Genomic DNA, 114,021 nt, shown 5'->3' with positions numbered 1-114,021 from the left:
CGCCGGACGGGCTGAAAGCAACCAAGGTCGTCAGGCCTCGGCCGGAACAGGCCGACGACCCCCACGCCGCCATCACCACCGCCGTCCAGGACGGCCGTCACGACGCCGCTGACGCCCTGGCCGCCGAGCACGAGCAGGCCGCCGTACGGGCGCACGGGCGAGCCTCCGAGCAGGCCCTGCACTGGGCCGAGGTCCGGGCGGATCTGGCGATGTTCGCGGGGGATCCGGTGCGCAGTTGCCGTACCTGGCTGGCGGTGGCGTCGGCCCGGCTGGGTGCCGGGCAGGTGGTGGACGCGCCCGCCGTGGAGGCTGCCGTGGACCGGGCCCACCACCAGTGGGGGCAGATCGGCGACCCGGCGCGGGCCCGTGAACTCGGCACCGAACTGGCCGGCTTGCGGGCCCGGGTGCCGGGTCGCCGCGAGGGCGCCCTGGACCACATCCGGCGTCAGCTGAGCCAGTTGCAGACACTCAGTTCGTGAAGATGGGGCGCTGCCGACCCCTCCCCCGGCTCCAACAGCGGTGACATGATGCTGAGTTATGGCTGAGGGGGATGGAGTGGCCAACCACGGCATACGCGTTCGGCTGGACGGGACCGCGAGCGAGAGTGACGTCGGCGCGCTGCGCAAGTGGCTGGAACGGGAGAAACCGCTCGACGAACTGGTGCGGGCCGGCCGGCTGCAGATCCACGAGCGGCACCGGACGGACGAGCCCGGCGCCCCGATGGGCGTCGGCATGGACATCGTCGTCACGATGATCGGGTCGGGTGCGGCCATCGTCTTCAACGAGCTGCTGGGGCAGGTCAAGCGGTCCGTGGAGGCCTGGCGGGTCAATCGCAGAGCGGTCGAGGACGGGGATCCGCCCGAGGGCCGCGTCGACACCGTGGGCCTCGACGACAGGTAGGCCGGTGACCCGCTTCGACCCGCGTGGACGGGTGAACCGGGCACTGCTGGTGGGGGTCTCCGAGTACGACCTCACCAAGCCGCCGCACGGCGTGCCCGGCGACCTTCCCGCCGTCAAGCACAACCTGAACCGGCTCCGGGACGCGCTGCTGCGGGGCCGGGTCTTCGGCGCGCACGAGATCGCCGTGGCCCGCTCGCCGTCCCTGGACGACTTCGACCACGCCTTACGCAGGACCGCCGGGGAGGCAGAGGGCCTGCTGCTCCTGTACTTCACGGGGCACGGAGCCATCCCCAGCGCGGGCGACGAGCTGTTCCTGCAGATGCGCAACGCGAGCGTGGTCGCGGGCGGGCACGCGGTCTTCCCCGGCGCGGAGATGTTCACCACCGCGCTGACCGTGCTCGCCGCCGGTCCGGCCGAGCGGATCGTGGTGGTCCTCGACTGCTGCTTCGCGGGCAACGCCGCCTGGATCTGGGAGACCTTCCGCGACAAGCGGCGCGTGCTGCTGCTGATGAGCGTGCAGGCCAACCACCGCACGGACGCGGGGGACGGCGCGGTACCCACGCCGTTCACCGGGGAGCTCGTACAACTCCTCGAGGAAGACGAGGAGTTGACCTTCCAGGAGCTCGCGGACCGGTTACGGGACCGGATGGCGGCGGCGGGGCACAAGACGGTGCGCGGGGAGCCGTGGGAGCCGCAGAGCAGGACGGAGCCGGGGGAGGACGTGGTGCTGTCCGCCCGGTCGGCCCCGCCACTGAGGTGGGCGATGGGCGGGGCGGGGCCGTGGCCCTCCGGCGCGCACGAGGATCCGGAGCAGCAACCGGGCGGGCACGGTGAGGAAAAGAAGAAGCGTGCCGACCTGCTCCGTACCGCCGCGGCGGCCCTCCTCGCCCCGTTCCGCGCCGGAGCCACCGCCGTCACCCGCGCCTGTCGCCGGCTGGGCTCCGTCGTCCGCCCCGCGCCCCTCGCCCTCGCCGTCGTTCTCGCCCTCGCCGCGGTGGGCCTCGGCTCCTACGGCATCGTCACCCTCACCGGCGGTCCCGCCTCCTGCGGGCCACCGCTGGAACTGCGGGTCCTGACCGACCCCGACCTCGAACCGACGGTGAGCGCGGCGGCGGAGGCCTATCTGACGTCGGACGAGAACACCACCGGCGACGGCTGCCGGCGCAGCGGCATCACCGTCTACAGCGCGGGCTCCGCCGACGGGGTCACCGCGCTCGCCGGGCAGTCGGACGCCTGGCAGGAGCCCCGGGACGAGGACACCAACCCGCAGCGGGACGTCGGCCCGCAGCCGGACGTCTGGATCCCCGCCACCCCGGCCGAGGCCGCCCGGGTCACGGCCGCCCAGGACACGGACGCCGTGGCCCGTCTCGACCCCGACGAGGAGCCGCTCGTGTACTCCCCAGTCGTGCTCGCCGTCCCGAAGAACCTCGCCGCCGGGAACCAGGACGACCTCGCCGGTCCCTCGCTGACCCGGATGATCACCGCCCTGCGCGAACGCGACACGGAGGCCGAAGTGCGCCGTCCCGACCCGGAGTTCACGGCCGCCGCCCTGCTCGCCACGATCGGCCTCCACGGCACCGGAGCCGACCCGGTCGGTGCGGAACAGCGGGTCGCCCAGCCCGGTCCGCCCGCCCCGACGGCCACCGACCTGCTGTGCACGCTGCCCGACGACGACGCCGTGGACAACCGCACCGCCGCCCTGGTCCCCGAGTTCCTGCTGCGCAGCGGCGTCGGCTGCGACCTGGCGACCCGGACGCCCCGGGTCGCCCACTACCCCGGCGACGTACCGGGGCTGGAGCCCACGTTCGTACGGGTCCGCTGGCAGGACGCCGACCGGGACGAGGCGGCGCGGGACGCGGCGGCCGAGAACTTCCGCGCCTGGCTCACCGGTGCGGACGGGCAGGCCGCGTTCGCCCGGGACGGCTTCCGTTCCGCGAGCGGCGCGCATCCCCTGCTGGACGCCGACCGCCCGGTCCCCGCCGGGATGCTGTCGGCGCCGGCGCCGCTGGAGGAGACCGCCGGACGGGACGAGATGGAGACGGCACTCACCGACTACCGCGCCGCACACGGCCCCGGCCGGGTCCTGTTCCTGCTGGACAGCTCCGGTTCGATGGCCTCCCTGTGGGAAGGTCCCAGCGGCGGGCCCGGCCTGCTCGAACAGTCCCTGGGCGGGCTCGGGGGCCGGGACGAGTACGGCGTGTGGGCGGTGTCCGGGGCGTCCGGCGACGAGCGCCCGTACGAGGCCGTGCTCCCCTTCGGCCGCCACACCCGCAAGGACGCCGAACGCGCCGTCGACGCGGCCCGGGTGCGGGACGCCGAGGCCGACCCGCACGCGGCACTGCTCGCCGCGCTCGACGACCTCGCCGCCCGCGGCCCGGACGAACGCCCCCGGCTCGTCGTCCACATCACCGACGGCGAGGACGACGACCGGCTGACCGGCGCGAACCTCGACGACGTCCTGACCAGGGCGGGGGCGGCCGGGGTACCGGTGACCATGGTGTCCCTGGAGGCCGGCGGCTGCGACCCGGACCGCCCGGCCACCCGCATCTCCACCGCGAGCGGCGGCCGCTGCCTGGACGCCGGCGAGAACCTCGGCGCGGCCCTGACCGACGAGGTCGCCCGCGCCGGAACGGGGGAGGACTGATGACGCGCGGCGGTGAGAGCCAGGGGGTGGGACGCGACGGCACTGCAGGGCTGTTGGGCCGGGGTGGGATCGCGTGGCTGGTGGCCGGGCGTGGTGCGGGGCAGCGGGTGGGGCGCGGCCGCACTGCAGGGCTGTCGGGCCGGGGCGGGATGACGTGGCTGGTGGCCGGGCGTGGTGTCGGGGTGCGGGCGGATTGCTCCCGTACCGCGCGGCTGCCGGCCCGCCGCGGTGCGGGGCTGCCGGCGGGCCGCCCCCGCACCGGAACCCTGAGGGCCGGGCGCGGTGCGGGGCAGCGGGTGGGGCGCGGCCGCATCGTACGGCTGGTGGGCCGGGGTGGGGTCTCGCGGTTGACCGTCGGGCGCTTTCGCAGCGGGCCCCTGAGGGCCGGGCGTGGCGCATGCGCTCGGCTCGTGGCTCTTCTGGCCGTGGTGGTGCTCGCGGCCGTCACGGCGTGTACCGGTGACGGTGCCGGGGAACCCGCGGTGCCCGCCGCCGACGTGCCCGGTGACATCGTCGTCGCCAGCGGCCGGGACGTCACCGGCAAGAACGGCATCCGCCAGCAGCTCATCGACGCCTGGAACCGGCAGCAGGAGAAGGCCGGCACCGGCTACCGCGCCCGTCTGGTCGAACTCCCGGGCAGCGCCGACGAACAGCGCAGCCAGCTCCTGGGCGCCCTCCAGTCCGGCAGCGCCGCCTACGACGTCGTCAACCTCGACGTCACCTGGGTACCGGAGTTCGCCGCCGCCGGCCTCGTGCGCCGCCTCCCCGACGAAGTGCTGGACGGTGACGTCATCAAGTCGGTGGCGGACACGGCCCGTTGGGACGACAAGGTGTACGCGGTGCCGTTCAACAGCGATGTCGGACTCCTCTACTACCGGCGCGACCACCTGGACGCGGTGGGCGTCCAGCAGACCGACCTGAGCGCGGGCATCGACCGGACCCGGCTCCAGGAGATCGTCCGCTCGCTGGAGAACAAGCCGCCCAAGGGCTACGAGCAGGGCTGGACCACCCAGCTCGCCTCCTACGAGGGCCGCACGGTCAACGCCGTGGAGGCGTTCGCGTCCGCGACGCCGGACCTCGCCCTCACCGACGCCGACGGCGACTACGCCGCCACCGCCGAGCAGTTGGCCGAGGGCATCGCCGAACTCCGGCAGCGCACCGACCCGTCGTACACCCTCCAGGACGCCGTCCACTCCGACGAGGACGCCTCCCTCGCCGACTTCGCCGCCGGCCGCACCGCCTTCCTGCGCCACTGGCCCTACGCCTACCGCACGCTGCACCAGTCCTTCACCGACGAACAGCTCGGCGTGGCCCCGCTGCCCGGCCGGGCGGTGCTCGGCGGCCAGAACCTCGCCGTGACCGCCGCGTCCCAGCGGTCGGCCAAGGCGGCCGAGCTGATCGGCTTCCTCACCGGCAGGGAGAGCGAACGCTGTCTGCTGGACGCGGGGTTCGCGGCGACGCGGACCTCGGCGTACGGCGACGACACGGTGACGTGCCCCCTCGCCGCCGCGAGCCCCTCGCCCTCCCCCACCGGCGAGCGCGCCGACCGCATGCCACGCGACGACGCCGGCCGCCCCGCCTACGCCCACCGCATCCTCCTCCCGGCCCTCGGCAGCGCCGTCCAGCGCCCGCGCACCCCGATGTACGGCGCGTTCACGCAGACCTTCACCGCACAGCTGGGCGCCCTGTTCGGCGACCGTCCGCCGACCGACCCACAGCTGGCGCGACGCCTGGACGAGGCGCTGCGGAAGGCGCTGCCGGACTAGGGCCCTTCTGATGCATCTCCGTGGCGTCGCGACGCCCGGCACGCACTCTCGCCGCACCGGACGAAAGCCCTAGTAGCTCCGCTACGAGGACTTCCGCCCGGCACGCCGAGAGCACGCACCGAACGCCGCTCCTTCTTCCACGGAGATCCATCAGAAGGGCCCTAGTGCCCCGGCACCGGCTGTACGAGGTGCACGAGGGCCCCGGACACCAGCGTCCGTACACCCGGCGCCAGGGTCGACAGGTCCGGCGCGAAGCGGGGGCTGTGGTTGCTGGGGACGGCCGCGAGCTTCTCGTCGAGGTCGTCGCCGGGTGCCGCCTCCCACACGTCCGGCGCCGTGGCGGCCACGAACCAGTAGGCGTACGGCAGACCGTCCGGGGCCAGGTGGGCGAAGTCCTCGCTGCCCATCGCCGGGCCCGGGTCGAGGACCGTCCCCGGACCGAAGACCTCGCCGTGCACGGCGGCGACCCGCCGGTCCGTCCCGGCGTCGTTGACGGTGACCGGGAAGCTCGCCCCGACCGTCACCTCCGGCTCGCGCGGGCAGCCCGCCGCCGAGCACTCGCCGGCCGCGATCCGCCGTACCGCCGCGATCATGCGGTCCCGGACCGACCGGGACTGGCTGCGGATGTTCAGCGAGATCCGGGCCTCGGCCGGGATGATGTTGGGCCGGCTGCCCGCCTCGATCCGTCCCACGGTCAGGACGGCGGACTCCCCGGCGGCGATCTCGCGCGAGACGACGGTCTGGAGCCGGGTGACCAGGAAGCACGCCGTCACCACCGGGTCGACGGTCGTCTCGGGCCGCGAGCCGTGCCCGCCGACCCCGTGGACGACGATGTCGAGGTCCGTCGAGGCGGAGAGGATCAGCCCGGGCACGTGCCCGTAGAAGCCGGTCGGGCCCGGCACCGCGTGCTGGCCCAGCAGCACGTCCGGGCGCGGGAACCGTTCGTACAGCCCGTCGGCCACCATCCGGGCCGCGCCCAGCCCCGTCTCCTCGGCGGGCTGCCCGACCATCAGCAGCGTGCCGGACCAGGTCTCCCGCCCGGCGGACAGGGCTTCGGCGGCCCCCGCCAGCCAGGTCACATGCAGGTCGTGACCGCAGGCGTGCATGACACCGGCCGTGTCCGAGGCGTACGGCAGTCCGGTCTCCTCGGCGACCGGCAGCGCGTCCATGTCGGCGCGCAGCAGGACGACGGGTCCGTCGCCGTTGCGCAGGACGCCCACGACTCCGGTGCCGCCGATGCCGTCGGCGGTCTCGTATCCGGCCCGCTCGAGGCGTTCGGCGAGCTTGCCGGCCGTGCGGTGCTCCTCCAGGGAGAGCTCGGGGTGGCGGTGCAGGTCCCGGTAGAAGTCCTCCAGGGCGCTCACCGGGAGGTCGGCGGTGAGATCCAGCGCGGTGCGGGCGGCGGAAGAGGTCACGTCGGCAGCGTACTCACGGTCGCCGGAGCGGCGGGCTTGGTGTCGCGGTCGGTGACGGCGTCGACGATCAGCAGCCCACGGCCGCCCTCGGTCGGTTCATCCACAGCTGTGGACAGTGGTGGCGCGGTGGGTGGCCGGGGATCGATGCCGTCCCTCCGACCACCTGGGCCGCTTTCGTCAACGGCGTCGCGAGCTAGCCGGCGCCGTCCGAGGGCGGCGTTTCGACCTTCGCGTGGAGGATGTCGCGGGCCTGTTCCGCCGCGCGGGTCGTGCTCTCGCTGACGAAGTCGAGGAAGCGGGCGATGTTCTCGAGGCGGGTGGCGGCCGGGGTGCCGGGGCCGAGGACGCCGACGCCCTGCCGGGCGAGCTCGACGATCTGGATGAGGGCCCGGGCGCTGGCCAGCATCGACTGGTACCAGACGTCGTCGTCGACGACGTAGCGCTCGCGCCGGCGGTCGTCGCGTTCCCGGCGTACGAGGCCCTGGCTGTCGAGGAAGGTGATCGCTTTGGAGATGGACGCCGGGCTGACCTGAAGGCGCTGGACGAGTTCGGACGCGGTCAGGCTGCCGCTGTCGGTGAGGGTGAGGCAGGCCATCACCCGGGCCGTCATCGTGGGCATGCCCGAAGCCATGAGGACGGTGGTGAACACCTCCTCGTACTCGCGCACGGCCTCGGCGTCGCGTCCGTGGGCCTGCGGGGGCGCCACCGTCCCCCGGGGCGTGGCCTGCCTGCGCCGGTGGGCGCGGTGTTCGGTGGCGCGGTGGGCCAGGTCGGCGCGGTAGCCGGTGGGGCCGCCGTTGCGCATCACCTCCCGCGTGACCGTCGAGGTCGGGCGGTCGAGACGTCTGGCGATCTCCGCGTACGCGAGGCCGTCGGCCAGCCCCAGCGCGATCTGCTGGCGTTCCTGCTGGGTGAGTCTGCCTCCCGGCATGGCGGTCTCCTTCGTGGGCCGTGGCGGCTCGTGGCTCCACTATAGCGTTCACTTCTGATTCATTGCAACGAATCGGGTGACGTTTGTTGCGTTAGGCTCCAGACCATTGCAATGAATTCTCTGTCTTCACCTGCACTGATGGTGATTACGCGCAACGAGTCTGTTGCCTAGACCTTGAATGCAACGTAGCTTTTCCTTCATCGGAAACAACGAGTCGAAGGAAAACACGATGCAGAAGTTCGCCACCCCCACCCCCATCTCCGCCCTCCTCGACATCCCCGCCGGACACATCCGCTTCATCGCCGCCGACCGGACCGACACCACCGTCGAGATCCTCCCCGCCGACGCCTCCAAGAGCCGCGACACCAAGGCGGCCGAGCAGATCACGGTCACCTACGGCCACGGCGACGGCGTTCTGCGGATCGAGGCCCCGCCCGCCAAGAACCGCATCCTCGGCGCCTCCGGAGCCGTCGAGGTGACCGTCCAACTGCCCGCCGGCTCCCGCGTCGAGGCCAAGGCCGCCGACGGCGAGCTCCGCGGCGTCGGACGGCTCGGCGACGTCACCTTCGAAGGCGCCCAGGGCACGGTCAAGCTCGACGAGACCGCCGACGCCCGCCTCGTCCTCATGGCCGGCGACATCTCGGTCGGACGCCTGGGCGGCCCCGCCGAGATCAGCATCCAGAAGGGCGACATCCACATCACCGAGGCCCTGCACGGCACCGTCGACCTGCGCACCGAGGCCGGCCACATCACGGTCGGCGCCGCCCGCGGCGTCTCCGCCTCCCTGGACGCCGGCACCAGCCACGGCCGGATCCACAACGCCCTCAAGAACACCGACGGCGCCGACTCCGCCCTGACCATCCACGCCACCACCGCCTACGGCGACATCACCGCCCGCAGCCTCTGACCCGCGGCATCCAGAAGGAGAGACCCTCATGACCGACCTGGCCATCGCGGCAACCGGGCTGCGCAAGTCCTACGCCGACAAGACCGTCCTCGACGGCATCGACCTGACCGTCCCCGAAGGGACGATCTTCTCCCTGCTCGGGCCGAACGGCGCCGGCAAGACCACCGCCGTCAAGATCCTCTCCACCCTCATCACCGCCGACGCCGGCGACATCCGCATCGGCGGTCACAACCCGGCCACCGACCCCCAGGCGGTCCGCGCCGCGATCGGTGTCACCGGCCAGTTCTCCGCCGTCGACGGCCTGATCACCGGCGAGGAGAACATGCTCCTCATGGCAGACCTGCACCACCTGTCCAAGCAGGAGGGACGGCGGGTCGCCGCCGAACTCCTGGAGCGCTTCGACCTCACCGAGGCGGCGAAGAAGCCCGCCTCCACCTACTCCGGCGGCATGAAGCGCCGCCTCGACATCGCCATGACCCTGGTCGGCGACCCGCGGATCATCTTCCTCGACGAACCGACCACCGGCCTCGACCCGCGCAGCCGCCACAACATGTGGCAGATCATCCGCGAACTGGTCTCCGACGGCGTCACCGTCTTCCTCACCACGCAGTACCTGGAGGAGGCGGACGAACTCGCCGACCGCATCGCGGTACTGAACGACGGCAAGATCGCCGCCCAGGGCACCGCCGAGGAGCTCAAGCGGCTCATCCCCGGCGGCCACGTCCGCCTCCGCTTCACCGACCCGGCCGCCTACCAGTCCGCCGCCTCCGCTCTCCTCGAGGTCACCCGTGACGACGAGGCACTCGCGCTTCAGATCTCCAGCGACGGCAGCCAGCGCGACCTGCGTTCCCTCCTCGACCGGCTGGACGCGGCCGGTATCGAGGCGGACGAGCTGACCGTGCACACCCCCGACCTCGACGACGTGTTCTTCGCCCTGACCGGCCCGGCCAACATCCCCAGCCAGCCCAAGGAGGCTGTCCGATGAACGCTCCCCTGGCTTCCGCCCGCCCGACCCGGATCTCCCTCGCCGTGCGCGACTCGTCCACGATGCTGCGCCGCAACCTCCTGCACGCGCGCCGCTATCCGTCCCTCACGCTGAACCTGCTGCTCACGCCGATCATGCTGCTGCTGCTCTTCGTCTACATCTTCGGCGACGCGATGAGCGCCGGCATCGGGGGCGGCGGGGCGGACCGGTCCGCGTACATCGCGTACGTCGTCCCGGGCCTGCTGCTGATGACCATCGGCTCCACCGTGGTCGGCACCGCGGTGTCCGTCTCCAACGACATGACCGAGGGCATCATCGCCCGCTTCCGCACGATGGCGATCCACCGCCCTTCGGTGCTCGTCGGGCACGTCGTCGGCAGCGTGCTGCAGTGCGTGATGAGCGTGGTCCTCGTGGGTGCCGTCGCCGTGGCCATCGGCTTCCGGTCCACGGACGCAACGGCCCTGGAGTGGCTGGCGGCGTTCGGGCTGCTCGTCCTGTTTGCCCTGGCGTTCACCTGGATCGCGGTCGGCATGGGCCTGATCAGCCCGAACGCAGAGGCCGCCAGCAACAACGCGCTGCCGCTGATCCTGCTGCCGCTCCTCTCCAGCGCCTTCACCCCGGTCGACTCCATGCCGGGCTGGTTCCAGCCGGTCGCCGAGTACCAGCCCTTCACGCCGGCCATCGAGACCCTGCGCGGACTCCTCCTCGGCAGCGAGATCGGCCACAACGGGTGGCTCGCCCTCGCCTGGTGCCTGGCCCTCACCGTCCTCGGCTACTTCTGGTCGACCTCGAAGTTCAACGCCGACCCGAAGTAACCGCCATGACAACGCGGGCCACCTCCCGCAGCGCGCCCCACCCCAGGGCGGCGTACGCCGACACCCGTCGGCCTGCGCCGCCCTGTCGGCGTCCCCACCCAGGCACCGAGCCCTCTCACCTCACGTCCCCCAAGGACACGAGCAACGTACGCAGCAGCGCATTGAACTGCTCGCAGTCCTCCACGCCCAGCCCCGCCAGCAGCTTGCGCTGGTTGCTCACGTGGCCCTCCACCACCTCGTCGACCCGGGCGGCGCCCTCCTCGGTCAGGGCGATGTGGAGGCTGCGTCGGTCGCCGGGTACGGCCTCGCGGGTGACGAGGCCCTGGGCGACGAGGCGGTCGACGCGGTTGGTCAGGGCGGCGGAGCCGATCATGACGCCGGCGGCCAGCTCCTTCGCGGTGAGCGGCCTGTTGCTCCGGCGCAGGGTGGCGAGGACGTCGAACTCCCAGGTCTCCATGCCGTGTTCGGCGAAGTAGTCCTTGAGGCCGGCGCCGACGAGCCGTGAGAGCCGCATGATGCGCCCGACGGTGCCCATGGCGTCGAGGTCCAGGTCCGTGCGCAGGACGGCCCATTGGTCGAGGAAATCGTCGACGGAGTCGCGCATGACGGTCACCTCCCCTTCATTAATTCGATGTCAAACCGTTTGACTATGTTCTAGCCTACTGCTTAGCTTCTCGATGTCAGATAGTTCGACGTCGAAAGGCTGGATCGTGACGACCGCAGAGGCAGCGGCAGGGACAGAGGCAGCCGCAGAGGCAGATCATTCCACCGTGGCGCGGGTCATCCGCACGCGCCGCAGTGTCCGCCACTACCGGCCCGACCCGGTCCCCGCCCCGCTGCTGCGGGAGCTGACCGAGCTGGCCCTGGAAGCGCCGTCCAGCTTCAACCTCCAGGCCCGCTCGATCGTGGTCGTGGCCGGCGAGGAGGGGCGTCAGGCCCTCACCCGGGCCACCGGCGGCCAGCCGCATCCCCAGGAAGCGCCGGTCATGCTGGTGTTCGTCGCCGAGTCCGCCGCCTGGCGCGAGGACCGCGGCGACATCTGGGAGACGGCGCTGGAGGGCGGGGCCTGGTCGGGCCGCTTCGCCGCCGCCTCGCCCGACGACGCCCGGGCCTTCTACGAGGACCCGAGCCGGCGCGGCCTCGAGCGCGAGTACGCCGTCAAGGACGCCATGATCGCCGCCTCGTTCCTGATGATCGCCGCGCAGGCGGCCGGTCTCGCGACCAGTCCGATGAACGGCTGGGACGAGGAGGAGGTCAAGAAGGCCATCGGCGCCGACGGACGCGACGACGTGCACATCGCCCTGCTCATGCCGCTGGGCTACCCGGCCGAGACCCGGCTCCACCCGGGCCGCCGGGACCGTGCACTGACCTGCTTCGACGAGTCGTACGGCCGCTGAGGCGCTCCGCGAGAACACGTTCGCCATTCAATCAAGCAAGCACAACAACTTCACCAGCAGGTTCTTCAAACAGCCAGCAGGTTCTTCAAACAGGGGGATGGTCTTCATGACCACTGTGAACAAGCTCGTCCAGGTCGCCGGCATCATCGACGCCGCCGAGGCCGACATGGTCATCGGGGAGGGCGCGGACTGGATCGGCTTCGCGCTGCGGCTGCCGTCCGGCAAGGACGACATCGCCGAGCAGGACGCCGCCGTCATCATCAAGGGCCTCGAGGCCCCGCACGCCGGCGTGCTCATCAGCTACCTCACCGACGCCGAGGAGGTCAGCGAGTTCTGCCGCGAGCTCGGTGTCGTGGCCGTCCAGCTGCACGGCGACGTGGCGACGGCGGAACTGCGCCGGCTCAAGGAGATCCGCCCGGAGCTGTTCGTCCTGAAGTCCCTCGTGGTCAAGGAGGACAACGCCGACGAGCTGCTGAAGCTGGTCGACGAGACCCACCCGTACGTCGACATGTACATCACCGACACCTTCGACCCGAGGACCGGCGCCAAGGGCGCCACCGGCCTCACCCACGACTGGAGCGTCTCGGCCGAACTGGTCCGCCGCTCCCCGAAGCCGCTGATGATGGCGGGCGGCCTGAACCCGGAGAACGTCGGCGACGCGATCCGCACGGTCCGCCCCGCCGCGGTGGACGCCCACACCGGCCTGGAGGGCCCCGACGGACGCAAGGACCGGGCCAAGGTCGCGAAGTTCGTCACCGAGGCGCGCCGCGCCTTCGACGAGATCGCCTGATCCGGCGGCCCGAGGCAGGGGCGGCCGGTCCGGGGACAGCCCGGCCGCCCCGCTGCCCTGCCGCCCCGCCCGCTCCACGCCCCGGCACACCCCGGCACATCCCGGCCCACCGAGGAGATCCCGTCGTGACCACCGGCCACAACGTCCACCCCCTCCCGCAGACCGACCAGCTCCGCGCGATGCACACGATCATCCGCGACCGGGACTGCGCACGCGAGGACTTCGTCTTCTACTCCCGCCGCATCATCCGCCTCCTGCTGGAGCACGGAATGGACCTGCTCCCCTTCACCAAGAAGGAGGTCACCACTCCGGTCGGCACCACCTATCACGGCCTGGAGTTCGCCGCCGAGCTGTGCGGCGTGTCCGTGATCCGGGCCGGCGAGGCGATGGAGGGCGAGCTGCGCGATCTGCTGCCCGGCGTCCGGATCGGCAAGATCCTGATCCAGCGCGACAAGCAGACCAAGCAGCCGCACCTCTACTACCGGCACCTGCCCGCCGACATCGCCGAGCGGCACGTACTGCTGCTCGAACCGATGCTGGCCACCGCGGGATCCGCGCTCGCCGCCGTCGACGTCCTGCTGGAGGCCGGCGTGCGCGAGGACCGCATCATCATGGTCAATTTCCTGTCGTCGCCCGAGGGCCTGCGCCGCGTCGCCACCGAGCGGCCGCGCGTGCGGATCGTCACCAGCGCCATCGAGGACCGGATGAACGAGAACGCGTTCATGGTCCCCGGCATCGGCGACTTCGGTGACCGGTTCTTCGGCACCACCGACTCCGGAGCCCGGACATGACCGGCCAACGCCTCGCGACCACCTCCGCGATCACCGCCCTCGCCCCCGCCGTCTGGGGCTCCACCTACCTGGTGACCACCGAGTTCCTGCCGCCCGACCGGCCCCTGCTGGCCTCGACCGTACGGGCGCTGCCGGCCGGTCTGATCCTGCTGGCGGCCACCAGGGTCCTGCCGAAGGGCAGTTGGTGGTGGAAGGCGATCGTGCTCGGTGTCCTGAACATCGGCGCGTTCTTCTACTTCCTCTTCCTCGCCGCCTATCACCTGCCGGGCGGCGTGGCCGCACTGGTGATGTCCGTGCAGCCGATGATCGTGCTGCTGATGGGCGCGGTGCTGCTCGGCGACCGCATCAAGCCCGTGCACGTGGCCTCCTGTCTGATCGCCGCGGCCGGTGTCGCCCTGCTCGTCCTCCAGCCGCACGCGGGCCTGGACGGCATCGGCGTGGTGGCCGGTCTGCTGGGCGCGCTGTCCATGGCCGCCGGCATCGTGCTGACCAAGCGGTGGGGCCGCCCCGAGGGCGTCACGCTGCTGACGTTCACCGGCTGGCAGCTCACCGTCGGCGGCCTCGCGCTGCTTCCCGTCACCCTGGCCAGTGAACCGCTGCCGGACCACTTGACCTGGGAAAACGTCGGCGGCTTCGCCTACCTGGGCATCATCGGCGCCCTCGTCGCCTACGTCCTGTGGTTCCGCGGCCTTTCCCGGCTGCCCGCGCTGGCCGCCTCGTTCCTGTCGTTCGCCTCGCCGCTGTGCGCGACGATCCTCGGCTACCTCTTCCTCGACCAGTCGCTGCGCCCGCTGCAACTCCTCGGCGCCGCGGCCGTCGTCGGAGCCGTCGTCCTCGCCCAGCCCCGCGCCAAGAAGCCCGCGCCGCCGACGCCGCCGGCCGAAGGCCCGGCCGTGAGCCGCGTGGCGGACGACGCCCGCGTCTGAAAAGCGCCGTACGCACGCCGCAGGCATACGCATGCCGCACGTCGTACGCGCAAAGCCGTTGTCACCGCCCGAACAGGGCGTCTTCATTTCCGGGGGGAAACACTTCATGAGCACCCGTGCGCCGATATCCGGCGTGTCCCACATGGGCGTCTCGCTGCCCGCTCTCCTTGCCCACCAGGCCCGTCTGCGGCCCGACGACACCGCCGTCACCCTGCCGCAGGCATCCGGCGAGAGCGGTCGTCTCACCTTCGGCGGGCTGGATGCCGCCGCCCGCCGGCTCGGCACCCATCTGGTCCGGCTCGGCGTCGAACCCGATGCCTGCGTCGGCCTGTTCACCGAACCGTCCGCCGAGCTGATGACCGGTGTGTGGGGCATCCTCACCGCCGGCGCCGCCTATCTGCCGCTGTCCCCGGACTATCCGGAGGACCGGCTGAGGTTCATGGTCGAGGACTCCGGAGCCCGGGTCGTCGTCACCCAGGACCACCTGCGCGAGCGCGCCCTGCGCCTGGTCCCGCAGGGCACCACCGTCGTCACCGCCTCCGACATCCCCGACCTGCCACCCGTACCCGCACCCGCCCCGCTGCCGCGGAACCGCGGCCACCACCTCGCGTACGTCATCTACACCTCGGGCAGCACCGGCCGCCCCAAGGGCGTGATGATCGAGCAGCGCAGCATCGTCTCCCAAATGCAGTGGCTGGCCAACTTCGGTCACCTGGGCCCCGAGGTGTCGATCCTGCAGAAGACGCCGATGAGCTTCGACGCGGCCCAGTGGGAGATCCTGGCGCCCGTCACCGGCGCCCGGGTCGTGATGGGGGCGCCCGGCATCTTCCGGGACCCGGAGGCGATCGTCACCACGATCTGCGAGCACCGGGTGACCGCCCTGCAGGCGGTGCCGACCCTGCTCCAGGCCCTCGTCGACACCGAACAGCTCGGCGCCTGCTCCTCGTTGACACGGGTCTTCTCCGGCGGCGAGGCCCTGACCCGCACCCTCGCCAAGGACCTGTTCGCGGTGCTGCCCGGGGTGTCGGTGGTCAACCTGTACGGGCCGACCGAGACGACGATCAACGCGACCTCGCACTGGATCGACCCGGACACCCTGGGCGAGGCACCCTCCGGGATCGTGCCGATCGGCACCCCGGCCGACAACGTCACCTGCTACATCCTCGACGAGAACCGCCAGCCGGTGGACATCGGCGAGAGCGGTGAGCTGTTCCTCGGCGGCGCCCAGGTCGCGCGCGGCTACATCGGTCTGCCCGAGCAGACCGCGGCGCGGTTCGTCACCTCGCCGTTCAACCCGACGGAGCGGCTGTACCGCACGGGCGACCTGTGCCAGTGGAACCCGGACGGCACGATCCAGTTCATGGGCCGCACCGACAACCAGGTCAAACTGCGCGGGTACCGCGTCGAACTGGAAGAGGTGGCCTCGCGCGTCGAGGAGCACGCGTGGGTACGGCGGGCCGCGGCCGTCGTCACCGACGACCCGCGCACCGGAAGCCAGGCCCTGGTCGCCGCGGTGGAGTTGAACGAGCGCACCGCCGCCGTGATGGACCAGGGCCGCGGGGACGCCGCCCACCACCAGTCCAAGGCGTCCAAGCTCCAGGTCAGGGCCCAGCTGTCCAACCCGGGCCTGCGCGAGCCGGCGGAGCTCGCGGGCCGCGCCACGGTCGAGCTGCCCGGCCGGGAGGCGTCCGCGGTCCAGCGGCGCAAGGCGTTCGCCCGCAAGACCTACCGGTTCTACGACGGCGGCCCGGTCACCGCGTCGGACGTCCTCGGCCTGCTCGCCCCGGGCCCGGTGTCGTCGTACTCCCGGCCGGTCGGCGAGCTGTCGATGGCGGAACTCGGCGAGATCCTGCGCTGGTTCGGCCCGTTCCGCAGCGAGGAGCGGCTGCTGCCGAAGTACGCCTACGCCTCGCCGGGCGCGCTGTACGCCACGCAGATGTACCTGGAGGCGAGCGGGCTGCCCGGTCTGGAGGCGGGCCTGTACTACCACCACCCGGTCGACCACGCCCTCGTCCGCCTCGGCGAGGTGTCCAAGGGCTTCCCCGCGCACGGCCTGCGCGTGCACTTCGTCGGCAAGCGGCGGGCGATCGAGCCCGTGTACAAGAACAACATCGCCGAGGTGCTGGAGTTCGAGGCCGGCCACATGGTCGGCGTGTTCGAGGAGGTCCTGCCCGCCCACGGGCTGGCCATCGAGCCGTACGGCTTCGAGCCGTCGGTCAAGGACCGGCTCGACGTGGCCGACGAGGACCTGTACCTGGGCACCTTCGCCGTCACCGGAAACATCACCGAGAACGACGGCCACGTCCGGCCGGAGCAGGTGGATCTGTATGTGCAGGCCCATGAGGACGGAGTGGAAGGCCTGGCCGCCGGTCTGTACCGGTACCGCGGCGGGGAGTTGGAACCCCTCGGCTCCGGGGTCGTCGAGAAGCGGCACGTCATCGCGATCAACCAGGGTGTGTACGAGCGGGCCGTGTTCGGCATCAGCGCGGTGGCCCGCACCGACGCCGAGTGGCTGCGCTACGTCGTCCTCGGCACCGCGCTGCACCACCTCCAGCGGCGGCCCGGCATCGGCCTGATGTCCTCCGGTTACTCCTCCAAGTCGGGGCATCCGCTGCCCGCCTCGCGCCGTCTGGACGATCTGCTGGCCGCCGCGGGCGAGCCGGCCGCGCCCGCCTCGTACTTCTTCGTCGGCGGCCGGATCAGCGACGAGCAGGCCGCGCACGAGGGCATGAACGAGGACGCCGTGCACACCAAGGGTCCGGCGGAGATGATCCGCGACGACCTCACGCGGTTCCTGCCGGACTACATGATCCCGGCCCGCGTGCTGGTGGTGAACGAACTGCCGCTGACCGCCAACGGCAAGATCGACGCGAAGGCCACGGCCGGCCTGCCGGAGATCGCGCAGGCCCGTACGTCGGCCGAGTACGTGGCGCCCGCGACGGCCACCGAGCGCTGGCTGGCCGGCGAGTGGGGCCGCACACTGAAGTACGAGGACGTCTCCACGCAGGACGAGTTCTTCGCCTCCGGGGGCAACTCCCTGCACGCGGTGGCGCTGGTCAACCGGATCAACCGGGAGTTCGGCATCACCCTGCCGCTCCAGGTGGTCTTCGAGTCCCCGAAGCTGGCCGACCTCGCGGCCCGCGTCGACGAGGGCGCCCCGGGCCGCGTCTCCCGCCTCGTCCCGTTGCACGGCGCCGGCGCCGACCGTCCGGTGTTCTGCTGGCCGGGCCTCGGCGGTTACCCGATGAACCTGCGCCTGCTCGGCCGCGAGGCCGCCCCCGACCGTGCCTTCTACGGCGTCCAGGCGCACGGCATCAACCCGGGCGAGCTGCCGTACGGCACGATCCGCGAGATGGCTATGGCCGACGTCGCCGAGATCCGGCGCACGCAGGCCTCGGGGCCGTACACCCTGTGGGGCTACTCCTTCGGCGCGCGGGTGGCGTTCGAAGCGGCCTGGCAGCTGGAGCAGTTCGGCGAGAAGGTCGAGCGGCTGCTGCTGATCTGCCCGGGCAACCCGCGCGTGCGCACCGAGGACGGCCGGCCGTGGGGGCGCGAGGCCTCGTACGCCAACCCCGCCTATGTGACCATCCTGTTCTCCGTGTTCACGGGCACGATCCACGGGCCGGAGCTCCAGGAGTGCCTCGCCCGGGCGGCCGACGAGGACTCCTTCGTCGGGTATGTGTCGGGGCTGCTGCCCCAGCTCGGTGCGGAAACGATTCGCCGGATCACCCGGATCGTCTCCGAGACCTACGAGTTCGAGTACAGCTTCCGCGAACTGCGCGAGCGCCGCATCGAGGCGCCCGTGACGATCTTCAAGGCGCGCGGCGACGACTACTCCTTCGTGGAGGACAGCTCCGGCTACTCCGCCGCACCGCCGCGGATCGTCGAGCTGGCGGGCGACCACTACGCCGTGCTGAAGGAGCACGGCGTGGGTGAACTCGTCGCCGCCATCCGTCACGCGACGGCCCGCCAGTAGCCGGCCGCCGCCCGCAGATCCCTCGCCCCCGTGCACATCCCCCGCCACGGGGGCGAGGCCCCCGGAACACCGGAAAGGAGCCGTGCGATGCCGCACGTCAGCATCAGGCACTGGCCGCGCACCTTCACCGACGCCGAGAAGGCGGACCTGGTCGCGGCGCTCACCGAGACGATCACCAAGGGCTTCGGCTGCCCGCCGGGCGCGGTGTCGATCGCCGTGGAGGCGGTGGAGCGGTCCCGCTGGACCGCCGAAGTGCACGTACCCGAACTCCAGGAGCGCGCCCACCTGTTGTGGAAGCCGCCGAACTACTCCGAGCCCGTCCCGACCGAAGGAACCTCATGAGCACGATCCCCCTCGTCTTCACCGAAGAGGTCCGTGAGGCCCTGCACGAGGGCCGTCCGGTCGTCGCGCTGGAGTCCAACGTCATCACGCACGGCCTGAAGTACCCGCACAACGCCGAGACCGCCCACCGGGTCGAGGCCGCCGTCCGCAAGGGCGGCTCGGTGCCGGCGACGATCTGTGTCGAGGACGGAGCGATCCGGGTCGGCATGACCGAGCGGGACATCGAGCGGTTCGCGTCCGCGCCCGGCATCCCGAAGGTGTCCAGCCGGGACCTGCCGATCGTCCTCGCGGGCGGCGGCCGGGGCGCGACCACCGTCGCCTCCTCGCTGGTGGCGGCCGAGCTCGCCGGGATCCCGTTCTTCTCCTCCGCGGGACTCGGCGGGGTGCACCGGGGCGCCGAGACCACCATGGACGTCTCCTCGGACCTGATCCAGCTGACCCGCTCCAAGGTCGCGGTGGTGTGCGCCGGGGCGAAGATGATCCTCGACCTGAAGCTGACCATGGAGTACCTGGAGACGCAGTGCGTCCCGGTCGTCTCCTACGGCTCCGACGACTTCCCCGCGTTCTACTGCGCGTCCAGCGGCGTGAAGTCCCCGCACCGCATCGACGACGAGGACCTGATCGCCAGGTCCGTCGCCCTGCACTGGGCCGCCGGCCATCCCGGCTCGTTCGTCGTCACCACCCCGCCGCGCGCCGAGGACGCCGTCGACGCCGCCGAGGCGGAGGCCGCGATCGCCGACGCGCTCGCCCAGGCCGAGCGGGACGGCGTCACCGGCCAGGGCCTCACCAAGTACCTGATGCACGCGGTCGACCGGGCCACCGGCGGCCGTACCGCACAGGCCAACATGGCCGTCCTGATCTCCACCGCCGAGGTGGGGGGCCGGATGGCCGCCGCGTACGCCCGTCAGCTCACCGACCGTTCCTGACCACCCGCATCCCCAGGGAGACACCCGCATGACCTCGCTGTTCGACTCCGTGACCTTCGGCAAGATCCCGCTGGCCAACCGGCTGGTGATGGCGCCGATGACCCGCAACCGGGCCAAGCCGTGCGGCGGCGCCACCGAGCTGATGGCCGAGTACTACGCCCAGCGCGCCTCGGCCGGCCTCGTCATCACCGAGGGCGTGCAGCCCTCCCAGGTCGGCCAGGGCTTCCTGAACACGCCCGGCCTGCACCACCCCGAGCAGGTCGCCTCCTGGCGGGCGGTGACCGACGCGGTGCACGCCGCGGGCGGCCGGATCGTGGTCCAGCTGATGCACTCCGGCCGGATCGGCCACCCGTCGCTGTACGACAGCGCCCACACCTCCGTCGCGCCCTCACCGGTCGCCGCGGCCGGCCAGTGCTTCACCCCGGGCGGCATGCAGGACTACCCGGTCCCGCACGAGCTGACCACCGAGGAGATCGCCGCGACCGTACGGGACTTCGCGGCCGCCGCCCGCAACGCCGTCGAGGCCGGCTTCGACGGGGTGGAGATCCACGCGGGCAACGGCTTCCTGCTGCACCAGTTCCTCGCCGAGAACACCAACCACCGTACCGACGCCTACGGCGGCTCGATCGAGAACCGCGTCCGCTTCGCCGTCGAGGTCACCGAGGCCGTCGTCGCCGCGATCGGCAACGAGCGCACCAGCATGCGCATCTCGCCCGGCAACACCTACAACGACATCGCCGAGGGCGACACCGAGGCCCTGTACGCGGCCCTGGTCCCGGCCCTGCCCGAGCTGGCGTTCCTGGAGGTGTGCGAGATCGTGACCCGCCCGGTGACCCGGGCCGTGCGCGACCTGTGGCAGGGCAACCTGGTGCTGAACCCGCACGCCGGCCCCGACTCCTTCCCGGCCACGGCGAAGTCCGCGCAGGAGGTGCTGGACGAGGGCCTGGCGGACGCCGTCTCGCTGGGCGCGCTCTTCCTCGCCAACCCCGACCTGCCCGCCCGGATCGCGGCCGGCGGCCCCTTCAACGAGGCCGACGAGTCGGCGTTCTACGGCGGCGACCACCGCGGCTACACCGACTACCCCGCGCTCGGCCAGTGAGGGCCGACCGGGGCAACGAGCGCACCCTGCTCCTCTTCGCCGGCCGCGCCCACCCGGAGCTGGCCGGGAAGGTCGCCGCGGAGCTGGGCGCGCGCCTGGTGCCCACGCAGGCCCGGGACTTCGCCAACGGGGAGATCTACGTCCGGTACGAGGAGTCGGTGCGGGGCGCGGACTGCTTCGTCATCCAGTCCCACACCGCGCCCATCAACACGTGGATCATGGAACAGCTCATCATGATCGACGCGTTGAAGCGGGCCTCCGCCCGCAGTATCACCGTCGTCGCCCCGTTCTACGGCTACTCGCGGCAGGACAAGAAGCACAAGGGCCGCGAGCCGATCTCGGCACGGCTGCTCGCGGACCTGCTGGCGTCGGCCGGCGCGGACCGGATCATCACCGTGGACCTGCACACCGACCAGATCGCCGGGTTCTTCGACGGTCCGATGGACCACCTGTTCGCGCTGCCGACGCTCGCCGACCACATCGCCGCCGGGTCGGACCACCGGCGGCTGACGGTGGTGTCGCCGGACGCGGGCCGGGTGCGGGTCGCGGACCGGTGGTGCGACCGGCTCGGCACTCCGCTGGCGATCGTCCACAAGAAGCGGGACAAGGACGTGGCCCACCAGGTCAGCGTCCACGAGGTGGTGGGCGAGGTCGAGGGCCGGGTGTGCGTCCTGGTCGACGACATGGTCGACACGGCGGGCACGATCTGCGCGGCGGCCGACGCGCTGTACGACAGCGGCGCCGAGGACGTGATCGTGGCGGCCACCCACGGCATCCTGTCCGGCCCGGCGGTGGACCGGCTGAGGAACTCGCGGGTCAGCCGCTTCGTGTTCACCGACACCCTGCCGACCGCCGCGGCGACCGGCCTGGCCAAGGTGGAGGTCCTGTCCATCGCCCCGGTGATCGCGCACGCGATCCGGGAGATCTTCGAGAACGGCTCGGTGACGAGTCTCCTCGACGAGCTGTAACCGGGGTGCTGTCTAGCGGCCGGCGGGGGCCGCGGAGTCCGTGAGCTGCGTGGCGTGCCGCGCGGGGGGCTCCGCCGCCCTCGCCGGGCCCGCGTTCGCCGCCAGTACCAAGGCGAGGACCGCGACGACGGCGGCGACGATGCCCCTGGTGTAACGCTCGGTGGCGCTGGTGCGATCAAGCACGACAACCTCGCAGCGGCGACAGGACGACAACAACAACCGCAACAACAGCAACGAAAACAAACAGAAGCAGCGGCGTATTAAGCATGGTTAATACGCCGTTTAACCTAGGGGCTGTCGGAGTCGAACGGCAAGAGGCACTAGGGGAGTTGGGCAATGTCGGAGCGCGACGACCCGGTGACCATCGGGCGCAGGGTCCAGCAGCTGCGGATCGACCGCGGGCTGACCCAGAGACAGGTGGCCGAACCGGCCTACACGCCCGCCTACATCTCCACCCTGGAGGCCGGCCGCGTCCGCCCCTCCGACGGCGCGCTGAGGCATCTCGCCGAGCGGCTCGGCGTCGGCTTCGAGGAGCTGGCCACCGGCCGCCCGGCCCACCTGATCACCGAACTGCGGCTGCAACTGACCGGCGCCCAGCGCACCTTGGCGACCGGCGCCGCCGAGGCCGCCGCCGAGGGGTTCGCGTCGGTCCTCGCGCAGGCGGAGGCACACGGTCTGGTCGGTGAGCAGGCCGACGCCCTGCTCGGGCTCGGCGAGTCCGGCATCGACACCGGCGACCTGGCCGCCGCCCGGCTCTACTTCGAGCGGGCCGAGGAGGCACTCGCCCGCGTGGCCGCGCCGCTGCCCGCCCGCGTCCCGGCGATCCGGGGCCGGGCCGTCTCGCACTACCTGGGCGGTGAACTCCGCTACGCCGTCTACCTGTTGGAGTCCACCCTCGACGAGCTGAACCGCGGCGGCCTGCACGACCCCGACGCGCTGCTCCTCCTCTACGCCAGCGTCATCGGCCCCTACATGGACATGGGCGCCCACGCCCGCGCCGCCCAGGCCGCCGAGCTCGCCCTCGCCCTGGCACCCCAGGTCGGCGACCCGGCCCTGGTGGCCCGGATGCACCGCTCGGTCGCCCGCACCCTGCTCGCCGAGGGCCGTATCGCCGAGGCCGACGCCTCGCTCGGCAAGGCGGCCGAGCTGTACCGGCAGCTCCAGCTCCGCACCGAACTCGCCAACTGCCACTGGATGCGCGGGTACGTCTACGCGCAGAACGGCGAACTCAAGCGCGCCGAGGCCGAGTTGCGGGAGGCCCTCGCGATGCTCTCCGCCAAGCGGGCCGCCCTCTACTCCAGCCAGGTCGCCGTCGAGCTGGCCGACGTACTGCACCGGCGCGGCAAGTCCGACGAGGCGGCCGAGCTGCTGCACGAGGTGCTCAGCGACTTCAGCGCCGAACGCGGCGCCCTGCACTCCGCCGCCGCCCACCGCCTCCTCGGCATCATCGCCGAGGACGCCCGGGACCCCGAGGCCGCCGAGGAACACTACGTACGCGCCCTGAGCCTGCTGGAGCGGGCGGGCGCGGCCGGCGACCTGGCCGACCTGTGCCGGCTGCTGGGGGACCTGCTGCGCCGCACGGGGCGCGTGGAGGCCGCGCTGGACGCCTACCGGACGGGGCTCGGACACCGTACGGCCCCGGGGACCACCACCCTCGGGCCCGCGCCCGCACAGCCTCCTCTGTGACGAAAACGGGGCGTTGCACAGCGGTCCCGGCTACCGTGCGCGGAGACACCGCGGACACACGCACTACCGGGACAGGCACGTGGAGAACCAACGAACGGCGGGCGACAACCTGCGGCTCGCCGTACGCGCGCTCTTCTACGCCGTCTTCGGCGGGGCGGCGCTGCTCGCCATCGCGACCGTCCTCTCCGTCCTCGGGCCGATGCTCGCGCTCGACCTGTACACCCCGGCCGTCGCCGCCTGGTGGACGGTCTTCACGGCGATCGCCGTCCAGGGTGTGCCGTTCCTGCTGCTCGGTACGGTCGTCTCGGCGGCCATCGGGGCCTTCGTGCCGGAGAAGGTGTTCAAGCGGCTCCTCCCGCGCAACCAGGCCCTCGCCGTGCCCGTCGCGGGAGCCGCGGGAGTCGTGCTCCCCGGCTGCGAGTGCGCGTCCGTGCCGGTGGCCGGGAGCCTGATGAGCCGGGGCGTGGCCCCTGCGGCCGCCCTCGCCTTCCTCCTCTCCGCGCCCGCGATCAATCCGGTGGTGCTGGTGGCGACCTCCATCGCCTTCCCCCGGCAGCCCGAGATGGTGCTCGGCCGACTGGTCGCCTCGCTGGGGACGGCCGTGGTGATGGGCTGGCTGTGGGCCCGGTTCGGGCGGGACGAGTGGATACGGCTGCCCAAGCGGCGCGCCCAGGCCGGCCCGGGCGGTCTGCGGGCCTTCGGTGCCGGGCTCCAGCACGACTTCCTGCACGCCGGCGGCTTCCTCGTGGTCGGCGCGGCGGCCGCGGCCACCTTCAACATCGCCGTCCCGAGGTCCGTGCTCGACGTCTTCACCGGCTCGGCCTGGGTCGCGGTGCTGCTGCTGGCCGTCCTGGCCGTCGTCCTGTGCGTGTGCAGCGAGGCCGACGCCTTCGTCGCCGCCTCGCTCAGCGGCTTCTCGCCCACCGCCCGGCTGGCGTTCATGGTCGTCGGCCCGATGGTCGACCTGAAGCTGATCGCCCTCCAGTCGGGAACCTTCGGGCGCGCCTTCGCCGTACGGTTCTCGGCCGCGACCTGGGTGGTGGCCGTGGCGAGCAGCGTGCTGGTCGGGTGGTGGCTGCTGTGAGCCTGCGACGGTACGGCTCCTCCGTCCTCCTCGCCCTCATGGGCGCGGCCGTCCTGCGGATATCCCTCTTCAGCGAGCTGTACCTGCGGTATGTGCAGGCGCCACTGCGGCCGTACCTGGTCGTGTCGGGGGTGGTGCTGGTGCTGCTGGGGGCCGTGATGGCGGCGGTACGGCGGTTCGCCCCCGACGATCAGGAAGAGGACGTTCACGAAGAGGACGTTCACGACGAGGGCGGTCACGAAGAGGGTGGTCATCACCACCACGGCCCCCGCGTCGCCTGGCTCCTCACCCTCCCCGCCCTCGCCCTGCTCCTCTTCCCGCCCCCCGCCCTCGGCTCCTACAGCGCCGGGCGCGAGGCCGCCCAGCGGGCGGCGCAGGGGGTCGGGACCTTCCCGGCGCTCGCCTCCGGGGACCCGGTGGAGCTGACGCTCGCCGAGTTCAACTCCAGGGCGATCTACGACAGCGGACGGTCGCTGCAGGGCCGTACGGTCCGGATGACCGGCTTCGTCACCCACGGCGAGGACGGCACCTGGTACGTCACCCGGCTCTACGTCACCTGCTGTGCCGCCGACGCGACGGCCGGCAAGGTCGAGGTCCGCGGCGACGACGCGCCGCCGGTCGACACCTGGGTCACCGTGACCGGCACCTGGCATCCCAAGGGCCGCCTGGGCAGCGACGAGGCCTGGCCGGCGGTGCTCGACGTCACGTCGGTCGACCGGGTGAAGCAGCCGGCGGATCCGTACGAGCAGCGCTAGGGCCCTTCTGCCGGAGAGAACGCCGGGCGGGTTTCGCCCCCCGCGCGAGGGGTAGTCGGGCGTCGCCCCTAGCGGGGCCTGTACGACGGTGGGCGCGCTCTGATGTAAGGAGGCGGTGGCCGTGCGTCCCAGGGACGGTCCGAACGGCGCCCACGGTGGCGAGCCCGGCCGGTACGGAGCGGAAGGCGGCGACTCCGGTAGCCCTCGGTATGCTCCGCAACCCGGATACCCCGAGCCTCCCCGGGCGTCGGACGGCGACGCCGAACGAGAGCTCGCACAGGACCGCATGCGTGACGTCGACCTGATCGCGGAGGGTGTGCGGGACGCCGAGCCCAAGGAGATGCCCGGGCGGCTGTGCGGGGTGGCGGTCGAACTGCTGCCGGTGGCCGGCGCGAGCGTGGCGCTGCACAACGAGGGCATGCCCGTACGGCTGAGCGCGAGCAGCGAGCAGGCCGCCCGCGTGGCGGAGATCCAGGCCACCCTCGGCGACGGACCGTGTCTGTCCGCCGCCCGGATCTGCGCGCCGGTGCTCGCCTGCGACCTCACCGCCGGCCGGGACGTCCGGCGCTGGCCGGTCTTCGCCCAGCAGGCCACGGCCGTCGGCGTACGGGCCATGTACTCGCTCCCGCTGGGCAACGAATCGGTGTGCGTGGGCACCTTCGACCTCTACCGCGACACCCCCGGCGAGCTCACACCCCGCGAACTGCGCACCGCGCAGCTGGTGGCGAGCGTGATGACGGTCGCCCTGATGGCGCTGCCCCGAGGGGACGAGAACGGGGGCCGGGAGACGGAACCCTGGCTGAGCGGCCTTGCCCAGGACCAGGACCAGGTCTATCAGGCCGTCGGCATGATCATGGCCCAGCTCGGCGTCGACGCCGACGAGGCGCTGGCCCGCCTGCGCGCCCACGCCTTCGCGGAGAGCCGTACGGCGCTGGAAATGGCGCGTGACGTGGTCGGACACCGGACGAGTTTCGACCGGGACGACGGCGACGGGGACTGAACGGGGACGGGACCGGGGACGGGACTGAACGGCGACGGACGGTACGGAACCGCCGTACCGTCCCGGAACCTCAGACCTCCACCCGACCCCGCTTGCGGACCTCCGTCAGGCGCTGCGCCCCCAGCTGTACGACCGCCTGCGCGACCTCGGGCGCCACCTCGCCGAAGCCGCCGTGGGTGAGGCCGATCGCGTCGTCGCCGACGCGCACGACCGCCACGTCCAGGGTGAACGCGGCGGGGTCGCCGTCGGCCGTCTCGCCCCACACGACGATCCGCAGCCCCTGCCGGGCCTCCCCGACCTGCGGCAGCGCGGCCTCAGAGACCTCGACGTCGTGCACGTCGCCCCGCGTGGCCTTGACCGTGAACTTCGCGCACTTCTTCGGCAGCGACTTCAGCCAGGCCAGCGTGCGGTCCACGTCCGCCGCCGGGTGGGCGACGACCTGCTGGCGCAGCTGGGTCTCGTTCCAGTCGTCGTCGAGCCCGACCACCGCGCGGGGGCGGGCGTCCGCGCCGAACAGCTCCTCGGCGTAGACGGTGTCGAGCAGGCGCTGGCAGTCCGGGCGGTTCGTCTTCGCCTTGAGCACGGTGTCGTGCCAGGTGGCCGCGCCTTGCGTGGACGTCCACGGCTCCCCCAGATCGACGGCCGTGAGCAGCGTGGCCTGCGCCTGTGCGTCGGTGAGGGCGGGGGTGGCGGCCGGGCTCTTCGCGGACGGGGAGGGCGGCGTGGTCGTCGCGGAGAGGTCGGGTTTCTCGGCGGTGGGCGGGGTGGTGAGGGCGGAGCAGGCGCTGGCGGTCAGGAGGGCGCCGACCGCCAGCGCGGAGGCGGTGAGGACACGGGCCGGGGGTCGGGTCATCGGGGTCTCTCCTGAGGGCTGCCAAGATCGAGTGCGCCCTCTTACGGCACCACCGGGACGGACGGGCCACCAGTGAGCCGGGCCGTACGGGTGAGGGGCGTCGGTGCGAAAACCCGTCGCACTGCTCCCCGCCCCCTTGTTACCGTCCCCCCCATGCAGCGCGCCCACGTAGTACTCGTGTCTCTCACGACGACGCCGGAGAGTGTCCCGGCGCGCTGACAGCTGACCCAGTCGAAAGCCCCGGGGCGAGTGCCCCGGGGCTTCGGCGTGCGGGGGCTCGTCGCCGGTCACCGTGAGGAGAGACCGCCATGACCGCCATGGACGCCCTGCCCGGCCCGCACGACCACCGCCGACTCGGCCGTGAGCTCGGCCTGTTCGACACCGACCCGCTGATGGGCGCGGGCCTGCCCTACTGGCTGCCCGACGGGGCCGTGGTGCGGCACACCCTGGAGGAGTACGTCCGGGAGGCCGAGCGCGCCGCCGGCTACCGGCACGTGTACTCGCCGGTCCTCGGCAAACGCGAGCTGTACGAGATCTCGGGGCACTGGTCCCACTACAGCGAGGACATGTTCCCGCCGATGGAGCTGGGCGCGGAGGAGGTCGTGCTGCGGCCGAGCCTGTGTCCCCACCACGCGCTGATCTACCGCTCCCGCTCCCACAGCTACCGCGAACTGCCGCTGAGAATGGCGGAGTTGGGCGGCATGTACCGCGCCGAGCTGTCCGGGGTGCTGGGCGGTCTGACCCGGGTCCGGGCCATCCAGCTCAACGACGCGCACATCTTCTGCACCCTGGAGCAGGCCGTGGACGAGGCCCGGGACGCGCTGGAGCTGATCGGCCGCGCGTACGCCGATCTCGGCATCCGCCCGACCCGGTACCGGCTCTCCCTGCCCGGCGAGGGCGGCAAGTACGTCGCCGACCCGGAGCTGTGGCGGCGGGCCACCGCGCTGCTGCGGGAGGTGCTCGACGACTCGGGGATCCCCTACGAGGCGGCCGAGGGCGAGGCCGCCTTCTACGGCCCCAAGATCGACGTCCAGATCGCCGATCCGGCCGGCCGCGAGGCCACCCTCTCCACCGTCCAGATCGACTTCCACCAGCCCGAGCGCTTCGACCTGCACTACATCGGCGCCGACGGGGCGAAGCACCGGCCGGTCATGGTGCACCGCAGCCTCATCGGCAGCGTGGAACGGGCGGTCGCGCACCTCGTCGAGCAGCACGGCGGCGCGTTCCCGGCCTGGCTCGCGCCCGTGCAGCTGGTGGTGCTGCCGGTGGCGGACGCACAGGAGGAGCGGGCGCACGAGGTCGTACGGCAGGCCCTGGCGCGGGGACTCCGGGCCGACGCGCGCGGTCCCGGCGACGGCACCCTCGGCGCCCGGGTCCGGGCGGCGCGCCTCGTGCCGTACCAGGCGGTGATCGGCGAGCGGGAGGCCGCCGGCGACCTGGTGGCCGTACGACTGCGGGACGGGAGCCGTCCGGGGGCGGTGCCTGTCGGGGAGCTGCTGGAGCGCATCGGTGCCCGGGTCGCGGACCGCGGGACCGAACTGTGGGGGCCTGCGTAAGGTCACTGACGTAGGGACCGTAGAGACACCTCAGAAGACACCTCAGAAGCCACCTCAGAAGCCACCTCAGAGACACCTTCACGAAGCGAGGAGCGCCGCTGTGACCGGTCAGCCCATCCCGGTGATCATCGACTGCGACACGGGTGTCGACGACGCCCTGGCCCTGCTGTTCGCCGTACGGCACCCCGCGCTCGACGTGCGGGCGGTGACCTGCGTGGCCGGGAACACCGACGTGGACGGCGTCGTACGCAACACCCTGACCGTGCTGGAGCAGGCCGGGGCCGGTGACATCCCGGTCGCGCGGGGCGCCGAGCGCCCGCTGATCGAGCCGGTGCGCACGGCCCGGCATGTGCACGGGCAGGACGGGATGGGCGACCTCGGGCTGCCCGCGCCGACCCGCCGGCCGGTCGACGTGGACGCGGTGACGCTGCTGCGGCGGGAGATCCTCGCCTCGCCGACGCCGGTCACCCTCATCCCCATGGCGCCCCTGACGAACATCGCGCTGCTGCTGCGTACGCATCCGGAGGTGGTGCGCAACATCGAGCGGATCGTGTTCATGGGCGGCGCGGTGGCGACCGGGAACGCCACGCCGGTCGCGGAGTTCAACGTGTGGCACGACCCGGAGGCGGCCGCGATCCTACTCACCGCCGGGGTGCCGATCACCATGTACGGCCTGGACGTCTTCAAGCAGGTCCTCGTCCCGGCCGGGGACGTCCAGCGGCTGCGCGCGAGCGCGGAGCCCCGCCTCCGGCTGGCCGGCGAACTCCTCGCCCACCGCGACCCGGCCACCTCCGGCGACCCCACCCCCACCGGCGGCCTCGGCGACGCGGGCGCGGTCTGCGCGGTCGTCGACCCGGGGGGCATCACCACCGAACGCCTCCCGGTCGAGGTGAGCCTGGCCCCGGGCACGGGCCGGGGCCAGACGATCGTCGACCGGCGCCCCCGCCCCGGCGAGTCCGAGATCCACGAGGGCACCCGTGAACAGCGGCTGGTGGACGTGGCGTTGGGTGTGGACGTGGAGCGGTACGTGAAGCTGTGGCTGACGACGGTGGAGGGGGCCTAGGGGTATAGGGGTCTAGGGGGGCTAGTGGGTGTCCGCCGCCGGCCGTACCGCCCACCGCTGTTCCACCTTCGCGAGCCGCCAGTAGCCGATGGCCGCCGCCCACACCACCACGAACAGGCCGACGATGACGTAGCCGACGCTGTCGAGGTTGATGCCGGCGATCCAGGTGGTGACCGTGTCGGTCAGGTCGAGCTTCTCGTGCAGGACGCCGACGAGTTGGATGGTGCCGATGAAGAAGGCGACGACGATGGACAGGCCGGTGATCGTGAGGTTGTAGAAGACCTTGCGGACCGGGTTGGAGAACGCCCACTGGTAGGCGAAGTTCATGAAGGTGCCGTCGAGGGTGTCGAACAGGCTCATGCCGGCGGCGAAGAGGAGGGGCAGGGAGAGGATCGCGTACCAGGGCAGTCCGGCCGCCGCGCCCGAGCCCGCCATCACCATCAGCGTCACCTCGGTGGCCGTGTCGAAGCCGAGGCCGAAGAGGAAGCCGAGCGGGTACATCTGGCCCGGGCGGGTGATGGACTTGGTGAGGCGGCCGAGGATGCGGTTCATGAACCCGCGGGAGTCCAGGTGCTGTTCGAGCTCCTTCTCGTCGTAGGCGCCCGCCCGCATCGCCTTGAACACCTTCAGGATGCCCAGCAGGGCGGCCAGGTTGAGGGCGGCGATGAGGTAGAGGAACGTGCCGGAGATCGTCGTACCGAGGACGCCGAGCACCTGGTGGGTGCCGGAGTCCTCGTTCATGACCGTTCCGGCGAGCTGGGTGCCGCCCGCGATCAGCAGGGCGAGCAGCACCACCACGCTGGAGTGGCCGAGCGCGAACCAGAAGCCCACCGACACCGGGCGCTTGCCGTCGGCCATCAGCTTGCGGGTGGTGTTGTCGATCGCGGCGATGTGGTCGGCGTCGAAGGCGTGCCGCATGCCGAGGGTGTAGGCGGTGATGCCGAGGCCGATGCCGAAGGCCTTGTCGCCGACCTCGTAGTGCCCGGGGACGACGAGGAGGAACAGGATCCCGAAGGCGACGACGTGCAGCGCGGCGACGGCCGACATGAGGCCGGCGGTCTTGAGGGTGTCCTCGCGGCGCCACTTGAAGGACGTCGGGGCGGGGACGGGCGCAGACTTCTGGGCAGGCTTGGGCAGGGTCATCCGGTCACGCTCCAGCACCTCGTGGATCAACTCGTGAGATGCCGTGGCCGGTCTCCTGGCTTACGGGTCGTGCGTGTCCGTTCCTGCCTTCCCGGTCGTGCGACCAGTGGCCCGGCTGGCGCCGGACGGGACGGAAACTCCCCGATCACAGTGGCGAGGGCCGCTCCGGCATGGACCCTTGAGGGGTCGTCACCGGCTTCCCGAGCACCACGGCCAGCCCACCGTAGGGTGGCGAGCGGTCTCCTGCATAGCTGCGTACCTGCGCAGGTATGGAAGATCACATGGGGGTGCCTGCGAGGATGGCGGCATGCATCTCGTTCCGGCCGACCGAGCGGATCGCCGAACCATCGACGGGCACCGGGTGTGCGACGCCATCGCCGCGATCGGCGAACCGGGCCATGTCCGCGCCTGGGCCGACCGCTTCTCGCTGCTCGCCGATCCCAAGCGGCTGGCTCTGCTGCTCGCCCTGCACCGCACCGGCCCCCTGGCCGTCTCCGACCTGGCGATCGCCACCGGCATGAACGACCCCGCCGTGTCGCAGGCGCTCAGGCTGCTGCGGGCGGCGGGGGTCGTGGAGGGGGAGAAGGAGGGGCGGATCGTCCGCTACCGGGTGGTGGACGCCGACATCGCCTCGCTGCTCCTTTCAGCCCGTCCGGCGTTTGAGGACGAGGCCCTTTCAGGGCCGACAGCGGGGTCTGGGGGCGCAGCCCCCAGGGACGGGACGGGAAGGGGCGGAGGGGGCGAATCCCGTGTCCTCAGCCCGAAGCCCGAACGCCGGCCGGGCTGAAACCGCCCGACCGGCGCTGCGCTGACTACACCAACCGCGCCTGATTACGAGCGAGCCGTCTTGCGACGCCGCGTCGCCAGCACGATGCCCGCACCGCCCGCGAGCAGCACCGCCGCACCGATCGCGATCGGGCCGGTCGCGCTGCTGCCGCCGGTCTCCGCGAGGTCGCCACCGCCGCCGTTCGGGGTGGCGGCGGGAGCGGTGGTGGACTCGGAGGCCGACGGGCTCGGGGCCTCGGTGGAGGGCGAGGCGGACTCGGAGGGAGTCTCCGTCGCCGGGGGCGTCGTCTCCTCGCCCGGCGTCGAGGGCTCCGTGGACTCCGGGGTCGACGGGGTCGGCGTCGGGGTGGCCGGGGGCTCGGACGGGGCCGTCGTGCAGTCCTTCGTGCCGCCGTTCCAGGCCGCGATCAGCTTGTCCTTGATGACCGGACGGTCCGGGCCCTTGGGCAGGTCGCCGTGGACGAAGCCGTCGTTCGCGTCGAGCTCGCCGTCGAACTTGACGGCGCCCCGGTAGAGGTCGATCTGCGCGAAGCAGCCCGCGTCCGGCACCGCGATGTCGAGGGACTCGGTCTGGCCGGGCTTGACGGTGACCGTGTCGAAGTCGACGAAGACCTGCTCGCCGGAGGTGGCGAAGGTGGCCCCGTGTGCGAGGTAGGAGGCCAGGGAGGCCGTGCAGGTGGTCGCGTCGCCGGCCGTGCGGACCTTGATGTGGACCTTGCCGTCGTCGGTCGGCTTCAGGTTCTGGTCGTCGACCTTGACCGAGTCGTAGAAGCTCGTGCCGTCCAGCGAGAACTGGCAGCGGTCGGTCTCGGTCTCCGTGCCGGCACCGGTGCCGGGCTGGTAGGCGCCGCCGGACTTCCAGCCGTCGCCACCGGGGGTGCCGGTGGCCCAGGAGGTGGGGGCGGAGACGGCACAGAGGACGAGCGCCGCGGCGCCCGTCCCCAGCAGGCGGCGCGCGGTGACACGTCTGGCTATGGACATGCGGGATCCCATCGGGGTGCGGGGGGTGGCAGGTGTTCCCAGAAAACCGATTCGGAGAAAGGACTCTGAGAAGGGTTCTGAGAAACACTGGGCTCATTGGTCATATGCGCCACAGTGCTCGCACATCGTGGATCTCCCCACGGAACGCTGTCAACCTGCGGCGATGCAGGGTGAGTTCAAGAGTTCATCACAATTCCGTCACACGGGGAATGAACCACTCCGGACAGCGTTCGAGTTCGCTTTCCCGACAATGTGGACAGGTACCTGCATGCTGATGCCCATCGTCCCGAACGCCACTAAGGAGACCGCGTGATCGACCCCATTCCCGACCTCTCCTCCAAGGACCCCAACTGGTGGCGCCAGGCCGTCGTCTACCAGGTCTACCCCCGCAGCTTCGCCGACGCCGACGGCGACGGGCTCGGCGACCTGAAGGGCATCACCCGGCGCCTGAACCACCTCGCCGCACTCGGCGTCGACGCCCTGTGGCTCAGCCCCTTCTACCCCTCCGAACTCGCCGACGGCGGCTACGACGTCGCCGACCACCGTGACGTCGACCCGCGCCTGGGCACCCTCGACGACTTCGGCGCGCTCGCCGCCGAGGCCCACCGCCTCGGCCTCAAGGTGATCGTCGACCTGGTCCCCAACCACACCTCCCACCAGCACGTCTGGTTCCAGGAGGCCCTCGCCGCCGGGCCCGGCTCACCCGCCCGCGACCGCTACGTCTTCCGCGACGGCCGCGGCCCGCACGGCGAACTACCGCCCACCGACTGGCAGTCCGTCTTCGGCGGCAGCGCCTGGCAGCGGGTGCCGGACGGACAGTGGTACCTGCACCTGTTCGCCCCCGAGCAGCCCGACCTCAACTGGGCGAACGAGGAGGTCCGCGCCGACTTCCGCACCACCCTGCGCTTCTGGTCCGACCGCGGGGTCGACGGCTTCCGCGTCGATGTCGCCCACGCCCTCACCAAGGACCTGGAGGAACCGCTGCGCGATCTCGGCGCCCCCGAACTCAGCGGCGAGGAGGCGCTGTCCGAGCTGCCGCCCGGCAGCCACCCCTTCTACGACCGTGACGACGTCCACGAGATCTACCGCGACTGGCGCAAGATCTTCGACGCCTACCGCCCGCCCCGCATGGCGGTCGCCGAGGCCTGGGTGCCGGGCGCCCGACGCGTGCTGTACGCCCGCCCGGACGAACTCGGCCAGGCCTTCAACTTCGAGTACCTGAAGGCCGGCTGGGACGCGGAGGAACTCCGCCAGGTCATCACCGGCTCCCTCGCCTCCGCCCGCGAGGCCGGCGCCTCCGCCACCTGGGTGCTGTCCAACCACGACGTCGTACGGCACACCTCCCGCCTCATGCTCCCGCCCGGCACCGACGAGAACGCCTGGCTGCTGTCCGGCGGCCACGCCCCCGCGGTCGACCAGGAACAGGGCCTGCGGCGCGCCCGCGCCGCCACGCTCCTGATGCTGGCGCTGCCCGGATCCTCGTACGTCTACCAGGGCGAGGAACTCGGTCTGCCCGAGGTCGCCGACCTGCCCTTCGAGGTCCTCCAGGACCCGATCTGGGAACAGACGGGACGCGTCCGCAAGGGCCGCGACGGGTGCCGGGTGCCGCTGCCGTGGACGACGACGGGACCCTCGTACGGCTTCGGCGCGGGCGGCGCCTGGCTGCCGCAGCCGGAGCGCTTCGCGGCGTACGCCGTCGAGGCACAGGACGGGGCCGAGGGCTCCACCCTGGAGCTCTACCGCAGGGCCCTCAGGCTGCGCCGCAAGCTGCTGGAGGGCGAGTCGCTGACCTGGGCGGCCGACAGCCCGGCCGGGGTGCTGGACTTCGCCCGGCACGAGGGCTGGCGGTGCGTGGCCAACCTGTCGGGGACGGCCGTACCGCTGCCGGCGGGCGAAGTGCTGCTGGCGAGCCGCCCGTTGGAGGACGGCCGCCTCGGACCGGACACCACCGTCTGGCTCGCTCCCTAGCGGCTGTCCCTCAGGGCGTGATGGTCGGCGTCGCGGTCGCGGTCGGCGGTGGGGCGAGGACGACCATCGGCTCGCCGGGCTGCGGCGGCGGCGGAGTCATGTCTTCCTTGGGCAGCTTCGGCGGGGTGGTCTGCTGGAAGAGGGCCTGGTCGTAGTTGACCAGGCCGGTGTCCTCCATGACCGTGATGTGGTCCAGGACGGTGTTGTTGGCCTGGTCGGCCAGCTGGCGCACCAGGCTGTTCTTGGTGGTGGAGCGGATCTTCGCGACCGTGTTGAAGATCGATCCGTGGGTGGTCCGCAGGATGTTGGCGAAGTTCGAGTCGAACGCCTTGCCGGTCTGCGAGTCGATCTGGTTCACGAAGGACAGCTGCTGCGGGCTCGCCACGTTCGGCAGGGTGATGTTCAGCATCGGGGCGATCTTGCGGCAGCTGGCGTCCAGCGCCGCGTGTCCGTCCACGAGGTGCTCGGACGCCCTCTTGACCTCCGGGGTCGTCCCCTTCTTCAGGCCGATCTGCCCGAGCGGGTACTCCCACAGCCCGGCCGCGCGCACAGCGACCACGAAGTGACGGTCCTGCTCGGTCAACGGCCCCCACTGTGTCTGGGCGATCACTCTGTCCTGCGCGCTGGAGACGGTGTCGAGGCCGAGCATCGACGGATAAGCCAGCGCAGCCAAGGTCAGCGTGAGGGCACCGCCGACGAAAACCGTTCCCGTCGTGTTCCGCGAAAAGCGCACCGTGTCTCCTGCCCGGTCGGGGGCCCGCTGTGGGCGGGTCGGACGTACAGAAGTACGGATGGGGATGCGCGAGAAACCTTTTGATTTGGTAAAGAATCCGGGACCTTCCTCGCCCAGAGCTCGCCCATACGGCCGCACAGCGCACGCCGCCTGTGGAAACGGGCCGCGAGAATCGCACGCATCGGGGCTACGACGTCCGGTGAGGAGCGGTGCCGACGATGCACAGGCCGAAGAAGGCAGCAGGAGCCGCGCTGGCGGCCGTCGCGGTGGTGGGCACGCTGGCCGTGTCCGCTCCGCCGCCGGAGACCGCCGCGCCCGGGCGTGGGCTGTGGGGCGCCGTGACCATCGCCCCCGGGCGGGAGGGGATCGTCGAGGCCTCCGGATACGAGGGGGCGGCGCTGGGGGCCGGGTCGGTGCTGACGCTGACGGCTCCCGAGGGCAGCGAGGTCACGGGCGTGCCGTTCACCGGGAGCGGTTATCGGGGGGTGGTCGTGTCCGGCGGGGGTGCTGGGACGTACACGTTCGCGGGGTCCGCGGCGGCGGTGGCGCAGGCATGGCGGGGGAGGACCTTCCCCTTCGTCCTGGCGGTGGCCCCGGACGCGGTACCGGGCACCCGGCTCCGCGGCTGTGTGCTGCGGCTCACGGACGCGCGGGGCGCGGTGCAGGACCAGGGCACCTGCGAGGTGACCGTCGGCCTGCCCGGGCCCACGCTGACGCGCCCCGAGTCCGGGGTGCCGTTGCCGGCCCGGCCGGAGATCGCCGGTACGGCGTACCCGGGCGCCCAGGTCACCGTGCGCGACGCCCTCGAGAACGAGGTCTGCGCGACGACGGCCACGGCAGTCGGCAGCTGGTCCTGCGTCCCGGGCCCCGCCCTCCCGTCCGGCCCGGGCCGCCTTCAGGCAACGGCCACGCTGAACGGAGTGAGCGGGACGAGCGAGCAGATCGCGATCACCGTGGCGGGAGCGGCGGGCCGGTCCTGACGGTGGGTCACGTCACCACGGCCATCTCGTGCGGCGTGCCGTTCAGCCGCCGCCCGCCCGTCTCCGTGCACGTCACGATGTCCTCGATACGGACGCCGAAGCGGCCGGGCAGATAGATGCCGGGCTCGATGGAGAAGCACATCCCGGGCACGAGCGGCCGCTGCTCGCCCTGCACGAGGTACGGCGGCTCGTGCGTGGTGACGCCGATGCCGTGGCCGGTGCGGTGGATGAAGTACTCGCCGTAGCCGGCGTACTCGATCACCGTGCGGGCCACCCGGTCGATCTCCTCGCACGGCACACCGGGGCGCACGGCCTCGAAGGCGGCCTGCTGGGCCTGGCGCACGATGTCGTGCACCGCTCGCTCCTCGTCGGTGGGCTCGCCGACGTGCACGGTCCGGGTGGTGTCCGAGCCGTACCCGTCCTTCAGACCGCCGAAGTCCAGGACCACCATGTCGCCGTCCTCGATGGTGCGCTCGCCGGCCTCGTGGTGCGGGTTCGCGCCGTTGGGCCCGGAGCCGACGACGGTGAAGTCGACCTGGCTGTGGCCGTGCCGGCGCAGGAGGTGTGCCAGGTCGGCGGCCACGTCGGTCTCCCGGCGCCCGGCGAACCGTACGGACAGGATCGCCTCGTACGTCGCGTCCGCCGCCGCCCCCGCCGCCGCGAGCCGGGCCACCTCGTGGTCGTCCTTGACCGCCCGCAGCATCGGCAGCGCGGTGCTCAGCGCACGGTACGTGGTGAGCGGCAGGGCCTCCTGAAGGCCGAGGAGGTGCAGGGACCAGGTGGCGTCCGAGACGCCGTAGTGGCCGCCCGGGCGCAGCAGTCCGGCCGCCGCCGCGTACGGGTCCTGGCCGTCCCGCCACTCCGACAGCCGCAGGGCGCCCGCGCCGGGGGCCGCCTCCGCCTCGGGACGTTCCAGTGCGGGGACCAGCAGTCGGGGCTCCGACTCGGGGACCAGCACCAGCAGGGTGAGGCGTTCGGTGAGCGCGGTCGGCTGGTAGCCGCACAGCCAGACCAGGTCGGGACCCGGGGTGACGAGCAGCCCGGAGAGACCGGCGTCGGCCGCGTCCCGGGCGGCCCGGGTCATACGCTCCGCGTGGTCCTGCTCGGTGAAGGCCACCGGTGTCCTGCTCATCGGTGTCTCGCTCATCGTCCTGCCCTTGTCGTCACGGTGCCGTGCTGACCCGTCCACGTGCGCTGACCTGTTCATTGGACGGGGGAGGTGGCCGGGGCACGCCGGTGGACGGGGCCGTTCGGGTGACGAGAGACGCGCCCGGGCCCTGGTCAGTACCGCACCGCCCGCCCCACCTTCGCCCCCACCTCGCCGCCCAGCTTCCGTGTGCTGCGGGCCGTGGCCTTCCCGGACTCGCCGGACGGGACGTCGGAGACGGTGACGACGACCACGTCGGCCAGGTCGCCGCCCCGCTCGGTGAAGTCGACCTGGACGAGGAAGGACCTCGTCGAGCCGGCGGTGTTGGCCACGGTGACCTCGACCGTCGTACGTCCGTCGCCGTCCGTACCCGGGGTGCCCAGCTTCACCTCGTCCTTGGCGTCGACGCCGCCCTTGACCTCGTCGAACCTCCGGCCCGCTGCCGCCGTCGCGGACGCGAACGCGTCCGTCGCCTCGGCACCCACCGAGCGCGCCGCCGACTCCGCCCTGCTGACCACGTCGGAGGGGCTGTCCTCGTCGGAGCAGCCGGCCAGTGCGGCCACCGTGGCCAGTGCGGTCAGCGCGACGGCTGCCAGGCGTGCTCGGGAACGGGCCATGTCGTCTCCAGGGCTGGGGGTCGGCAGATTCCGGTTCCAGTGAAGGGCTGCGGGCGTACACCCGCATGCCGGACCTCAGCCGAATGGCCCACCCCCATGGCGGGGGCCTTTGTGCCGCCCGATCGTCGAAGGGTCGTCCGATCGTCGAAGGGGTCGTACGACTCGAACCACTCGGACCACCTGCAGACTCGGAAGAAACGGGGCCCACCCATGACCCAGCAACCGCACGCGACGCAGCCGCCGACCGGCGGAGGGCAGCAGCCCACGGGCGCGCAGCAGCAGCCGACCTGGGACGACACCCGCCAGGGCATGACGCCCGGCCGGGCCGACTACGCCCCGATGCCGCCCGAGAGCGGCTGGGCCACCGGCGGGGTCGTCTTCGCCGGCGTCCTGCTGCTGATGAACGGCGTCCTGGCGATCTTCCAGGGCATCTCCGCGCTCGCCGAGGACGACGTGTGGGCCAACATCGGCGACTACGTCTACAAGATCAACCTCACCGGCTGGGGCGTGATCCTGCTCGTCCTCGGCGCGGTCGCCGTGGTCGCCGGCGCGGGCATCCTCAAGGGCGCCGCCTGGGCCCGTATGACCGGCATCTTCCTGGCGTCCCTGAACATGATCGCCCAGTTCCTGTTCCTGCCGTACGCGCCGGTCTGGTCCCTCATCATGGTCGGCGTCAACTTCTTCGTGATCTGGGCGCTGGCGGTGTACCGGCCGGCGGGCGCCCGGAACTGAACCGGCACCGCCCCAGCACTTACGGCGCGCGGGACTGCCCGACCGGTCATACGTGACCGATGCCGCCGCTGCCGAAGGAGCCGCTGGAACCGGGCAGCCAGCGCCTTCGGTGCTGGTCCTTGCCTCGTCTGGTCGCGGCGTGGTGGAGCTGGTACGGCATGAGCCGTTCCCGCTTGTCCGCGTGGATCGGGATCTCGTCCGGCTCCCGCACCTCCCGCATCTCGCGGATGGCGCCGGTCTCCGGGAGATGTGCCTGCTCCTCGGGGCGGGGCCGGGGCAGTTCCCGGTCCTGGACCCGCATGCCGAACTGCACGGCCCACACCAGTGCACCGGCGATGAACAGGCCACCGGTGAAGGCGGCGATCACGTTGAGTACATCGCTCGACGAGGCCGCCAGAACATACGTTGCGGTACTCATGGTTCCGATTATCGCCGAATTGGCGCTGATGTGTGGTCCGGGTCACATGATTTTGCTCAGCGAGGCTCCGGAGCCGACTCCGACCCCGGCGCCAGTGCCGCGAACGCCTCATCCAGCAGCGCGACCAGGTCGAGGCGGCCGTCGGAGGCGGTCCAGTGGTCGAGGGCGACGTTCAGGCAGCCGAGCGCGGCGCCCGCCCGCACCGTCTGCCCGACGGTCACGGATTCCGGCGTGCCCGCACGCTCCGCCAGCGCCTCGGCCAGCGCGGGCCGCCAGCTGAGCTGCTTCTCCAGGTGCCGGCCACACAGCGCCGGAGTCTCCCGGACCAGCCGGGTCGTCGCCAGCGCGCCCTCCGGGTCCTCGTGGTAGCGCCCGATGACCGTGTCCAGCGCCCGCCGCAGCGCCGTCCAGTCGTCCTCGTCGGCGGGGCGGGCGCGCAGGGCGTCGGCGACGCGCCGGTCCTGCCCGTCGAAGGCGGCGAGGACGGCGTCCTCCTTGGTGCCGAAGTACCGCAGGAAGGTGCTCCGGGAGACCCCGGCGGCCGTGGCCAGGTCGTCGAGGGTCACTTTGTCGAAGCCCTCGCGACGGAACAACTCGAAGGCGACGTGGCTGAGTTCGGCCCGTACGGCGGCCCGGGCGATGCCACGGGTGCCGGTGCGCGTGTTCGTTCCCGTAGGTGCTCCTGCTCCAGTCACCCTGCGATGGTAGCCCGGTGGGCGACCCTTGCTTGCAGTGTCGGCGCTCAATGGCTAGCGTGACACTCGGTGTCACATGCGGCACTATTTCTCACGCAGACCCGATGCGGCGGCGGCCCTGCTGCGGGCCGTACTGCAGAGCAGGAATGGAAAGCCACCCCATGACCTCCGTGCACGGCTCGCTCGTCGACATACCCACCCCGGACGGCACCGCCGACGCCTACCTGGCCCACCCCGACGACGGCGCCCCGCACCCCGCCGTCCTGTTCTACATGGACGGCTTCGGCCTGCGCCCGCACCTGAAGTCGATGGCGGACCGCCTGGCCGCGGCGGGTTACACGGTCCTGGTCCCCAACGTCTTCTACCGCTACAGCCCCGCCCCCGTCGTGGACCTCCCGGACTTCATCAACCCGGCCGAGCGCCCGGAGATCATCCAGGCCCTCCGCCCGGCCGCCGAGGCCCTCACCCCCGAGGCGGCGATGCGGGACGCCGCCGTCTACCTCGACTGGCTGTCCGCGTCCGCCCTGACCACCGACGGCCCGGCAGGCGTCACCGGCTACTGCATGGGCGCGGGCCTCGCCCTGCGCACGGTCGGCACCTACCCCGACCGCATCGCCGCGGCGGCCGGCTTCCACGGCGCGTACCTGGCGACCGAGGCCCCGAACAGTCCCCACCTCCTCGCCGAACACATCACGGCCGAGGTGTACTTCGGCCACGCCGACCAGGACTCCACCAACCCGGCCGAACAGATCGACCGCCTGGAGAAGGCCCTCACAGAAGCCGGCGTCCGCCACCGCACGGAGACCTACGAGGGCGCCCACCACGGCTTCACGCAGGCGGACACGGCGATGTACGGCGCGGAGGCGACGGAACGCCACTGGGAGGCGCTGCTGGACCTGCTCAACAGGACCTTCCAGTAGGGATGTTCATCCGACTCGGGTGATCGTCACCTTCGATGTCGGCTGAGCAGGCGCCTGCTCAGCCGATGAGTCCTCGGATCGCGGCCACGACGTTGAACACCGCGGGCAGGATGAAGAGGCTCCCGAAGCCGATCCAGGCGCACCCCGCGGTGCGGTAGCCGCGGCTTGGTGGCGGCGGCGAGACCAGCCGATCGGCGGTTCTCATCGTCTCGTTCGGGGCGATCAGACCGCGCCCGGTCCGGCGCTGCCTCCGCCCCATCCATATGAAGACGACCGCGGCCGCGGCCGTGAAGGCCGCCAGTTGCAGATGCTCACCCGGCGAGTCGGCGGCAGCGAGCGTCACGGCCACGAAAGACACGACATCCCCCCAAAGGATCACGGTCCGCGGATCACCTCACGGCGGCCCGGCAATGTCGAACCCTGTCTCGCCGAACCACGGTGATCTCTGCCTTTGCCGAGTCTTTGTGGCCCCACGCGCCGCCGCCGCTTGCCTGCGGCAACCATCTGAAACCATGCTTGCCTTACGCAACGAGCACCGCGGGAAGCGAAGGGCGCCCATGGCATCGTCGTCGTCCATACCGACCGGAGTGCCGACCCGAGGGAGCCCGGGGCCAGGGGCCGCCGGAGCAGAGGCCGCAGCAGAAGTCCAAGCAGCCGCCGCCCCCATGACCCACCGCCAGATCATGGAAGCCCTCACCGGCCTCCTCCTCGGCATGTTCGTGGCGATCCTCTCCTCGACGATCGTCTCGAACGCCCTCCCTCGCATCATCGCCGACCTCGGCGGCGGTCAGTCCGCGTACACCTGGGTCGTCACGGCGTCGCTGCTCACGATGACCGCGTCGGTCCCCCTCTGGGGCAAGCTGGCGGACCTCTTCTCCAAGAAACTGCTCGTACAGCTCGCGCTCGCCGTTTTCGTCTGCGCGTCCGCGGTCGCCGGACTCTCCCAGAGCCCCGGGATGCTCATCGCCTGCCGAGCGGTACAGGGCATCGGCATGGGCGGTCTGACCTCACTCGCGCAGATCATCCTCGCGGCGATGGTCCCGCCCAGGGAGCGCGGCCGGTACAGCGGCTACCTCGGTGCCACCTTCGCGACCGCCATGGTCGCCGGGCCCCTCATCGGCGGCGTCATCACCGACACCAGCTGGCTCGGCTGGCGCTGGATCTTCTACATCGGGGTGCCCTTCGCCGCGATCGCGCTGGTCGTGCTGCAGCGCACCCTCCGCCTTCCCCTGACCCGCCGTGAGGTGAAGGTCGACTGGGCCGGTGCCTTCTTCATCACCGCCGGGGTGTGTCTGCTGCTCCTGTGGGTGACCTTCGCCGGGGACAAGTACGACTGGCTGTCCTGGCAGACGTACACGATGGTCGGCGGTACGGCCGTGCTCCTCGGCGCCTTCGTCCTCACGGAGACCAGGGCGAGCCAGCCGATCATCCCCCTGCGCCTCTTCCGCAACCGCACCATCGCCCTCGCCGCCCTGGCCTCGCTCTTCGTCGGCGTCGCGATGTACGTCGGGATCATCTACTTCAGCCAGTACTTCCAGCTGGCCCGCGGCGAGTCGCCCACGATGTCCGGCGTGATGACCATCCCGATGATCGTCGGGCTCGCCGGCGCGTCCACGGTCTCCGGCCGGATCATCACCCGCACCGGCCGGTGGAAGGGCTGGCTGCTGGCCGGTGGGCTGTTCGTGACGGCCGGGCTCGGGCTTCTCGGGACCATCCGCCACGACACCACGTACGGGCACATCGCGATCTTCATGGCGCTGCTCGGACTCGGCATCGGCATGATGATGCAGAACCTGGTCCTGGCCACCCAGAACCAGGTCGAGACCGCCGACCTCGGCGCCGCCAGCTCCACGGTGAACTTCTTCCGCTCCCTCGGCGGCACCCTCGGCACCTCGGCCCTCGGCGCGATCCTCGCCCACCGCATCACGCACTACCTCACCGACGGCATGACCGGCCTCGACGCCAGGTACCGGGCCGCGCTCGCCTCGTCGGACTCCTCCGACAGCATCCCGGACGTCGCCACCCTCCCCGGGCCCCTCCGCCGGGTCGTCGAGAGCTCCTACGGCCATGGAATCGCCGACATCTTCCTGTACGCCGCCCCCTTCGCCCTCGTCGCCTTCCTCTTCTGCCTGTTCATCAAGGAGTCCCCGCTCAGGACGACAAAGGGCGCGGCACCCGCGACCACCCTTCAGCCCACGGCCCCACCCGCACCGACACCCACCGGCACGGAAGCAGAGCCCTCCGGCATTCCGGTCCGCGGCTCCGTCCGAGGCGCCGAGACCGCCCCCGTCCCCCACGCCGCCGTGACCCTCGTCTCCCGCACCGGACGGCAGCTGGCCCGCACCCTCGCGCAGACCGACGGCTCCTACGCCCTCCACGCCCCCGGTCCCGGCTCGTACGTCCTCATCACCTCCGCCGACGGCTTCGAACCGCAGGCCTCCACCATCGCGATACACGACGACGACCCCGTCTCGTACGACATCCTCCTCGCCGGCACCAGCGGCCTGACCGGCGTCGTCCGCGCCGTGCGGACGGGCACGCCCGTGAAGGACGCGGTGGTCGTCGTCACGGACGTGCGCGGGGATCTGCCGGCCACCCGGACCACCGGGGAGCAGGGCGAGTTCGCCTTCACCGAGCTCACCCCCGGCCCGGTCACCCTCGCCGTCAACGCGGACGGCCACCGTCCCCGCGCGCTGGCCGTCGAGATCGCCGGCACCGGCGTCACCCGCGTCGAGGTCGACCTCGATACCGGCGCCCGCCTCCAGGGCGTCGTACGAGCCCCGAACGGCCCCCTGGCCGACGCCCGCGTCACCCTGGTCGACGCGGCCGGCAACGTCGTCGGCACCGCCACGACCGGGACCGACGGGGCGTACACCTTCACCGACCTGGCCGTCGGCGAGTACACCGTCATCGCCACCGGATATCCGCCCGCGGCGACCGCACTGACCGTCAAGGGCCGCGGAGTCGACGATCACGACATCGAACTCGGCCACTCGGACGCCTAGTTCACGTCACTTCGCGCCACCCGAGTCCCTTTCGCCCTCAACAGGCAACCCCGGCACGGCTCCCACAACTCTCACAGGGTGCTCACAACTTGATCAAGCACATCGAGCACGTCAAGAACACCGAGCACACCTGGGAGACAAGAGCCGATGACTCACTTAAGACGTTCCGCACTCGCCGCCGGAGCCGCGCTCACCGTCGTCGTCACCGCGGCGGCGGTGGCCCCCGGCGCCGGAGCCGAGACGGCCGCGGCGACCCCCGGCAAGCCGAAGCTGAAGCTGATCGCCGCGTCGAACTCCGTCACGCTCGACCGCTACGAGTGGGACTCCGGCGTCTATCTCGACCTCGGCACGTACGTCACCGTCGACGACGCGCCGCTGGAGTTCAAGGTGACCCGGAAGTCGTACAAGGACCCGGTCGTCGCCCGCCAGATCCTCCGGGACGGGACGAGCACGCGGACCAAGACCCTGCCCGCCGGGCTGGTGAAGGACTTCTCCGGGCTGCGGGGCTTCCTGAACGTGTCGGTCACCGACGCCGACGGCAAGGAGGTGGCGACGAGCGAGGGGACCTTCTGCCCGAACAACGCCTCCGGGCGGCTGCGCCCGGACGCCCCCGCCACCTCGCACTATCCGGAGAGCTGCCCCACCAACCCGTTCACGCTCGGCTCGGTGTGGGGCGTCGAGAAGGGCTGGGCGTCCAACTCCAGCACGGTCGACTACGACAAGCCGGTGGACCTGCCGGCGGGCGAGTACACGGCCAAGGTGTCGGTCGCGAAGAAGTACCGCGACCTGTTCGACATCCCCGACGACCAGCCGACCATCAAGGTGACCGTGCGGGAGGAGAGCGAGGGCGGAGAAGGGCTCAGTACCGCCGCCCAGCACGGTGACAGCCACGGCGCCCACGCCTCGCAGGGCAACAACCACCACTACGGCCCCCGTGGCGCCGACGCACCCACACCCCCCGCCCTCTCCCACGCCCTCGAAGACCGCGGCACGGCACACCACCTGGGCGACGGCACCGGCCACACCGACGGCTCCCGCATCGCGCCCGCGCTGACCCCCAACTCCAAGCGGCCCACCGGCCGGGCCGGCGTCCCGGCGAGCGTGCCCAAGCCGGACCTGCGGTCGCTGCCGGCGTGGGACATCGCCATCACCGACGGCGAGGACGGGGACGTACCGGGCAAGGACTACCTCGCGTTCAGCGCGAACGTGTGGAACGCCGGTCCCGCGCCGCTCGTCGTGGACGGGTTCCGCAGCCCCGGCAAGGACCTGATGGACGCGTACCAGTACTTCTACGACGCCGACGGCAAGCAGGTCGGGTACACGCCCACCGGCACCATGGAGTGGGACCCGCGCGCCGGCCACGAGCACTGGCACTTCACGGACTTCGCCAGCTACCGGCTGCTGAGCGAGGACCAGACGAAGGAGGTGCGCTCCGGCAAGGAGGCGTTCTGCCTGGCCAACACCGACGCCGTCGACTACACGGTGAAGAACGCCAACTGGAAGCCGTACAACACCGATCTGTCCACCGCCTGCGGTGAGCAGAACTCCATCTCCGTACGCGAGGTCCTCGACGTCGGCTCCGGCGACACGTACACCCAGTACCGTCCCGGCCAGTCCTTCGACGTCACCGACCTGCCGAACGGCACGTACTACATCCAGGTGATCGCCAACCCGGAGAACCGCCTCCAGGAGACGAACACCGCCAACAACGTCGCCCTGCGCAAGGTCGTCCTGGCGGGTGAGCCGGGCGCCCGCACGGTGACCGTGCCGCCGCACGACCTGATCGACGCGCCGTAGGCGACACGGAAACGTCGTCCTCCGCTGTCAGGTGCGGTGGCGGAGGACGACGTACCCCCGCGTGGCGCCGACGATCTCGTAGAAGGCGCGCGGGTGCAGCCCGCGGACGTATTCCTCGACGTCGTCGATCGAGCGGTCGGTGTTCTCCAGGGCGATGTAGTCCGGCGTGATGTTCCCCGTGCCGCCGGTCCAGAAGACGCGGCAGCGCGAGGTCAGCCGGCTGATCGGGCCGATGTTGGCCTCGACGGTGGCGCCGTCCGGGATGCGGTCCAGCATGCGCTCGACGGCGGTGACGCGGGCGGGGGTGCGGTAGGCCTCGGCCTCGCTCAGCGCCGACAGGGGGAGGGTGGTCGTGAGCGCGAGGGCGGCGGCCGCCGTGGCGGCGGGGAGCTGGTTCGCGTACGAGCGCAGCCAGGGGCGCGGGCTGCAGCGGGCGGCGGTGAGCGCGTCGGCGAGGGCGAGGGCGACGACCGGCATCAGCACCGCGCTGTAGTGCCACGCGGTGCCCCAGTAGTGCTCGTCGCCGGAGAGGAAGCGCCAGCCGAGCGTGGGCAGGGCGATCGCCGACAGCGGGGAGCGCAGGGCCAGCAGGCCGCTGGTGGGGATCAGCAGCCAGGCGAGCGTACGCAGCTTGGTGCCGGTGCCGTCGAAGAGGGCGAAGCCGCTGTCGACCTTGCTCCAGTAGTCGTAGCCGCCACTCGTGTTGAAGGCCGGGACGACGACGGTCAGCGTGACCACGGTCGCGGCCACGCCCGCGGCGGCCACGGCGAGCGCCCACCGGGCCGCGCGCGGGGAGACCCGGCGGGCGCGCAGGGCCACGACCAGGGCGATCGCCGCCACCGTCAGGCCCAGGTCCTCCTTCACCAGCACCAGCGGCAGCGCCCACCACAGGGCCCGCCGCCATCGCCGGTCCAGCAGCGCCTCCAGGCTGAACGCGATCAGCGGTACGGCGAAACACACCTCGTGGAAGTCGAAGTCGACGGCACGCTGGATGCCCCAGGACAGTCCGTACGCGATCCCGAGCGCGAGTCCTCGGCGGCGGCCGACGAGACGTACGGCCGCGCGGGTGACCGGTACGGCGGACAGGGCGAAGAGCGCGGCCTGGGCGACGAGGAGGGTGACGGGGGAGGGGAAGAGGCGGTACGCGGGGGCGAGGAGCGCCGTGATCGGGCTGAAGTGGTCGCCCAGGACGTTGAATCCCGGTCCCTTGAGATCGACGACCGGTGCCCGCAGATGGGCGTACGCGCGGACCGCCTGCTCGAAGATGCCGAGGTCCCAGGAGCGGCTCGCCAGGTGCCGGAAGCGGGCGACGGACAGGGCGGCGTAGGCGGCGAAGAGGACGGCCGCGAGGAGATACGGGTCGCGGTGGCCGGGTGGACGGGGGCGCCGGTCACGCGAGGGATGCGTGACCGGCGTCGGTATCCGTATGCCCTGGGGCGGGACAGGGAGGGCGCGGGGCGCGTTCGGCAAGGGACGGTCCTTACGAGCCGGAGGGAACGGCTGACACGGGTGCGGAGCCCTCCGGGGGTCCGACGGCTTCGGCGGGCGGCTGTCCTGCTGCTGCCCAGGGACGGCTCGCCCGATGCCTCCCGTCCACCTGGTCGCCCTTGGTCAGCCCGGCTCGTCCGTATGGGCGCGGCGGCCCTGGGAGCGGCTGCTGATCAGCCAGGTCGAGGGATCGGGCGCCGCGTCCGCGACACGGCTGGTGTCGACCGTCAGATGGAGGAGGGTGCCGTGTCCGTCGGGGCCCGTGGGGTAGCTGCGGGGCTCGTCGGCGTGGAACACCTGGCGCAGGAGCAGCGCGACCCGCTGGGCGACGTCGGGGTCCGCCGCGATGATGCGGACCTCGGCGAGCTCGTCGCCGTCGGGCGGGTGGTCGGCCGTCGAGCCCATGTCGGTCACCGTTCCTCTTTCGCCGCAGGTCCGCCGCATGCGCCCCCGGTCGTGTCCACCGTACTCCGGAGGGGTCATGGCCCGGCCAGGAGTTCCCGTACGGGTACGGGGGGAGCCGGCCGGGGCTCGTCGGGACCGACGGGCCGTCGCACATCTGTGTCCGCCGCAGCAGGGATTCCACCCGGGCGACTAGAGTTCTCGTACGGGGAAACCGCCCCATAGGGCGGGCCGCGCCCTGGCGGCCCGCGGGAAGGCGTACATGCCCTCGGAAGACCAGTCGCAGGCCGCCGACCGGCTCGACGACGACCACTACCCGGCGTACACCATGGGCCGGGCCGCCGAGCTGATCGGTGCCACGCCCGGGTTCCTCCGCGCCCTCGGCGAGGCGAACCTGGTCGCCCCGAAGCGGTCGGACGGCGGCCACCGCCGCTACTCGCGCCACCAGCTGCGCCTGGCCGCCCGGGCCCGTGAGCTGGTCGACCAGGGAACCCCGATCGATGCCGCCATCCGCATCATCGCCCTGGAGGACCAGCTGGAGGAGGCCCTGCGCCACAACGAGGAGCTGCGCCAACCCCGCAAGGACGCCGAGTGAATATCTGATGCGGCCGTAGGAGAAACCTGGCGCGGCCGTGGAAGAAATTCGAGCAGTACCGGGAAAAGGATTCTTGGACGGCTCGGAGACTCTCTCCCGAGTGCATTTCCAGCAGGTCGGCTCGCCGAAGTCATGCCCTGGCGCCGAATTCTTTCCGTGCTAAGCTCAACATCAGTTGCAGTTGTGGTTGCCATTTTGCTGCCGGTTTTTCCGGGCAGGTGATCATCACGGCGATGAGGAGATTCGCGAGGTGCGGGTCCCCAGCACTGCCTCAGGAGATATGACATGGCCACCGGTACCGTGAAGTGGTTCAACGCTGAAAAGGGCTTCGGCTTCATCGAGCAGGACGGCGGAGGCGCCGACGTCTTCGCTCACTACTCGAACATCGCCACCCAGGGCTTCCGCGAGCTCCAGGAAGGCCAGAAGGTGACGTTCGACGTCACTCAGGGCCAGAAGGGCCCGCAGGCGGAGAACATCGTTCCTGCCTAGCTAGCGCTACGACAGGGCCCGCACCATGGGTGCGGGCCCTGTTCGTTTTCCCGGACCGGCCACGCGCCGTCCCCGCGCTTCCCCGCGTAGCCCGCGTTTCCGCCATGCTCCGCCCGACCCTTGGTGAGGCACCCATGCGCTGTGTGATCGCCCGTTTCCCCTTCGACCTCGTCAAGTCCGAGGTGGAGTCGAAGATGGCCGGCATCCGACCGGAGGAAGTCACCGGGGCCTGCGTGGTCATCGGGCGCAAGGTGTTCCCGGTCAAGCAGGTCGGCGAGGTGATCACCCGCCAGGACCGCCGCGACTTCACCGCCGCCGAAGTGACCCGTGCACTGGTCCGCCTCGGCTTCACCTGTCACGCGACGCCTCCTCAGGCGCAGTCACCGGCACCGGCACCGGCGCAATCGGAATCGCAGCCGCAGCCCCAGTCACCGCTCGCCTCCGGCTCGACGCCGGACCCCTTCGGCGGAATCGGCGGCTGACACCGGCCGGTTCCCGGCTGTCGCGTTTCTTCAATACGCGTCGCCGTCTCCCTGCCAGCATGGCGGACATGGAACTGGCACCTGTGAGGGCACCTCTGATGCCCCAGGCCTCCGCAGCCGCCGTGGACGTCGTACGGGGGATCGGACCCGACGACTTGGAACGGCCCACCCCGTGCGCGGAATGGACTGTGCGCACCCTGGTGAACCACCTGATCTTCTGGACCGCCGTACGTGGTCACACCGCCGGACTGAAGCAGCCGCCGTCGGACGAGGTCGCGGAGGGGCACGACTTCACCGCGGAGCCGGACTGGGCCGAGGCGTACGCCGTCCGTTCGGCCCGGACCGCCGCCGTCTGGAGCGATCCGCGGGCCTGGGACGGTGAGACGGGCCTGACCGGCGGCGGCCGGATGCCGGCCCCCTTCGTCGGCGGCATCCTGCTGTGCGACTGGCTGCTGCACGGCTGGGACCTGGCCGTGGCCACCGGCCGGAAACCGGGCGTGGACGACGAACTCGCCGCGGCGCTGTACGAGGACGTCTCCGGCAGGGCCGAGATGGCCAGACGGTACGGCGCCTTCGGTCCCGAGGTCCCCGTGCCCGCGACCGCCCCGCTGTTCGACCGCGCCCTGGGCCTGGCGGGCCGCGACCCCGGGTGGCAGCCCGGAGCCTGATCGCGGGCCGGCCGGGGCGGCCACGCCGGTAACGTGGTCTCACCCGCGTTTCGTCGTACGCCCCACTGGAGCCCCAGCGTGAGCAACTCCCTGTTCGTCAAGATCTGTGGTCTGAAGACCGAGAGGGACGTCGACACGGCGGTCGAGGCGGGCGCCGACGCCATCGGGTTCGTGTTCTCGGCCAGTCCGCGCCGGATCGACGCCGCCACGGCCGCACGGCTGTGCCGTCGCGTACCGGAGAGCGTGCTCACGGTCGGCGTCTTCCGCGACGAACCCCTGCACGAGGTGCGGTCCGTGGCCACCGACGCGGGGATCCGGGCCGTACAGCTGCACGGGCCGGAGGACCGCGCCTATTACGACGACCTGGCGTCGGGCGGGTGGACGCTGATCCGGGCCGCGGGGTTCGGCGATCAGGTGCCGCGCTTCGGGGACATGGGCGAGGACATGCTGCTGCTGGACGCGCCCGTGCCGGGCTCCGGTGTCACGTGGGACTGGTCCACCAGGCCGCCGGCCGGATCCGGGGAGAAGTGGCTGCTCGCCGGTGGCCTCAGCCCGGACAACGTGCGGGACGCCATCGAGGCCGCGCAGCCGTGGGGCGTCGACGTGTCCAGTGGTGTGGAGCAGAGCCGCGGGGTCAAGGACCCCGCTCTGATCACGGCGTTCGTCAAGGCAGCGCGTGCACGATCCTGACGCCGCTCAGCTCTGACGCCGCTCAGCCGGAGCCGGAAGCGGAACCGGAGCTGCCGGACGCCTCGCTCGCGGCCCGGCGGTACTCGGCGTTGATGCGCTGGGCCTCCTCGAGCTGGTCCTCGAGGATGACGATGCGGCAGGCGGCCTCGATCGGGGTGCCCCGGTCGACGAGCTCGCGGGCGCGGGCGGCGATCCGCAGCTGGTAGCGGGAGTACCTGCGGTGTCCGCCCTCCGAGCGGAGCGGAGTGATCAGCCGGGCCTCACCGATGGCCCGCAGGAAGCCCGGCGTGGTGCCGAGCATCGCGGCGGCCCGGCCCATCGTGTACGCGGGGAAGTCGTCGTCGTCCAGACGATCGCTGAGCGGAGTATCTGCTGTCATGTCACCTCGTTGACCAACGCGTCGAGGGGCCCCGGTGCCGTACGGCACCAGGGCCCCGAAGGAAATTGAACACCATCTGTCGGCTCTACTGCTCTGCCGACCCGTTTCGTCCGTCACCCGGCCCGGTGAAGGGGCGGGGGTGCGGGGATCGCGGCTGCGTGACCGGGGACCACCTTCCAATCCGGGGTCTTGCGGTACCCGGGCCGAACGTTCTCGGTCCGGGCGATCCTGATGGCGTCTGCTCCTCCGTCCGTTCCGTCCTTGGATCTCGTCTACGACAGAAACGTTACCCACCACGAAGGGCAATGTCTACCGTGGCAAGGGTAGATTTCACTCGCCTGGAGGGCCAGGAATTTTGCCCTCCGCACATCCCCGGCCGTCCGCCGCATAGACTCGGCTCTCATGCCGAACCCTGACGAGCTGCTCATGTCCATCTCCGCCATGGTGGAGTCCGAGCAGAGCAATCAGATGTCGCTGACCGTGGTCGTCGGAGGTGCCGTCATCACCGGCCGACTGGCTCCCGAAGCCGTGTGGCGGGAGCGGGTGTCGGAGGTTCTGAAGGACTCCAACCACCTCGGCCCGTTCTCCGACGTCTTCACCGCCGGCCGGGCGGAGGACAAGCCCGAACCCGGCGCAGCGCCCACGCATCTGCACTTCCATCTGGCCCGGATCCTGCAGGGAACCGTCGGGATCCCCGAAACGGGCGGGATGTACCGCGTCGCGATCAAGGACGTCAGCGCCTGGACCGTGGGCGACTTCAGCTACTCCGACCACTGAGAACAGACCACTGAGAACAGACCACTGAGCACAGCAGTGAGGGCCCTGCCGACGCGCGTCGGCAGGGCCCTCACTGGGGCTGCGATGAGGCGGGCTTTACGCCCGTCCTCAGACTTCCTGGGGCTCGGGGCTGCCGAGCAGCGCCGAAGCGGTCTGGAGCGGGCTGAGGACCGGCGCGGGCGCCGGCACGACCTCGGGGTGCTCGTGGCAGGTGAAGCCGAGGCGGGTCATCGCGCGGGTGACCTCACCGGCGGTGAAGTCGCGGCGGTCCTGTCGGGTGAGGACCTCCCCCACCTGCTTGACGGGGTAGCGGCGGCGGCCGATGGTCACGGACTCACCCGTGACGAGTTCGGGCTTGATGCCCTTCATCGAGTCCAGCACCCCGTTCTTGGTGAGGTCGAACGGGTAGCGGGCGATGACACAGCGCATGATGCCTCACAAAGAGAAGGGGAACGGCCTGACCGAGTGTCCGCCGAGGATGTCCCGCAGTCGCATTCGGTCCGTGTACGCGGAGCTGTCCCGGGGGCCGGCGAGCTGGGACCGGGTGATCGAGCCGGTGCTCTCGTCGTCCCCCACCACAGTAGCCGGGACCGGATCTGCCGAGTGCCGCCGCATCTGAACCGATGTCAAAGAGTGCCTTTGGCGAGCCGGCGGTCATGGCGGACACGACAGAAGGGAGGGGGAGCCGGTTGGGCTCCCCCTCCCCGAAAGCGTTACGCCGCCGAGTCGAAGGAAGACCTTCGGCGCGCCGCCGGCGCGCGGCGCCCGGCCTCGCTCGTGCTCCGGGCCTGTCCGCTCTGACCGCCACGGCTCTGACCGCCCTGACCGCCGCGGCTCTGGCCGCTCTGGCCACCGCGGCTCTGACCGGCCTGGCCACCCTGACCGCCCTGTCCGGCCTGGCCGCCACGGCCGCGGCGACCGCGGGACGAGGAGGACGCGGCGCGGCGGGGACGCTCGACGACCGGCGCGGTGATGACCACCGGGACGCCGGACGGGGCCTGGGCGCCCGTGATGCGGGTCAGCTCCTCCTCGCCGGAACGCACCGGGGTCACCGTCGCGGTGATGCCGGCCGAGATCATCAGCCGGGTCATGTCGCGGCGCTGGTCGGGCGTCACCAGGGTGACGACGCTGCCGGACTCGCCGGCCCGGGCGGTGCGGCCGCCGCGGTGCAGGTAGTCCTTGGGGTCGGTGGGCGGGTCCACGTTCACGACCAGGTCGAGGTTGTCGACGTGGATGCCGCGGGCCGCGACGTTGGTCGCCACCAGCACCGTCACATGCCCGTCCTTGAACTGGGCCAGCGTCCGGGTGCGCTGCGGCTGGGACTTGCCGCCGTGCAGGGCCCCGGCGCGGACGCCGCTGTTCAGGAGGTGCTTGGTCAGGCGGTCCACCGCGTGCTTGGTGTCCAGGAACATGATCACCCGGCCGTCGCGCGCCGCGATCTCGGTGGTCGTCTGCTGCTTGTCCGTGCCGTGCACGTGGAGCACGTGGTGCTCCATCGTGGTGACGGCGCCCTGGGACGGGTCGACGGAGTGCACCACCGGGTCGGTCAGGTAGCGGCGGACCAGCAGGTCCACGTTGCGGTCCAGGGTGGCCGAGAACAGCATCCGCTGGCCGTCGGGACGCACCTGGTCGAGCAGCGCGGTGACCTGGGGCATGAAGCCCATGTCCGTCATCTGGTCGGCCTCGTCGAGGACGGTGATGTCGACGCGGTCGAGCCGGCAGTCGCCCCGGTCGATGAGGTCCTTGAGCCGACCCGGCGTCGCGACGACGACCTCGGCCCCGCCGCGCAGCGCACCGGCCTGCCGGCCGATCGACATGCCGCCGACGACGGTGGTCAGCCGCAGCTTCACGGCGCGGGCGTACGGGGTGAGCGCGTCGGTGACCTGCTGGGCGAGCTCGCGGGTGGGCACGAGCACCAGGGCCAGCGGCTGCCGGGGCTCGGCGACGCGACCCGCGGTACGGGCCAGCAGGGCCAGGCCGAAGGCGAGGGTCTTGCCGGAACCGGTGCGCCCGCGGCCGAGTACGTCACGGCCTGCGAGGGAGTTCGGCAGGGTCGCCGCCTGGATCGGGAACGGAACGGTCACGCCCTCGTGGCCCAGTGCGGCCAACATCCGCTCCGGCAGGTCGAGTTCGGCGAACGCCTCGACGGCGGGCAGAGCGGGTGTGATGGTCTTCGGCAGGGCGAACTCGCCCTGAGGTGCGGCCTGTCGGCCGCCGCGGCCGGGATTGCCGCGCTTCTTGGAGTAGCTCGAGCCCGAGGCCGAGCCAGAGGCAGCGCCTCCGGTGCGGGTACGGGAGAAGCGGTCGTTGGTGCGAGTGCGCGTGTAGGCGCGGTTCATACGGAACCTTCCTTGATGCGGCACGTACCAAGGAATTCCCGCAGCAGATGAGCAGCGCAGAGAATTGCAAGAACGGGCCGAATGTGAATTCCAACCGATATGGTCGAGCACTGGATATCGGGAATTCGATATCCGGTTTCGGGCGCAATATTTCTGTGGTGCGCCCTGGAACGCAGCGAGCTGGGGCCCGCACCCCAAGGTGCGGGCCCCAGCTGCGAAGTCAGCGTCTGATTCAGCGTCAGGCGGGGACGATGTTCTCGGCCGTCGGGCCCTTCTGGCCCTGCGCGATGTCGAAGGACACCTTCTGACCCTCCTGCAGCTCCCGGAAGCCCTGGGCGGCGATGTTCGAGTAGTGGGCGAAGACGTCGGGGCCGCCGCCGTCCTGCTCGATGAAGCCGAAGCCCTTTTCCGAGTTGAACCACTTCACGGTGCCGGTAGCCATATTGTTCTCCTTTGGGACGGTGTTCGGAGTTCGCCGTGTGCGCACTCCGGTCGCCGTGATGATCAGCCCGTCGGAAAAACCTTCTGGCAACCACACCTGCAACTGAGATCGACAGTAGCATGGCGCGATCGGCCGCGCACGGTCCATGATTTCGCTCAGTCTGTCGACCGGGGAATACTCATCGCGCCTCGCGCCGATTTCTCACTTCACGGTCACAGATATTGCTCGGTTTTCAGCGGATGGGCCGCCGACGGAGGCGCCGGGCGCCTCGTACGGTGATGAAGGCCACATCGGCCAGGAACAGCACGATGCCGATGGCCAGCAGGTAGCCCAGACCGTCCGCCGTCGCGCCGATGATGCCCAGCGTGACGGCCACCAGGAGGAGCAGCAGAAAGGCCACCATCAACTCGAACACCTCCTGGTGCCGCGGGCGGGGGTCACCGGCGCGCGAGTTGGCGTTCGCCGTTGGCACCCGGCCGGTACGTCATGCCGTAGTGCTGGAAGATCTCTTCCTCCCGCTCGGCGGGCAGGACGTCGTCCGTGCCGATGGAAGGGGCCTTCCGTACCTCCCCGCGCGGGTGGGAGACCTTGACGTAGTCGGGCCCGAGGACGGCCTCGTCGAGCGGTACGAAGACCAGTCGCCGGCGGGAGGGCAGACCGGTGCGGACGGTGGCCACGGCCGGTTCGTCCGTGGTCGTGTCGACGTAGATCGACTCGAGCATGCCGATCCTGTGGCCCTTCGGATCGACCACGTCGTGGTTGCGCCACTCGCGGATGTCGGCTGCACGAATCATGCCTGCTCCCTGTGATCTGGCCCACTTGTCATCGTATGACCGGAAGTACCCTCCGGCACCAGGGCGTACCCGGCCGTTGTGGTCGTGGTTCCGGGCAGCGGACAGCCCCCGGGCTTGTGGCCCGGGGGCTGTCCGCTGCCCGCTCCCCTACTTCTGCGGGGACGGGGATGCCGTAGTGGCGTCCGAGGGTTCGGCGGGCAGGGGCTCGAAGGCCAGGGCGTCCCAGGCGATCGAGTCGTCGCCGGTGCCGTCGGCCGTGTCCGAGCTCAGGGAGACGGTCGGGGTGCCGTGGAACTCGTACGAGTCCAGGGAGACCCAGGTGTTCTTGCCGCCGGTGTCCTGGGAGATCGTCTTCTCGACGACGGTTCCGTCACCCAGATCGATGCGGTACGTCGCCTGGCCGGTGTTGGCCTCGTGGTCGGGCAGGTGGACCAGGACCCGCGCCCAGCCGTCGATCGACCGGTCGGGCGTCCAGGTGCCGGTGACGACCGAGTCGGTGTAGGTCGGCACGCGGGTGTGGGTGAACCAGAAGTGACCGCCGAAGCCCGAACCGAGCTGATGGAAGTCGATCTTCGACGGGTAGACGGTCGCGCCGTTCTGCTGGGCGGAGCCGAAGGTGAACGACAGGGTGCCCCGGCTGGTCCAGTTCTTCTCGCCGGCGCAGGGGTTGGTACTGCCCACCCGGAACTTCACCGTGTTCGGCACGTCGTCCACGATCAGCGCGTTCGCGGGGAGGGTGGAGGCGCAGGACGCCGGGCGGGATGACGTGGTCTTCGGCTCGGGGTCGGTCGCCTTGTACGCGAGCACCTCGGTGCCGCACGTGGCGGTGCAGTCCGTCCACGTCGACGCCTCGTGCCACCAGCACTTGAAGTCGTCCCGCTGGCAGGGGCCTTCGGGCTGGCTGGATCCCTCGACCTTGCGGGGCTTGGAGGTGTCGCACTCGTTGACGGCCGGATCGCAGAAGGCGTCGTGCGGCGGCTGGGCGTCCGGCGCCTTGCCGGTCGGCCAGGTGCCGACGGTGAAGGCCGGGCCACTCGTGCCGGTCGTCGGGTCGGTCTTCTGCTGGGAGTACGCGGCCCAGCCCAGGACCCGCTCCGGGTAGGTCCACAGATTGGGGGTGCGGGCGTCGTCGTAGCCGGAGGACAGGAACATCTTCCGGTCCGGCGGGTAGAGGCCGTTGGCCGGGTTGTTGAACCAGCCGAGGCCCCAGGGGGCGGCCGCGTCAGACGCGTCGGGCTGGTTGAAGCCGCTGTTGTACGCCCACAGCGCGAACCACCAGTTCTCCAGGTACCGGGGGTCGCCGCCGTTGGCGAGAATGCCCTGCTTGTACAGCTGGTTCCACTTGTCCTGGAGGATCTGCACACTGGCGGCGATGTTGGCCGCGTAGTCGACGGTGATCGCCTTCTGCTGCTCGGCGGTGAAGGTGGTGTCCGAGCGGGCCATGCCGCTGGTCACCTGGCCGATGCCGTAACCGCAGTCGGCGGCCGACCAGTCGACGGTGTGGACGCTGCCGCCGTTGCCGTAGTAGCCGCCCTGGATGAAGTTGCCGCTCTCGCCCGCGGTCGCCCGGGAGGTGGCCTGCACGAGGTTGGACTCCTGGGTGAGCACGCCGAGCATGATCTGCGCGGGCACCCGGCCGCCGCCTTCGAGCGCGACCGGCGGGAACATCCCCTGCGGGGTGTACGACGAGAGGTCGGTGCCGTTCCAGCCGGACCGGCGGCGGACGTCGAGCTTGCCCTGGACGGCGAGGTCGGTCGCCCACTCGACCATGGCGGGGGACGGCTGGAGCGCCTGGAGCTCCGGGTCGTTGCGGGTGACGGCGCAGGCGCGGTCGGGGTCGGTGGTGGTGTGCTCGGGACTGTCGTCGTCGGCGCTGTCCAGCCGCATGGCGGCCGACGGGCTCTCGACGCTGTTCGTGTGCAGGCCGGCCGACGGGTCCGCGACGCTGTTCGTGGTGATGCCGGTCGACTCGTCGTCCGCGCTCCGGCCCAGGGCCGGGGACTGCTCGGCGCCCTGGCTCCGCCGCGGTGCCTCGGGCTTCACCCGGAAGTCGAAGGCCGCGCCGGTTTCGGGTGCAAGGGCGTTGATGCCGACGGGCTGGGCGGCGCCGTCGGCCGCGACCACGGTGACGGTGTCGCCGCCGGCCGCCTCGCCGCCGTTGCTGACGCGGGTCAGGGCGAGATCACCGGTGGTGGAGACCTCGGACGCGGCCGGGACGTCGAGGACCCGCCAGTCCTGCGGCCAGTTCTTCGGCAGCACGGAGCCCGGGGTGTCCTCCTGTGCGCCCTTCCCGGTCACGAAGACGTGGCCGCCGGTGCCGTGCACCGCCAGGGCCCCGAGTGCGCCGGAGCCGAGCAGCCGGTCCGAGCCGGCGTCCGTGACCCGGCGGACCTCCACCTTCTTCCCGGCGGCCGGGACCTGGTAGGCGAGGCCGCTGTGCGCGTCCGGCACCAGCCGGAACGGCGTCCCCTCTGTACGGGCCAGGGTGTGGACGTCGCCCTGCCGGTCCACCGACACGACCGAGTCGCCGGTGGCCGCCGCGATGCCGGTCCCGAAGGGCACGGCCGAGGTGAGCTGACCGGGCACGGTCTGCTCACGCGTCACGCTCGCCCGCCGCGCGTCGACGGTCAGCAGTTGCGTGCCCTCGCCCTGCGGCCGGGACAGTACGGCCTGTTCGCCGTCGCCGCAGCCGGGGTTGAAGTAGGCGAGGGAGACCAGCTGCGGCAGCTTGGTCACCGTGCCGTCCACCAGGTCGACCACGGCCGCGAACGCGCCCTGCTGGAACCCCAGTTGGTCGTTGATCACCTGCCGGGGCGCGTAGACCACCACGGCACGGTCGCCCGACGCCGTCACACAGCTCTGCCCGATCCACTGGTCGGTGTCGATGCCCGGCTCGGACAGGGTGGCCGCGGTGCGCCACTTGTAGGCCTTGGCGGCATCGGCGACCAGTACGTGCAGTCCGGTGCCGTCTCCGTCGTAGGTGACGATGCGGTCCTCGGACTGCCGCCACCCCGACGGCAGTTGGGAGGTGTCGGTCACCCGGTCCGGCAGCGGCGTGGCGCCGGGCGGGGACGAGCCGGTCAGGGCCGCCGACGCCAGCGGTGCGACGAGCGCCATCGCCAGTACGGCCGTCCCGCCGGCCGCGAGTATCCGACCGCGTCGGCTCTTCGGCACCCGCCAGCGGTGCCTTCCTCCGGGGTTTTCACGAGAAGCGCGCAAGGCATTCCGTCCGGGTTCATTTATCAAGGTCTGGTACCGGCTTTTGATGGTTCCCCCTGGCCGGTGAGCGGAAGTTATCAGTCCGCTATGACTGCAGTTGGCGCCCGAGGAGCGCTACCGGGGGGTATCCACGAAATATCCACGAGAGAGTGAGAGCAATTCATCTCTCGCTCCACAGCGTCGAGTTGCTGTCACATTTCGTGAACTCCCGCCTCGGCCACAGGGCTGATCCGCAGGGCGGCGACCGCGGGTTACGCTGCGCTCCAATTCACCTGTGCGAACCGAAGGATCAGCACGTGTCGTCGAAGAACAGTCGCCTCAGAATTGCTTTCCTGGCTGTCGTCGTGGGCCTGGCCGGCCTCGCCACGGCGGGACCCGCTGCGGCGGCCACCACGCAGCACACCGCCGCGGCGGTGTCGTCCGTACCCGCCGAGCCCGTACTTGTCGACTTCCTTGACCTGCCCACGGCCCCCCTCGTGGCCGACGGCGAGCAGCACGAGTTCACGGTCACCTACCGCAACGAATCGTCGGCGGACCAGACCGTGGCCCCGCAGCTCCTGGTGGAGTCGCCGGACGCGGGACCGTTCCTCGAGCCCTCGGACATCACCGTCGAGCGGCGCACCCCGGGCGGCTGCTGGAAGGCCGTCGAGCTCGGAAGCCAGACCGGCACGCTGTACACGGACCTCGCGACCGCACAGCGCACGCTGCCTGCGGGCGACACCCTCACCGCCGTCTACCGCGTCACGGTCACCGACCCGGAGGCCGAGGGCACGGTGCACCCGAGGGTGGCCCTGTACGGCTGAGCCCGCCGCCTGACGTCCGATCACTGTGCACAGCAAGAAGGCCCGGGTCTCGGACCCGGGCCTTCTTGGGGTGTTCAGGGCGTGCTTGGGGCGTGCTTGGGGCGTCACGCCGCCGACAGGACCATCGGCCGCGCCGGCCGCAGGGTCTTCGTCCGCACCGGCGCGGGCACCTGCACCGGCGCCTGCACCGAGACCGGCACCGTCTCGGTGCTCCGGTTGCCGCCGGTGGCGAAGACGAACAGGCGCAGGACCACGAAGCGGCCGATGCCGGCGAGGCCGGAGGCGCCGAGGTAGACGATCTGCTCGGTGAGCATCCCGGGCGACGACTGCACCAGGTGCAGAATGAATATCGCGGCGCAGGTCACCGCGTAGGCGGCGGTGGCCGAACCGGCGGACTGCCAGTGCTGACGCCATCCGGCGCGCCGCCCCGACCCGAAGGTGAAGCGGGCGTGCAGCTCCGTGCACAGGAGCGTGGAGGCGACGGTGATCAGCGCGTTCGCCACCGCCCAGGGCATCGACGCGGCCAGCATCGGTACGGCGAGGCCGGAGAGGAGGCCGACGCCGCCGCCGAACACCACGAACCGGGCGAAGGAGGCGAGCGGGCCGGGTGCGGCCTGGGTGCGGGGCGCGTTGTCCATGGCGGTCTCCATCCGGCCGTACGCTGCGCCTCTTGGCCGCGTATGTTTGCTTGACTTACTCAATCATAATTGGATTGCTTGAGTTACGCAAGTACATCTGGAGTCGAGCCCCGTCCGATCCAGCGGCTGGTACCGCACACGCCGGACGGCCGCCTCCCACGGGGGAGACGGCCGTCCTGGAACTTGCGGGTGCGGTTACGCCTTGGCCGCGACGACCTCCTTGTTCTCGGCCGGACCGTCCACGGCGGGCTGCGTGACGCGGTGCTTCGGGATGAAGGAGGCGAAGAGGAAGGCGAGCAGGGCGGCTCCGGCGCCGATCGCCATGACGACCTTGAAGCCGTTCTCCGAGGGCAGCGCGAAACCGCCGAAGTCGGTGGTCATCTGGGCGAGGATGACGCCGGCGAGGGCGCTGGCGAAGCTGGTGCCCAGCGAGCGCATCAAGGTGTTGAGGCTGTTGGCCGCGGCCGTCTCGGAGGCCGGGACGGCACCCATGATGAGGGCGGGCATGGCCCCGTACGTGAAGCCGATGCCGGCGCCGATGATGCAGGAGACCAGGACGAGGTGCCAGACCTCGGACATGAGCACGATGTTGAGGGCGTAGCCGGAGGCCACGATCAGCGCGCCGATCATCAGGGTGAGCTTGGGGCCCTTGGCCTTGGTGATGGCCGCGGAGACGGCGGACATGGTCATCATCACCAGGCCCTGCGGGGCCAGGACCAGGCCGACGGCCAGCATGGACCTGCCGAGGCCGTAGCCGGTGGCCTCGGGCAGCTGGAGCAGCTGCGGCAGCACCAGGGACATCGCGAACATCGAGAAGCCGAGCGCGACCGAGGCGAGGTTGGTGAAGAGCACCTGCGGGCGGGCGGTGGTGCGCAGGTCGACCAGCGGCTGCCTCGCCTTCAGCTCCCACCGGCCCCAGGCCAGCAGGATGACGACCGAACCGATGCCGAGGCCCAGGGTGGTGGCGCTGGTCCAGCCCCAGTCGCCGCCCTTGGAGACGGCCAGCAGCAGGGAGACCAGTCCGGCGGACAGGCCGATCGAGCCGACGAGGTCGAAGCGGCCGCCGGTGCGGACCTTCGACTCCGGTACGACCATCAGCACCAGCAGGAAGGCCAGGGCGCCGAGTGCGGCGGAGACCCAGAACAGGAGGTGCCAGTCCCACTTGTCGGCGATGAACGCGGCGGCGGGCAGACCGAGGGCGCCGCCGACGCCGAGGGAGGCGCTCATCAGGGCGGTGGAGCCGGCCAGGCGGTCGGCGGGCAGCGCGTCCCGCATGATGCTGATGCCGAGCGGGACGACGGCGGCGGCCAGGCCCTGCAGACCCCGGCCGATGATCATCGGGACGAGGGAGTCGGCCAGCGCGCAGACCACCGAGCCGGACACCAGCAGCACGATGCTGACCAGCAGCATCCGGCGCTTGCCGAACATGTCGCCGAGGCGGCCGACCACGGGGGTGGCCACGGACGCGGCCAGCAGGGTCGCGGTCACCGCCCAGGCGGTGTTGGACGCCGAGGCGTCCAGGAGCTTCGGCAGCTCGGGGACGATCGGGATGACCAGGGTCTGCATCAGCGAGACGACGATGCCGGCCAGGGCCAGCACCGCGACGACGGCGTTCGCTCTCGGCGGGGCGGATGCCCCCGTCGCGGCGGGTCGGGCAAGGGCGTCGGACATGGCAGAGGCCTCCATCGGGATCCATCGGGACGAGGTCGGTGTCAAGGGGTGCTTGGACTGCGCAAGCAGTGCGAGGTGCGAGGTGCGGAGTGCAGGGGCGCGGGGGTACGGGGGTGCGGCGATCTGGGCGTGCGGGTGGGGGCGTACGCCCGGACGCGGTGTCGTGGGTGGGGGTGTCACCGGACCCGGTGCCGGTTGGGGGGAGTGTTCCGGCGACCGGGCCCGGTGACCGCGCCGTCCCCGTCCCCACGGGGCGGCGCGGCGGGGCCGTCTCCGCTCGGGGCGGCCCCGGTCATGGGCGCCCTGGCCGGGAGGGCCGAGGGCGGCAGGTCTGTCGAGTCGGGCGTTGGTCGGGCGTTCGTCGGGCCGGTGTCGTACGCCCGTCAGGTGGTGCGGTGTCCCCAGCCGAGCCAGGCGGCGGCGAGGGCGGTCACCCCGGCCGCGGTTGCGGCGAGGAAGAGGCAGGTCAGGGCGGAGTTCACGGTCGCAGGCCGCCCTTCGTCAGGTCGGTCGACAGGGGATGGGCCAGCGCCTGCCAGAGAGGCATGACGAGTCCGGCGGTGCCCGGCGACCGGGTCGGGCCGGAGGTGGCGGCTGCCGGTCGGCCGATTCGGTCTGTTCCGGCCGCCGCGGTGGTGGTGTGCGGCATGGGGATGCTCCTGCGCGAGGAAGGGGATGCGACCGGCTTCTCGGCCGGTCACTTCGTTGCTTGACTTAGGCAAACACAATCGAGTTACTTAAGTCAAGCAACCTTCTCGGATTGAGGCGTCCGGGCACGAAAAAACCCGGTCACGGAGTCTCGGGGACTCCGTGACCGGGTGCCGACGCGAGGACCTCAGGCGGGGACGCTCGCGTCTTGTGGCTCTTGTGGCTTCCGATCCGTCTCGGCGAGGCGGGCCGAGCGGGTCAGGGGGCCGAAGACGGCCAGGGCGATCGCGCCGATCATCCAGGTGCCGGCGATGAAGTAGAAGACGCTGCGGTAGCCGTGGCCGTTGTAGAGCGCCGCGACGATCAGGGGACCGGCGGCGTTCGACAGCCGGCCGAGGCCGTAGGAGACGCTCGTGCCCAGGGAGCGGCTGCGGGTGTCGAAGAGCTCGGGGGAGTAGGCGTAGGCGAGGGCCGTGTAGCCGCGCTCGAAGAGGTTGACCAGGAAGCCGAACACGATGATGAAGACGGGGTCGAAGGTGAGCCCGTAGAACAGGCCGCACACCGCGATCACCGCACCGAAGGCGACCAGGCACCACTTGCGCTCGAAGCGGTCGGTGACCAGGGACGCGAGATAGCAGCCGAGGGGTGCTCCGACCGTGGTCAGGGCCACGTAGAAGACGGACTTCTCGACGCTGAAGCCCTCCTTGGCCAGCAGGGTCGGCGCCCAGCTCGAGTAGCCGAAGAAGCCGATGGTCTGGGTCATCCACAGCACCGTGAGCAGCAGTGTCGGGTACAGGTACTTCTTCTGCAGGAGCAGGCGCAGCGGGGCCTTGGTCGACGGAGTTTCGGCGACGGGGGGCGCGGGCTCGGGCAACGGGCCCTTCTCCGCGGCGACGCTCGCCTCAATCTCGCGCAGGACCGCGTCCGCCTTGGCATGCTCTCCCCGGCTCTCGAGCCAGCGGGGGGATTCCTTGAGGTGCCGGGTGAACAGGACGAGCAGGACGCCCAGGGAACCCCACAGGTAGACCAGCCGCCACGACCAGTCGCTCAGCGGCACGACCGCGCTGGCGATGAGGTTGGTGACGGGCGTGCCGCAGATGCCGATGACGATGGCGTACGCCTGGTACTTGCCGCGGATCGCCGACGGGTACATCTCGTTGATGTAGACGACGCCCACGACGGTCATCGCCGACAGGCCCGCCGAGGTCAGGACGCGGAAGACGCCCAGGGACACGAGGTCCCAGGAGAACACCGCCGCGAACGAGGAGAGGCCGAAGAAGAGGGTCGTCCACAGCAGGGCCCGTTTGCGGCCCCACCGGTCGGAGATGCCCCCGGCGACGATCGCGCCGATGAACATGCCGACGAACGACAGGGAGGTGACGTAGGCGACCTGGTCGACCGTGATGCCCCACAGGTCGATCAGTTTCGGTGCGGTGGTGGCGAAGCTGTTGATGTCCGCGAACTCGAAGAAGTACGCGAAGGCGACGGCGAGCATCGTGGTCTTGTGGAACCGGGAGACCGGAAGCCGGTCCAGCCGGTTGAGCGCGTTGGCGGTCTGCATGAGCGGCCCTTGTCGAAGTCGGGAAGGGGGGAGAGGAGAGGAGGGGAGGGGAGAGGAGAGGGGGGAGGGGACGGGAGTCGGGCGTGTGTCAGGCGGCCTCGCCGGGCCAGTACAGGCTCATGGGGTTGGCGACGAGCAGCTTGTGCTGCTGCTCGGCGGTGACCGCGACCTGGGGGACGTGGTCGACGAGGAGCCCGTCGTCGGGCATGTGGTCGGTGAGGTTGGGGTGCGGCCAGTCGGTGCCCCACAGCACCCGGTCGGGGAACTCCTCGACGACGCGGCGGCCGAAGGGGACGACGTCGGTGTAGGCGTGCTGTTCGCCGTCGAGGGCGGCGGGGCCGGTCGCGCTGAGGCGTTCGGGGCAGGTCACCTTCACCCAGACGTCGCCCGCCTCGACGAAGCGCAGGAACCGGGTGAACTCCGGCCCGTCCACCGGCCGGGTCACGTCCGGCCGGCCCATGTGGTCCACGACCAGCGGAGTGGGCAACGAGCCGAAGAAGCCCTCCAGTTCGGGCAGGTCGGCACTCTCGAAGTACAGGACGATGTGCCAGCCCAGCGGGGCGACCTTCTTCGCGATCGTGCTCAGGTTCTCCGCGGGGGAGGCGTCGACCAGACGGCGTACGAAGTTGAAGCGCACTCCGCGGACTCCCGCCGCGTCCAGGTCGAGCAGCTCGCGCTCGCCGATGTCCGGCCGGACGGTCGCGATGCCGCGCGCCCGGCCGCCCGACGACCGGACGGCGTCGACCATGGCGGTGTTGTCCGCGCCGTGGCAGGTGGCCTGCACGACGACGTTGCGGGCGATGCCCAAGTGGTCGCGCAGCGCGAACAGTTCGTCCTTGCCGCCGTCGCAGGGCGTGTACTTCCGCTCCGGCGCGAAGGGGAACTCGGCCTGCGGGCCGAAGACGTGGCAGTGGGTGTCCACCGTGCCCGGCGGGAGCCGGAAGGCCGGTTTCGACGGGTTCCGGTACCAGTCCAGCCAGCCGGGGGTCCTGGGGGCGAGGGGGGTCTTCGGGGAGGGGGTGCTCATGTGGCTCACCGCCCCTGGCGCTTCAGCAGGGCGTCCAGGCGGGGGTACACGGCGCGGGTGTTGTGCTCCTGGATCGCCGCGAGGTCGTCCGCGGGGAGCTTGGCCGCCTCCGCGTAGCGACGGGTGTCGTCGAAGTGGTGGCCGGTGCACGGGTCGACGTCGCGGACGGCGCCGATCATCTCCGAGGCGAAGAGGATGTTCCTGGCCGGGATGACCTCGTAGAGGAGGTCCGAGCCGGGCTGGTGGTAGACGCAGGTGTCGAAGAAGACGTTGCCGAGGACGTGTTCCTCCAGCGGGGGTTTCCCGAGCGCCATCGCGAGGCCGCGGAACCGGCCCCAGTGGTACGGCACCGCACCGCCGCCGTGAGGGATGACGAAGCGCAGGGTCGGGAAGTCGGCGAAGAGGTCGCCCTGGAGCAGCTGCATGAACGCCGTGGTGTCGGCGTTGAGGTAGTGCGCGCCGGTGGTGTGGAAGGCCGGGTTGACGCTCGTACTGACGTGGATCATCGCCGGGATGTCGTACTCGGCCATCTTTTCGTAGACGGGGTACCACGAGCGGTCGGTCAGCGGCGGGGCGGTCCAGTGGCCCCCGGAGGGGTCGGGGTTGAGGTTCAGGGCGACGGCGCCGAACTCCTCCACGCAGCGGGTGAGTTCCGGGACGCAGGTGGCGGGGTCGACGCCGGGGGACTGCGGCAGCATCGCGGCGGGCACGAAGCGCTGCGGATACAACTCGCTGACGCGGTGGCACAGTTCGTTGCAGATCGCCGCCCAGGCGGCGGAGGTGGCGAAGTCCCCGATGTGGTGCGCCATGAACGACGCGCGGGGTGAGAAGACCGTCACGTCGATGCCGCGCTCGTCCATCAGCCGCACCTGGTTCGACTCGACGGTCTCGCGCAGTTCGTCGTCGCTGATACGCAGGTCCGCGCGGGAGGGAGCGGCCGTCGGGTCGGTGAGGGAGGCGATCTGCCGGTTGCGCCATGCCTCCAGGGCCGGCGGGGCGGTCGTGTAGTGGCCGTGGCAGTCGATGATCATTGCTGTGTCCTTCTCGCTAGGCGCTCCCGCACCTTGGCTCCGCCCCGCACGGACGGACGAGAGACCCGAACACAGAACTAACCTCCCCTTAACACTCCGGCGGCCCTGTGGCCCGGGTGGTTTACATTCGGTCAGGGGGTGTGGCCGAAGGGAGGCGGGCAGGATGCAGATACTGCTGGCCGAGGACGACGACGGAGTGGCCGCGGCGCTCGTCGAGGTGCTGTACGACCATGGGCACGTCACCAGGCGGGTCCGGTACGGCAGCGAGGTGATGACCTACCACCGCAGCTCCGACCTGCTGCTTCTCGATCTGGGCCTGCCCGACATCGACGGTCTCGACGTGCTGCGCGCGCTACGGGCCGTGAGCGATCTGTCGGTCGTGGTGCTCACCGCCCGCGGCGACGAACGCTCGGTCGTCCGCGGGCTGCGGCTCGGCGCCGACGACTACCTCGTCAAGCCCGTACGCCTCGCCGAACTGCTCGCCCGCATCGAGACCGTCACCCGGCGTACGGCGGCCAAGGGCGCCCCCGCGGTGCGTACGGTCCGTGCCGGTGACGTCGAGGTCGACCTCGACGCGCGCCGGGTCAGGGTCGGCGGCGCGGAGGTCGAGCTGACCACCAAGGAGTTCGACATCCTCGCCGTGCTGGCCGGCCGGGCGGGCACCGCGGTCAGCCGTGAGCAGCTCCTCGACGAGGTGTGGGGCGACGCCCACCACGCCGTGTCCCGCTCCCTGGACGTCCACCTCACCCAGCTGCGCGGCAAGCTGCGCCGCCCCGAGCTGCTCACCACGATCCGGGGCTTCGGCTACCGCTTCGGCGACCTCGGCACCTGAGGAGCCGACGCGTGCGCACCCGGGTCCAGGCCGCGCTGCTGGTGTTCGCCGTGCTCGTGGTGGCCGCGTTCGCCGTACCGCTGCTGCTGTTCACCGCGTCCGACCGCACCCAGCAGCTGGTCCTCTCCCGCGGCGCCGACCTCGACCGCTTCGCGTCCCTCATGGACCAGGCCGCGGCGACCGGCGACACCTCCGCGCTGGCCGCCGAGGCGCGGCGCTACACACAGTTGTACGGCGAAGCCCTCGTCGTCACCGACACACGCCGCAGCCCGGTCGTCGAGACCGGCGGCATGCGGGCCGCCGACCCCGCCGTGGCCCGGCTCCTCGAAGCGGCGCTGCGCAACCAGACCGCGCACCCGACGGGCGCACTGCGTCCCTGGTCGCGCGGGCACCGGATGTTCGCCGAGCCCGCGGGCACCGGGACCCGGGTCTCCGGGGCCGTCGTGCTGCGGGCCTCGGTGGCGACCGCGGCGGAGGACATCACCCGGCTGTGGGCCGCCGTCATCGCCGGAACGGCCCTGGTCGCCGTCGCCTGCACGGTCCTCGCCCGGGCCGCGACCGGCTGGGTGGTCAGCCCGCTGCGGCGCCTCGACCGGGCGGTCGGCCAGCTCGCCGCCGGGCTCCCGCCCGAGCAGACCCGGGCCGGCGGCCCACCGGAACTGCGTCAGCTCGCGACCGGCTTCAACCGCATGGCGCGTACCGTCACCGCGGCCCTGGAGCAGCAGCGCCGGCTCGTCGCCGACACCTCCCACCAGATGCGCAACCCCATGGCTGCGCTCCGGCTGCGCGTCGACGCCCTGCAGACTCATCTCCGCCCCTCCGGGGACCGCACCTACACCGGCGTCACCACCGAACTCGACCGTCTGGAGACCCTCCTCGACGACCTGCTCGCCCTCGCCGCCGCGGAACACCGGGCCGGGGAACTGACGGTGACCGACGGATCGGACGCCCACTGCGACGCGGCGGCGGTCGCGGCCGCCCAGTACCGGCTGTGGGAGCCGGTCGCCCGCCGCGCCGGGGCCCGCCTCCGTCTTGAGGAGGGTCCGGCCTCGGTTCCGGCCGCGTGCACGGACCGCGAACTCGCCCAGATCACGGACATCCTCCTGGACAACGCCATCAAGTACGCGGGTCCGGGTGCCGAGATCTCGCTCCGCTGTACGCGGGAGGGTTCGCTCGCGGTCGTGACGGTGACGGACGACGGGCCCGGCCTGGACGCGGACGAACTCGCCCTGGCCACCACGAGGTTCTGGCGTTCGGGCCGACAGGACGGGACCTCGGGCACGGGGCTGGGACTGGCCATCGCCGAGCAGTTGCTGGCGGGGCGGGGCGGGCGGCTGGAGCTGGGGGCGGGGCGGCCCCGGGGGTTGCGGGCGAGGGCGGTTGTGCCGTGGGGGCGGGGCGGTGGGGGTATCGGCGACGGTGGTGGCGATGGCCGGGGCGACGCTGCCGGTGTCGACGGGGGTGTGCGGTGAATCGCCGGGCCGAGGTGCGTCGGGCGGCGGGGCGGGGTGGTCGGGCTGTGGCCGGTTGCGGTGCCGTGGGGGGTGCCATGGAGGCCGCCATGGAGGGCGCCATGGATGGAGCCCCCCGTTCCGGTGAGAACCCTGCTGGGTGGAGCCCTCCGGGTGGTGCGTCATGATGCGCGCCGTCGATCGTCGTACCGCTCTGCGCGCCGCCCTCGGTTCGGCGGGCGTCGCCGTGCTCGGAGGGGCGCTCACGGGTGATGCCTCCGGGCAGCGGCCCGGGCCGGCGGGTGTGCTGCGGTTCGCGACCGGTGAGCCCACGGCGTTCTACGCGGCCTTCGGGCGACTCCTCACCGCCGAGCTCGAGGCGGAGTATCCGCGGCTGAGCTGTCGGGTACGGACCACCGCGGGCAGCGTCACCAACATCGAGCTGCTGCGCGACCGCCGCGCCGACCTCGCCCTCGTCCTCACCGACACCGCCCGGGCCGCCCAGGGCACCGGCCTCTTCCCGCGCCCGGTGCCGCTGCGCGCGATCGGCAGGGTGTACGAGACCTACCTCCAGTTCGCCGTCCGCGCCGACTCGCCCGTGCGTGCCGTGTCCGACCTGGCCGGGCACGCCGTCTCGCTCGGCGCGGCCGGATCGGGGGCGGCCGTACTCGGCGAACGGATCCTGCACGCCGCGGGCCTGGCGCCCGGCACCGACGTACCCGTACGCCATCTGCCGCTGGCCGCCGCGGCCGACGCCGTGCGGGCGGGCACGGTCGACGCGCTGCTCGTGGCGGGCGGCGTACCGCTGCCCGTGCTGTCCGGCCTCGACGACCGGCCCGGCCTGCGCTTCCTGCCACTCGCCGGCCTGCTGCCCCGGCTTGGCGACCGCGACGGCCGGGCCGGGGCGGGCCTGGAGGAGGTGTCCCTGCCGCAGGGCGCGTACCGGGCGGCGGGCGGTGTCGCCACCATCGGCGTGTCCAACCTGCTGGTGTGCCGCCCCGACCTCTCCCGCACCGTGGCCGACGCGCTCACCCGCCTCCTGGTCCTGCGCGCCACCGCGCTCGTCCCCGACAACGCCGTCGGCACCCAGTTCCTCGACGCCGGCAGCCTGATCGGCACGGGCAGCATCCCCCTCCACCCCGGGGCGGCCGCGGCGTACCGCTCACTGCACGGCTGAGCGGGGTCGCCGCGCACCCTGTGCCCGCGCCGGTCCGCGACGTCGGCACATCCGGCTTGGCCACGGACAGGGGTGGGGGGTCGTTGAAGCCGGGTCGGCTCGTGCGGGGATGCCGCCCCAGCGCCGGGCCTCGATGTCGGCCACTCCGTTTGGCCTCGGACGGGGGGGCGTTGAAGCCGGGCCGGCCCGTATGGGGGCGCTGTCCCAGCGCCGGGCCTCGATGTCGGCCACCCCGTTTGGCCTCGGACGGGGAGTCGCTGAAGCCGGGCCGGCGCCCTGAACCACGAACCGGCCCCGCATCCGGGGTACGGATGCGGGGCCGGTTCGTGGTCGGCCGCTGTTGTTGCCGGTTCGGGGGCGTGGCTCAGAGGCCGAACTCCTGGGGGGAGACGCCCAGTACGGAGCAGGCCTCGCGGAGGATCTGTTCCTCGGCCGGCGCGACGTAGCCGTCCGCGCCCGCGACGACGAAGCCGGTCTGTACGACCGCCCTGGCCTCCGTCGGCTTCTTCGCGGCCTTGGCGATCTCCTGCATCGCCGTGGCCTTGCCCTGCTGGAAGTTGAGCGCCAGCTGGTCGACGTGCTTGTTGAAGCGCTGGCGCAGCTGTTCGGACGGGAAGTTCTGCAGGACGTCGTTGTTCAGGATCAGCGACTCCACGTGCTGCCGCTCGGCCGGGTCGACATGCCCGTCGGCGGCGGCGACCAGGGCGCACATGGCCATGCTGGCGTCCCGGTAGGCGCCGCTCTTCAGCTCCGTCTTGAGGGAGGTGAGCTGGGTCTTCAGGGTGCTGACCAGCTGGGCCCGCGATCCCCCGGCCGAACCCGAACCCGGGCGCCCGTGTCCGCCGCCGGCGCCGGCGCTCCGTGTCCCCTGCGCCTGCTGCTGCAGACCCTTGGCCTGGTCCTTGATCCGATCCCACATCGCCATGCGTGCCACCTCGGCTTCAGCCCACGTCGTTCCGGTCGCGCGCGTGCGTTCCGCGCGTCCTTCTGCAACGCCCGCCGGCTCCCCGAAGTTCCATGGCGGCCTGCCGGGCGCTCGGCTCAACGCCCGTCGGCGGTGGAATGGGAGCGGTTCAGGAACGCCAGCACGGCCAGCACCCTGCGGTGTCCGCTGTCGCTCGGTGGCAGTCCCAGCTTGAGGAAGACGTTGCCGATGTGCTTGCTGACCGAGCGTTCCGTGATGACGAGGGTCTCGGCGATCGTGACGTTGTCGTGGCCCTCGGCCATGAGGGCCAGCACCTCGCGTTCGCGCGGGGTCAGCGAGTCCAGCGGCGAGTCCCGGCGGCGGGTCAGCAGTTCGGTCACCACCTCGGGGTCGAGGGCCGTGCCGCCGGCCGCGACCCTCTCCAGCGCGTCGAGGAACTCGTCGACCCGTCCCACCCGGTCCTTGACCAGGTAGCCGACCCCGCTCGCGCCGCCGCCCAGCAGCTCCGCGGCGTACGACTCCTCGACGTACTGCGAGAGCACCAGCACCGGCAGTCCCGGGATCCGCTGCCGCGCCTCCAGCGCCGCCCGCAGCCCCTCGTCGCGGAAACTCGGCGGCATGCGCACGTCGAGCACGGCCGCGTCCGGGCGGTGTTCCAGGAGCGCCGGGAGGACCTCGGGTCCGGACCCGACGACGCCCACGACCTCATGCCCGGCCGAGCTGAGCAACAGGACGAGCCCCTGCCGGAGCAGGGCGTTGTCCTCGGCGATCACCACTCTCACGACGACTCCCCGCTTCTGGTCACGGCACGCACGGCGGCTCCCCTTCGATCCTTCGATGGTGTTCGCGGTGTCTCAGACCTTCGCCGCGCCGACCTCCGCGGCGTCCGTCGGGCCGTCGGCGGCCGGCGTCTCCTGGCCGGTGGTGCGTCCGCCCGGGATGAAGGAGGCGAGGGCGAAGGAGAGGAGGGCCGCACCCGCGCCGATGCCCATGACCACCTTGAAGCCGTTCTCGGACGGCAGCGCGCGGCCGCCGAAGTCGGTGGTCATCTGGGCGAGGACGACGCCGGCGAGGGCGCTGGCGAAGGAGGTACCGAGGGAGCGCATCAGGGTGTTGAGGCTGTTGGCGGCGGCCGTCCCGGAGGTGGGCACGGCGCCCATGATGAGGGCGGGCATGGCCCCGTAGGCGAAGCCGATGCCGGCGCCGATGGTGCAGGCGACCAGCGTGATGTGCCAGATCTCCGACATCAGCACGAGGCTCAGGCTGTAGCCGCCGGCGACGACGAGGGAGCCGTACATCAGGGTGGTCCTCGGGCCCTTGGCCCTGGTGAGCCGGGCCGACAGCGGACATGGTCATCATCACCAGGCCCTGCGGGGCCAGGACCAGGCCGACGGCCAGCATGGACCTGCCGAGGCCGTAGCCGGTGGCCTCGGGCAGCTGGAGCAGCTGCGGCAGCACCAGGGACATCGCGAACATCGAGAAGCCGATCGCCACCGAGGCGAGGTTGGTGAAGAGCACCTGGCGGCGGGCGGTGGTCCGCAGGTCCACCAGGGGCCGGGCGGTGCGCAGCTCGTAGAAGCCCCAGGCGGGCAGGACGAGGAGCGCGGTGGTGAGCAGGCCGAGCGTGGCGGCGTCGGTCCAGCCCCAGTCGCTGCCCTTGGAGACGGCCGGCAGCAGGGAGATCAGGCCGGCCGCCAGTCCGAAGGAGCCGATCAGGTCGAAGCGTCCGCCGGTGCGGACCGTCGACTCGGGTACGAGGAGCAGGACCAGCGCGAGGGCGACGGCACCGGGGGCGCCCGAGGTGCCGACGACGCCGTGCCTGGAGGCGGTGGAGGCGGCCCCGGCGATGCTGCCGCGCAGACCGGTCTCGGCCGCGGTGAAGACGATCGAGCCGCGTCTCTCGGCCATCATGTGCGGCAGTACGGCGCGGGGCAGCAGGAACGGTGCCGTCAGATTGACCTCGATGACGCGGTACCACTCGGCGTCGTCGGTCTCGCTCACCACCGACATCCGGTCCGTGATCGCCGCGTTGTGCGCGAGGACGTCCACGCCGCCGAAAGCGTCGACGGCGGTGTCGACGACCTGGTCCACGACCTGCTGGTCACTGAGGTCGCCGATGACCGCGAGGGCGGTGCCGCCCGCGTCCGCGACGGCCTTGACGGTCTCGTCGGCACCCGCCCGTCTCAGGTCCGCCGCCAGCACGTACGCGCCCTCGCGCGCGAACCGCACGGCCGTGGCCCGGCCGACGTCGGTCCCGGCGCCGGTGACGACGACGCAGCGCTCGCGAAGACCGGTGCTCATGCCGGTGTCCATGGGGGTGCTCCTTCTCGTCCAGCTGTTTCTGCCTCGGGCCCGGCGGCGGGAACGCCCGCGCGTACGGGGGAGTTGTCCCGGCCGCCGGGCCCGAAGGGAGCACCGGTCCCCGTCCCCACGGGAGTCGGCGCGACGGGGGCGCCTCCGCTCGAGACGCCCCCGGTCTCAGGGGGTGGTTGAAAAAAAGGGGGTGGTTGAAAGCCGTGGTTACCGCGGTCCGGTCGCTGACTCAGCCGAGCTTGACCTGGTCCGTGCCGTGGCCGATGTGGGCGACGACGAGGCCGGCGGCGGACACCTCGGCGTACTCGGCGGTGTGGTACCGGAAGCTCTGTCCGGCGTTCGCGCCACCCCGCGCCGCGACCGTCCACCGCAGCTCGTGGAAGAAGAACCAGTCGTCGAAGTGCTGGTGGACGACCTCGATCGAGCGGACGGAGTACTCGTCGTAGAAGGCCTCCAGGCGGGCCCGCAGCTCGTCCTTGGTGTGGATCTCGGGCAGCGTTCCGGTGTGCGACACGTAGTCGCGCACGCCCCCCTGGATCTCGGGGTGGGCCTTGTCGACGATCGTGTCGATGTCGCCCTTGCGATACGCGTCGAGCAGGGTCCCGTGCAGCCCGGCCACGGCGTACCGGCTGGCCAGCGCCCCGTCGGCCGGGTCTCCCGGCATGCTGCCCTGCTGGGTCCTGCCCCAGAACAGCTCACCGGTGATGCCCTCGGAGCCCATCGTCGGGAACATCACGATGACCGGCCGCTCGCTCTCCTCACCGGTCGCCTTGACGCGCCCGCGCCCCATGCCGCTGACGAAGGTGTACCAGGAGGCGTTGATCTCCGCCACGGGGCGGATCGCCACCACGGCCGCGAACCGGTGCATGCCGCGGTAGGACGCCGCGATCTCGTCGAACGTGCTGACGATGCGCTGGGTCGGGAGTTCCTTGCCCTCCTCGACCGAGGGACTGACGGTGTACGCGTAGGGGCCGCTCGGTGCCAGCGTCGCCAGGATGTCGTCGATGATGTCGACGTACTCGGCCCTGACGTGCTTCCACGCGGTCTCCGAGCTCTGCACCTGCAGATCCGACGTGGTGAGCAGGTCCTCGACCTTGGCGCGGTCTTTCATGGTCTTCCTTTCTGGGGGCGGGAAGCCCGGAAGTGTGTGAGGGGGGTGTGGGAGTCGGTGTGTGTGAGGGGAGAAGCGTCTGCGTGAAGAGCCGTGCGTCGTCGGAGCGCGGCAGAACTCGACCGCTCGGGCCGCGGGCTCCACGGAGCGCGGACCGGCCGACCGGCACGGGGTTTCACGAGAGGGAAAGGGCCATCGCGTCGAGAAGCGGCGTTGGACGGCGAAGACGTCGATGGGATCTGGCGTCGGTGTCGTCCGGCCGCTGGTCTGCACCGTCTGGTCAGGACGGGAGCGGCGGGGGCGGCGGGGCCGACGCGGTCAAGGGCAGCGGTGAGCCGCTGAGCGGGGCGCGCGGGTGTTGGGCCGGCGGGCGGCCGCTACTCCACGGGCGCTCGCTGCCGCGTCTTCGTCGTGCCGTGCGGCGCTGTGTGGGGGGTCATGCCGGTCGTACCTCCGTGCTGGTGTGCAGGACGTGCTGTGAGGCGGAAGGGGCGCCTCTGGGGACATCCTGGAGGACTCGACCTCTGGGGCAGAGGGCACGGGCTCTTCCCGGGGGGAATCCCTCACGAACGCGGGACGAAGGCGGCGAGGCGGCCCTCCATCACGGCCAGGGCCAGGTCCAGCCGTGAGCGGCAGCCCGTCTTCGCGAACACCTGGGTGAGGTTGTTCTCGACGGTCTTCTCGCTCACCCCGAGTTCCCGCGCGATCTGCCGGTTGGTCAGGCCCCGCCCGACCAGGGCGGTGATACGCCCTTCGAGGCCGGACAGGGCGGCGGGGCCGGTACGGCCGCTGTGGCCGCTGTGGTCGGTCGGCGGAGTCACGCCGGACGCGCGCATCGACTCCGTGATCGTCGTCCGCTGGAGACCGCCACCGAGACCCCGGGCGATCTCGTGGGCCTCGTGGAACCAGGGGCGCGGGTCGTCGGCCAGGAACGCGACGGTCATGCACGCCCGCATCAGCTCGCTCCGGCCACCGCACTCGCGCAGGAGGTCCACCGCCTTGTGCGCGCTGTCCACGTCGTGCTCGGCGAGGGCGCGGGTGATGAGCACGGCCGCCCGCAGCCCCGTTCCGCCCAGCCGGGCGTACCAGCGCTCCGCCTCGGCCCGCACCCGGGTCAGCGGTTCCTGACGTCCGCCCGCCTGCCACTCGACGAACGCGAGCCGGACGAGCAGCCGGCCGATGCCCACCACGCCCGCCTCGCCTGCCCGGTCGGCCTGTTCCGCCGGCCCTTCGCAGGAGGACCAGCCCAGTTTCCGGGCCCGCTCCCAGTCCCCGCTCCGGTAGGCGAGGCCCATGGCGGCCCAGACGCGCAGTGCGGGGAAAGGGCAGTCGTCCCCCGTCAGCTCCAGCCACGCGGCACTCCGCTCGAAGTCGCCCAGCGCCGAGTGCACCTCCGCGGCGATCAGGCGGACGGCGTGGTCGACGGGGGTCTGTGACGGGCCGGCCAGTTCGAGCGCGCGGGCCTCGGACGGGATTCCGGCCCAGTTACCGCCCAGGTAGTCCCGCATGATGCGGGCGTGGGCCGCCAGCGGGCCGCCGACCGGTTCGCCGTACGCCGCCGTCCCGAGCACGTTCCGGATGAGCGCGACCGGATCGAAGCGGTCGCCGGCGCCGTCATCGTCACCCTCCGCCGTGTCGTCCTCGGCGGGACCGTCGAGGCGGAGGCAGCCGAACGCGGCTCCGGCCTCGCTCGCCCGCAGCGGTGCCCGGCCGGTGAACCAGCGGGCGGCGAACTCCAGCGCGGCGTCGGCGGCCGGGTCACCCGCCAGGGCCTCGTGCACCGGGCCCGGCACCGGACGCCCGGTGTGGACGGCGGCCAGCGCCGCGTACGCCGCCGCCTTCCCGGGCTCATGACCGACACCGTCGCAGCGCACCTCTTCGGCCACGGCCTCGGCCAGGCCCGCGTAGTCGCCCGTCCGCACCAGCAGCGGCAACAGGGCGGCCAGGAGGCGGGAGCGCGCCGGGTCGCCGGGCTCGCAGTGGCGCAGGGCGGCCCGGTACCAGCGGGCGGCCCGGGCGGGGCAGGCCGGGAGCGCCCGGGTGGCCAGGTGCTCCAGGAGCGGTACGACGGAAGGGGTGGCCGGCAGTACGGAGCCGGCGAACGCGATGTGCTCGGCGAGGGCCGTCGGGTCCGGCGGCGGAGTGCGGTCGCCGCGCAGCAGGTGTTCGGCGAGCGCGCGGTGCACCTCGGCCGCCAGGTCCCGGGCCGTGCCGGGCAGTACGGCGGGGACCAGCGCGGGGCATGGGATGCGCAGGACGCCGTGGTCGTCGCAGAACAGGGCGCCGACGGCGACGAGGCGGTCCACGGTGCGGCCGCAGGCGGCGAGTTCGTGGCCGGTGGCCGCCGCGAAGTCCGGCAGGTCGTCCATGGCGAAGCGGCCGGCCGAGGCGGTCAGCGCGAGCAGCCGCCCGCCGGTGTCACCGCATTCCGTGACCCGCCGCACCAGGGCGTGGTCGACGGGCAGCACCGGCCCGGTCGCGGGGTCGCGCAGGCACAGGCGGCCCTGGAAGCGGACGAGGCGGCCGTCACGGCGCAGCGCCTCGAAGGTGTTCAGAACGGTGCCCGGGTTTCCGGCCAGCGGGCCGAGCGCGGCGCGCAGCGCGGGGGCCACGGCCTCGTCCAGCGGCTCCCGGGCGGCGCGGGCCAGCAGGTCGTCGATCCGGTGGTCCGGCAGGGGGCCCAGGTCGACGACGCGATCCGCGAAGGTGCTCAGCGAGGCCGAACGGGCCGGTCCGGCCCACCCGTCCTCGCGGTACGTCGCCACGACCGTGCAGCCGACGCGGTGGGCGGCGGCCACGATGAGCGCGGGGTCGGGGGCGGCGTGCACGTCGTCGATCAGGACGGCGCCGGGAGCGCTCCCGCCGAGGTGCGCGAAAAGCCGTACCAGTTCGGCGAAGAGGGCGGATCGCGCGCGGGCCGAGCCGTAACTCTCCGGCCGGCACAGCCGGTTGACCGCGGCCATCGGTTCGGCCGGCGGGGAATCCCTGATGTCGGGAAAGGCATTCCGGAACGCTTTCAGTACCGCCCGCGCGCCGAACAGGTCCCAGCGCGGAATGGCGGCGGAGCAGTGAATTCGTACGATGCCGGGGCCGCGGGTGCGCCAGGTGCGGTGGACTTCCCGCAGGAGGGTCGTTTTCCCCATACCGGGCTGTCCACGGACGAGGAGCAGCACCGGGCGACCGGACACCTCGTCCACGGCCGACAGTTCGGCGTCCCTGCCGTACACGGCCCCGCCCCCTCTCGGCACCACCGCTCCCCGCCCTCCCCGCCGTCGCACCGGCTGTCCTCGCTGGACAGACGCGGCCGGTTAACATCTGGTTGACCCCGTTCACTCAGCGAGGATTCATGCACACAGCGCATAGCGTCCCGCCTTACGAACGCGTCGCCGTCGAAACGATCGAAGCGATCCACACGCCCGGATTCCCGAAGCTCGTGGTCGTGAGCGGTCCCTCCGCCATGGAACTCGGGGCCGTACTCGAGGAATTGTCGGCGTACGACAGACAGTTCAGGTCGGAAGTCGCCGGGGCGGCCCCGGAAATGGTACGCATTTCCTTCGCCGATTCTTCACCGAAGGTTCAAATGCCCGACCGGCTGCTCCGGCGGGCTGGCGCGGAGGAGAACCGCGGAGCGGTGCTGGTGCTCCAGCATCTCCAGCACCTCTCCCCGGACGAGCTGTTCTCGCTGGAACGCCTGATCCGGCAGCTGGACGGGACGAGCACCAGCTGCATGAGCACCGTCACGCTGCCCGTGCCCCGGGCGTCCCGCGCCGCGTTCGCCGAGGTGTTCGGCCGGTTGCGGCAGGACGGTCTGGTCCACCAGGTGAACCTGCGCCCGCTGTCGCCGCGCCGGCTCGGCACCATGATCACCGCCGAGATCGAGGCCCGGGCCGAACCGGCTCTGGTCAGCTGGCTGTGGGGCCTCACCCGGGGCTGGCCCGCCGCGGCGCGCGCGGTGCTGCGGACCGCCCGGGACCAGGGCCTCATCAGGGTGGTCGACCGGCACGCCCATCTCGTGGGCGGTGCCTCCTGCCCGAGCCCCTCCGCCGTCGACGAACTGGTGCTGCCCGTCCGTGAGACGGACGGCCCGGTCTGGGAGGCCGCCAAGGCGGTGGCCGTGCTGGGCCCGCTCGGCGAGGCGGTGCCCCGCCTGACGGCCCAGGCTCTCTCGGTCACCGAGCGGGAAGCCCGTGACCTGCTCGCGCGGCTGGTGGAGACCGGCGTACTGCGGTACCGCCGCTCGGACTCCGTCTGGGAGTACCGGCTGCCGCTGGCCGGGGTCGCGGTCGGGGCGTCGCTCGGCCCCTACGAGCGGCGGAGCCTGGCCCGGATCGCCGTGTCCGCGCTGTGGCAGGGCACCGCGCGCTGCGCCGACTCCGCCTACCTACCCGAGCAGCTCGCGGCCGCCGGGAAACTGGTCGACCCCGAGCGCGCGAAGACCGAACTGCTGGACGCCGTCGAGCAGTTGGCGTACCACCATGGTGACCACGCCTACGGCGATCACGCCTACGACGACCACCGTGTTGTGCGGTGGCTGCGGGCCGCCGCCGATCTGACCGCGGACCCGGTGGAGCAGCCCCGCCTGCTGCTGGAGCACGCCAAGATCTGCCTGGCGCAGGGCAGGGCCCCGGAGGGTCTGAACTCCCTGCGGGCCGTCCTGCGGGGCCACCGCGACCGGCTGCGGCCGGACCAGCTGCTCGACGTCCACTTCGCGTACCTGGTCGCCCTGTACCGGACGGGCGACCTCGCCACGCTCGAAAGGATCGCGGAGCACGGCACGCCCGAGTGGCCCGGCGCGGGCGGGCTGCTGGAGGACGCCGTCACCCGCGGATGCGCCCTGTTGCTGTTCGGCCGCTGGCGTGAGCTCAGTGACCTGCTGGGGGAGATCCGGCGGCAGGACAGCGGCGGGTCGGTCGAGGCGCAGGTCGAGTTCCTAGCCGCGGCGGCGGAGCTGTGGGTGGGGACCACGGCCGGGGCGGAGCGGAGCAGGGCCACGCTGTCCGCCCGGCACCGCGCGGGCGAGGCGACGGCCGCCGAGGTGCACTCCCGGATCGGGGAGCTGCTGACGCTGGGCGAGTTCCGCCGGGCCGAACAACTCCTCGTCGACACAGGGCGCAGCCCGGGACAGCTGGGCCTGCCCAGCCGCATGCTCATCGCCCTCTACCGGGGGCGGCCGAAGGAAGCGATGGACCTGGCGCGCCGGAGCGCCGTCAGCGGCGCGTACGGCTGTGACGCCGTCCAGAGCGCGATGTACCACCACGCGGCGATCCTGCTGGTGTGCGGCGGCAGGCTCACCCGCGCCGGCGAACTCCTCGCCCTGGCCCGCTCCAGGCAGCCGACCCTGCCCCATCTGCTCACCTCGGCCCAGGCCTTGTGCGAACTGGTCCACGGAGAGGCCGAACAGGCCCTGTCGCTGCTGCGGACGGCCGTGCGCCGGGCCGAGTCGGACGGCGTGGTGGCGGGGACCGACCTGCTGTGGCTGCGGATGGCCGACGTCACGATGCACGTCGGCCGGCCCGAGCCCCTGAGAGAGTGCCTGGCGAAGGTCGAGGGGGTCGCCCGCAGGCTGGGCACCGAGCGGGCCGAGATGACCCGGCTCGTCCTGCACGCGGCCGTGCACGCCGACCGCGCCGCCGGGCAGGCCGCGCGGCGACTGGCCCAGCAGCGGCGGCAGCCGCTGGAGGAGTGCGCCGTGCTCTCCCACCTCATCCGCTACGGCCTGGGTGATCCGGCGATGCTGCGGGACACCTACACCATGCTCGGCGAGATCGACGCGCTGATGCCCCGGTACTGGCTGCGCCCCCTCATGCGCACGCACGGAGTGGCCGTCCCGGGGCGCCAGGCCACCGCGGAGGAGAACGAGCGCCTGCTCGCCGTCCTCGTCTCCGAGGGACTCACCAACAAGCAGATCGCCAAGACCCTCCGCGCCAGCGAGAAGAGCGTCGAGGGACGCCTGTCGAGGCTCTTCTCGCGGACGGGCCACGGATCACGGGTCGAACTCGCCATGGCGATGCTCACCGGCCGACTCCACCTGTGAGCGGGGCGGGTCAGCGCAGGACCCCGAGGTGGTCGAGGCGGTCGCTCACACCGTTGCGGAGTTCGCCGAGCGTCGTGCCGGGCGGGGCCACCTTGGGTGTGGAGGAGGGCGGCTGGGTCTCGTCCGCGCAGGTCGTGCCCCGGGCCGGGACCTTCAGGTCCACCAGGTAGGCCGTGACCGCGTCCGTCGCGCAGGCGCTCCGGCCGAAGGCGGTGTGCCCCTCGGCCTTGAAGGTGAGCAGCGAGGCGTTGTCGAGCTCACGGGACAGGGCCACCGCGTCCTGGTACGGCGTGTCCGGGTCGCCGGTGGTGCCGAGGACGAGGATCGGCGCGGAGCCCTCCGCGCCGAAGGAGCCGTCGTAGCGGCTGACGTGTTCGCCGGTCCACTGGGCGCAGGTGGTGGCGTGCTGGTGGTCGTAGGTCGGCGGGCCGTACGCCATGGCCGGGCCGAGCAGCGGTGCCGCCTCGGCGAAGGCGGTGACGTTCCGCTTCAGCAGGGCCGGGTCACTCGGGTAGTCCTTGTCGACGCACTCGACCACCACGTTCGGACCCAGGAAGTCGAAGCTGGCCGGGGACGGCGGCCGCAGCAGGAAGGACGTGTTGTCGCGCTGCTGCGCCTTGCGCAGGGCCTCGCCGAGCGAGGGCCAGATGACCTTGCCCTCGTTGATGTTGAACATCAGGCGGTAGACCAGGGTGTAGCCGTTCGCCTGCCCGCCGTTCGCGGTCGGCACCGGATCGGCGTCCAGGTCGCTCTTGAGCTTCTCGAACGCCGCCCGCGGGTCGCCGTCGCCGAACCCGCAGGTGGCCGGGTCGGCGGCGCACCAGTCGAGGAAGCGGCCCATCGCGCCGTCCAGGGCGAGGTACTGGGGCCGGTCGTAGGCGTACGGCCGGTCGGCGTAGTGCACCGGGTCGTACGCCCCGTCGAGCGCGAGGGCCCGCACCCGCTCGGGGAACAGGGCGGCGTAGACGGTGCCTATGTAGGTGCCGAACGACCGCCCGTAGTACGTCAGTTGGTCCTCGCCGAGCGCCTGGCGCAGCAGGTCGATGTCCCGGGCGACGTACTCGGTGCCCACGTACGGCAGCAGGTCGCCCGCGTTGTCCTCGCACGCCTGGTCGAAGTCGGCTGCCTGGCGTACGGCCGGTTCGAAGGCGTCCGGGCCGGGGGCGCCCTTGGCCTGCGTGACGGCCTGGGTGTACCGCTGGTCGTCCCAGCACTGCACCGCCGAGCTGCGCCCGACGCCGCGTACGTCGTACCCGAAGACGTCGAAGGAGTCGCGCAGGGCGGCCGGCAGGCTCGCGTAGTTGCCGCGGACGAAGTCCACTCCGGAGTTGCCGGGGCCGCCGGGCTGCAGGAAGAGGGTGCCCTTGCGCTGTGCAGGGTCCGCGGCCTTCTTGCGGATCACCGCCAGGGTCATGGTGCGGCCCTGCGGTTCCCGGTAGTCCACCGGCACCGCCGCGTTCGCGCACTCGAAGCCGTCCTGGCAGTCGGACCAGGTCAGGGACGGTACCGGGGGTGCCCCCTGGGCGGCCGTCGGGTCGGTCTGGGCGGCCATCACCTGGACCCCCGTACCGGCGGCGGCCAGGGCGAGCACGACGGCCCCGGCGATCCTGAAGCGCGCGAAGCCTCTCCGCGCACGCGTAGTCACTGCGTGTTCCCCCTCGGGGCTGGTGCGATGCCAAGTACTCACTGGTCGAGGTGAGTTCGGCATGGCGGGTTCGGGGACTGTCTAGCCGAACCCGAGGGGAAAGTGGGACACGAGTGGCGATGTGATCGTCCTTTTACGGGATCTCTCCACTACCCGGCGGTAGTTTCCGTGCCCGTGTCCGTCACCTCGGTGGCGTCGTCCGGGGCTGCAGCGCGGCCGACGAGGAGCCACCATGTCTCTGGGGGAGAACCCTGGGGAACCCTGGGGGAATCCGGGGGGAATCCGGGGGGAATCCGGGGGGAATCCGGGGGAAGGGAGGACGTACCCCATGCCTGAGCTGCCGGACGTCGAGGGATTCCGCGAGGTCCTCGAGAGCTGCGCGAAGGGCCGGGTCATCCGCCGCGTCGACGTGCGCGACGCGGGCGTCCTGCACGGGGTGAGCGCGCTGCGGCTGCGCGACGCGCTGGAGGGCCGGCGCTTCGGCCGGCCGGAGCGGCACGGGAAGTGGCTGCTCGCCCGCACCGACGACGGCCCCACCCTCATGCTGCACTTCGGCATGACCGGCGCGCTGATCTGCGACCGTCCCGACGACGAACCCGAACCCCACGACCGCGTCCTGTTCACCCTGGACGGCGGCCGCCAACTCCGGTACCGCGACCAGCGCAAGCTCCGGGGCCTTTGGCTGGCCGACGACGACTCCGACGTCGCACGGCTGCTGGAGGGGCAGGGCCCCGACGCGATGGCGGTGGACCGCAAGGACTTCGAGGCGGCGCTCACCGCCCGCCGCGGCCGGGTCAAGACCGTCCTCACCGACCAGTCCGTCCTGGCCGGACTCGGCAACCTGCTCGCCGACGAGATCCTGTGGCGGGCCAAGCTGAACCCCACCGGCCGCGTGAACGACCTCACCGAGCCCGAACGCCGCCGCCTCTACACCCACATGCGCCGCACCCTGCGCTCCGCGGTCACCGCGGGCCGCGTCCCACCCCGCGACTCCTGGCTCACGGGCCACCGCGACGCCCCCGACCCCACCTGCCCCCGCTGCGGCACCCACCTACGCCGCACCCGCCTGGCAAGCCGCACCACGGTGTGGTGCCCCCACTGCCAGCCGGACGGCTCGTGAGACCTGGGCGCACCATGATGGGCAGGGCCGAACCCCGGCCGACCTGCCCTCCTCGCGCCCCCTGGCGTACCACCACCGTGACGCCCCCGACCGGACCTGCCCCGTGCTGCGGCACCCTTGTGCTGCCCCCGCCTGGTGAGCCGCGCCGCGGTGTGGTGGTCCCGCGCTGTCGGCCGGACCGCTCTTGAGGCCCGGGCGCGTCACGCGGGGCGGGGCCGGGCTGCGGTCGATCGTCCCGCTCCGCGACTTCTGGCTCACCGGCCACCGCGACGCCCCCGGCCCCATCTGCCCGCGCTGCCGGCCGGACCGCTCCTGAGCCGCTGGCGGTCCACCCGGCGTCAGGCCGACGTGGCCGGCCCGCTCGCCCGGGACCTCATCCGTGGCTGGATGCGGGTGCCGAAGTTCTCGAGGCCTTCGAGGAAGTCGTCGAACACCAGCATGATCCCCTTGGTGCCGGTGACCTCGGCGACCTCGTCGAGCATCCTCGCGACGGTCTCGTAGGAGCCGACCAGCGTGCCCATGTTGAAGTTCACGGCGCCTTCGGGGAGCACGATGGTCCTCGCGGTGGAGGAGTCGTCGGCGGTCGTGTCCGTGGCCGATTCCCCCGCCATGTACGCCAGCGCCGCGCGGTCGGCGTTGTCGTGGTAGTCCTTCCACTTCGCCTGGGCGGCCTCGTCGGTCTCGTCCGCGATGACCATGAAGAGGGAGAGCGCGCCGACGTCGCGGCCGGTCTTCTTCGCCGCCTCCACGAGCGTGGCCGTGGTGTCCGAGAGGGCGAGCGGGGTGTTCACGCCGCTGCCCAGGATGAAGTTGTACTCGGCGTGCTCGGCGGCGAACTTCATGCCGGTGTTGCTCTGACCCGCGGCAACGATGTCAATGTGCCCGCTCGCCGGGCGCGGGGACAGCACGCAGTCGTCCATCTCGTAGAACTCGCCCTTGAAGTTGCTGACGCCCTCGCTCCACAGCTCCTTCATCACGGTGACGTACTCGACGGCACGGTTGTACCGGTTGCCGAAGTGCTCGTCGCCGGGCCACAGGCCCATCTGGGAGTACTCGCCGGGCGCCCAGCCGGTGACGATGTTGACGCCGAAGCGGCCGGGGGCGATCGAGTCGACGGTCACGGCCATGCGCGCGACGATCGCCGGCGGCAGCGCGAGGATCGGCGTGGAGGCGTACAGCTTGATCCGGTCGGTCACGGCGGCCAGGCCCGCCATCAGCGTGAACGACTCGAGATTGTGGTCCCAGAACTCGGTCTCGCCGCCGAAGCCCTTGAGTTTGATCATCGACAGGGCGAAGTCGAGCCCGTGCTCCTCGGCCTTCCGCACGATGGCCTTGTTCAGCTCGAAGCTCGGCATGTACTGCGGAGAGCTCTTCGAGATGAGCCAGCCGTTGTTGCCGATGGGGAGGAAGACGCCGATGTCCATGCCGCTCCTTGGCGGGTCGGGGCCGTGGTGTCACGCCGGACGGTCACGTGACGTCGGCGATCCAGGTGATCCAAGGTGATCCACGATAACTCCGCCTGGTTTCCGGGCTGTTGATTCCCCGCGCGAGCAGTGGCCGGCCCCGGCGTGATAATCCTGCGAAGCACTGCTTCGGATGAGACGGGAACGGTTAGATACCGGGTATGAACGCACGGCTGGCCCTGCTCAGCACGGTGGACCCCGGTATCGCGGAAAGCGAGGTCTTCCGGCTGGCACTCCAGCATGCGGTGGGCGAGCTCGGCGCACTGGGGGGAACGATTCACCTCCGCGGCCCCATGTCCGCGCTGCGCCTGGTGTCGGCGACCGGCCTGCCTCCCGTCCTGACGCGCTCGTGGGAGATCGTCGACCAGGAGGGCCCGCTGGCCCCGGCCCGCGCCCTGCACCGGGGCAGCGGCGTATGGGTGCCGCCGGAACCCGGTGAGCAGGCCGACCCGGCCGGGTGGCCCGGCACCGGCCTGGCCGCCGTACCGGTGTTCAGCGGGGACCGCAGCATCGGCGCGCTCACCGTCCTGATGGGCGACGGCGGCGAGCCCACCTCCGGGCAGTGGGACTTCCTGCGGGCCGTCATCGCCTGGACCGAGGAGCGCATGGCCCAGGCGCCGCCGCCGTCCGGTCCCTCGCAGACGGAGCTGAGCGCCGACCGCCTGCGGCAGGCCCTGAAGGAGGTCAGCGTCGGCTCCTGGGACTGGAACATCCGCACCGGTGACCTGGTCTGGGACGAGGCGGCCCTGGAGCTCTACGGGACCAGGCCGCAGGACTACACCGGCAGGATCGAGGACTGGATGCGGATCGTCCACCCCGACGACCTGGCGCCGACCCTGGACGCGGCGGGGCGGGCGATCCGCGACCACGGCGTGTACGAGGCCGAGTACCGGGTGCGCAAACTGGACGGAACGTGGGGCTGGACCCAGGCCCGCGGCCGGGCGACGTACGACGAGCAGGGCGAGGCCGAGCGGATGATCGGCGTGGGGTGGGACAGCGACGAGCCCCGTTCCGTCCGTGACGCGCTCAGCCGGGCTCTGCGGCACATGAGCGACGGCTTCCTGGCCGTGGACGACGGGTGGCGCATCACCTTCGCCAACCTGGAGGCGGAACGCACGCTGGGCTTTTCCGAGGAGGAGCTCTTCGGGCGCGTCCTGTGGGACCTGCCCTCCGCGCGGCAGGTCCCCGGCCTGGAGAAGGGCTGTCGGCAGGCCGCGGCCGAGGACAAGCCCGCCGGCTTCGACGTGCACATGCCGGACACCGGCCGCCGCTACCACCTGCGGCTGGTCCCGGGTCCAGACGGCCGCACCCTCTACTTCACCGACGTCACCGAGAAACGGCGCCTGGCACAGGAGCGTGAGGCGTCCGAGAGCGCCGCGTCCGAGCGCGCGGCCCGGATCGCGGAGCTGACCGCGGCGCTCGCCAAGGCGACGACGTCACGGGACGTGGTGGAGGCGGTCGCCCAGCGGGTGCTGCCGCCGTTCGCCGCCGCCGGACTCCTGGTCCAGGCCGTCGAAGGCCAGCGGCTCCACAACGTCGGAGCCGTCGGCTACCCGGCCGACTTCCTCGAAGCCGTCAACAGCGTCCCCTGGACGACGCACAACCCGGCCTGGGAGGCCATCGAGGCGGACACGCCGCTGTTCCTGTCCTCGGTACGGGAGTTCGCCGCGCGCTGGCCCGACCTGGGCCACCTGGCCGACCGCGGCGACAAGCAGGCCTGGGCCTTCCTGCCGCTGACCGCGTCCGGGCACACCTTCGGGGTGTGCGTGGTCTCCTTCGACCGGCCGCGCCGCCTCACCGACGACGAACGCACCCTGCTGACCACCATCAGCGCTCTCCTCGCCCAGGCCCTGGAACGGGCCCGGCTCTACGACGCCGAACACACCCGCTCCCGCGAACTCCAGCGCAGCCTGCTCCCCCGGGGCCTGCCCGACCTGCCCGCGTGCACGGCCGCCGCCCGCTACCTCCCCGCCGGCCAGGGCATGGACGTGGGCGGCGACTGGTACGACATCATCCCGCTCTCCGGCGGACAGGTCGCCCTCGTCGTCGGCGACGTCATGGGCCACGGCCTGCCCGAGGCGGCCACCATGGGCCGCCTGCGCACGGCCGTCCACACCCTGGCCGACCTCGAACTGCCGCCCGACGAGATCATGAGCCACCTCAACGACATCGTCGGCGGCATGGGCGAGGAGTCGTACGTCACCTGTCTGTACGCGCTCTACGACTCCACCACCCAGGTCTGCTCCATCGCCCGCGCCGGACACCCGCCGCCGGCCCTCGTCCACCCCGACGGCACCGTGCACTTCCCGCCCCTGGCCGCGGACCCGCCCCTGGGCGCGGCGGAACCACCGTTCGAGACGGTCGAGTTGCACGTCCCCGAAGGCAGCCTGCTCGTGCTCTACACCGACGGCCTGGTCGAGTCGTCGACACGCGAGATCGACGAGGGCATGGCGGACCTGGCCCGGCTCCTGCGCACGGCCCACGAGACCGGCACGGCCGCGGACCTGGAACACCTCTGCGACACCCTCACCGCCGGCCTGCTCCCCGCCGAGCACCAGGCGGCCGACGACGCCGCGTTCCTCGTCGCCCGCCTGCACGCCCTGACCGGCGACCGGATCGCCTCCTGGCCGCTCCCCGAGGACCCCAAAGCGGCCGGCCAGGCCCGCCGCCACGTCCGCGAACAACTCTCCGCCTGGGAGCTGGACGACCTCACCCCCACCACGGAACTCCTGGCCAGCGAACTGGTCGGCAACGTCGTACGCCACGCCAAGGGCCCGGTCAGCCTCCGCCTGCTGTACGGCGCCGACCTGATCTGCGAGGTCTTCGACGGCAGCCTGACGATGCCCCGCATCCGCCGCGCCACGGACACCGACGAGGGCGGCCGCGGCCTGCAACTCGTCACCGCACTCTCCCAACGCTGGGGCACCCGCTACACCCCGACCGGAAAATGCATCTGGACCGAACAGCCCCTACCCGGCCCGACCGGCCACCAGGCCCAAATGTCCGACGACGCCCTATCCCTGATGTTCCCCAAACTGCTCCCGGACACCGAGGAGTTCGACGGAGACCTGGACGCCCTGCCGTTCGGGGACGAGGACTTGTAGGACGCGGATTCGTCCGCCCCGCGGGTCTGGTCGACCGTCTGAGATGTCAGCCGGGGATGGTCGGGTTCCACTCGTCTCGTGCCCACTTGGAGTCGCCGAGCGGGTAGTTGTACGCCGGTCGGCCCACGTTTCCGCTCGTTCGGAAGGGCTTGCCGTTGTCGTCGATGCGCAGGATGCCCTTCTGGTTGCCGCTGGACCACTCCAGGTCCAGGTACCAGCTCACGTTGTACGCCCGCGCGTCGGCGAAGATGTAGAAGACCTCGGGATCCGACTCACTCACCTTGTACGGGAAGTCGCGCTGACCGGCCTTGGGTGAGATCGCGGGCCGCCCGGCATCGAGGTTCACACCGAAGGCCGCCGTCTCCACGCCGCCACCGCAGCCGACGCCCATCGCGAAGTCGTTCCAGTCGAGCGGTGTGCTCTTCTCCACGATCCGCACATGGAGTTCGTCCAGGACGACGGTGGCCTTCCCGGTGCCCTGCACGGTCAGTTCGAGCATCTGCTGCCCGGCGGCGACCCCACCGAACGCGGTGACCCACCCGCGCGCGTCCGGCTCGGGCGGCGGCGGAGGCACCTCCTCGGGTTTCCGGTCGAGCAGGTAGTGCTGGCTGCACGGCCCTTCCCACTTGTACGGGTCGACGTCGACGGCGGGCGCGGTGGCCCCGTCCTCGACACCCCCGCCCTGGGCCGCCCCGGCTCCGCCGCTCCGGGTGGCGGAGGCGGAGACGGAAGCCGTGGGACTGCCGCTGCGGGACGCGGACGGCGAGGGCGACTTGCCTTTCCCGTCGGCCGACTCGGAGGCGCCGGGACTTTCGTCGACGGGCCGGGAGGCGGCGCCCGCGGGCTGCTTCGCGCTCTGGTCGTCATCGCTCGCGCCGGGCACGAGATTCACCACGAGCGCGGCCGACACGACGGCGGCGGCCACGGCGGCGCCGACGAGGACGGCGGTACGCCGCCGTCGCCCCACGGGAGCCTCCGTCAGGGGCGGCCGCTCGATCTCGGGAACGGGCTCGGGCTCGGGCTCGGCCGTCGCTTCGGGCTCCGTCGCCGTGCCCGCTCCGGTCTCGGCCTCCGCCTTCTGCCCCCGCCGGGCGTCCGCGAGAACCCACCGCCGATGCAGTTCCACCAGTTCCTCGGGCGTCGCCTTGCACACGCGCGCGAACCGCTCCACGGGTGCGTAGTCCGTCGGTACGGCGTCCCCGTTGACGTACCGGTGAAGCGTGGACGTACTCGTGTGCAGCCGCTTCCCGAGCACCCCGTAACTGAGCCCGGATCGCTCCTTCAACTGGCCCAGCAGCTCCGAGAACTCGTCCCCCGCCACCATTCCTCCCTCTCCCACGTCCCGGACCCCCGTTCCAGGGGGAGGTCATTCCCCCAGGTCAGAGGCATTGCGAGCGTTCCAGCGTTCCGGATGCCCCGGCAGTCGTGGCGGCCGGGACGGATCGCCCCACAAGCTTGGGCCATCCAAGCACGCCGCTCCCGGCACCCGGTCGAGCGGCCCATGCCAACACCCGTACCGCACCAGGGGGATCTCATGTCCACACGTACTCAGCGCACCCACCGCACCCACCGCACCCACCGCTCCCGCATGCTCGTCGCCGCCGCGATCACGGCCGCCACGCTGACGCTGGCGGCATGCAACGGCGGAGAGGGCGTCCGCGACGAGGGGGCGTCGGCCGGGTCCTCGTCCACGGCGGCGCCCACGGCTTCCACCACGCCGTCACAGAAGGCGAGCGGGGGAACGTCCACCGGAGCGGGCCAGACCGACCAGACCGACCAGACCGGCTCGACCTCCAAGGGCTCGACGGGCGGCGCGGCCGGTTCGAGCGGCACGTCGGGCTCGTCGGGCTCGAAGGGTTCCTCGGGTTCCAGTGGTTCTTCGGGCTCCACGGGCTCGGACGACTCGGCGTCCGCCTCCGTCCCCTGCTCCAGCGCCTCCACCCGGATGGCCGCCACGGTGGTCGCCCGTCCGCTCAACCACCTTCTCCTCACCGTCACCAACACCGGCTCGAAGAACTGTGACCTGACCGGCTTCCCGGCCGTCCGGTTCGGCGCGGCCCAGTCCGTCCCGCCGGCCTTCGAGGACTCCAAGCCGCAGGCGGTGGTCACGCTGGCCCCCGGCGAGTCGGGCTACGCGAGCGTCCTTCTCGCGGCCGCGGACGGCAGCGGCTCCCATGGCTACACGGCCAAGTCCCTCGAGGTGTTCTACGGCGAGGGCGCGAGCGCCCGCCCGTCACTCCCCGCGAAGGGCGTGTACGTCGACGACTCGATCGGCGTCTCGTACTGGCAGTCGACCATGGCCGACGCCCTGGCCTGGTGACGCACCGGCTCACCGACGCGGGTCCGCGTACTGAGGCGCTCGGCCGGGACACCCCGGCCGAGCGCCTGTCGTGGGAGGGGCTCAGTCGGAGGTGATGTCGACCGTGACCGAGCCATGGGCGTAGGCGTGCCGCGCGTCGCCGTAGTACTGGACGGTGTACTGGACAGCGCCCTTGGCCCTCGGCCGGTCCGTGTAGCTGAACGTGCCGTCGGCGGCGACGGTCGCGGACCCGATCATCGTGCCCTCACCCGCCAGGGGGTCGTCGAGCCGCCAGATGTCGACGGTGCTTCCGGTGCCGAATCCCACGGGCGCCACGAGCTTTCCGTTGAGGGTGAGGTCCTGGTTCCGGGGCGACGAGGCGGGTGCCCGCACGGTGACGGTGGTGTCGACCTGCGGGTGGTTCAGGACCTGCAGCGACAGGGACGAGGAGCCGCTGTCCTCGGTGACCGCGAAGATCCGGCTGCCGTCAGGCGCCCAGGCCAGACCGCCGGACTGGAGAGTGTTGGTGGTGTACGGGGACGACGCCGGGAAGTCCCAGGTGTGGAAGGCCGTGGAGTCGCCCTGCGGGAACAGGTACACGTCGGGCGAGGAGGCGCCGTTGATGCCCGCCGCGATCGTGCCGTCGGGGGCGACGGCCACGGAGTTGGGATAGTGGCTGGTGGTGTAGCGGCCGTCGTCCGACAGGTCGGCGGTGCGGAACGCCTGGTGGTAATAGGGGCTGGCGCAGGCGACGACGACCCGCGCGGCGTCCGGCGTCAGGGCGAGGTCCTGCAGGCTCGCGCACCCGTCCGGCCCCGGATCGACGCGCCTGGCCTGTGCGTCGGCCCGGCCGGTGCTCACGTCGTACACCGCCAGGGAGGCGGCGTTGCCGTCGGACTCGGCGGCGACGAGGGTGTCCGGGTCCTGCGGCGTGGCCGCGAGGTGCGGCGCGCCGCGGAACGTGTCGAGGCCCTGGTCCCGTGTGACGACCGGCTGCGGGCCGCTCAGGTCCAGGGAGCCGAGGGCGCCGTGCCAGGTGTCGGTGCTGTAGCCGAACCAGATCTTCCCGCCGGCGAGCGCGAGGGAGGTCGGGCCGGCGTAGGCGCCCGCACCGGTGCCGGTGTCGTACCTGGCGGTCTCCTGCAGCGTGGCGGTGTCGATCGCGGCGATCGCGCCGGCGTCGCGGAGAGCCACGTACAGCGTGCTGAAGTCGCTGGACAGCGCGACTCCCCAGGCGCCGGCCTCTCCGCCGATCTGCTTCACGACCTGGCCCGTGTAGTCCGTCACCAGAACGCTGCCACCGAACGGGTCACTGAGGAACACCTGCTGATGAGCCGCGTCGACAGCCATGTCGCGATACGAGCTGATCGGCAGTGAGGTACTGGTGTCCGCGGCGGCCGTGGTCGTTCCGAGGCCGAGGAGCGAGAGGCTCAGGGCGGCGGAGAGTGCCGCTGAGAGTGCCGCTCTTTCGGCGAACTGTCTTATGCGCACGTGTCGGTCGCTTCCTTCGGTAGGCGTCTGCGGGTGAACTCCACGCCACTGTCTTGATCGACAGGCGGCACTCATCCAGCGCGGAGCCCCAACCAGACGTCACACGCGGCGGGTTACGCCTCAGCTCGGCCTCAGAATGATCGCCTGGCCGCCCGCGGGAGCCATGGCCACGTCCAGCGTGGTCTGCGAGGTGACGGTCCGCGTACCGACCACGACCGGGGTGCGGAACGGGCTGCTGCCCGGCGTGCCGTCGGCGTAGACGGTCGCCGTATAGGTTCCGCCGCCCAGGAACGACAGCGGGATCGGCAGCGTCCGGGCCGTCTCGTCGGTCATCGCCCCCAGGTACCAGGTGGAGCCGTTCCGGCGGGCGACCGCCACGTACTCGCCGATCGATCCGGCCAGGGTCCTGCTCTCGTCCCAGGTGGTGGGGACGGCGTTGAACCAGGGCAGTCCGGGCCAGCTCGCCGGGTTGGCGTACTTGGACGGTTTGTCGTACCAGAAAAGGAAGTTGAGGGGCTGGTAGTACACCGCGGCCATCGCCATCTGGTGGGCGTTGGTCGTCTTGTTGCGCGACTGGCCGTAGCAGATGGTGTAGTCGATCGGGCCGCCGATGTTGCGGGCGAAGGGCAGCGTCACGTTGTGGGTGGCGGTCGGGAACTGCTCGTTGCCCCGGACGCCTTCCAGGCTGATGTAGTTCGGGTACGTGCGCTCGTAGCCGAACGGCCGTACGTCGTCGTGCATGTCGATCAGCAGCTCGTACGCGGCGGCCGTCCGCGCCCAGCCGGTGATCTGGTTCGTCATCGACTGGGTGCCTTCGTTGATGAAGCCGAGCTTGATGCCCGCGACGCCCCAGCTCTTGTAGAGGGCGAAGAGTGAATCCGCGTCGGTGAGCGCGATCCGGTTGACGTAGAGGAAGACGCCGATGCCCTTGCTCGTGGCGTACGAGATGACGGACGGCAGGTCGATGGCGGCGATCGGGGTCGTCGCGTCGACGGTGGTGAACTCGGGGCCGTACCAGCCGGCGTCGTACTCGATGTACTCCACACCGCGGGCCACCGCGAAGTCGACGCCCGCGAGGCCGGCGGCGGTGCTGAGCTCGCAGCGGAAGACCTTGCCGGGCTTGATCCAGGTGGTGCCGGTCAGGGCGGTGGGCGGGGCGAGGTTGAGCACCAGCTCGGCGTTGTCGACCAGCTCGGCGTGCGTGGCCCCGATCACCACCGCGCGCCACGGTGTGGCGAACGGGGCGGTGACCGTGGCGGTCGTCTCGACCGGGCCGCTGCCGCGGGCGGTGTGCTCCATCAGGAAGGCGGACAGGGTGCCCGGCTGCCCGGGGACCGAACTGAGCATCAGGCGGGGGAAGTTCAGGCGGGCGGACTCGCAGACGCAGGCGAGGTACCCGTTGGAGAGGGTGGCCGTCAGCGGCAGGTCGGTCAGAGGGCCCTGGTCCGTGCTCGACGTTCCGCTCGACGGGATCGCGTCGGGGGCGACCGGGAGGTACGCGTCCTCGTCGCGGGCGCTGTAGACGGTGGTGTCGTCCGGGAAGACGAACGTCGTCAGCTCGTCGGAGATGGTGACGGTGCCGGTCTCGGTGTCGGTGCCGGTGCCTGTGTCGAGCAGGACGTAGCGCAGGGCGACGCCGGTCTTGTAGGCGCGGATCCGGACGCCGAAGCGGATGCCAGAGGCGGTGTCCTGGAGCTTCCAGCGCTGCTCCTGGTAGTGGTCGGTGACCGTCGCATTGCGGCCGTACACCGGGGACCAGGTGGTACGGGTGGTCCCGTGCTGCTGCCCGAGCACCGTCACGTCGCTGCCGAGGACGGTCCCGTCGCTCAGCCTGAGGCCCAGGGCCGAGGTGTCGATCACGGTCTTGCCGTTGCGCTCGGCGGACCACCGGAGCGCCCCGTTCACCACCGACATGGTGATGGACGTACCGCCCATGCGCGCGGTCGCACGGACCACACGGGCCGGGGCGTCCGCCGCGTGGGCCGGCCGCGTGGCGACCAGCCCCACCGCCGCCGTCCCGGCGGTGACGGCCGCGCCCTTGAGTATTCCCCGACGGGACAACGCCCCCGCGCTGTCGCCGCTGTCCGTGGTGAGCTCTTCCCGGTCTCCCGCAGCTCTCATCGTGAAGGGACCTCCCCATTGAGGTAATCAGGTAGTAACCGTTTACTCGCCGACGCAGGGAACGTACGTGCTGAGCAAACCCGGGTCAAGATCCCGCGGCCCCTGTAGTCGTAGGGGCGCAGACGGCGCGGGGACCTACTGAGGCCGTCGTGTATGCCGGCTGCGGCGCCGGCGAAGAGTAACGGCGCAGGCGAGCATGCCGAGGCCCCACGCGATCAGAAGGGCGCCCCACAGCGGCATGGTCACCTCAGGGACGAGAAGGCGGATCTTCACGTTCTCGCGGTTCTCGAAGATGAAGACCAGAGCGATCGCGGTGATCAGAACGAACGGTGCGAGGCGGCGGACGCCGGGGCGGGAAAGAAACGGCGTGTGCGCCTTGTGGTCTGAGCTGGTCTGAGCCATGGGGTGTCTCTCCATCGCGTTGCCCCTGCATCCAGCGTCCTCTGTCGGCGCGGGGTGCGCCACCGAAGGGGCGGCCGCTCTGATGGGGGGAGGCACGCGGGCGCCGACCGAAGACACCGGCTCGTGCAGGTCACGACCAGGTGCGGCTCGGCGCGGTCAGCCGATGCACAGCACGAGCAGGCAGACCTGCGACGGCGAGGTCGTGGCCGGCGCGGTGCTCGCCGGCGACGTCCCCGAGTCCGTGGCGTCGGAACCGCCGGCGGCAGCAGTGGCAGCGGGCGCGGGCGTCTGTGCCGGCGTCGCATCGGCCGTGTCGGTGCGGTCGGACACCGTTCCGTCCGAGGACGGGGCAGTGGTCTGCGGCTGAGGCTGCGACATTTCCGTCGTACGGGGCGGGGCAGCCGCGTCCGGCCGGGTGTTCGGCGGAGTGGTGGGGAGGGAGGCGGTGGCCTGCTGTCGGTCTGGGTGGTCCGACGCGGGCGACTGCGTGGGAGGCGTGGGCGAGGAGCGTTGTATGTCGGGCTGTGTCGACGTCGGGCGGGCGTCCTGTGCCGCCTGTTCCTCGACGCCTCCCATGGCCGGGTCCTTCGGCGCCATGGCCGCCTGTGTCCGGTCGCCGGACTGCCGGTCCATGGAGGCCAGGGTCAGTCCGCCGCCGATGAGCGCGACCGCGGTGGCGACCACGGCCTTGCGCTGGTTCTTCTTCCAGCGGGCACGCTGGCGACGCCGCGCGGCCCGCCCCTGCGGCGCGATCGGCCCACCCTCAGGACCGCCGGACGGGTCGCTCTGCGGGACCTCGTCCATGCCGCCCCCGGCCGCCACCTCGTGCCGCAGTCGGCCGTCGCGACCGTGCCACGCGTCGAAGGCGATGGGCTCCGATGCTGGTGCCGCTGCCGCACTCGCGGTCACGGAGGTCGGCGTGGTGGCCGGAGCGATGTCCGGGGCGTAGGCACCGCACCCGGGGCACACCAGGGCACCGTTGAGATGGCGGCGACATGTGGAGCAGTAGTCCATGTGCGGTCTTCCTGAGTTGACATGCCGTCGACCCGCCGGGCCACGGCCCGGTCACGTTCGTACGTGGGATCGAGCGGCGAGCAAACAGTAGCGACGGTTCCGAAACGCTGTGTGGAGGCTGTGCGGAACTCCTGCGGGGATCCCGGGGCTCGCGTGTGAGGGCCGAACGATCACCATTGTCACTGGCATGCCATACGCTGCCTTTCTCGGCAGCGTCCACACACCCGTCGTCGGTGTGAGGGGGGACGCGCGGCCGGCTCATCGTCATTTCCGCCCGGCGACCACCGGGCTGTTCTGTGGGGGTTTACATCACTGTGCGCAGGCGCACCATCTCGACCGCGACCGCACTCGCGGTCGTCTTCAGTTCCGCCGTTCTCGCCGTCGGCGCCGCGGGGCCGTCCGTGGCCGACTCCGCGAAGACACTTGCGGTGAAGTCGGTCGGCGACATCGTCGTGGACGGCGCCCACCAGCGCGTCTACGTCTCCGACCCGACGGGCGGCAAGATCGTCGTCACCGACTACGCGGGCGCCGTGAAGGCGACGCTGAGCGGGCTCTCCGGCGTGAGCGGCCTCGCGCTGTCCGCCGACTCCGGGCAGGTGTACGCGGCCGTGAAGAACGGCAACCGGATCGTCTCCGTGGAGACCGGTACGTACACCCAGACCGCGAGTTACCCGGTGGGCGCGGCTCCCGGTGACCTGGAGGTCGTGGACGGCCGGATCTGGTTCGCCCACGGCACCGACTTCGGCTCGCTCGACGTCTCCGGCACCGAACCCGTCGTCCATCTCGCCGAGCGGGGCGACGTCGACTTCTCCGGCGCCTTCGGGATGTTCCTGGCCTCCGACCCGGCCGTCCCGGGCGTCCTGGTGGCAGGCAACGGCGGCGATCTCGCCGTGTACGACGTCTCGGCCGACGGGGCCACGCTGCGGGTCAAGGGCGACATGGACACCGCCGTGAAGCAGCTGGACCTGACGCCCGACGGCAGCCAGGTGCTCACCTCGTGGGGCAGCCCCGACAACGGCTACGGCATCGGCGCCTACTCGACCACCGACCTCACCGAGCGGGCCGGTTACCCCATCGACGCGTACCCGAACGCCGTGCGGGTAGCGCCCGACGGCAGCGTCGCGGGCGGCAGTTTCTCCTGGTACGAGCCCGACGTGCACATCCACCGGCCCGGTGACCCGACGCCGACGCGGGAGTACGACTTCCCCAACACCGGTGACAGCAGCGGCGCCGACACCCTGGTGGACGGAGCGCTCGCCTGGGCGCCGGACGCGAGCCGCGTCTTCGCCGTCTCCGTGAACACCCACGGGACGTACACCCTGCGTGCCCTGACCGACCCCACGAAGGAGCTGCCCACCCTCAAGGTGGCGGCCCCCGCCACGGCGGAACGGGCCAAGAAACTCACCGTCACCGGCAAGCTGACCTCGAAGACACCCCTTCCCGCGGGCACCGGCCTGAAGGTGACCCGCACGGACCTCGAGTCGCCGAGCGGCAAGGCCCTGGCCGCCGTCACCACGAAGGCCGACGGCAGCTTCTCCTTCCCGGACACCCCGCCCGCCGGCGGCAAGGTCACCTACAAGGTGTCCTACGCGGGCGACGCCACGCACGCCCCCGTCTCCGGCTCCGACGCGGTGCAGGTCTCGCGCAAGGCGACCACGCTGACCCTGAACAACAACGGCAAGCTGTACTCGTACGGCAAGGACGTCACCTTCACCGCGCATCTCGGCACGACGTACAAGAACCGCACCGTCGCGATCTACGCGGACCCCTTCGGCGCCGACAAGCCGAAGAAGCTGCTGAAGAAGGCCAAGGTCAACTCCAGCGGCAACCTGTCGGCGACCGTCGACATGACCCGGGACACCGCCGTCACCGCCGTCTTCGACGGCGACGCCCGCTCCGCGCCCAAGACCGTGAAGTCGACCGGGTACGCCCAGGCGAAGATCTCCACCGCCGTCTCCAAGCACTACAAGACGGGCAAGATCGGCTCCACGACGTACTACTACTTCCGCAAGAACACCGACCCGCGGTTCACCACGACGATGAACTACTACTCGGGCCGCCAGCAGCGGTTCCAGCTCCAGGTCTACTACCAGGGCTCCTGGTACGACTCCGGGTCCGAGTACTTCGCACTGGCCACCAACGGCAAGTCGGCCGTGAACCTGGAAGCGCCGGGCGAATCCGGCATCCGGGCCCGGATGCGCTCGTCGTACATCAACGGCTCCTCCGGCGACAGCGTCAACTCCACTACCCACGGCGCCTGGAAGTACTTCACCTTCACCAACTGATCCCGGCCCCGACCGCCGAACCGGTACGGCCCCGAGCTCACGGAGTCGTACCGGTGGCGTCCTCCTGCGGTGACACCTGATTCAGGGCGGTATGCGGGTCTTCATCCCCCGGCGCACGGGTACTCGGCGGTCTGTGCAACGACCGTCGCCGAATCTCAGCGAGGAGGACCCCGTGAGCACGGTGAAGAAGGCAGTAGACGTCGAGGTTCCCGTCCACACCGCCTACAACCAGTGGACGCAGTTCGAGGAGTTCCCGAACTTCATGGAGGGCGTCGAGGAGGTGCGCCAGCTCGACGAGCGGCACAACCACTGGAAGACCAAGATCGGGGGAGTGCAGCGCGAGTTCGACACCGAGATCGTCGACCAGCTGCCGGACGACCGGATCACGTGGCGGGTCGTCGAGGGCGACGTCCGGCAACGGGGATCGGTCAGGTTCGAACGGCTCGACGACACGCACACCCGGGTGGAACTGACCATGGACGTCGAGCCCTCCGGCATGGTCGAGAAGGGCGGGGACATGCTCGGCATGATCGACCGCCGGGTGAAGGGAGACCTGCACCGCTTCAAGGACTACATCGAAGGGCGCGGGGGAGAGACGGGTGCCTGGCGAGGTCGGATCCGGCCCGAGGACCCCGGTTCGCCCCTCTGACAACCGAAGCGCTCTGACAACCGAAGCGCTCTGACAACCGAAGCGCTCTGACAACCGAAGCGCTCTGACACCCGAAGACCCTCCGACACCCGAAGGACGGGAAGGCCGGCGGCGGGCACGACGTGCCGCGGACTGCCGCGGGGGTGTGCTCAGTGGTCGTCGGTGATGGTGGTCGCGATGCCGTTGCTGATCTCGACCTCGGCGCTGAAGCCCTTCTTGGCGGCCGTCTCCAGTTCGCCCTCGGTGCACTCGATGCCGCCCTGGCCGCCCTCGCCCGTGTTCGTGTCACCGCAGATGTCGCCGTAGCCCCAGATCTCGGTGTCCTCGGCGACGAGGAACTGCTGCTCGGTGCCCTTCATGTCGGAGACCGTGTACTTGCCCGGCGCCAGGTAGGAGACGTTGCCGAACCAGGTTCCGTCGACACCCTTGCCCTCGTCGATGCCCTCGACGACGGTGTCGCGCGAGTCGGAGTCGGGGGCGGAGCCGGCGTCGGATCCGGTGTCCTGCTGAGGGGCGCGGCGCTCGGTCACCAGGGTCGCCGCGCCGTTCTTCATCTCCACGTCGGCGTTCACGGCACCCTTCTTGAGGGCCGCCTCCAGCTGGTCGGGGGTGCACGGCGCGTCCACCTTGGAGCCCGCCTCGCCGCATATCGTGCCGGCGCCGTAGACCTCGGTGTCGTCGGCGACCCAGAACTGCTGGTTGCTCTTGCCCGGTACGGACACGATGTACTTGCCCGGGGCGAGGTAGGTGACCTTGCCGTTCCTGAACGAGCCGCTGACGCCCTTGGAGTCCTTGGAGTCCTTGGAGTCAGAGGCCTTCTCCGCGGCCGCCACCGGGCTTGCCGGGTCCGCCGGGCTCGTGCCGGACGAGCTGTCGGCGGTGCCGTTCTGGCAGGCCGTCATCAGCAGTCCGGCGGTGATCGCGGCAGCGGCGACAACGGCCTTGCGCAGGTGGCGGTTCATCACGGGAGGTTCCTTCCGAAGTGGGGAGTAGCAGGGAGCCGGCGGCGTTCTCCACCGGTTTCCCGCTCTGCGCTGACTATGAGGCGTCCCAGAGCCCGCAGGTCACGCCCGTCTTCCCTTCAGGACACCGCCGTGGCACAGCCGTGACACAGCAACACACCGGCTGTGGACGGCGGTTCGTCGATGCGCCGTCCTGAACCGCGACCGTCCGCCCGCGCTCAGCCGGTGAGGGCGTCGCCCGGGCCCGCCTCGACGACGTGATCCAGCGGACCCAGGGCGCCATGTGGCAGCCGGAGTACGACTGACCGGACGAGGAATGCCATGCCCGCGACCCTCTGCACACCGCCCTGCGGCGACTGATCCGCAGCTCGCCGTACGCGTCACTTCCCGCGGACGGCCGCGAGCGCCAGCACCATGCTCGTGAGCAGCACGAACAGCACGAGTGAGGCGAAGAACAGGACCTCGATCCCGCCGGCGTTCGCACCGGTGAGCGTGCCGTCGGCGGACGCGCATGCCACCTCCGGCGGAAAGCTCTGCCGGCGCAGGTCGCCGCAGGTGTTCGGCAGGTCGTCATTGACGACGTACGCGTTCGCCCAGCACAGCGCCCAGCTGAGGAGGAAGACGCCCAGCGAGGCCAGGGAGAGACCCCACAACGCGGTCGGGCGGGGGGCTGTCTCGGAGCCGGTCGGAGGTGCCGTCATGACCGGGAGCGTACTGGCACGCACGATCTTCTTGGTGTGACCAGGTCGGTCAGTCACCACCCGCAGCCTCAGCGCCAGTCGGGTACGCCCGAGGCGGGCGGCAGGTGGGCTTCGATCTTCGCTCGTACCTCCCGCATCACCGAGACGATGCGGGCCTCGTGTTCCCGGGTCAGCCGGGCCACCGGGACCGAGCAGCTGATGGCGTCGGTGGCCGGTGTGTCGTACCGCAGGGCGAAGCCGAAGCCGGCGATACCGGTCACCGTCTCCTCGCGGTCGATGGAGTAGCCGCGCTCGCGCACCTGGGCCAGGTCGGCGAGCAGGGCGGCACGGTCGGTGCGGGTGTTCTCCGTGAGGGCCGTCAACGGCCCGCCCGCGACCGGCAGTTCGTCGTCGGGGCGCTCGGCGAGCAGTGCCTTGCCGAGGGCGCCGGCATGGGCCGGGACGCGGCGGCCGACGCGGCTGATGGTGCGCAGGTACTCGTGGGACTCGCGGGTGGCGAGGTAGACGACGTCCGGGCCGTCGAGCCGTGCCATGTGGATCGTCTCGCCGAGCGCGTCCGACGCCTCGTCGAGGTACGGGCGGACCGTACGGATGCGCCGGTCGCCGTCGAGATAGCTGGTGCCGGTGAGCAGGGCGCGGATGCCGATGCCGTAGAGGGAGCCGGTGGCGTCGGTGCGGACCCAACCGGAGTCGACGAGGGTCTGGAGCAGCTGGTACATGCTGCTGCGCGGCACGCCCAGTTCCTCAGCGAGCTGGTCCAGGCGCGAGGGCTGCTCGCCCCGCTCGGCGAGCAGTTCCAGCAGCGCGACGGTCCGGGCCGCCGACTTCACACCGCGGACACCTCTCCCCTCCGACATGGGCCCATCGTAAATCCGCGTCGATCCGAGTCCGCCCAACCCGTTGACCCACTCAGTTCACCCATCTAACCTCCATCTGCATACGTAGACGCCATCTGCATACAGGGATGAGCGTGAGGGCTCACCCAACAGTTCAAAGGGGAACTGCCATGCCTCTCCTCGTAGTCGGGATCAGCGTTCTGGTCCTGCTTCTCCTGATGACCAGGCTGAGGCTCAACGGCTTCGCGGCCCTCCTGCTCGTGGCGGTCGGCGTCGCACTGGTCCGGGGCATCCCGGTGGCCACCATCCCGGACGTCCTCTCCGAAGGCATCGGGGACCAGATCGGCGACACCATGCTCACCATCGGACTCGGCGCCATGGTCGGCCGGGTCATGGGGGACTCCGGCGCCGCACAGCGGATAGCCGGCAAGCTCCTCGACGCCTTCGGCCCGCGCTGGGTCCAGGTGGCCATGGTGGTCACGGCCATGCTGATCGGCGTGACCATGTTCTACGAGGTCGCTTTCATCATCATCGTGCCGATCGCGTTCACCCTGGTCAGGGTCACCGGAACGAAGCTGCTGTGGGTCGGCCTGCCGATGTCCATCGCCCTGTCCACCATGCACAGCTTCCTGCCGCCGCACCCCGGCCCCACCGCCGTCGCCGCGACCTTCCACGCCTCCGTCGGACTGACGCTCTTCTACGGCCTGTTCATCGCCGTTCCCGCCGGCGCGCTCATCGCCCTGACCTGGCCCCGTCTCCCGTTCATCAGGGCGATGAACCCCTCCATCCCCAAGGGCCTGGTCAGCGACCGCGAGTTCACCGACGAGGAGATGCCCTCACTGGGCTGGTCGCTGTTCGTGGCGCTCTTCCCCGTGGCGCTGATCGTGGCCGCCGCCGTGACCGACATGGCCACCTCCAGCGAGAGCCCGTTCCTGAACTTCGTCGCCTTCATCGGCTCGGCACCGATCGCGCTGCTGCTGACGCTGTGCCTGGCCATCTGGGCGTTCGGGCCGCGGATCGGCCGGAGTCTGGAGGAGGTCGGCGCCTCCTGCACCTCGGCGGCCAAGGCGATGGCGATGATCCTGCTGGTGATCGGCGCCGGCGGGGCTTTCAAGAACGTGCTCGTCGAAGGCGGGATCTCCGACTACATCAAGGACGCCACGGACGGCTGGTCCATCTCGCCGATCGTCCTCGCCTGGCTCGTCGCCGTCATCCTCCGCATCGCGCTCGGCTCGGCCACGGTCGCCGTCGTCACGGCCTCCGGTGTGGTGCTGCCGCTCCTGGCGGGCAGCGGGGTCCACCCGGAGATGATGGTGCTCGCCGTCGCCTGCGGTTCCATCGCGTGCTCCCACGTCAACGACCCGGGATTCTGGCTGTTCAAGGAGTACTTCAACCTCTCCGTCATCGAGGCGATCAAGGTCCGTACCACCTACACGACGGTGCTGGCCGTCCTCGGCCTGGGAGGCGTCCTGGCGGCCGAGTGGGCCCTCGACGTCCTCAGCCTGTAACTCGACTCATCCATGACACAAGGGACTTGGACCATCATGAGCAGTCAGCCGACCGTCACCGAGTTCGCCGTCTACCCCGTCGCCGGCCGCGACTGCATGGAGCTGAACCTCTCCGGCGCCCACGGCCCGTACTTCACCCGCAACATCGTCGTCCTCAAGGACTCGGAGGGCCGTACGGGACTGGGCGAGGTGCCCGGCGGCGAGAAGATCACCCAGACGCTCCGCGACGCCGAAGCCCTCGTGCTCGGTGCGAAGGTGGGCGACTACAAGCGCGTCCTGCGCGAGATCGGCGACCGGTTCGCCGACCGCGACGCCGGCGGACGGGGCGCCCAGACCTTCGACCTGCGGACCACCGTCCACACGGTCACCGCCGTCGAGTCCGCGCTGCTCGACCTCCTCGGGCAGCACCTCGACGTGCCCGTCGCCGCGCTCCTGGGCGACGGCCAACAGCGGGACTCCGTAAGAGTGCTGGGCTATCTCTTCTACGTCGGCGACCCGGACCGGACCGACCTGGACTACGTCCGCGAACCGGACGCGCCCGTGGAGTGGTACCGGCTCCGGCACGAGGAGGCCCTGTCGCCGGAGGCGATCGTCCGCCAGGCCGAGGCGGCCTACGACCTCTACGGGTTCCGGGACTTCAAGCTCAAGGGCGGCGTCCTGGAGGGTGCCGAGGAGGTGGCCGCCGTACGCGCCCTCAAGGACCGTTTCCCCGAGGCCCGGATCACCCTCGACCCGAACGGCGCGTGGTCACTGCGCGAGGCGATCGAGCTGTGCCGGCCCCTGGTCGGCACGCTCGCCTACGCCGAGGACCCCTGTGGAGCCGAAGGCGGCTACTCCGGACGGGAGATCCTCGCCGAGTTCCGCCGCGCCACCGGCCTTCCCACCGCGACCAACATGATCGCCACCGACTGGCGCCAGATGACCCACGCCCTGGCCCTCCAGTCGGTCTCCATCCCGCTGGCCGACCCCCACTTCTGGACCATGAAGGGCTCGGTGCGCGTGGCGCAGCTGTGCAACGCCATGGGCCTGACCTGGGGCTGCCACTCCAACAACCACTTCGACATCTCCCTGGCCATGGTGACCCACTGCGGCGCCGCGGCCCCGGGCGAGTACAACGCCCTGGACACCCACTGGATCTGGCAGGAAGGGCTGGAACGGCTCACCACCGCCCCACCGCGCATCGTCGGTGGAGAGATCGCCGTCCCGGACGCCCCGGGGCTGGGCGTCCGCCTCGACATGGACCGGCTCCTCGCGGCCCACGACCTCTACCGGGAGAAGGCGCTGGGGGCACGCGACGACGCCGTCACCATGCAACACCTCATCCCTGGCTGGGAGTTCGACGGCAAGCGCCCCTGCCTGGTGCGGTAGTCGACCAGGTAGAGCACCCGCGATCCGCGTGCCGTGACCTACCACCCGTATCCCGAACGCCGTAACGACAACCACGCAGGGGGAACCACCATGCAACGGGGCAGCCAAGCCGACGCAGGCATCGTCGGCCGCCGCGTCCGCGACGCCCACCGCGGACGGCGGCAGCACCGGTTCAAAGACCAACGGGGGGAACTCGTCGAACGGGAACGGGAGCGGGAGCGGGAGCGGGAGCGGGAAGAACCCCAGTAGCGGGGGCAGCAGCACAGCCAAGCCCGCGGACTGCGCGACCGGCTCGCTGAAGTTCACGGCCGAGCAGGTCTCCCGGCCCGTCAACCACATCGTCATCAAGGCCACCAACAACGGCCCGCGGCCCTGCAACCTCCTTGCCTTCCCGCTCCTGGCGTTCGAGAAGGACGCGCAGGCCGCCACCGCCGAGATCGAGGAGAGCCGGCCGCAGGCCGTCGTCACCCTCGCCCCCGGCGCCACCGCCTACGCCGGCGTGACGACCTCGTCCGGCGACGGCAGCGGTGAGCGGTCCGTCCGCAGCTCCGTCATCAGCCTGCACCTCCACGGCCGAACGGCGGCAGCGTCGGCGGCGCAGCGAAGATTCCGGCGCCCGGCGGCTCCCTCCACGTCGAGCCGAGTGCGGCCAAGGTGACGTACTGGCAGGACAACGTGACCGACGCCCTGACCTGGTGAACGCGGTGTGATCTTTTCAGCCACCCGTGATGCACCCCGCAGCCGCGGCGAAATCGGCAGGAAACGGGCCGGACCGGTCGCGCACCCGCGCGGCACGCGGGCCGTGCTCCGGACTGATACCGGCGTTCCGGGCCGATCCGTACAGGTTCTGAGGCACTATCCAGTGGTGCTCCCCCCGATATCCCGGCTGCCGGTGCCCGGAACGGGGATACCGGATGCCGCACCGCAACCGCAGTGGCTGAAAACGTGTCTTTGGACGCGTGGCCGAAGCTCCGGGGCGGGTGAGTCTCCGGTGCACGTGCGGCCTTGGGGGGCTGGGATGAACACATGGGGAGTGCCCGGATACGCCGAGTCACTGGAGCTCGGATCAGGGGCGAGCGGGCGGGTCGTCCTGGCCGTGCACGAGGAGACGGGCGTGCCGGTCGCGGTGAAGTACCTCAGCGAGTCACTGCGCACCCGGCCGGGCTTCGTACGCGAGTTCAGGGCGGAGGCGCGGCTGCTCGGCGGCCTGGACAGCCCGTACGTCACCGGGTTGTACGAGTACGTCGAGAGCCCGGACGGCGCCGCCATCGTGATGGAGCTGGTGGACGGTGTCTCGTTGCGGACCCTGCTGACCAGGGAGAGTCCGCTCGATCCCGAGGCCGCGCTGGTGATCCTCAAGGGGTCGTTGCTCGGCCTGGCCGACGCGCACCGCGTCGGCGTCGTCCACCGCGACTACAAACCGGCGAACGTCCTGGTCGTACCGGACGGATCGTCCAAGCTGGTCGACTTCGGGATCGCGGTGGACGCCGGCACCAGCGTCGGCGTGGCGGGAACCCCCGCCTACATGGCCCCGGAGCAGTGGACCGGCGCGCCCGCCTCGCCCGCCGCCGACGTGTACGCGGCCACGGCCACCTTCTTCGAGTGCCTGACGGGCCACAAGCCGTACTCGGGTGACAATCTCGCCGAACTCGCGCTGCAGCACGTCGACGCGCCCGTCCCCGCCGAGGAGGCCCCCGAGGCGGTGCGGGAGCTGGTCCGGCGCGGTCTGGCCAAGGACCCGCGGGAACGGCCCACCCACGCCGAGGAGTTCGTCACGGAACTGGAGGCGGTGGCCGGCGCCGCCTACGGGCCCGACTGGGAGGAACGCGGCCGCGGCCGGCTCGCCGCGCTGATGGCTCTGGTGCCGCTGCTGCTGCCCTCGGCCCGTAGTGCCCCACGTACCACGACGGACACCGCACGCACGGTCCTGAGCAGTGAACCGGGCCTCGGCTGGGCGCGGTCGTGGCGTCCCGGCCGACCAGGGATGCTGGTGGCCGGTGCGGCCGTGCTGCTGGCGGTCCTCCTCACCTACGGCATCCAGCACACCCCGCTGGGAACGGATCCCCAGCAGGCGGCGCAGGCCCTGGCCACCACAAGGGCCCAGCCCGGTGTGGAGTCGGGAGAGCTCAGCGCTCCGCCGACCGCGTCGGCGAACTCGTCCCCGCCGCCCCCGACGTCCTCCGTGTCACCCAGCCTGTCGCCCTCGGACCCGGCGTCACCTGGCACCGACGAGCCTTCGGCGTCCGCCACCACGGCTCCGGCTCCGGCCGCCCCGGAGACGACGACACCCGGCGCGGCGACCACCGAGGCGACGCCGACGACCACCGCACCCACCTCGCCGGCCGCTCCCGCCGTCAAGGACGTCGCGGTGTCGGGCTTCCGGCAGACGGGTCCGACGACCGCCTCGGCAACGATCGACATCACCACGGACGGCACCGGACCGCTCTCCATCACCGTCTCGTGGTTCACGGGCGACACCGGGGGACAGCCCGGCACCCCGGACGGTGCGTCCCAGACGTTCGAGCGCAGCGGTGCCACCCAGTACACGCTCACCGTCGACCACACGTTCCAGGGCAAGGGCTGTTACTGGACGGTGCAGGCCACGACCACTCCGGCCGCCGCCGACGGCGGCGCCTCGCAGCAGCTTCTGACCAGGGGGTGTCTCATCGGATGAGCGCTCACAACGACCGCACTCCCGCGTCCGCCGAGGACCGGGAGCCCACCCGGGTACTCGGCTCCGCCGACGAAACCCGGGTGCTCGGTCCGGCCGACGAAACCCGGGTGCTCGGCCCCGCCGACCACCACACCTCCACCCTCCACCTCGGCCCCACCGACGAACACGCCCCGGGCGACGAACACGCCCCGGGCGACGAACACGCCCCGGGCGACGAACACGCCCCGGGCGACGAACACGCCCCGGGCGACGAACTCGGCTCCGCCGACGCCGAGTACAGCGCCACGGTGCTGGCCAGCCACTGGATCCAGCGGCCCGAGCCGGACACCACCACCCGCGTCGGGCCGCCCTCCACGGGGACCCTGCCGCCACCGCCACCGCCGCCGACGCCGCCCGACCGTGCCGAAGGCACCGTGCTGCGTTTCGGCCCGGGGGTGACGGCCGCCGCCGCGCACCGTACCCACAGGACGCTGCCCGCCCTGCCGCCGCCTCGCGTGCCCCCGCGCCGACGCCTGCGAAGACACGCGCTGCCCGCGCTCGTACTGATCGTCGTCCTCGCCTTCCTCGCCTGGCAGCGCCTCGGGCCCGCCGTCGCGGTGCGTACGGCGGCGGTCACGGCCCGGCCGACGGCTCTGGGATGCGACGGCACAGCGGACATAGTCGCCCTCGTCGCCACGAACGGCCGGCCGGGCACGCTCTCCTACCGCTGGACCCGAAGTGACGGCACCGCCTCGGGCGTCCTGCACGAAGTGGTGGTCCGGGGCCAGAGACAGGCACGTCTGCACCTGCTGTGGACCTTCCAGGGCAAGGGCCACTACACGGCAGGGGCCGAGCTACGGCTCCAGTCCCCCGCCCACCGCACGGTCACCACCCACTTCACGTACGACTGCCCCTGAAGACACCCGGCGCGACGCAGGTCAACTGCCGCTCCGTGCGGGTGCCTTGCCGTGCTGGTCGACGACCGCGCGCTTCATGATGGCGCTGGTCCCGAGCAGGGTGTCGGAGCTGATCCCCTTGACCTCGTCCTTGGTGATGTACGAGCGCGAGCCGAGGAAGGCGAGGGTGTCCTTGTCGAAGATCCATTCGTCACGGGTCGCGGAGGAGGCGTCTTCGCGGGTGACGGCGATGCCGTGCCGGCCGGCGGCGTCGACGGCGTCGGGGATCTCCTTCACGCCGGGGATCTTGGCGGCTGCCTTGTAGAAAGCAGCGGCGTTCGCCGGCGGCATGATCGTCTCGCTGATCAAGCTGCCGATCTGGGAGAAGACGGCCTGCTCCTTCGACTTGCCTTCGTCCACCCGGGTCTGGGCGTAGAGCACGTCGAGCAGCGCGTCGGGGTCGGTGGGCAGGGAGGCCAGCCACTTGTACGTGGGGTGGTGGATGCCCGCCGGGACGGGAGCGGAGGACTCGATGGGGATCAGCTGACCGGGCATCACGGCACCCTTGCCGGATTCGCGAATCCACCCGGTGTTGGTGAGGGGCCCGGGGTCCTGCGCCATCCAGACCTCCCGCTTGTTCAGGGCTCCGAGCCGCACGGGACCGTCGAAGGTGCCCTCGTTGGAGCGGCCCAGGCTCTCGACGTACACGAACTGACCGTCCTTCACCGGCGTCGCGTCGGTGGCCATGGCTGCTACGGCGATCCGGTCGAGAACGGCGGAGGCGCTGTTGCTGCCGACGGCCCGGGTCTTGGGGGCGGACGTGTCGTCACCGCCGGAGAGGGTGACGATCAGCGCGCCGGCCAGTGCCATCGACGCGAGGGGCAACAGCACGACGCCACGCGCCAGTCGACGGCGTGGTGTCGGGCGCGCCGGGGTGGAAGGGGTGCGGTCGTGGTCGATGTGCTGCATCAGGACGTCCTTGAAGTGGAGGTGTCGGCTCGGCGGGAGGTCCCATTCGGCCGGAGCCGACAGCAGTTCTTCGCTCTCACTGTTCATCCTGTTTCCTCCTGCAGAAACATGGCCGCGAGCGCGGCCTCACTCTCCTTCTCTCCGCGAGGGCCCCGCGGTTCCGCCTTCGCGCGGTCGAGTCGCCCGGAGCTGATCCGGGCCAGCCGCGCCCGGGCACGCGACAGCCGCGACCGCACGGTGCCGACCGGGATGCCGAGCGCCTCGGCGGCCTGCTGGTAGTCCAGACCGGCCGACACGCACAGGGCGAACACCTCCCGGTCCTGGCGGCGCAACCGGCCCAGCGCCTCGTGAACCACCGCGAGACGGCGGGCGTCATCGATCCGGCCGGCCGTCTCCTCCGCGAAGTCCTCGACGGCACGGGGTTCCGGGCTGCGCGCCAGGAAGGCGAGCCGTCGGCGCAGCCCACGGTTGGCGTTGTGCGCCTTGTGCGTGGCGATGCCGAGCAGCCAGGGTTTGAGCGAACCGCCCTCCGCCTCCACGGTCTCCCGGGTACGCCAGGCGGCGAGGAAGGTCTCCGACATGGCCTCCTCGGCCTCCGACCAGTTGCCGGTCAGGCGCAGGGCATGGTTGTAGACCGCCCGCGCGTGCTCGTCGTACAGGTCGGCGAATGCCGCACGGTCCCCTGCCCGTATGCGCGCACGCATCGTTTCCGGTGGTTCTGTTTGCCTCACACTCACTACTCTCCGCGGGTCCGGCGGAGTTCCTGTGGCCTCCGCCACACCGCCACACCGTTGCACGCGGGCCCCTCTCTCGGAGTGTTCCAATCAGCCCGCACCCTGTGGAACGCCCTGTCGGAGCTGATCGCGTGAACACCCTCTGGAAGCGCCTGCCCAGCGATGTCGTCCCGGACGTGGTCGACGCCGAGCCGCTCTCCGGCGGCGCGGTGAACGACGTCTGGCGGCTGACCCTCGCCGACGGAACGGCGTACGTCCTCAAGGGATCCGTCGACGCTCCGCCCGACCTGTTCCCGCTGGAGGCGGCCGGACTCAGGGCGCTCCATGAACGCGCGGGCATCCGTACGCCCCAGGTGTTCGAGGTGAGTACGCACCACCTCCTCATGGAGGCGCTGCACCCCCGGCCCGACACCGACGAGTTCTGGGAGGCCGCGGGCCGGACCTTCGCCACCCTGCACACGGTGCGCGGCGACCGGTTCGGCTGGGACACCGACGGATGGCTCGGCCTGCTTCCCCAGGAGAACGGCTGGGCCGACGACGGCCACGAGTTCTTCGCCGAGCACCGAATCCGTCGCTACCTGCGCGAACCCAAGGTCCGCCACGCCCTCGACCCGGCCGACCTGGCGGGCCTGGAGCGAATCTGCGAAAGCCTCCCACAGCTCGTCCCAGCCTCCCCGAGTGTCCTCAACCACGGCGATCTCTGGCGCGCCAACATCGTCGCGGACCCGGCCGGCGACCCCGTGTTCCTCGACCCGGCGGTGTGCTGGCTGTGGGCCGAGTCCGACCTCAGCATGACGTACTGCTGCGACCCTCCGCCGGCCCGCTTCTTCCACGCCTACGAGGAGATCACCCCCCTCCCCGACGGCTGGCGCGACCGCATGCCGCTGCTGCACCTGCGCGAACACCTCAGCGTGCTGGCCCACTTCGGCACGCACGGCGACACCGTGACGCGGGTCCGGGACGTCGTCCGTACGTTCTCCTGACTCCGGGAAGCCCGCGGCGCCCAAGCCGTCCGTCTTGTCGGCTCCGGTGCGGTACCACTGGAGTGCCCGGCCGACGCCCACCCGAGGCCGCTCCCCTCTGGTCTGGTCCTGCGTGCGGACAAAGGGCGATCACTTGGCGGCCGGCCTCCTGATCATGTCCCCGCTCCTGCTGGCGGAACTCGATCATGTGGCCACGCGTGAGTTGGGGCGCGAGGCCGCCCTGAGCGCGGTCGACGACCTGCGGCGCTGGATGAGCCGGGGCCGTGTCGTGATGCCGGAGATCACGGAGGACCACTTGGGTGCCGCCCAGTCCGTCCGAGTCCGCTACGGCGCGCTCGACCTGGACCTCGCGGACGCGGTGAACGTGGCGCTTGCGGCCGACTACGACACCGACGCGATCCTCGCCCTCGACCGGAGGAATTTCCGGGCCGTAAGACCATTGGGCCGCCACAAGTTGTTCCGGGTACTCCCGGACGACCTTCCGCTCTGACGCGGGATCCTCGGCATCTTGTCGAGAAGAAGTAAGGCTCTCGCCAGGGAGAACTCCTTGAACGCATGGGAGTCGTAAACGCTCTGCTGTCCACGTGCGGGTCCTGGGAGTGGACCTGTCGCGCGCCGCGAACGCGGGTGAATCGGCTCAGCCGCGCGGTCCTGCGCCGTGCAGGAGTGTGTCGATGACGAGTGTCGCCAGTGCGTCCGGGTCCTGTGCGGCAGGGTCCTGGTCCGCGCCGGGCCTGTTGAGGGCTTCGCTGAGGAGGGCGTAGTACACCTGCCGCGTCCAGTCCAGGTCGGCGTCCGGGGCGAGCAGTCCCTCGTGCTGTGCCCGGTTCAGGAGTACGACGGTGTGGGTGTTGATCTCCTCCCAGAGGGCGGCAGCGGTGGGGGTGTGGGCCGTGGCGTGGCTGAGGGTGAAACGCCAGGTGCTCTTGACCCGCAGGACGTTCGCCGTCACCCGGTACAGCGCCACGAGTGCGGGAGCGGACTCGGGCCGGGCTTCCTCGATCGCCTCGACGAGCTGCTGCTTCGCGGAGACGGCGAGCGCCTCCAGCAGCGCCTGCCGGTTCGCGAACCGGCGGTGCACCGTGATCCTGGTCAGCCCCGCCGCCTCGGCGATCTGCTCCATGGAGGCGCCGGCGTCCTCGGCGAGGACCCGCTCGGCCGCCTGCAGAATCGCGCGCACACTGCGCTCGGCATCTGCCCGCAGTGCTCGGCCCATGTCTGTCTCCTGTCTCGTTCACTACCTGGTCCCGTGTAGAGGATACGTGAACGCTACGGGTATCTCATTAATTGATGCTCTTATGTTGCGTCTGCCGATGTAACTGATACATTGATGAAACGGATCGATGCTGAGTGCGACGGTCACTGGCGACCGGCATCGCGATCCCTCACCCACCGCAAGACGACATCAATCCCATGACTCAGTCAGGAGCCCAAAATGGCGACAACACGACCGGTAGCCCTCATCACGGGTGCGTCCTCCGGCATCGGAAAGGCGGCCGCCCTCGCGCTGGCCGCGGCCGGTTACGACGTGGTCGGCACCAGCCGCAACACCGCGCACGTCACCCCTGTGAAGGGCGTGACCTTCCTCGACCTCGACGTGACCAGCGACGCATCCGTGACCGCCGCGGTCGCAGAGGTGATCGACCGGTTCGGGCGGATCGACGTCCTGGTCAACAACGCCGGCATCGGCTCGGCGGGCGCCGCCGAGGAGAGCTCCGCCGCGCAGGCACAGGGCCTCTTCGACATCAACGTCTTCGGTGTCATCCGGATGACCAACGCCGTCCTGCCGCACATGCGCGCCCGGCGCAGCGGACGCGTCATCAACATCTCCTCCATCGTCGGGTTCATGCCGCAGCCCTACATGGCGGCCTACGCCGCCTCCAAGCACGCCGTCGAGGGCTACTCGGAGTCCGTCGACCACGAGATCCGCGAGTACGGCGTACGGGTCCTGCTCGTCGAACCCGCGTGGACCAACACCGCGTTCGACGCGGCCAGCGTGCGGCCCGACCAGCCCCTGGAGATCTACGCCAAGCAGCGGCACGTCTTCGAGGAGTACATGGCCGGAGCGGTCAAGGACGGCGACGACCCCGTCGTCGTCGCCAAGGAGATCGTCGCCGCGGCGACCGACGCCAAGCCGAAGCTTCGCTACACCGCAGGCGCCATCACCGGACGCGTCCGCACCATGCGCCGCATGGTCCCCACCCGCGTGTTCGACCAGCAGCTGCGCAAGCTCAACCGCCTGCCCGCCGCCTGACCCCCGTACGCCAACCCCCCCCACAGAAAGGGAAGCCCGCCATGAGCACCTATCTGGCAGACGCGGCCGAGAACCTCACCGTCGAAGGCCCCTCCGCGACGTTCACCTACCGGCGCATCGGTCCGCAGGGCGGCACCCCCCTGGTTCTGCTGAACCGGGTCCGGGCGACCATCGACTGGTGGGACCCTGAGTTTCTGGACCACCTGGCCGTCGAACACGACGTCATCGTGTTCGACGACATCGGCCACGGCTACACCACCGGTGAACCACGTGACTCCTTCGAAAGGTTCGCCGACGGTGCCATCGAGTTCATCGAGGCCCTCGGACTGCCGCAGGTGGACCTGCTCGGCTGGACCATGGGCGGCACCGTCGCCCAGCACATCACCCTCAAGCGGCCCGAACTGGTGCGCAGGCTGGTCGTGGCTGCCGCCAACCCCGGCGGCACGGTGCCCGGCGCTCCCGACCCGGACCCGAAGGTGCGGGCCACGATGACCAAGCCCGAAGTCACCGCGGAGGACCTGGTGTTCCTGTTCTTCCCCGAGACCGAGGCGGGGCGCGCCGCCGGGTACGAGTACCTCGCCAGGGTGGCCGCACGGCTGGCCGCCGGGGGCCCCGGTGTGTCCGAGGCGGCGGGGCTGGGCCAGATCACCGCGATCGCGAAGGACGCGGCGATCCCGTTCGAGCAGGTGCGAGCGGACCTGGAGACCATCAAGCACCCCGTCCTGTACGCCACCGGCATGCGGGACGTGATGATTCCCGCCCTGGCCTCCTACACGGCCGTCCAGCACCTCCCCAACGCCACCCTCGTCGCCTACAGCGACGCCGGCCACGGCTTCCCCTTCCAGCACCCCAAAGCCTTCGCCACCCAGGTGACCGCCTTCCTCGCGGCCTGACGGCGTCGGCCGAACACCTGCACCGGACAGGCGCCCGCCGCGCGATCTCACGCTGCGCTGAGCTCATCCCCTGTGTCCGGAGACGCGCGGCCGGCCAGGTCCCCTGCAACTCCGTTGCGAAAAGTCCCCTTTGAAGTCCCTGCAAGGGAGGGACCTGTCCCTGGTTCGACCGCCGAGACGCACCTCTCGCGGTGCTGGCTCAGCACAGTCACCGCACATCCATCTGAGTACCGGTACCGGGACAGTCCCGTCGAGGTGGTCCACGGTTCCGCCGAGGACCTGGTGACGATCGCCCCGTACCCGGTCGACGTCATCGTCTCCGGGCTGCCGTGGACCGTCATGCCGCACGAGCGGCAGCGGCGGACCCTCGACGCGGCGGCCGACGTACTGACTCCGAACGGCCGGTTCAGCACCTTCGCCTACGTCCACGCGGCCTGGACACCCCCGGCCCGCCGCTTCGCCACCGAGCTGACCGCGCGGTTCTCCACCGTGGAGCGCAGCCGGGTCGTATGGCCGAATCTCCCGCCCGCGCACGTGCACCGTGCGGTCATGCCGATCCACACACCCCTTCCCACCCCAACCCCCACTCGAACACTTCCGCACCGGAGGACCCCGTGACGCAGCACAGCATGTTCAGCATCGAGACCGTGGCGCCGAAGATCCGCAGGGTCACCTTCTCGAATCCGCCGGTGAACGTCGTCGGCGCGGACACCGTCATCCAACTGCTTTAGGTAGTCGATGAGTTGAGCCGCGACGAGGGGGTCCAGGTCGTCGTCTTTGACAGCGGCACGCCCGGATACTTCTTCAACCACGCCGATCTTGGCCAGGTGCCCGAACTCCTGGCGTTGAACGCCGCGGACGGGACCCCGAGGTGGGTCAAGCTCGTCACCCGCCTGACCAGCGCCCCGTTCATCAGCATCGCTTCCATCCGCGGGCGCACACGGGGCGGAGGCGACGAGATCACCCTGGCCTTCGACCTGCGCTACGCGAGCCGCGAGGAAGCGATCTTCTGCCAGCCCGAGGTTGCGATCGGCATCGTCCCGGGCGGTGGCGGCAGCGACCGTCTGGCCCGGCTGCTGGGGCGGGACCGCGCGCTCGAAGCGATCCTCACCAGCGAGGACTACGACGCCGAGCGCGCCGAGCAGTACGGCTGGGTGACCCGGGCCGTTCCCGACGCCGAACTCGACGCCTTCGTCGACGGTGTCGCGGCGCGCATCGCGTCCTTCGACAAGGCGTCCGTCCTGGGCGCCAAGGCACAGATCAACCGGTCGACCCTGCCGACGGTGGCCGACCTGCGCGCGTCCTGGGCGGAGTTCGCGGAATCGGTCAACTGGCCGGGATTCCAGGCGCGCGTGCCGCAGCTCGGGAAGGCCATCGCCGAGATCGGTCTCGACGAGATCGAGCGCAACCTCGGTTACTACGCCGGCCTGATCAACCAGCAGGGATAGGTCGACGACCAGGGACCACCCCCTCGGCCGGCGGATCCGTGAGGTTCACGCAGCGGCCTGGGCTTCGTGAGCCAGCTCGTCGAAGGAGCTCTCCCACACCTCCCGGACATCACGGCTGACCAGTGTGCGCAGTGTGGGCCATAGGCTGACCAGAAGGTCGCGATTGAGGAACCGGACCAGATCGTCTTGTAGTCCCTCGGCCAGGACAATCCGGTAGTAGCTCATCCGCAGCCGCGGCTGATCGAGATCGAACGTGGTCAGCCCCGACCACGCCAGATGCAGCGGCAAGGTCACTGTGCCGTGCTGAGGGCCGACGAGCTCGGAGAGCGCGGCAGGCGCACGCCGAGCGAACTTGGCACGGCGAAGATCAGAGAGATCGGGCTGTGTTGCCATACGTCGATTATCCAGGAAGAGCCTGCGGTGGGGCTCCTTGGTCCGCAGACCGCCGCAAGCTCTTCTCAGGTAGCCCATTAACAAGCGATGTTCTTCACCTCCTGGTGATTGGGTTAACCAAAGAGAGTGGCGGCAGGGCAAAATGGCTGCTCAGCGCCTTAATGGTCTCTGAAAATCTGAAGCGCGACCCACGTGTCCTGCCCGTCTGTCGATGTGCGCACCGTCGGTGCGCTGATTGACGCTCCCACTGTCGCCTCTCTACCGTTCCCTCATCGAGAGCAACCAGGACGGTGTACGGGGGTTTCATGGACGGTACGGGTCTCAGCGACGATCGCCTGCTGTCGAGG

At 71.4% G+C, this 114,021-nt stretch carries 103 protein-coding genes, 2 pseudogenes and 1 riboswitch (2 of these 106 only partly in view); of the genes and pseudogenes, 58 read left to right on the top strand and 47 right to left on the bottom strand.

What is annotated here, in order from left to right; all coding sequences use genetic code 11:
* From OG252_RS25150 to OG252_RS25135, 4 genes are all read left to right on the top strand, one after another.
* A protein-coding gene (locus tag OG252_RS25150) for a hypothetical protein (protein ID WP_329338872.1) crosses the window boundary here: on the top strand, window positions 1-479 show its end. It extends 700 nt beyond the left edge of the window; 479 of the gene's 1,179 nt are visible here — the last part of the coding sequence; its start codon lies off the left edge, out of view; the stop codon is at window positions 477-479.
* Between the two features lie 58 nt (window positions 480-537).
* On the top strand, window positions 538-900 hold the full coding sequence (locus OG252_RS25145) for an effector-associated constant component EACC1 (RefSeq protein WP_266436455.1): 363 nt from the start codon (window positions 538-540) through the stop codon (window positions 898-900).
* A 4-nt stretch (window positions 901-904) separates the two neighbouring features.
* Window positions 905-3,544 (top strand): substrate-binding domain-containing protein, encoded by a 2,640-nt coding sequence (locus OG252_RS25140; protein ID WP_329338869.1) that lies wholly within the window; start codon window positions 905-907, stop codon window positions 3,542-3,544.
* Window positions 3,545-3,954: 410 nt separating this feature from the next.
* Window positions 3,955-5,310 (top strand): extracellular solute-binding protein, encoded by a 1,356-nt coding sequence (locus OG252_RS25135; RefSeq protein ID WP_329338867.1) that lies wholly within the window; start codon window positions 3,955-3,957, stop codon window positions 5,308-5,310.
* 161 nt (window positions 5,311-5,471) lie between these two features.
* Here the strand turns inward: OG252_RS25135 and OG252_RS25130 are convergent, their stop codons facing one another.
* Both OG252_RS25130 and OG252_RS25125 read right to left on the bottom strand, forming a co-directional pair.
* Complete coding sequence (locus OG252_RS25130) at window positions 5,472-6,725, bottom strand: amidohydrolase (RefSeq protein ID WP_329338865.1); 1,254 nt, start codon at window positions 6,723-6,725, stop codon at window positions 5,472-5,474.
* A 193-nt stretch (window positions 6,726-6,918) separates the two neighbouring features.
* Complete coding sequence (locus OG252_RS25125; RefSeq protein WP_266436447.1) at window positions 6,919-7,656, bottom strand: GbsR/MarR family transcriptional regulator; 738 nt, start codon at window positions 7,654-7,656, stop codon at window positions 6,919-6,921.
* Window positions 7,657-7,885: 229 nt separating this feature from the next.
* Between OG252_RS25125 and OG252_RS25120 the strand changes: the two genes are divergently transcribed.
* The 3 genes from OG252_RS25120 to OG252_RS25110 are packed head-to-tail and all read left to right on the top strand — an operon-like array spanning window position 7,886 to window position 10,363.
* Window positions 7,886-8,563, top strand: coding sequence for a DUF4097 family beta strand repeat-containing protein (locus tag OG252_RS25120; RefSeq protein ID WP_266436445.1), 678 nt, complete (start codon window positions 7,886-7,888; stop codon window positions 8,561-8,563).
* A gap of 28 nt (window positions 8,564-8,591) precedes the next feature.
* Window positions 8,592-9,548, top strand: coding sequence for an ATP-binding cassette domain-containing protein (locus tag OG252_RS25115; protein ID WP_266436443.1), 957 nt, complete (start codon window positions 8,592-8,594; stop codon window positions 9,546-9,548).
* Window positions 9,545-10,363, top strand: coding sequence for an ABC transporter permease (locus OG252_RS25110; RefSeq protein WP_329338861.1), 819 nt, complete (start codon window positions 9,545-9,547; stop codon window positions 10,361-10,363). Before OG252_RS25115 ends, OG252_RS25110 begins: the two co-directional genes overlap by 4 nt.
* A gap of 115 nt (window positions 10,364-10,478) precedes the next feature.
* On the opposite strand, the gene OG252_RS25105 is transcribed toward OG252_RS25110, so the two are convergent.
* Window positions 10,479-10,967, bottom strand: a complete 489-nt coding sequence (locus OG252_RS25105; RefSeq protein WP_266436439.1) for a MarR family winged helix-turn-helix transcriptional regulator — start codon at window positions 10,965-10,967, stop codon at window positions 10,479-10,481.
* Window positions 10,968-11,133: 166 nt separating this feature from the next.
* Between OG252_RS25105 and OG252_RS25100 the strand changes: the two genes are divergently transcribed.
* The 9 genes from OG252_RS25100 (at window position 11,134) to OG252_RS25060 (ending at window position 21,578) form a co-directional block, all read left to right on the top strand.
* Window positions 11,134-11,760 carry a nitroreductase family protein gene (locus OG252_RS25100; RefSeq protein WP_266436437.1) on the top strand — a complete coding sequence of 209 codons (627 nt, stop codon included), beginning with the start codon at window positions 11,134-11,136 and terminating at the stop codon, window positions 11,758-11,760.
* A gap of 106 nt (window positions 11,761-11,866) precedes the next feature.
* Window positions 11,867-12,550: a phosphoribosylanthranilate isomerase gene (locus OG252_RS25095; protein ID WP_329338859.1), complete on the top strand. Its 684-nt coding sequence runs from the start codon at window positions 11,867-11,869 to the stop codon at window positions 12,548-12,550.
* 125 nt (window positions 12,551-12,675) lie between these two features.
* Window positions 12,676-13,341, top strand: a complete 666-nt coding sequence (gene upp / locus OG252_RS25090; protein WP_266436432.1) for a uracil phosphoribosyltransferase — start codon at window positions 12,676-12,678, stop codon at window positions 13,339-13,341.
* On the top strand, window positions 13,338-14,267 hold the full coding sequence (locus OG252_RS25085; protein ID WP_266436431.1) for an EamA family transporter: 930 nt from the start codon (window positions 13,338-13,340) through the stop codon (window positions 14,265-14,267). Before upp ends, OG252_RS25085 begins: the two co-directional genes overlap by 4 nt.
* A 106-nt stretch (window positions 14,268-14,373) precedes the next feature.
* Window positions 14,374-18,243, top strand: a complete 3,870-nt coding sequence (locus OG252_RS25080; protein ID WP_329338856.1) for a non-ribosomal peptide synthetase family protein — start codon at window positions 14,374-14,376, stop codon at window positions 18,241-18,243.
* 87 nt (window positions 18,244-18,330) lie between these two features.
* Window positions 18,331-18,585 (top strand): tautomerase family protein, encoded by a 255-nt coding sequence (locus OG252_RS25075; protein WP_266436427.1) that lies wholly within the window; start codon window positions 18,331-18,333, stop codon window positions 18,583-18,585.
* The gene (locus tag OG252_RS25070; protein ID WP_329338853.1) at window positions 18,582-19,511 is read left to right on the top strand and encodes a pseudouridine-5'-phosphate glycosidase; all 930 of its coding nucleotides are present in this window, start codon (window positions 18,582-18,584) and stop codon (window positions 19,509-19,511) included. The genes OG252_RS25075 and OG252_RS25070 overlap by 4 nt, the downstream gene beginning before the upstream one ends.
* 28 nt (window positions 19,512-19,539) lie before the next feature.
* Entirely contained in the window at window positions 19,540-20,610 is a 1,071-nt protein-coding gene (locus OG252_RS25065; protein ID WP_266436424.1) for an alkene reductase, read from the top strand.
* Entirely contained in the window at window positions 20,607-21,578 is a 972-nt protein-coding gene (locus tag OG252_RS25060; protein WP_266436423.1) for a ribose-phosphate diphosphokinase, read from the top strand. Before OG252_RS25065 ends, OG252_RS25060 begins: the two co-directional genes overlap by 4 nt.
* A gap of 12 nt (window positions 21,579-21,590) precedes the next feature.
* Here OG252_RS25060 and OG252_RS25055 read toward each other — a convergent pair whose 3' ends face one another.
* Window positions 21,591-21,761 carry a hypothetical protein gene (locus OG252_RS25055; protein WP_329338849.1) on the bottom strand — a complete coding sequence of 57 codons (171 nt, stop codon included), beginning with the start codon at window positions 21,759-21,761 and terminating at the stop codon, window positions 21,591-21,593.
* 153 nt (window positions 21,762-21,914) lie between these two features.
* Here OG252_RS25055 and OG252_RS25050 point away from each other — a divergent pair, with 153 nt between their 5' ends.
* The 4 genes from OG252_RS25050 to OG252_RS25035 all read left to right on the top strand — a co-directional run bounded on the left by OG252_RS25050 (window position 21,915) and on the right by OG252_RS25035 (window position 26,103).
* Window positions 21,915-23,264, top strand: coding sequence for a helix-turn-helix domain-containing protein (locus tag OG252_RS25050; RefSeq protein ID WP_266436420.1), 1,350 nt, complete (start codon window positions 21,915-21,917; stop codon window positions 23,262-23,264).
* A 79-nt stretch (window positions 23,265-23,343) separates the two neighbouring features.
* Entirely contained in the window at window positions 23,344-24,348 is a 1,005-nt protein-coding gene (locus OG252_RS25045; protein WP_329338846.1) for a permease, read from the top strand.
* A gap of 2 nt (window positions 24,349-24,350) precedes the next feature.
* The gene (locus OG252_RS25040; protein WP_329345191.1) at window positions 24,351-25,103 is read left to right on the top strand and encodes a TIGR03943 family putative permease subunit; all 753 of its coding nucleotides are present in this window, start codon (window positions 24,351-24,353) and stop codon (window positions 25,101-25,103) included.
* A gap of 286 nt (window positions 25,104-25,389) precedes the next feature.
* On the top strand, window positions 25,390-26,103 hold the full coding sequence (locus tag OG252_RS25035; protein ID WP_266436416.1) for a GAF and ANTAR domain-containing protein: 714 nt from the start codon (window positions 25,390-25,392) through the stop codon (window positions 26,101-26,103).
* Window positions 26,104-26,173: 70 nt separating this feature from the next.
* Here OG252_RS25035 and OG252_RS25030 read toward each other — a convergent pair whose 3' ends face one another.
* Complete coding sequence (locus OG252_RS25030; RefSeq protein WP_329338844.1) at window positions 26,174-26,956, bottom strand: hypothetical protein; 783 nt, start codon at window positions 26,954-26,956, stop codon at window positions 26,174-26,176.
* A 308-nt stretch (window positions 26,957-27,264) separates the two neighbouring features.
* On the opposite strand from OG252_RS25030, the gene thrS reads away from it, so the two are divergent.
* Together thrS and OG252_RS25020 are read left to right on the top strand one after the other, a co-directional pair.
* Window positions 27,265-28,512, top strand: coding sequence for a threonine--tRNA ligase (gene thrS, locus OG252_RS25025; protein ID WP_329338842.1), 1,248 nt, complete (start codon window positions 27,265-27,267; stop codon window positions 28,510-28,512).
* A 100-nt stretch (window positions 28,513-28,612) separates the two neighbouring features.
* The gene (locus OG252_RS25020; RefSeq protein ID WP_266436410.1) at window positions 28,613-29,575 is read left to right on the top strand and encodes a nucleoside hydrolase; all 963 of its coding nucleotides are present in this window, start codon (window positions 28,613-28,615) and stop codon (window positions 29,573-29,575) included.
* Between the two features lie 21 nt (window positions 29,576-29,596).
* Here OG252_RS25020 and OG252_RS25015 read toward each other — a convergent pair whose 3' ends face one another.
* The gene (locus OG252_RS25015; protein ID WP_329338839.1) at window positions 29,597-30,718 is read right to left on the bottom strand and encodes a HoxN/HupN/NixA family nickel/cobalt transporter; all 1,122 of its coding nucleotides are present in this window, start codon (window positions 30,716-30,718) and stop codon (window positions 29,597-29,599) included.
* A gap of 28 nt (window positions 30,719-30,746) precedes the next feature.
* Window positions 30,747-30,945: riboswitch (cobalamin riboswitch) on the bottom strand.
* Between the two features lie 80 nt (window positions 30,946-31,025).
* Between OG252_RS25015 and OG252_RS25010 the strand changes: the two genes are divergently transcribed.
* Window positions 31,026-31,505, top strand: a complete 480-nt coding sequence (locus OG252_RS25010; RefSeq protein WP_411152307.1) for an ArsR/SmtB family transcription factor — start codon at window positions 31,026-31,028, stop codon at window positions 31,503-31,505.
* A gap of 44 nt (window positions 31,506-31,549) precedes the next feature.
* On the opposite strand, the gene OG252_RS25005 is transcribed toward OG252_RS25010, so the two are convergent.
* The gene (locus tag OG252_RS25005) at window positions 31,550-32,485 is read right to left on the bottom strand and encodes an LAETG motif-containing sortase-dependent surface protein (RefSeq protein WP_266436406.1); all 936 of its coding nucleotides are present in this window, start codon (window positions 32,483-32,485) and stop codon (window positions 31,550-31,552) included.
* Between the two features lie 309 nt (window positions 32,486-32,794).
* On the opposite strand from OG252_RS25005, the gene OG252_RS25000 reads away from it, so the two are divergent.
* Entirely contained in the window at window positions 32,795-34,453 is a 1,659-nt protein-coding gene (locus OG252_RS25000; protein ID WP_329338838.1) for a glycoside hydrolase family 13 protein, read from the top strand.
* 10 nt (window positions 34,454-34,463) lie between these two features.
* Here the strand turns inward: OG252_RS25000 and OG252_RS24995 are convergent, their stop codons facing one another.
* On the bottom strand, window positions 34,464-35,186 hold the full coding sequence (locus OG252_RS24995) for a DUF4142 domain-containing protein (RefSeq protein WP_266436402.1): 723 nt from the start codon (window positions 35,184-35,186) through the stop codon (window positions 34,464-34,466).
* A gap of 218 nt (window positions 35,187-35,404) precedes the next feature.
* On the opposite strand from OG252_RS24995, the gene OG252_RS24990 reads away from it, so the two are divergent.
* On the top strand, window positions 35,405-36,166 hold the full coding sequence (locus tag OG252_RS24990; protein WP_329338836.1) for a carboxypeptidase regulatory-like domain-containing protein: 762 nt from the start codon (window positions 35,405-35,407) through the stop codon (window positions 36,164-36,166).
* 7 nt (window positions 36,167-36,173) lie between these two features.
* On the opposite strand, the gene OG252_RS24985 is transcribed toward OG252_RS24990, so the two are convergent.
* Both OG252_RS24985 and OG252_RS24980 read right to left on the bottom strand, forming a co-directional pair.
* Window positions 36,174-37,313, bottom strand: coding sequence for an aminopeptidase P family protein (locus OG252_RS24985; protein WP_329338834.1), 1,140 nt, complete (start codon window positions 37,311-37,313; stop codon window positions 36,174-36,176).
* Between the two features lie 134 nt (window positions 37,314-37,447).
* Window positions 37,448-37,930 (bottom strand): hypothetical protein, encoded by a 483-nt coding sequence (locus tag OG252_RS24980; RefSeq protein ID WP_266436396.1) that lies wholly within the window; start codon window positions 37,928-37,930, stop codon window positions 37,448-37,450.
* Between the two features lie 210 nt (window positions 37,931-38,140).
* Here OG252_RS24980 and OG252_RS24975 point away from each other — a divergent pair, with 210 nt between their 5' ends.
* On the top strand, window positions 38,141-38,662 hold the full coding sequence (locus OG252_RS24975; RefSeq protein ID WP_266436394.1) for a DUF7144 family membrane protein: 522 nt from the start codon (window positions 38,141-38,143) through the stop codon (window positions 38,660-38,662).
* Between the two features lie 46 nt (window positions 38,663-38,708).
* Here the strand turns inward: OG252_RS24975 and OG252_RS24970 are convergent, their stop codons facing one another.
* Both OG252_RS24970 and OG252_RS24965 read right to left on the bottom strand, forming a co-directional pair.
* Window positions 38,709-39,080, bottom strand: coding sequence for a DUF6479 family protein (locus OG252_RS24970; RefSeq protein ID WP_266436392.1), 372 nt, complete (start codon window positions 39,078-39,080; stop codon window positions 38,709-38,711).
* 56 nt (window positions 39,081-39,136) lie between these two features.
* Window positions 39,137-39,775 (bottom strand): acyl-CoA-like ligand-binding transcription factor, encoded by a 639-nt coding sequence (locus OG252_RS24965; protein ID WP_329338831.1) that lies wholly within the window; start codon window positions 39,773-39,775, stop codon window positions 39,137-39,139.
* A 161-nt stretch (window positions 39,776-39,936) separates the two neighbouring features.
* Here OG252_RS24965 and OG252_RS24960 point away from each other — a divergent pair, with 161 nt between their 5' ends.
* Window positions 39,937-40,695 carry a dienelactone hydrolase family protein gene (locus tag OG252_RS24960; RefSeq protein WP_266436389.1) on the top strand — a complete coding sequence of 253 codons (759 nt, stop codon included), beginning with the start codon at window positions 39,937-39,939 and terminating at the stop codon, window positions 40,693-40,695.
* Window positions 40,696-40,753: 58 nt separating this feature from the next.
* Here the strand turns inward: OG252_RS24960 and OG252_RS24955 are convergent, their stop codons facing one another.
* Complete coding sequence (locus tag OG252_RS24955; protein ID WP_329338828.1) at window positions 40,754-41,044, bottom strand: hypothetical protein; 291 nt, start codon at window positions 41,042-41,044, stop codon at window positions 40,754-40,756.
* Window positions 41,045-41,360: 316 nt separating this feature from the next.
* Here OG252_RS24955 and OG252_RS24950 point away from each other — a divergent pair, with 316 nt between their 5' ends.
* Both OG252_RS24950 and OG252_RS24945 read left to right on the top strand, forming a co-directional pair.
* On the top strand, window positions 41,361-43,700 hold the full coding sequence (locus OG252_RS24950; protein WP_329338826.1) for an MFS transporter: 2,340 nt from the start codon (window positions 41,361-41,363) through the stop codon (window positions 43,698-43,700).
* A 147-nt stretch (window positions 43,701-43,847) separates the two neighbouring features.
* Complete coding sequence (locus OG252_RS24945) at window positions 43,848-45,497, top strand: lysyl oxidase family protein (protein ID WP_329338824.1); 1,650 nt, start codon at window positions 43,848-43,850, stop codon at window positions 45,495-45,497.
* 27 nt (window positions 45,498-45,524) lie between these two features.
* On the opposite strand, the gene OG252_RS24940 is transcribed toward OG252_RS24945, so the two are convergent.
* A complete protein-coding gene (locus OG252_RS24940) occupies window positions 45,525-46,967 on the bottom strand; it encodes a DUF2079 domain-containing protein (protein WP_443068427.1) in 1,443 nt (480 codons plus the stop codon).
* Window positions 46,968-47,108: 141 nt separating this feature from the next.
* Window positions 47,109-47,390: a hypothetical protein gene (locus tag OG252_RS24935; RefSeq protein ID WP_266448273.1), complete on the bottom strand. Its 282-nt coding sequence runs from the start codon at window positions 47,388-47,390 to the stop codon at window positions 47,109-47,111.
* 259 nt (window positions 47,391-47,649) lie between these two features.
* Between OG252_RS24935 and OG252_RS24930 the strand changes: the two genes are divergently transcribed.
* The 5 genes from OG252_RS24930 (at window position 47,650) to OG252_RS24910 (ending at window position 50,311) form a co-directional block, all read left to right on the top strand.
* The gene (locus tag OG252_RS24930; protein ID WP_266436385.1) at window positions 47,650-47,982 is read left to right on the top strand and encodes a MerR family transcriptional regulator; all 333 of its coding nucleotides are present in this window, start codon (window positions 47,650-47,652) and stop codon (window positions 47,980-47,982) included.
* 285 nt (window positions 47,983-48,267) lie between these two features.
* The gene (locus OG252_RS24925; protein WP_010986199.1) at window positions 48,268-48,471 is read left to right on the top strand and encodes a cold-shock protein; all 204 of its coding nucleotides are present in this window, start codon (window positions 48,268-48,270) and stop codon (window positions 48,469-48,471) included.
* Between the two features lie 134 nt (window positions 48,472-48,605).
* The gene (locus tag OG252_RS24920) at window positions 48,606-48,953 is read left to right on the top strand and encodes an SCO5918 family protein (protein ID WP_329338822.1); all 348 of its coding nucleotides are present in this window, start codon (window positions 48,606-48,608) and stop codon (window positions 48,951-48,953) included.
* Window positions 48,954-49,021: 68 nt separating this feature from the next.
* A complete protein-coding gene (locus OG252_RS24915) occupies window positions 49,022-49,621 on the top strand; it encodes a TIGR03086 family metal-binding protein (RefSeq protein ID WP_329338820.1) in 600 nt (199 codons plus the stop codon).
* Window positions 49,622-49,699: 78 nt separating this feature from the next.
* Window positions 49,700-50,311: a phosphoribosylanthranilate isomerase gene (locus OG252_RS24910; RefSeq protein WP_266436382.1), complete on the top strand. Its 612-nt coding sequence runs from the start codon at window positions 49,700-49,702 to the stop codon at window positions 50,309-50,311.
* Between the two features lie 22 nt (window positions 50,312-50,333).
* On the opposite strand, the gene OG252_RS24905 is transcribed toward OG252_RS24910, so the two are convergent.
* Window positions 50,334-50,690: a MerR family transcriptional regulator gene (locus tag OG252_RS24905; protein ID WP_266436381.1), complete on the bottom strand. Its 357-nt coding sequence runs from the start codon at window positions 50,688-50,690 to the stop codon at window positions 50,334-50,336.
* Between the two features lie 402 nt (window positions 50,691-51,092).
* On the opposite strand from OG252_RS24905, the gene OG252_RS24900 reads away from it, so the two are divergent.
* Entirely contained in the window at window positions 51,093-51,467 is a 375-nt protein-coding gene (locus OG252_RS24900) for a hypothetical protein (protein WP_266436380.1), read from the top strand.
* Between the two features lie 108 nt (window positions 51,468-51,575).
* Here OG252_RS24900 and OG252_RS24895 read toward each other — a convergent pair whose 3' ends face one another.
* From OG252_RS24895 to OG252_RS24870, 6 genes are all read right to left on the bottom strand, one after another.
* Window positions 51,576-51,896, bottom strand: a complete 321-nt coding sequence (locus OG252_RS24895) for an SCO5918 family protein (protein ID WP_266436378.1) — start codon at window positions 51,894-51,896, stop codon at window positions 51,576-51,578.
* Window positions 51,897-52,180: 284 nt separating this feature from the next.
* Window positions 52,181-53,806: a DEAD/DEAH box helicase gene (locus tag OG252_RS24890; protein ID WP_329338816.1), complete on the bottom strand. Its 1,626-nt coding sequence runs from the start codon at window positions 53,804-53,806 to the stop codon at window positions 52,181-52,183.
* 238 nt (window positions 53,807-54,044) lie between these two features.
* A complete protein-coding gene (locus tag OG252_RS24885; protein ID WP_030210008.1) occupies window positions 54,045-54,248 on the bottom strand; it encodes a cold-shock protein in 204 nt (67 codons plus the stop codon).
* A 232-nt stretch (window positions 54,249-54,480) separates the two neighbouring features.
* Window positions 54,481-54,651 carry a hypothetical protein gene (locus OG252_RS24880; RefSeq protein WP_329338814.1) on the bottom strand — a complete coding sequence of 57 codons (171 nt, stop codon included), beginning with the start codon at window positions 54,649-54,651 and terminating at the stop codon, window positions 54,481-54,483.
* 34 nt (window positions 54,652-54,685) lie between these two features.
* A complete protein-coding gene (locus OG252_RS24875) occupies window positions 54,686-55,042 on the bottom strand; it encodes a PRC-barrel domain-containing protein (RefSeq protein WP_266436372.1) in 357 nt (118 codons plus the stop codon).
* 147 nt (window positions 55,043-55,189) lie between these two features.
* Window positions 55,190-58,216 carry a golvesin C-terminal-like domain-containing protein gene (locus tag OG252_RS24870; RefSeq protein ID WP_329338811.1) on the bottom strand — a complete coding sequence of 1,009 codons (3,027 nt, stop codon included), beginning with the start codon at window positions 58,214-58,216 and terminating at the stop codon, window positions 55,190-55,192.
* A gap of 341 nt (window positions 58,217-58,557) precedes the next feature.
* On the opposite strand from OG252_RS24870, the gene OG252_RS24865 reads away from it, so the two are divergent.
* Entirely contained in the window at window positions 58,558-59,064 is a 507-nt protein-coding gene (locus OG252_RS24865) for a hypothetical protein (RefSeq protein ID WP_266436368.1), read from the top strand.
* Between the two features lie 104 nt (window positions 59,065-59,168).
* Here OG252_RS24865 and OG252_RS24860 read toward each other — a convergent pair whose 3' ends face one another.
* From OG252_RS24860 to OG252_RS24835, 6 genes are all read right to left on the bottom strand, one after another.
* The gene (locus OG252_RS24860) at window positions 59,169-59,702 is read right to left on the bottom strand and encodes a GtrA family protein (protein WP_329338808.1); all 534 of its coding nucleotides are present in this window, start codon (window positions 59,700-59,702) and stop codon (window positions 59,169-59,171) included.
* A 195-nt stretch (window positions 59,703-59,897) separates the two neighbouring features.
* Window positions 59,898-61,373 carry an MFS transporter gene (locus OG252_RS24855; protein ID WP_329338806.1) on the bottom strand — a complete coding sequence of 492 codons (1,476 nt, stop codon included), beginning with the start codon at window positions 61,371-61,373 and terminating at the stop codon, window positions 59,898-59,900.
* Between the two features lie 478 nt (window positions 61,374-61,851).
* Entirely contained in the window at window positions 61,852-62,022 is a 171-nt protein-coding gene (locus tag OG252_RS24850) for a hypothetical protein (RefSeq protein WP_266436362.1), read from the bottom strand.
* A gap of 186 nt (window positions 62,023-62,208) precedes the next feature.
* Window positions 62,209-63,582, bottom strand: coding sequence for an MFS transporter (locus OG252_RS24845; RefSeq protein WP_266436360.1), 1,374 nt, complete (start codon window positions 63,580-63,582; stop codon window positions 62,209-62,211).
* Window positions 63,583-63,670: 88 nt separating this feature from the next.
* Window positions 63,671-64,609, bottom strand: coding sequence for an amidohydrolase family protein (locus OG252_RS24840; protein ID WP_329338803.1), 939 nt, complete (start codon window positions 64,607-64,609; stop codon window positions 63,671-63,673).
* 5 nt (window positions 64,610-64,614) lie between these two features.
* Window positions 64,615-65,640, bottom strand: a complete 1,026-nt coding sequence (locus OG252_RS24835) for an amidohydrolase family protein (protein WP_329338801.1) — start codon at window positions 65,638-65,640, stop codon at window positions 64,615-64,617.
* 163 nt (window positions 65,641-65,803) lie between these two features.
* Here OG252_RS24835 and OG252_RS24830 point away from each other — a divergent pair, with 163 nt between their 5' ends.
* From OG252_RS24830 to OG252_RS24820, 3 genes are all read left to right on the top strand, one after another.
* Window positions 65,804-66,472, top strand: a complete 669-nt coding sequence (locus OG252_RS24830) for a response regulator transcription factor (RefSeq protein WP_329338799.1) — start codon at window positions 65,804-65,806, stop codon at window positions 66,470-66,472.
* An 11-nt stretch (window positions 66,473-66,483) separates the two neighbouring features.
* Window positions 66,484-67,944, top strand: a complete 1,461-nt coding sequence (locus OG252_RS24825; RefSeq protein WP_329338797.1) for a sensor histidine kinase — start codon at window positions 66,484-66,486, stop codon at window positions 67,942-67,944.
* Window positions 67,945-68,107: 163 nt separating this feature from the next.
* Window positions 68,108-69,100, top strand: a complete 993-nt coding sequence (locus OG252_RS24820) for a TAXI family TRAP transporter solute-binding subunit (protein WP_266436350.1) — start codon at window positions 68,108-68,110, stop codon at window positions 69,098-69,100.
* A 364-nt stretch (window positions 69,101-69,464) separates the two neighbouring features.
* On the opposite strand, the gene OG252_RS24815 is transcribed toward OG252_RS24820, so the two are convergent.
* The 5 genes and pseudogenes from OG252_RS24815 to OG252_RS24795 all read right to left on the bottom strand — a co-directional run bounded on the left by OG252_RS24815 (window position 69,465) and on the right by OG252_RS24795 (window position 76,676).
* Window positions 69,465-70,025: a tellurite resistance TerB family protein gene (locus OG252_RS24815; protein ID WP_329338794.1), complete on the bottom strand. Its 561-nt coding sequence runs from the start codon at window positions 70,023-70,025 to the stop codon at window positions 69,465-69,467.
* 116 nt (window positions 70,026-70,141) lie between these two features.
* Entirely contained in the window at window positions 70,142-70,807 is a 666-nt protein-coding gene (locus OG252_RS24810) for a response regulator (protein ID WP_266436346.1), read from the bottom strand.
* A 72-nt stretch (window positions 70,808-70,879) separates the two neighbouring features.
* Window positions 70,880-72,326 (bottom strand): annotated as a pseudogene (locus OG252_RS24805) (SDR family NAD(P)-dependent oxidoreductase).
* A 241-nt stretch (window positions 72,327-72,567) separates the two neighbouring features.
* Window positions 72,568-73,449, bottom strand: a complete 882-nt coding sequence (locus tag OG252_RS24800) for a hypothetical protein (protein ID WP_329338791.1) — start codon at window positions 73,447-73,449, stop codon at window positions 72,568-72,570.
* 563 nt (window positions 73,450-74,012) lie between these two features.
* Window positions 74,013-76,676, bottom strand: a complete 2,664-nt coding sequence (locus tag OG252_RS24795; RefSeq protein WP_329338789.1) for a helix-turn-helix transcriptional regulator — start codon at window positions 76,674-76,676, stop codon at window positions 74,013-74,015.
* Between the two features lie 353 nt (window positions 76,677-77,029).
* Here OG252_RS24795 and OG252_RS24790 point away from each other — a divergent pair, with 353 nt between their 5' ends.
* Window positions 77,030-79,483, top strand: coding sequence for a LuxR C-terminal-related transcriptional regulator (locus tag OG252_RS24790; protein ID WP_329338788.1), 2,454 nt, complete (start codon window positions 77,030-77,032; stop codon window positions 79,481-79,483).
* A gap of 10 nt (window positions 79,484-79,493) precedes the next feature.
* Here the strand turns inward: OG252_RS24790 and OG252_RS24785 are convergent, their stop codons facing one another.
* Complete coding sequence (locus OG252_RS24785; protein ID WP_443068503.1) at window positions 79,494-81,035, bottom strand: alpha/beta hydrolase; 1,542 nt, start codon at window positions 81,033-81,035, stop codon at window positions 79,494-79,496.
* Between the two features lie 421 nt (window positions 81,036-81,456).
* On the opposite strand from OG252_RS24785, the gene OG252_RS24780 reads away from it, so the two are divergent.
* The gene (locus tag OG252_RS24780) at window positions 81,457-82,248 is read left to right on the top strand and encodes an Fpg/Nei family DNA glycosylase (RefSeq protein ID WP_329338784.1); all 792 of its coding nucleotides are present in this window, start codon (window positions 81,457-81,459) and stop codon (window positions 82,246-82,248) included.
* 338 nt (window positions 82,249-82,586) lie between these two features.
* On the opposite strand, the gene rutA is transcribed toward OG252_RS24780, so the two are convergent.
* Window positions 82,587-83,672 carry a pyrimidine utilization protein A gene (gene rutA, locus OG252_RS24775; protein ID WP_329338782.1) on the bottom strand — a complete coding sequence of 362 codons (1,086 nt, stop codon included), beginning with the start codon at window positions 83,670-83,672 and terminating at the stop codon, window positions 82,587-82,589.
* A 200-nt stretch (window positions 83,673-83,872) separates the two neighbouring features.
* Here rutA and OG252_RS24770 point away from each other — a divergent pair, with 200 nt between their 5' ends.
* A complete protein-coding gene (locus OG252_RS24770; RefSeq protein WP_266436330.1) occupies window positions 83,873-86,815 on the top strand; it encodes a SpoIIE family protein phosphatase in 2,943 nt (980 codons plus the stop codon).
* Window positions 86,816-86,861: 46 nt separating this feature from the next.
* Here OG252_RS24770 and OG252_RS24765 read toward each other — a convergent pair whose 3' ends face one another.
* Window positions 86,862-88,154: a helix-turn-helix domain-containing protein gene (locus OG252_RS24765; protein ID WP_329338779.1), complete on the bottom strand. Its 1,293-nt coding sequence runs from the start codon at window positions 88,152-88,154 to the stop codon at window positions 86,862-86,864.
* A 195-nt stretch (window positions 88,155-88,349) separates the two neighbouring features.
* On the opposite strand from OG252_RS24765, the gene OG252_RS24760 reads away from it, so the two are divergent.
* On the top strand, window positions 88,350-89,135 hold the full coding sequence (locus tag OG252_RS24760) for a DUF4232 domain-containing protein (protein ID WP_329338777.1): 786 nt from the start codon (window positions 88,350-88,352) through the stop codon (window positions 89,133-89,135).
* 81 nt (window positions 89,136-89,216) lie between these two features.
* Here OG252_RS24760 and OG252_RS24755 read toward each other — a convergent pair whose 3' ends face one another.
* The 4 genes from OG252_RS24755 to OG252_RS24740 all read right to left on the bottom strand — a co-directional run bounded on the left by OG252_RS24755 (window position 89,217) and on the right by OG252_RS24740 (window position 94,142).
* A complete protein-coding gene (locus OG252_RS24755; RefSeq protein ID WP_329338775.1) occupies window positions 89,217-90,605 on the bottom strand; it encodes a hypothetical protein in 1,389 nt (462 codons plus the stop codon).
* A 120-nt stretch (window positions 90,606-90,725) separates the two neighbouring features.
* Window positions 90,726-92,726, bottom strand: coding sequence for a glycoside hydrolase family 97 protein (locus OG252_RS24750; protein ID WP_329338773.1), 2,001 nt, complete (start codon window positions 92,724-92,726; stop codon window positions 90,726-90,728).
* Between the two features lie 135 nt (window positions 92,727-92,861).
* The gene (locus tag OG252_RS24745; RefSeq protein ID WP_266436324.1) at window positions 92,862-93,128 is read right to left on the bottom strand and encodes a hypothetical protein; all 267 of its coding nucleotides are present in this window, start codon (window positions 93,126-93,128) and stop codon (window positions 92,862-92,864) included.
* A 156-nt stretch (window positions 93,129-93,284) separates the two neighbouring features.
* Window positions 93,285-94,142 (bottom strand): SCO2400 family protein, encoded by an 858-nt coding sequence (locus tag OG252_RS24740; RefSeq protein WP_329338771.1) that lies wholly within the window; start codon window positions 94,140-94,142, stop codon window positions 93,285-93,287.
* Between the two features lie 314 nt (window positions 94,143-94,456).
* On the opposite strand from OG252_RS24740, the gene OG252_RS24735 reads away from it, so the two are divergent.
* On the top strand, window positions 94,457-96,427 hold the full coding sequence (locus OG252_RS24735) for an Ig-like domain repeat protein (RefSeq protein WP_329338770.1): 1,971 nt from the start codon (window positions 94,457-94,459) through the stop codon (window positions 96,425-96,427).
* Window positions 96,428-96,599: 172 nt separating this feature from the next.
* Window positions 96,600-97,076, top strand: a complete 477-nt coding sequence (locus OG252_RS24730) for an SRPBCC family protein (RefSeq protein WP_266436318.1) — start codon at window positions 96,600-96,602, stop codon at window positions 97,074-97,076.
* 149 nt (window positions 97,077-97,225) lie between these two features.
* On the opposite strand, the gene OG252_RS24725 is transcribed toward OG252_RS24730, so the two are convergent.
* From OG252_RS24725 to OG252_RS24715, 3 genes are all read right to left on the bottom strand, one after another.
* Window positions 97,226-98,038 (bottom strand): hypothetical protein, encoded by an 813-nt coding sequence (locus tag OG252_RS24725; RefSeq protein WP_329338768.1) that lies wholly within the window; start codon window positions 98,036-98,038, stop codon window positions 97,226-97,228.
* Between the two features lie 380 nt (window positions 98,039-98,418).
* A complete protein-coding gene (locus OG252_RS24720) occupies window positions 98,419-98,739 on the bottom strand; it encodes a hypothetical protein (protein WP_266436316.1) in 321 nt (106 codons plus the stop codon).
* A gap of 68 nt (window positions 98,740-98,807) precedes the next feature.
* Window positions 98,808-99,596 (bottom strand): IclR family transcriptional regulator, encoded by a 789-nt coding sequence (locus OG252_RS24715; RefSeq protein WP_266436314.1) that lies wholly within the window; start codon window positions 99,594-99,596, stop codon window positions 98,808-98,810.
* A 149-nt stretch (window positions 99,597-99,745) separates the two neighbouring features.
* Here OG252_RS24715 and OG252_RS24710 point away from each other — a divergent pair, with 149 nt between their 5' ends.
* The 6 genes and pseudogenes from OG252_RS24710 (at window position 99,746) to OG252_RS24690 (ending at window position 106,021) form a co-directional block, all read left to right on the top strand.
* Window positions 99,746-101,083 (top strand): gluconate:H+ symporter, encoded by a 1,338-nt coding sequence (locus tag OG252_RS24710; protein WP_266436311.1) that lies wholly within the window; start codon window positions 99,746-99,748, stop codon window positions 101,081-101,083.
* A gap of 36 nt (window positions 101,084-101,119) precedes the next feature.
* Window positions 101,120-102,451 (top strand): enolase C-terminal domain-like protein, encoded by a 1,332-nt coding sequence (locus tag OG252_RS24705; RefSeq protein ID WP_329338765.1) that lies wholly within the window; start codon window positions 101,120-101,122, stop codon window positions 102,449-102,451.
* Window positions 102,452-102,541: 90 nt separating this feature from the next.
* A complete protein-coding gene (locus OG252_RS24700) occupies window positions 102,542-102,700 on the top strand; it encodes a hypothetical protein (RefSeq protein ID WP_329338763.1) in 159 nt (52 codons plus the stop codon).
* A gap of 43 nt (window positions 102,701-102,743) precedes the next feature.
* Window positions 102,744-103,109, top strand: a pseudogene (locus OG252_RS52370) (DUF4232 domain-containing protein); the annotation flags it as partial.
* 360 nt (window positions 103,110-103,469) lie between these two features.
* A complete protein-coding gene (locus OG252_RS24695; protein WP_266436307.1) occupies window positions 103,470-105,125 on the top strand; it encodes a serine/threonine-protein kinase in 1,656 nt (551 codons plus the stop codon).
* Entirely contained in the window at window positions 105,122-106,021 is a 900-nt protein-coding gene (locus tag OG252_RS24690) for a hypothetical protein (protein WP_329338760.1), read from the top strand. Before OG252_RS24695 ends, OG252_RS24690 begins: the two co-directional genes overlap by 4 nt.
* 21 nt (window positions 106,022-106,042) lie before the next feature.
* Here the strand turns inward: OG252_RS24690 and OG252_RS24685 are convergent, their stop codons facing one another.
* Window positions 106,043-107,056 carry a CU044_5270 family protein gene (locus OG252_RS24685; RefSeq protein ID WP_329338758.1) on the bottom strand — a complete coding sequence of 338 codons (1,014 nt, stop codon included), beginning with the start codon at window positions 107,054-107,056 and terminating at the stop codon, window positions 106,043-106,045.
* Window positions 107,053-107,673, bottom strand: coding sequence for an RNA polymerase sigma factor (locus OG252_RS24680; protein WP_329338756.1), 621 nt, complete (start codon window positions 107,671-107,673; stop codon window positions 107,053-107,055). The genes OG252_RS24685 and OG252_RS24680 overlap by 4 nt, the downstream gene beginning before the upstream one ends.
* Window positions 107,674-107,834: 161 nt before the next feature.
* Here OG252_RS24680 and OG252_RS24675 point away from each other — a divergent pair, with 161 nt between their 5' ends.
* Window positions 107,835-108,686: a fructosamine kinase family protein gene (locus tag OG252_RS24675; RefSeq protein ID WP_329338754.1), complete on the top strand. Its 852-nt coding sequence runs from the start codon at window positions 107,835-107,837 to the stop codon at window positions 108,684-108,686.
* Window positions 108,687-108,840: 154 nt separating this feature from the next.
* Window positions 108,841-109,176, top strand: a complete 336-nt coding sequence (locus OG252_RS24670) for a PIN domain-containing protein (protein WP_329345189.1) — start codon at window positions 108,841-108,843, stop codon at window positions 109,174-109,176.
* A 147-nt stretch (window positions 109,177-109,323) separates the two neighbouring features.
* Here the strand turns inward: OG252_RS24670 and OG252_RS24665 are convergent, their stop codons facing one another.
* Window positions 109,324-109,902 carry a TetR/AcrR family transcriptional regulator gene (locus tag OG252_RS24665; protein WP_329338752.1) on the bottom strand — a complete coding sequence of 193 codons (579 nt, stop codon included), beginning with the start codon at window positions 109,900-109,902 and terminating at the stop codon, window positions 109,324-109,326.
* A 219-nt stretch (window positions 109,903-110,121) separates the two neighbouring features.
* On the opposite strand from OG252_RS24665, the gene OG252_RS24660 reads away from it, so the two are divergent.
* The 4 genes from OG252_RS24660 to OG252_RS24645 all read left to right on the top strand — a co-directional run bounded on the left by OG252_RS24660 (window position 110,122) and on the right by OG252_RS24645 (window position 113,281).
* A complete protein-coding gene (locus OG252_RS24660) occupies window positions 110,122-110,940 on the top strand; it encodes an oxidoreductase (protein ID WP_329338750.1) in 819 nt (272 codons plus the stop codon).
* A 41-nt stretch (window positions 110,941-110,981) separates the two neighbouring features.
* On the top strand, window positions 110,982-111,833 hold the full coding sequence (locus OG252_RS24655; RefSeq protein WP_329338748.1) for an alpha/beta fold hydrolase: 852 nt from the start codon (window positions 110,982-110,984) through the stop codon (window positions 111,831-111,833).
* Between the two features lie 255 nt (window positions 111,834-112,088).
* Window positions 112,089-112,451, top strand: a complete 363-nt coding sequence (locus OG252_RS24650) for a class I SAM-dependent methyltransferase (RefSeq protein WP_329338746.1) — start codon at window positions 112,089-112,091, stop codon at window positions 112,449-112,451.
* A gap of 125 nt (window positions 112,452-112,576) precedes the next feature.
* Window positions 112,577-113,281: an enoyl-CoA hydratase/isomerase family protein gene (locus OG252_RS24645; RefSeq protein ID WP_329338745.1), complete on the top strand. Its 705-nt coding sequence runs from the start codon at window positions 112,577-112,579 to the stop codon at window positions 113,279-113,281.
* Between the two features lie 45 nt (window positions 113,282-113,326).
* On the opposite strand, the gene OG252_RS24640 is transcribed toward OG252_RS24645, so the two are convergent.
* A complete protein-coding gene (locus OG252_RS24640; protein ID WP_329338743.1) occupies window positions 113,327-113,674 on the bottom strand; it encodes a transcriptional regulator in 348 nt (115 codons plus the stop codon).
* 305 nt (window positions 113,675-113,979) lie between these two features.
* On the opposite strand from OG252_RS24640, the gene OG252_RS24635 reads away from it, so the two are divergent.
* A protein-coding gene (locus OG252_RS24635) for an N-6 DNA methylase (protein WP_329338741.1) crosses the window boundary here: on the top strand, window positions 113,980-114,021 show its beginning. The gene runs 2,325 nt beyond the window's last position; the window shows 42 of its 2,367 coding nt (coding positions 1-42); the start codon lies at window positions 113,980-113,982; its stop codon lies beyond the right edge, outside the window.

It is taken from the genome of Streptomyces sp. NBC_01352 (genome assembly GCF_036237295.1).
GTDB lineage: Bacteria > Actinomycetota > Actinomycetes > Streptomycetales > Streptomycetaceae > Streptomyces > Streptomyces plumbiresistens.
This window is presented reverse-complemented; position numbering and strand designations above follow the sequence as displayed.

Bases quoted from the DNA above. Each gene is read 5' to 3' on its own strand.
- OG252_RS24710 (WP_266436311.1), top strand. From the start codon at position 99,746: ATGCCTCTCCTCGTAGTCGGGATCAGCGTTCTGGTCCTGCTTCTCCTG.
- OG252_RS24835 (WP_329338801.1), bottom strand. From the start codon at position 65,640: ATGATCATCGACTGCCACGGCCACTACACGACCGCCCCGCCGGCCCTG.
- OG252_RS24900 (WP_266436380.1), top strand. From the start codon at position 51,093: ATGCCGAACCCTGACGAGCTGCTCATGTCCATCTCCGCCATGGTGGAG.
- OG252_RS24920 (WP_329338822.1), top strand. From the start codon at position 48,606: ATGCGCTGTGTGATCGCCCGTTTCCCCTTCGACCTCGTCAAGTCCGAG.
- OG252_RS24745 (WP_266436324.1), bottom strand. From the start codon at position 93,128: ATGGCTCAGACCAGCTCAGACCACAAGGCGCACACGCCGTTTCTTTCC.
- rutA (WP_329338782.1), bottom strand. From the start codon at position 83,672: ATGGACATCGGCGTCTTCCTCCCCATCGGCAACAACGGCTGGCTCATC.
- OG252_RS24700 (WP_329338763.1), top strand. From the start codon at position 102,542: ATGCAACGGGGCAGCCAAGCCGACGCAGGCATCGTCGGCCGCCGCGTC.
- OG252_RS24935 (WP_266448273.1), bottom strand. From the start codon at position 47,390: ATGGGCTCGACGGCCGACCACCCGCCCGACGGCGACGAGCTCGCCGAG.
- OG252_RS24760 (WP_329338777.1), top strand. From the start codon at position 88,350: ATGTCCACACGTACTCAGCGCACCCACCGCACCCACCGCACCCACCGC.
- OG252_RS24785 (WP_443068503.1), bottom strand. From the start codon at position 81,035: ATGGCCGCCCAGACCGACCCGACGGCCGCCCAGGGGGCACCCCCGGTA.
- OG252_RS24830 (WP_329338799.1), top strand. From the start codon at position 65,804: ATGCAGATACTGCTGGCCGAGGACGACGACGGAGTGGCCGCGGCGCTC.
- OG252_RS24985 (WP_329338834.1), bottom strand. From the start codon at position 37,313: ATGAGCGAGACACCGATGAGCAGGACACCGGTGGCCTTCACCGAGCAG.
- OG252_RS24670 (WP_329345189.1), top strand. From the start codon at position 108,841: ATGTCCCCGCTCCTGCTGGCGGAACTCGATCATGTGGCCACGCGTGAG.
- OG252_RS25145 (WP_266436455.1), top strand. From the start codon at position 538: ATGGCTGAGGGGGATGGAGTGGCCAACCACGGCATACGCGTTCGGCTG.
- OG252_RS24880 (WP_329338814.1), bottom strand. From the start codon at position 54,651: ATGGTGGCCTTTCTGCTGCTCCTCCTGGTGGCCGTCACGCTGGGCATC.
- OG252_RS25030 (WP_329338844.1), bottom strand. From the start codon at position 26,956: ATGACCCGACCCCCGGCCCGTGTCCTCACCGCCTCCGCGCTGGCGGTC.
- OG252_RS25065 (WP_266436424.1), top strand. From the start codon at position 19,540: ATGACCTCGCTGTTCGACTCCGTGACCTTCGGCAAGATCCCGCTGGCC.
- OG252_RS25105 (WP_266436439.1), bottom strand. From the start codon at position 10,967: ATGCGCGACTCCGTCGACGATTTCCTCGACCAATGGGCCGTCCTGCGC.
- OG252_RS24925 (WP_010986199.1), top strand. From the start codon at position 48,268: ATGGCCACCGGTACCGTGAAGTGGTTCAACGCTGAAAAGGGCTTCGGC.
- OG252_RS25080 (WP_329338856.1), top strand. From the start codon at position 14,374: ATGAGCACCCGTGCGCCGATATCCGGCGTGTCCCACATGGGCGTCTCG.
- OG252_RS24790 (WP_329338788.1), top strand. From the start codon at position 77,030: ATGCCCGACCGGCTGCTCCGGCGGGCTGGCGCGGAGGAGAACCGCGGA.
- OG252_RS24980 (WP_266436396.1), bottom strand. From the start codon at position 37,930: ATGGCCCGTTCCCGAGCACGCCTGGCAGCCGTCGCGCTGACCGCACTG.
- OG252_RS24975 (WP_266436394.1), top strand. From the start codon at position 38,141: ATGACCCAGCAACCGCACGCGACGCAGCCGCCGACCGGCGGAGGGCAG.
- OG252_RS24715 (WP_266436314.1), bottom strand. From the start codon at position 99,596: ATGTCGGAGGGGAGAGGTGTCCGCGGTGTGAAGTCGGCGGCCCGGACC.
- OG252_RS24815 (WP_329338794.1), bottom strand. From the start codon at position 70,025: ATGGCGATGTGGGATCGGATCAAGGACCAGGCCAAGGGTCTGCAGCAG.
- OG252_RS24685 (WP_329338758.1), bottom strand. From the start codon at position 107,056: ATGAACAGTGAGAGCGAAGAACTGCTGTCGGCTCCGGCCGAATGGGAC.
- OG252_RS24800 (WP_329338791.1), bottom strand. From the start codon at position 73,449: ATGAAAGACCGCGCCAAGGTCGAGGACCTGCTCACCACGTCGGATCTG.
- OG252_RS25035 (WP_266436416.1), top strand. From the start codon at position 25,390: ATGCGTGACGTCGACCTGATCGCGGAGGGTGTGCGGGACGCCGAGCCC.
- OG252_RS24885 (WP_030210008.1), bottom strand. From the start codon at position 54,248: ATGGCTACCGGCACCGTGAAGTGGTTCAACTCGGAAAAGGGCTTCGGC.
- OG252_RS25095 (WP_329338859.1), top strand. From the start codon at position 11,867: ATGACCACTGTGAACAAGCTCGTCCAGGTCGCCGGCATCATCGACGCC.
- OG252_RS24750 (WP_329338773.1), bottom strand. From the start codon at position 92,726: ATGAGAGCTGCGGGAGACCGGGAAGAGCTCACCACGGACAGCGGCGAC.
- OG252_RS24780 (WP_329338784.1), top strand. From the start codon at position 81,457: ATGCCTGAGCTGCCGGACGTCGAGGGATTCCGCGAGGTCCTCGAGAGC.
- OG252_RS24680 (WP_329338756.1), bottom strand. From the start codon at position 107,673: ATGCGTGCGCGCATACGGGCAGGGGACCGTGCGGCATTCGCCGACCTG.
- OG252_RS25015 (WP_329338839.1), bottom strand. From the start codon at position 30,718: ATGACCCTGCCCAAGCCTGCCCAGAAGTCTGCGCCCGTCCCCGCCCCG.
- OG252_RS24705 (WP_329338765.1), top strand. From the start codon at position 101,120: ATGAGCAGTCAGCCGACCGTCACCGAGTTCGCCGTCTACCCCGTCGCC.
- OG252_RS24720 (WP_266436316.1), bottom strand. From the start codon at position 98,739: ATGACGGCACCTCCGACCGGCTCCGAGACAGCCCCCCGCCCGACCGCG.
- OG252_RS24740 (WP_329338771.1), bottom strand. From the start codon at position 94,142: ATGGACTACTGCTCCACATGTCGCCGCCATCTCAACGGTGCCCTGGTG.
- OG252_RS24660 (WP_329338750.1), top strand. From the start codon at position 110,122: ATGGCGACAACACGACCGGTAGCCCTCATCACGGGTGCGTCCTCCGGC.
- OG252_RS24945 (WP_329338824.1), top strand. From the start codon at position 43,848: ATGACTCACTTAAGACGTTCCGCACTCGCCGCCGGAGCCGCGCTCACC.
- OG252_RS25125 (WP_266436447.1), bottom strand. From the start codon at position 7,656: ATGCCGGGAGGCAGACTCACCCAGCAGGAACGCCAGCAGATCGCGCTG.
- OG252_RS25115 (WP_266436443.1), top strand. From the start codon at position 8,592: ATGACCGACCTGGCCATCGCGGCAACCGGGCTGCGCAAGTCCTACGCC.
- OG252_RS24895 (WP_266436378.1), bottom strand. From the start codon at position 51,896: ATGCGCTGTGTCATCGCCCGCTACCCGTTCGACCTCACCAAGAACGGG.
- OG252_RS25110 (WP_329338861.1), top strand. From the start codon at position 9,545: ATGAACGCTCCCCTGGCTTCCGCCCGCCCGACCCGGATCTCCCTCGCC.
- OG252_RS24690 (WP_329338760.1), top strand. From the start codon at position 105,122: ATGAGCGCTCACAACGACCGCACTCCCGCGTCCGCCGAGGACCGGGAG.
- OG252_RS24905 (WP_266436381.1), bottom strand. From the start codon at position 50,690: ATGACAGCAGATACTCCGCTCAGCGATCGTCTGGACGACGACGACTTC.
- OG252_RS24875 (WP_266436372.1), bottom strand. From the start codon at position 55,042: ATGATTCGTGCAGCCGACATCCGCGAGTGGCGCAACCACGACGTGGTC.
- OG252_RS24820 (WP_266436350.1), top strand. From the start codon at position 68,108: ATGATGCGCGCCGTCGATCGTCGTACCGCTCTGCGCGCCGCCCTCGGT.
- thrS (WP_329338842.1), top strand. From the start codon at position 27,265: ATGACCGCCATGGACGCCCTGCCCGGCCCGCACGACCACCGCCGACTC.
- OG252_RS24860 (WP_329338808.1), bottom strand. From the start codon at position 59,702: ATGGACAACGCGCCCCGCACCCAGGCCGCACCCGGCCCGCTCGCCTCC.
- OG252_RS25010 (WP_411152307.1), top strand. From the start codon at position 31,026: ATGCATCTCGTTCCGGCCGACCGAGCGGATCGCCGAACCATCGACGGG.
- OG252_RS24890 (WP_329338816.1), bottom strand. From the start codon at position 53,806: ATGAACCGCGCCTACACGCGCACTCGCACCAACGACCGCTTCTCCCGT.
- OG252_RS24970 (WP_266436392.1), bottom strand. From the start codon at position 39,080: ATGAGTACCGCAACGTATGTTCTGGCGGCCTCGTCGAGCGATGTACTC.
- OG252_RS25075 (WP_266436427.1), top strand. From the start codon at position 18,331: ATGCCGCACGTCAGCATCAGGCACTGGCCGCGCACCTTCACCGACGCC.
- OG252_RS24840 (WP_329338803.1), bottom strand. From the start codon at position 64,609: ATGAGCACCCCCTCCCCGAAGACCCCCCTCGCCCCCAGGACCCCCGGC.
- OG252_RS25085 (WP_266436431.1), top strand. From the start codon at position 13,338: ATGACCGGCCAACGCCTCGCGACCACCTCCGCGATCACCGCCCTCGCC.
- OG252_RS24930 (WP_266436385.1), top strand. From the start codon at position 47,650: ATGCCCTCGGAAGACCAGTCGCAGGCCGCCGACCGGCTCGACGACGAC.
- OG252_RS24850 (WP_266436362.1), bottom strand. From the start codon at position 62,022: ATGCCGCACACCACCACCGCGGCGGCCGGAACAGACCGAATCGGCCGA.
- OG252_RS25050 (WP_266436420.1), top strand. From the start codon at position 21,915: ATGTCGGAGCGCGACGACCCGGTGACCATCGGGCGCAGGGTCCAGCAG.
- OG252_RS25005 (WP_266436406.1), bottom strand. From the start codon at position 32,485: ATGTCCATAGCCAGACGTGTCACCGCGCGCCGCCTGCTGGGGACGGGC.
- OG252_RS24990 (WP_329338836.1), top strand. From the start codon at position 35,405: ATGCACAGGCCGAAGAAGGCAGCAGGAGCCGCGCTGGCGGCCGTCGCG.
- OG252_RS24845 (WP_266436360.1), bottom strand. From the start codon at position 63,582: ATGCAGACCGCCAACGCGCTCAACCGGCTGGACCGGCTTCCGGTCTCC.
- OG252_RS24655 (WP_329338748.1), top strand. From the start codon at position 110,982: ATGAGCACCTATCTGGCAGACGCGGCCGAGAACCTCACCGTCGAAGGC.
- OG252_RS24770 (WP_266436330.1), top strand. From the start codon at position 83,873: ATGAACGCACGGCTGGCCCTGCTCAGCACGGTGGACCCCGGTATCGCG.
- OG252_RS24725 (WP_329338768.1), bottom strand. From the start codon at position 98,038: ATGAACCGCCACCTGCGCAAGGCCGTTGTCGCCGCTGCCGCGATCACC.
- OG252_RS24695 (WP_266436307.1), top strand. From the start codon at position 103,470: ATGAACACATGGGGAGTGCCCGGATACGCCGAGTCACTGGAGCTCGGA.
- OG252_RS25120 (WP_266436445.1), top strand. From the start codon at position 7,886: ATGCAGAAGTTCGCCACCCCCACCCCCATCTCCGCCCTCCTCGACATC.
- OG252_RS24960 (WP_266436389.1), top strand. From the start codon at position 39,937: ATGACCTCCGTGCACGGCTCGCTCGTCGACATACCCACCCCGGACGGC.
- OG252_RS24640 (WP_329338743.1), bottom strand. From the start codon at position 113,674: ATGGCAACACAGCCCGATCTCTCTGATCTTCGCCGTGCCAAGTTCGCT.
- OG252_RS24915 (WP_329338820.1), top strand. From the start codon at position 49,022: ATGGAACTGGCACCTGTGAGGGCACCTCTGATGCCCCAGGCCTCCGCA.
- OG252_RS24855 (WP_329338806.1), bottom strand. From the start codon at position 61,373: ATGTCCGACGCCCTTGCCCGACCCGCCGCGACGGGGGCATCCGCCCCG.
- OG252_RS25070 (WP_329338853.1), top strand. From the start codon at position 18,582: ATGAGCACGATCCCCCTCGTCTTCACCGAAGAGGTCCGTGAGGCCCTG.
- OG252_RS24665 (WP_329338752.1), bottom strand. From the start codon at position 109,902: ATGGGCCGAGCACTGCGGGCAGATGCCGAGCGCAGTGTGCGCGCGATT.
- OG252_RS24950 (WP_329338826.1), top strand. From the start codon at position 41,361: ATGACCCACCGCCAGATCATGGAAGCCCTCACCGGCCTCCTCCTCGGC.